The sequence below is a fragment of the Pseudomonas sp. NY15354 genome (genome assembly GCF_048068075.1).
In the GTDB taxonomy this organism is placed as follows: Bacteria; Pseudomonadota; Gammaproteobacteria; order Pseudomonadales; family Pseudomonadaceae; genus Aquipseudomonas; species Aquipseudomonas guariconensis_C.
Genome location: NZ_JBLUPV010000009.1, coordinates 1 through 115,343 on the forward strand (window position 1 = coordinate 1; position 115,343 = coordinate 115,343).

97 protein-coding genes and 2 pseudogenes (1 of these 99 running past the window's edge) are annotated in these 115,343 nt (G+C 64.9%); 33 read left to right on the top strand and 66 right to left on the bottom strand.

Going from position 1 to position 115,343, the window contains the following annotated elements:
• A partial coding sequence (locus ACNFCH_RS11305; protein WP_416742794.1) for a hypothetical protein occupies nt 1-180 on the top strand: 180 nt, incomplete at its 5' end.
• Nucleotides 181-418: 238 nt separating this feature from the next.
• Nucleotides 419-1,429 (top strand): aldo/keto reductase, encoded by a 1,011-nt coding sequence (locus ACNFCH_RS11310; RefSeq protein WP_337157263.1) that lies wholly within the window; start codon nt 419-421, stop codon nt 1,427-1,429.
• A 97-nt stretch (nt 1,430-1,526) separates the two neighbouring features.
• Here the strand turns inward: ACNFCH_RS11310 and ACNFCH_RS11315 are convergent, their stop codons facing one another.
• From ACNFCH_RS11315 to hisN, 15 genes are all read right to left on the bottom strand, one after another.
• Nucleotides 1,527-2,609, bottom strand: a complete 1,083-nt coding sequence (locus tag ACNFCH_RS11315; RefSeq protein WP_416742795.1) for a metal-dependent hydrolase — start codon at nt 2,607-2,609, stop codon at nt 1,527-1,529.
• Nucleotides 2,610-2,690: 81 nt separating this feature from the next.
• A complete protein-coding gene (locus ACNFCH_RS11320) occupies nt 2,691-7,391 on the bottom strand; it encodes a hypothetical protein (RefSeq protein ID WP_337157265.1) in 4,701 nt (1,566 codons plus the stop codon).
• A 151-nt stretch (nt 7,392-7,542) separates the two neighbouring features.
• On the bottom strand, nt 7,543-8,793 hold the full coding sequence (locus ACNFCH_RS11325; RefSeq protein WP_416742796.1) for an OprD family porin: 1,251 nt from the start codon (nt 8,791-8,793) through the stop codon (nt 7,543-7,545).
• 76 nt (nt 8,794-8,869) lie between these two features.
• Nucleotides 8,870-10,069: a benzoate/H(+) symporter BenE family transporter gene (locus tag ACNFCH_RS11330; RefSeq protein ID WP_337157267.1), complete on the bottom strand. Its 1,200-nt coding sequence runs from the start codon at nt 10,067-10,069 to the stop codon at nt 8,870-8,872.
• A 303-nt stretch (nt 10,070-10,372) separates the two neighbouring features.
• Nucleotides 10,373-11,299: a catechol 1,2-dioxygenase gene (gene catA / locus ACNFCH_RS11335; protein WP_337157268.1), complete on the bottom strand. Its 927-nt coding sequence runs from the start codon at nt 11,297-11,299 to the stop codon at nt 10,373-10,375.
• Between the two features lie 39 nt (nt 11,300-11,338).
• On the bottom strand, nt 11,339-11,629 hold the full coding sequence (catC, locus tag ACNFCH_RS11340; RefSeq protein WP_416742797.1) for a muconolactone Delta-isomerase: 291 nt from the start codon (nt 11,627-11,629) through the stop codon (nt 11,339-11,341).
• A 94-nt stretch (nt 11,630-11,723) separates the two neighbouring features.
• Nucleotides 11,724-12,845, bottom strand: a complete 1,122-nt coding sequence (locus ACNFCH_RS11345) for a muconate cycloisomerase family protein (RefSeq protein ID WP_416742798.1) — start codon at nt 12,843-12,845, stop codon at nt 11,724-11,726.
• 29 nt (nt 12,846-12,874) lie between these two features.
• Nucleotides 12,875-14,203 (bottom strand): MFS transporter, encoded by a 1,329-nt coding sequence (locus ACNFCH_RS11350; protein ID WP_416742799.1) that lies wholly within the window; start codon nt 14,201-14,203, stop codon nt 12,875-12,877.
• Between the two features lie 54 nt (nt 14,204-14,257).
• Entirely contained in the window at nt 14,258-15,019 is a 762-nt protein-coding gene (locus ACNFCH_RS11355; RefSeq protein ID WP_337157272.1) for a 1,6-dihydroxycyclohexa-2,4-diene-1-carboxylate dehydrogenase, read from the bottom strand.
• Nucleotides 15,020-15,197: 178 nt separating this feature from the next.
• A complete protein-coding gene (gene benC / locus ACNFCH_RS11360; RefSeq protein WP_416742800.1) occupies nt 15,198-16,211 on the bottom strand; it encodes a benzoate 1,2-dioxygenase electron transfer component BenC in 1,014 nt (337 codons plus the stop codon).
• 73 nt (nt 16,212-16,284) lie between these two features.
• Nucleotides 16,285-16,770 (bottom strand): benzoate 1,2-dioxygenase small subunit, encoded by a 486-nt coding sequence (gene benB, locus ACNFCH_RS11365; RefSeq protein WP_323113585.1) that lies wholly within the window; start codon nt 16,768-16,770, stop codon nt 16,285-16,287.
• Nucleotides 16,767-18,125 carry a benzoate 1,2-dioxygenase large subunit gene (gene benA / locus ACNFCH_RS11370; RefSeq protein ID WP_416742801.1) on the bottom strand — a complete coding sequence of 453 codons (1,359 nt, stop codon included), beginning with the start codon at nt 18,123-18,125 and terminating at the stop codon, nt 16,767-16,769. The genes benB and benA overlap by 4 nt, the downstream gene beginning before the upstream one ends.
• Nucleotides 18,126-18,285: 160 nt before the next feature.
• A complete protein-coding gene (locus ACNFCH_RS11375) occupies nt 18,286-19,242 on the bottom strand; it encodes an AraC family transcriptional regulator (RefSeq protein WP_337157275.1) in 957 nt (318 codons plus the stop codon).
• Nucleotides 19,243-19,544: 302 nt separating this feature from the next.
• Nucleotides 19,545-20,276: a hypothetical protein gene (locus tag ACNFCH_RS11380; protein ID WP_043210784.1), complete on the bottom strand. Its 732-nt coding sequence runs from the start codon at nt 20,274-20,276 to the stop codon at nt 19,545-19,547.
• Between the two features lie 228 nt (nt 20,277-20,504).
• Complete coding sequence (hisN, locus tag ACNFCH_RS11385) at nt 20,505-21,296, bottom strand: histidinol-phosphatase (RefSeq protein WP_416742802.1); 792 nt, start codon at nt 21,294-21,296, stop codon at nt 20,505-20,507.
• Nucleotides 21,297-21,473: 177 nt separating this feature from the next.
• Here hisN and ACNFCH_RS11390 point away from each other — a divergent pair, with 177 nt between their 5' ends.
• Nucleotides 21,474-22,364 carry a universal stress protein gene (locus tag ACNFCH_RS11390; protein ID WP_416742803.1) on the top strand — a complete coding sequence of 297 codons (891 nt, stop codon included), beginning with the start codon at nt 21,474-21,476 and terminating at the stop codon, nt 22,362-22,364.
• Nucleotides 22,365-22,554: 190 nt separating this feature from the next.
• Here the strand turns inward: ACNFCH_RS11390 and ACNFCH_RS11395 are convergent, their stop codons facing one another.
• The 4 genes from ACNFCH_RS11395 to ptrR form a co-directional block, all read right to left on the bottom strand.
• Complete coding sequence (locus ACNFCH_RS11395) at nt 22,555-23,076, bottom strand: acyloxyacyl hydrolase (protein ID WP_337157279.1); 522 nt, start codon at nt 23,074-23,076, stop codon at nt 22,555-22,557.
• 328 nt (nt 23,077-23,404) lie between these two features.
• Nucleotides 23,405-24,151, bottom strand: coding sequence for a phytanoyl-CoA dioxygenase family protein (locus ACNFCH_RS11400; RefSeq protein WP_416742804.1), 747 nt, complete (start codon nt 24,149-24,151; stop codon nt 23,405-23,407).
• Between the two features lie 164 nt (nt 24,152-24,315).
• Nucleotides 24,316-24,759 (bottom strand): hypothetical protein, encoded by a 444-nt coding sequence (locus ACNFCH_RS11405; protein ID WP_070090893.1) that lies wholly within the window; start codon nt 24,757-24,759, stop codon nt 24,316-24,318.
• Between the two features lie 85 nt (nt 24,760-24,844).
• Nucleotides 24,845-25,711 carry a putrescine utilization regulator PtrR gene (gene ptrR, locus ACNFCH_RS11410; RefSeq protein ID WP_196164418.1) on the bottom strand — a complete coding sequence of 289 codons (867 nt, stop codon included), beginning with the start codon at nt 25,709-25,711 and terminating at the stop codon, nt 24,845-24,847.
• A gap of 106 nt (nt 25,712-25,817) precedes the next feature.
• On the opposite strand from ptrR, the gene ACNFCH_RS11415 reads away from it, so the two are divergent.
• Nucleotides 25,818-27,203, top strand: a complete 1,386-nt coding sequence (locus tag ACNFCH_RS11415; protein ID WP_416742805.1) for an aldehyde dehydrogenase family protein — start codon at nt 25,818-25,820, stop codon at nt 27,201-27,203.
• Nucleotides 27,204-27,362: 159 nt separating this feature from the next.
• Here ACNFCH_RS11415 and ACNFCH_RS11420 read toward each other — a convergent pair whose 3' ends face one another.
• The gene (locus ACNFCH_RS11420; protein ID WP_416742806.1) at nt 27,363-28,637 is read right to left on the bottom strand and encodes a serine hydrolase domain-containing protein; all 1,275 of its coding nucleotides are present in this window, start codon (nt 28,635-28,637) and stop codon (nt 27,363-27,365) included.
• 194 nt (nt 28,638-28,831) lie between these two features.
• Between ACNFCH_RS11420 and ACNFCH_RS11425 the strand changes: the two genes are divergently transcribed.
• Nucleotides 28,832-29,764: an alpha/beta fold hydrolase gene (locus ACNFCH_RS11425; protein ID WP_416742807.1), complete on the top strand. Its 933-nt coding sequence runs from the start codon at nt 28,832-28,834 to the stop codon at nt 29,762-29,764.
• Here the strand turns inward: ACNFCH_RS11425 and ACNFCH_RS11430 are convergent.
• The 3 genes from ACNFCH_RS11430 to ACNFCH_RS11440 all read right to left on the bottom strand — a co-directional run bounded on the left by ACNFCH_RS11430 (nt 29,739) and on the right by ACNFCH_RS11440 (nt 33,316).
• Nucleotides 29,739-30,560: a helix-turn-helix transcriptional regulator gene (locus ACNFCH_RS11430; RefSeq protein WP_416742808.1), complete on the bottom strand. Its 822-nt coding sequence runs from the start codon at nt 30,558-30,560 to the stop codon at nt 29,739-29,741. The genes ACNFCH_RS11425 and ACNFCH_RS11430 overlap by 26 nt on opposite strands.
• A gap of 196 nt (nt 30,561-30,756) precedes the next feature.
• Nucleotides 30,757-32,175: an aminotransferase gene (locus tag ACNFCH_RS11435; protein WP_416742809.1), complete on the bottom strand. Its 1,419-nt coding sequence runs from the start codon at nt 32,173-32,175 to the stop codon at nt 30,757-30,759.
• 37 nt (nt 32,176-32,212) lie between these two features.
• Nucleotides 32,213-33,316 carry a polyamine ABC transporter substrate-binding protein gene (locus tag ACNFCH_RS11440; protein ID WP_337157286.1) on the bottom strand — a complete coding sequence of 368 codons (1,104 nt, stop codon included), beginning with the start codon at nt 33,314-33,316 and terminating at the stop codon, nt 32,213-32,215.
• Between the two features lie 249 nt (nt 33,317-33,565).
• On the opposite strand from ACNFCH_RS11440, the gene ACNFCH_RS11445 reads away from it, so the two are divergent.
• Both ACNFCH_RS11445 and ACNFCH_RS11450 read left to right on the top strand, forming a co-directional pair.
• Nucleotides 33,566-35,215: an MFS transporter gene (locus tag ACNFCH_RS11445; protein WP_416742811.1), complete on the top strand. Its 1,650-nt coding sequence runs from the start codon at nt 33,566-33,568 to the stop codon at nt 35,213-35,215.
• Nucleotides 35,212-36,339 (top strand): HlyD family secretion protein, encoded by a 1,128-nt coding sequence (locus ACNFCH_RS11450; protein WP_416742812.1) that lies wholly within the window; start codon nt 35,212-35,214, stop codon nt 36,337-36,339. The genes ACNFCH_RS11445 and ACNFCH_RS11450 overlap by 4 nt, the downstream gene beginning before the upstream one ends.
• 9 nt (nt 36,340-36,348) lie before the next feature.
• Here the strand turns inward: ACNFCH_RS11450 and ACNFCH_RS11455 are convergent, their stop codons facing one another.
• The 3 genes from ACNFCH_RS11455 to ACNFCH_RS11465 form a co-directional block, all read right to left on the bottom strand.
• Nucleotides 36,349-38,103: a SulP family inorganic anion transporter gene (locus tag ACNFCH_RS11455; protein ID WP_337157289.1), complete on the bottom strand. Its 1,755-nt coding sequence runs from the start codon at nt 38,101-38,103 to the stop codon at nt 36,349-36,351.
• A 9-nt stretch (nt 38,104-38,112) separates the two neighbouring features.
• Entirely contained in the window at nt 38,113-38,931 is an 819-nt protein-coding gene (ppk2, locus tag ACNFCH_RS11460; RefSeq protein WP_070090903.1) for a polyphosphate kinase 2, read from the bottom strand.
• 142 nt (nt 38,932-39,073) lie between these two features.
• Complete coding sequence (locus ACNFCH_RS11465; protein ID WP_337157290.1) at nt 39,074-39,949, bottom strand: AEC family transporter; 876 nt, start codon at nt 39,947-39,949, stop codon at nt 39,074-39,076.
• 310 nt (nt 39,950-40,259) lie between these two features.
• On the opposite strand from ACNFCH_RS11465, the gene ACNFCH_RS11470 reads away from it, so the two are divergent.
• The 3 genes from ACNFCH_RS11470 (at nt 40,260) to ACNFCH_RS11480 (ending at nt 42,628) form a co-directional block, all read left to right on the top strand.
• Nucleotides 40,260-41,564: an MFS transporter gene (locus tag ACNFCH_RS11470; protein WP_416742813.1), complete on the top strand. Its 1,305-nt coding sequence runs from the start codon at nt 40,260-40,262 to the stop codon at nt 41,562-41,564.
• A 143-nt stretch (nt 41,565-41,707) separates the two neighbouring features.
• The gene (locus tag ACNFCH_RS11475) at nt 41,708-42,028 is read left to right on the top strand and encodes a hypothetical protein (protein ID WP_337157292.1); all 321 of its coding nucleotides are present in this window, start codon (nt 41,708-41,710) and stop codon (nt 42,026-42,028) included.
• Between the two features lie 57 nt (nt 42,029-42,085).
• Nucleotides 42,086-42,628 (top strand): YbhB/YbcL family Raf kinase inhibitor-like protein, encoded by a 543-nt coding sequence (locus tag ACNFCH_RS11480; RefSeq protein WP_416742814.1) that lies wholly within the window; start codon nt 42,086-42,088, stop codon nt 42,626-42,628.
• A 173-nt stretch (nt 42,629-42,801) separates the two neighbouring features.
• Here ACNFCH_RS11480 and ACNFCH_RS11485 read toward each other — a convergent pair whose 3' ends face one another.
• Complete coding sequence (locus ACNFCH_RS11485; protein WP_416742815.1) at nt 42,802-43,731, bottom strand: LysR family transcriptional regulator; 930 nt, start codon at nt 43,729-43,731, stop codon at nt 42,802-42,804.
• A 120-nt stretch (nt 43,732-43,851) separates the two neighbouring features.
• Between ACNFCH_RS11485 and ACNFCH_RS11490 the strand changes: the two genes are divergently transcribed.
• Entirely contained in the window at nt 43,852-44,121 is a 270-nt protein-coding gene (locus tag ACNFCH_RS11490) for a DUF2790 domain-containing protein (RefSeq protein WP_196164434.1), read from the top strand.
• Between the two features lie 6 nt (nt 44,122-44,127).
• On the opposite strand, the gene ACNFCH_RS11495 is transcribed toward ACNFCH_RS11490, so the two are convergent.
• Entirely contained in the window at nt 44,128-44,823 is a 696-nt protein-coding gene (locus ACNFCH_RS11495; RefSeq protein ID WP_337157295.1) for a tRNA (adenine(22)-N(1))-methyltransferase, read from the bottom strand.
• A 170-nt stretch (nt 44,824-44,993) separates the two neighbouring features.
• On the opposite strand from ACNFCH_RS11495, the gene ACNFCH_RS11500 reads away from it, so the two are divergent.
• The 3 genes from ACNFCH_RS11500 (at nt 44,994) to ACNFCH_RS11510 (ending at nt 49,951) form a co-directional block, all read left to right on the top strand.
• Nucleotides 44,994-45,374, top strand: coding sequence for a RidA family protein (locus ACNFCH_RS11500; protein WP_416742816.1), 381 nt, complete (start codon nt 44,994-44,996; stop codon nt 45,372-45,374).
• 301 nt (nt 45,375-45,675) lie between these two features.
• Nucleotides 45,676-47,676 (top strand): peptidase U32 family protein, encoded by a 2,001-nt coding sequence (locus tag ACNFCH_RS11505; RefSeq protein WP_416742817.1) that lies wholly within the window; start codon nt 45,676-45,678, stop codon nt 47,674-47,676.
• Nucleotides 47,677-47,824: 148 nt separating this feature from the next.
• Nucleotides 47,825-49,951, top strand: a complete 2,127-nt coding sequence (locus ACNFCH_RS11510) for a TonB-dependent siderophore receptor (protein WP_416742818.1) — start codon at nt 47,825-47,827, stop codon at nt 49,949-49,951.
• Nucleotides 49,952-50,066: 115 nt separating this feature from the next.
• Here ACNFCH_RS11510 and ACNFCH_RS11515 read toward each other — a convergent pair whose 3' ends face one another.
• From ACNFCH_RS11515 to ACNFCH_RS11525, 3 genes are all read right to left on the bottom strand, one after another.
• Complete coding sequence (locus tag ACNFCH_RS11515; RefSeq protein ID WP_337157298.1) at nt 50,067-51,449, bottom strand: aspartate aminotransferase family protein; 1,383 nt, start codon at nt 51,447-51,449, stop codon at nt 50,067-50,069.
• 20 nt (nt 51,450-51,469) lie between these two features.
• Nucleotides 51,470-52,960 (bottom strand): aldehyde dehydrogenase, encoded by a 1,491-nt coding sequence (locus ACNFCH_RS11520; protein WP_337157299.1) that lies wholly within the window; start codon nt 52,958-52,960, stop codon nt 51,470-51,472.
• A gap of 69 nt (nt 52,961-53,029) precedes the next feature.
• Nucleotides 53,030-53,878, bottom strand: coding sequence for a helix-turn-helix transcriptional regulator (locus ACNFCH_RS11525; protein ID WP_337157300.1), 849 nt, complete (start codon nt 53,876-53,878; stop codon nt 53,030-53,032).
• 177 nt (nt 53,879-54,055) lie between these two features.
• Between ACNFCH_RS11525 and ACNFCH_RS11530 the strand changes: the two genes are divergently transcribed.
• Both ACNFCH_RS11530 and ACNFCH_RS11535 read left to right on the top strand, forming a co-directional pair.
• Entirely contained in the window at nt 54,056-54,202 is a 147-nt protein-coding gene (locus ACNFCH_RS11530) for a hypothetical protein (RefSeq protein WP_167358054.1), read from the top strand.
• Between the two features lie 373 nt (nt 54,203-54,575).
• The gene (locus tag ACNFCH_RS11535; protein ID WP_416742868.1) at nt 54,576-54,746 is read left to right on the top strand and encodes a hypothetical protein; all 171 of its coding nucleotides are present in this window, start codon (nt 54,576-54,578) and stop codon (nt 54,744-54,746) included.
• A 53-nt stretch (nt 54,747-54,799) separates the two neighbouring features.
• Here the strand turns inward: ACNFCH_RS11535 and ACNFCH_RS11540 are convergent, their stop codons facing one another.
• The 3 genes and pseudogenes from ACNFCH_RS11540 to ACNFCH_RS11550 form a co-directional block, all read right to left on the bottom strand.
• Entirely contained in the window at nt 54,800-55,117 is a 318-nt protein-coding gene (locus tag ACNFCH_RS11540; protein ID WP_416742819.1) for a DUF6555 family protein, read from the bottom strand.
• A 107-nt stretch (nt 55,118-55,224) separates the two neighbouring features.
• A complete protein-coding gene (locus ACNFCH_RS11545; protein WP_416742820.1) occupies nt 55,225-56,415 on the bottom strand; it encodes a zinc-dependent alcohol dehydrogenase in 1,191 nt (396 codons plus the stop codon).
• A 108-nt stretch (nt 56,416-56,523) separates the two neighbouring features.
• Nucleotides 56,524-56,679, bottom strand: a pseudogene (locus ACNFCH_RS11550) (general stress protein); the annotation flags it as partial.
• A gap of 294 nt (nt 56,680-56,973) precedes the next feature.
• Between ACNFCH_RS11550 and ACNFCH_RS11555 the strand changes: the two are divergent.
• From ACNFCH_RS11555 to ACNFCH_RS11565, 3 genes and pseudogenes are all read left to right on the top strand, one after another.
• Complete coding sequence (locus ACNFCH_RS11555) at nt 56,974-57,240, top strand: hypothetical protein (RefSeq protein WP_196164441.1); 267 nt, start codon at nt 56,974-56,976, stop codon at nt 57,238-57,240.
• Between the two features lie 80 nt (nt 57,241-57,320).
• A pseudogene (locus ACNFCH_RS11560) lies at nt 57,321-61,451 on the top strand (CheR family methyltransferase).
• Between the two features lie 82 nt (nt 61,452-61,533).
• A complete protein-coding gene (locus ACNFCH_RS11565; protein ID WP_337157305.1) occupies nt 61,534-61,932 on the top strand; it encodes an NUDIX domain-containing protein in 399 nt (132 codons plus the stop codon).
• A gap of 264 nt (nt 61,933-62,196) precedes the next feature.
• On the opposite strand, the gene ACNFCH_RS11570 is transcribed toward ACNFCH_RS11565, so the two are convergent.
• From ACNFCH_RS11570 to ACNFCH_RS11585, 4 genes are all read right to left on the bottom strand, one after another.
• The gene (locus ACNFCH_RS11570) at nt 62,197-62,748 is read right to left on the bottom strand and encodes an ATP-dependent Clp protease proteolytic subunit (protein WP_337157306.1); all 552 of its coding nucleotides are present in this window, start codon (nt 62,746-62,748) and stop codon (nt 62,197-62,199) included.
• 48 nt (nt 62,749-62,796) lie between these two features.
• Nucleotides 62,797-63,183, bottom strand: a complete 387-nt coding sequence (locus ACNFCH_RS11575) for a low affinity iron permease family protein (protein WP_337157307.1) — start codon at nt 63,181-63,183, stop codon at nt 62,797-62,799.
• Nucleotides 63,184-63,211: 28 nt separating this feature from the next.
• Nucleotides 63,212-63,346 carry a hypothetical protein gene (locus tag ACNFCH_RS11580; protein WP_337157308.1) on the bottom strand — a complete coding sequence of 45 codons (135 nt, stop codon included), beginning with the start codon at nt 63,344-63,346 and terminating at the stop codon, nt 63,212-63,214.
• 100 nt (nt 63,347-63,446) lie between these two features.
• Complete coding sequence (locus tag ACNFCH_RS11585; protein ID WP_416742821.1) at nt 63,447-65,690, bottom strand: putative bifunctional diguanylate cyclase/phosphodiesterase; 2,244 nt, start codon at nt 65,688-65,690, stop codon at nt 63,447-63,449.
• 141 nt (nt 65,691-65,831) lie between these two features.
• Between ACNFCH_RS11585 and ACNFCH_RS11590 the strand changes: the two genes are divergently transcribed.
• The 3 genes from ACNFCH_RS11590 (at nt 65,832) to ACNFCH_RS11600 (ending at nt 69,284) form a co-directional block, all read left to right on the top strand.
• Entirely contained in the window at nt 65,832-67,451 is a 1,620-nt protein-coding gene (locus ACNFCH_RS11590; protein ID WP_416742822.1) for an NADP-dependent glyceraldehyde-3-phosphate dehydrogenase, read from the top strand.
• A 111-nt stretch (nt 67,452-67,562) separates the two neighbouring features.
• Nucleotides 67,563-68,030 (top strand): VOC family protein, encoded by a 468-nt coding sequence (locus ACNFCH_RS11595; RefSeq protein ID WP_416742823.1) that lies wholly within the window; start codon nt 67,563-67,565, stop codon nt 68,028-68,030.
• 63 nt (nt 68,031-68,093) lie between these two features.
• Nucleotides 68,094-69,284 carry a hypothetical protein gene (locus ACNFCH_RS11600; RefSeq protein WP_416742824.1) on the top strand — a complete coding sequence of 397 codons (1,191 nt, stop codon included), beginning with the start codon at nt 68,094-68,096 and terminating at the stop codon, nt 69,282-69,284.
• A 374-nt stretch (nt 69,285-69,658) separates the two neighbouring features.
• On the opposite strand, the gene yiaY is transcribed toward ACNFCH_RS11600, so the two are convergent.
• A complete protein-coding gene (gene yiaY, locus ACNFCH_RS11605) occupies nt 69,659-70,807 on the bottom strand; it encodes an L-threonine dehydrogenase (RefSeq protein ID WP_337157313.1) in 1,149 nt (382 codons plus the stop codon).
• A 171-nt stretch (nt 70,808-70,978) separates the two neighbouring features.
• The gene (gene ilvA, locus ACNFCH_RS11610; protein WP_416742825.1) at nt 70,979-72,541 is read right to left on the bottom strand and encodes a threonine ammonia-lyase, biosynthetic; all 1,563 of its coding nucleotides are present in this window, start codon (nt 72,539-72,541) and stop codon (nt 70,979-70,981) included.
• Between the two features lie 312 nt (nt 72,542-72,853).
• Here ilvA and ACNFCH_RS11615 point away from each other — a divergent pair, with 312 nt between their 5' ends.
• A complete protein-coding gene (locus tag ACNFCH_RS11615; protein ID WP_337157315.1) occupies nt 72,854-73,945 on the top strand; it encodes a GGDEF domain-containing protein in 1,092 nt (363 codons plus the stop codon).
• Nucleotides 73,946-74,155: 210 nt separating this feature from the next.
• On the opposite strand, the gene ACNFCH_RS11620 is transcribed toward ACNFCH_RS11615, so the two are convergent.
• Both ACNFCH_RS11620 and ACNFCH_RS11625 read right to left on the bottom strand, forming a co-directional pair.
• Nucleotides 74,156-75,454 carry an ATP-binding protein gene (locus ACNFCH_RS11620; protein WP_337157316.1) on the bottom strand — a complete coding sequence of 433 codons (1,299 nt, stop codon included), beginning with the start codon at nt 75,452-75,454 and terminating at the stop codon, nt 74,156-74,158.
• A gap of 6 nt (nt 75,455-75,460) precedes the next feature.
• A complete protein-coding gene (locus ACNFCH_RS11625; RefSeq protein ID WP_070090929.1) occupies nt 75,461-76,162 on the bottom strand; it encodes a response regulator transcription factor in 702 nt (233 codons plus the stop codon).
• A 170-nt stretch (nt 76,163-76,332) separates the two neighbouring features.
• Between ACNFCH_RS11625 and ACNFCH_RS11630 the strand changes: the two genes are divergently transcribed.
• The 3 genes from ACNFCH_RS11630 to mobA all read left to right on the top strand — a co-directional run bounded on the left by ACNFCH_RS11630 (nt 76,333) and on the right by mobA (nt 81,282).
• Complete coding sequence (locus tag ACNFCH_RS11630; protein WP_337157317.1) at nt 76,333-77,508, top strand: efflux RND transporter periplasmic adaptor subunit; 1,176 nt, start codon at nt 76,333-76,335, stop codon at nt 77,506-77,508.
• A gap of 11 nt (nt 77,509-77,519) precedes the next feature.
• Nucleotides 77,520-80,645, top strand: a complete 3,126-nt coding sequence (locus ACNFCH_RS11635) for an efflux RND transporter permease subunit (RefSeq protein ID WP_337157318.1) — start codon at nt 77,520-77,522, stop codon at nt 80,643-80,645.
• Between the two features lie 61 nt (nt 80,646-80,706).
• Entirely contained in the window at nt 80,707-81,282 is a 576-nt protein-coding gene (gene mobA / locus ACNFCH_RS11640) for a molybdenum cofactor guanylyltransferase MobA (protein ID WP_416742826.1), read from the top strand.
• A 135-nt stretch (nt 81,283-81,417) separates the two neighbouring features.
• Here the strand turns inward: mobA and ACNFCH_RS11645 are convergent, their stop codons facing one another.
• From ACNFCH_RS11645 to peaA, 5 genes are all read right to left on the bottom strand, one after another.
• Entirely contained in the window at nt 81,418-83,106 is a 1,689-nt protein-coding gene (locus ACNFCH_RS11645; RefSeq protein WP_416742827.1) for a fatty acid CoA ligase family protein, read from the bottom strand.
• A gap of 230 nt (nt 83,107-83,336) precedes the next feature.
• Nucleotides 83,337-84,458 carry a quinohemoprotein amine dehydrogenase subunit beta gene (gene peaD / locus ACNFCH_RS11650; protein WP_337157321.1) on the bottom strand — a complete coding sequence of 374 codons (1,122 nt, stop codon included), beginning with the start codon at nt 84,456-84,458 and terminating at the stop codon, nt 83,337-83,339.
• Nucleotides 84,459-84,490: 32 nt separating this feature from the next.
• Entirely contained in the window at nt 84,491-84,814 is a 324-nt protein-coding gene (qhpC, locus tag ACNFCH_RS11655; protein WP_043214471.1) for a quinohemoprotein amine dehydrogenase subunit gamma, read from the bottom strand.
• Nucleotide 84,815: 1 nt separating this feature from the next.
• The gene (gene peaB / locus ACNFCH_RS11660; RefSeq protein ID WP_416742828.1) at nt 84,816-86,246 is read right to left on the bottom strand and encodes a quinohemoprotein amine dehydrogenase maturation protein; all 1,431 of its coding nucleotides are present in this window, start codon (nt 86,244-86,246) and stop codon (nt 84,816-84,818) included.
• A gap of 58 nt (nt 86,247-86,304) precedes the next feature.
• Nucleotides 86,305-87,870, bottom strand: a complete 1,566-nt coding sequence (gene peaA, locus ACNFCH_RS11665; RefSeq protein ID WP_416742829.1) for a quinohemoprotein amine dehydrogenase subunit alpha — start codon at nt 87,868-87,870, stop codon at nt 86,305-86,307.
• A 549-nt stretch (nt 87,871-88,419) separates the two neighbouring features.
• On the opposite strand from peaA, the gene ACNFCH_RS11670 reads away from it, so the two are divergent.
• The gene (locus tag ACNFCH_RS11670; RefSeq protein ID WP_337157323.1) at nt 88,420-89,913 is read left to right on the top strand and encodes an aldehyde dehydrogenase family protein; all 1,494 of its coding nucleotides are present in this window, start codon (nt 88,420-88,422) and stop codon (nt 89,911-89,913) included.
• A gap of 126 nt (nt 89,914-90,039) precedes the next feature.
• On the top strand, nt 90,040-91,353 hold the full coding sequence (locus ACNFCH_RS11675; protein WP_416742830.1) for a hypothetical protein: 1,314 nt from the start codon (nt 90,040-90,042) through the stop codon (nt 91,351-91,353).
• Nucleotides 91,354-91,385: 32 nt separating this feature from the next.
• Here ACNFCH_RS11675 and ACNFCH_RS11680 read toward each other — a convergent pair whose 3' ends face one another.
• The 4 genes from ACNFCH_RS11680 to ACNFCH_RS11695 are packed head-to-tail and all read right to left on the bottom strand — an operon-like array spanning nt 91,386 to nt 96,992.
• Nucleotides 91,386-92,684, bottom strand: coding sequence for an NAD(P)/FAD-dependent oxidoreductase (locus ACNFCH_RS11680; RefSeq protein ID WP_416742831.1), 1,299 nt, complete (start codon nt 92,682-92,684; stop codon nt 91,386-91,388).
• Nucleotides 92,677-93,354, bottom strand: a complete 678-nt coding sequence (locus ACNFCH_RS11685) for a S8 family serine peptidase (protein ID WP_416742832.1) — start codon at nt 93,352-93,354, stop codon at nt 92,677-92,679. Before ACNFCH_RS11685 ends, ACNFCH_RS11680 begins: the two co-directional genes overlap by 8 nt.
• Nucleotides 93,344-95,077, bottom strand: coding sequence for an ABC transporter ATP-binding protein (locus ACNFCH_RS11690; protein WP_416742833.1), 1,734 nt, complete (start codon nt 95,075-95,077; stop codon nt 93,344-93,346). Before ACNFCH_RS11690 ends, ACNFCH_RS11685 begins: the two co-directional genes overlap by 11 nt.
• A gap of 1 nt (nt 95,078) precedes the next feature.
• Nucleotides 95,079-96,992 (bottom strand): sigma-54-dependent Fis family transcriptional regulator, encoded by a 1,914-nt coding sequence (locus ACNFCH_RS11695; protein ID WP_416742834.1) that lies wholly within the window; start codon nt 96,990-96,992, stop codon nt 95,079-95,081.
• Nucleotides 96,993-97,405: 413 nt separating this feature from the next.
• On the opposite strand from ACNFCH_RS11695, the gene ACNFCH_RS11700 reads away from it, so the two are divergent.
• The 5 genes from ACNFCH_RS11700 to alkB all read left to right on the top strand — a co-directional run bounded on the left by ACNFCH_RS11700 (nt 97,406) and on the right by alkB (nt 103,919).
• A complete protein-coding gene (locus tag ACNFCH_RS11700; protein WP_416742835.1) occupies nt 97,406-98,752 on the top strand; it encodes a hypothetical protein in 1,347 nt (448 codons plus the stop codon).
• 32 nt (nt 98,753-98,784) lie between these two features.
• Nucleotides 98,785-101,016, top strand: a complete 2,232-nt coding sequence (locus ACNFCH_RS11705) for an Ig-like domain-containing protein (protein ID WP_416742836.1) — start codon at nt 98,785-98,787, stop codon at nt 101,014-101,016.
• A gap of 15 nt (nt 101,017-101,031) precedes the next feature.
• Entirely contained in the window at nt 101,032-101,514 is a 483-nt protein-coding gene (locus ACNFCH_RS11710; protein WP_416742837.1) for a curlin, read from the top strand.
• 16 nt (nt 101,515-101,530) lie between these two features.
• Entirely contained in the window at nt 101,531-102,976 is a 1,446-nt protein-coding gene (locus ACNFCH_RS11715; RefSeq protein ID WP_416742838.1) for a curlin, read from the top strand.
• A gap of 298 nt (nt 102,977-103,274) precedes the next feature.
• Nucleotides 103,275-103,919: a DNA oxidative demethylase AlkB gene (alkB, locus tag ACNFCH_RS11720; protein WP_196164473.1), complete on the top strand. Its 645-nt coding sequence runs from the start codon at nt 103,275-103,277 to the stop codon at nt 103,917-103,919.
• Between the two features lie 88 nt (nt 103,920-104,007).
• On the opposite strand, the gene ACNFCH_RS11725 is transcribed toward alkB, so the two are convergent.
• The 15 genes from ACNFCH_RS11725 to ACNFCH_RS11795 all read right to left on the bottom strand — a co-directional run.
• The gene (locus ACNFCH_RS11725) at nt 104,008-104,847 is read right to left on the bottom strand and encodes a CsgG/HfaB family protein (RefSeq protein ID WP_337157334.1); all 840 of its coding nucleotides are present in this window, start codon (nt 104,845-104,847) and stop codon (nt 104,008-104,010) included.
• 29 nt (nt 104,848-104,876) lie between these two features.
• Entirely contained in the window at nt 104,877-105,296 is a 420-nt protein-coding gene (locus tag ACNFCH_RS11730; RefSeq protein ID WP_070090949.1) for a curli assembly protein CsgF, read from the bottom strand.
• A complete protein-coding gene (gene csgE, locus ACNFCH_RS11735; protein ID WP_337157335.1) occupies nt 105,293-105,694 on the bottom strand; it encodes a curli production assembly/transport protein CsgE in 402 nt (133 codons plus the stop codon). The genes ACNFCH_RS11730 and csgE overlap by 4 nt, the downstream gene beginning before the upstream one ends.
• The gene (locus ACNFCH_RS11740) at nt 105,691-106,218 is read right to left on the bottom strand and encodes a type II secretion system protein (RefSeq protein WP_337157336.1); all 528 of its coding nucleotides are present in this window, start codon (nt 106,216-106,218) and stop codon (nt 105,691-105,693) included. The genes csgE and ACNFCH_RS11740 overlap by 4 nt, the downstream gene beginning before the upstream one ends.
• Nucleotides 106,193-106,567, bottom strand: a complete 375-nt coding sequence (locus ACNFCH_RS11745; protein ID WP_043214435.1) for a type II secretion system protein — start codon at nt 106,565-106,567, stop codon at nt 106,193-106,195. The genes ACNFCH_RS11740 and ACNFCH_RS11745 overlap by 26 nt, the downstream gene beginning before the upstream one ends.
• 5 nt (nt 106,568-106,572) lie before the next feature.
• Nucleotides 106,573-107,046, bottom strand: a complete 474-nt coding sequence (locus tag ACNFCH_RS11750) for a type II secretion system protein (RefSeq protein ID WP_323114735.1) — start codon at nt 107,044-107,046, stop codon at nt 106,573-106,575.
• The gene (locus ACNFCH_RS11755; protein WP_416742839.1) at nt 107,043-108,896 is read right to left on the bottom strand and encodes a secretin N-terminal domain-containing protein; all 1,854 of its coding nucleotides are present in this window, start codon (nt 108,894-108,896) and stop codon (nt 107,043-107,045) included. Before ACNFCH_RS11755 ends, ACNFCH_RS11750 begins: the two co-directional genes overlap by 4 nt.
• Nucleotides 108,893-109,402: a hypothetical protein gene (locus ACNFCH_RS11760; RefSeq protein WP_337157338.1), complete on the bottom strand. Its 510-nt coding sequence runs from the start codon at nt 109,400-109,402 to the stop codon at nt 108,893-108,895. The genes ACNFCH_RS11755 and ACNFCH_RS11760 overlap by 4 nt, the downstream gene beginning before the upstream one ends.
• Nucleotides 109,402-109,953: a type 4a pilus biogenesis protein PilO gene (gene pilO / locus ACNFCH_RS11765; protein WP_196165426.1), complete on the bottom strand. Its 552-nt coding sequence runs from the start codon at nt 109,951-109,953 to the stop codon at nt 109,402-109,404. Before pilO ends, ACNFCH_RS11760 begins: the two co-directional genes overlap by 1 nt.
• The gene (locus tag ACNFCH_RS11770; RefSeq protein WP_416742840.1) at nt 109,940-110,482 is read right to left on the bottom strand and encodes a PilN domain-containing protein; all 543 of its coding nucleotides are present in this window, start codon (nt 110,480-110,482) and stop codon (nt 109,940-109,942) included. The genes pilO and ACNFCH_RS11770 overlap by 14 nt, the downstream gene beginning before the upstream one ends.
• A gap of 1 nt (nt 110,483) precedes the next feature.
• Nucleotides 110,484-111,266: a hypothetical protein gene (locus ACNFCH_RS11775; protein ID WP_070090957.1), complete on the bottom strand. Its 783-nt coding sequence runs from the start codon at nt 111,264-111,266 to the stop codon at nt 110,484-110,486.
• Entirely contained in the window at nt 111,247-113,043 is a 1,797-nt protein-coding gene (locus ACNFCH_RS11780; RefSeq protein WP_416742841.1) for a GspE/PulE family protein, read from the bottom strand. Before ACNFCH_RS11780 ends, ACNFCH_RS11775 begins: the two co-directional genes overlap by 20 nt.
• Before the next feature lie 68 nt (nt 113,044-113,111).
• On the bottom strand, nt 113,112-113,639 hold the full coding sequence (locus tag ACNFCH_RS11785; protein ID WP_196165430.1) for a response regulator: 528 nt from the start codon (nt 113,637-113,639) through the stop codon (nt 113,112-113,114).
• Nucleotides 113,640-113,905: 266 nt separating this feature from the next.
• Entirely contained in the window at nt 113,906-114,547 is a 642-nt protein-coding gene (locus ACNFCH_RS11790; RefSeq protein ID WP_337157342.1) for a SurA N-terminal domain-containing protein, read from the bottom strand.
• Nucleotides 114,548-114,558: 11 nt separating this feature from the next.
• Nucleotides 114,559-115,343: the 3' portion of an ABC transporter substrate-binding protein gene (locus tag ACNFCH_RS11795; protein WP_416742842.1), read on the bottom strand. Its footprint extends 766 nt past the window's final position; 785 of the gene's 1,551 nt are visible here — the last part of the coding sequence; the start codon falls outside the window, past its right edge — the gene reads right to left on this strand; its stop codon occupies nt 114,559-114,561.

Below are 115,343 nucleotides of genomic sequence, written 5' to 3' on the forward strand. Positions count from 1 at the left end.
CTTGACCGCTTCGATCTTGAATTCTTCGGGGTAACGCTGACGACTCATGGCACCTCCTATTTGGGCCTCATTATGAGGCTTGGAGGTGTCTACGAAACCAGGGGCGATTCAACCAGATGCGCAAGGTTAGCCAAGGCCGTCGATTCAAGTTTTACTTCTTTCATCGTTATAACTCCTTGAACACCGCTTTATTGCGGTGCAATTCACATTAGCCAACTAACCCTTGAACGCAAGAAAATACTATGTAGGAATACTCGCAGCTGACTGTAGGCGATTTCTGCACGGCATCTCTCAAAACAATATTCCCTTGAAGCTTCGATTCAGATAAAGCCATCAATACAAGACTCATGACCTTTCAAAGCAGGTGTACTCTGTGTAAAACGGTTTGGATCGCTCATCGCAAATAGGATGGTCTTCCATGATCTACCGCCCCCTTGGCCACAGTGGCCTTCAGGTTTCCGCCCTCACCCTGGGCAGCATGATGTTTGGCGAGCAGACCAGCACCGAGGACTCGCTGCGCATCATCGACAAGGCGTGGGACCAAGGCATCAACTTCATCGACACCGCCGACGTCTACAACGGCGGGCGTTCCGAAGAGATCGTCGGCGAAGCGGTGGCCCGTCACCGTCAGGACTGGATCGTCGCCTCCAAGGCCGGATTCGGCCCGGCCGAAGGTCTGCCCAACCGCAGTGGGCTGTCGCGCAAGCACCTGTTCAACGCCATCGAAGCCTCGCTCACGCGCATGGACCTGGACTACCTGGACATCTACTACCTGCACCGCGAAGACCACAAGGTACCGCTGGAAGAGACCGTGCAGGCCATGGGCGACCTGCTGCGACAAGGCAAGATCCGTTATTGGGGGGTATCCAACTTCCGCGGCTGGCGCATCGCCGAGCTGTGCAACCTGGCCGAGCGCCTGGGCGTGCCCAAGCCGGTGGTCAGCCAGCCCTTGTACAACATCGTCAACCGCCAGGCCGAGCCTGAACAACTGACCGCAGCCGCCTACCATGGCCTGGGCGTGGTGCCGTTCAGCCCGCTGGCCCGTGGCGTGCTCAGCGGCAAATACGCACCAGGCGCCGAACCTGCCGCCGGCAGCCGGGCCGCTCGCCAGGACAAGCGCATCATGGAAGTGGAGTGGCGCCAGGAGTCGCTGGCCATCGCCCAGAAGGTCGATGCCTATGCCCAGGCCAAAGGGGTGGGCATCGTCGAGTTCGCCATCGCCTGGGTGCTGAACAATCAACTGGTCAGCTCGGCGATCGTCGGGCCGCGCACCGAGGCGCAGTGGGACACCTATGCCGGTGCGCTGGAGGTGAAGATCACCGCTGAGGACGAGGCCTTCATCGATTCGTTGGTCACCCCGGGACATGCCTCGACGCCCGGTTTCAACGATGTGGCGCACTTCGTCACCGGGCGCCTGGCTCGCCCATAGACCTTGGGGCGCTGAACAAGTTGTAGCCGCTGGAGAAGCCTGCGATGGGGCGCGCAGTGCCCCCTTTGCAATCACCCAGCCTCGGCGATTGCAGGGCTCAACGCCCTGCCTCGCCCTGGCCTAGGTACTTCTGGGTCCAGGCCGCGAGCGGCAGCGGAGGCTGCTGCTGGACGATGCGCCGCCAGATCAACGCCAGATCCTCACCGTTGAGCATCGAGCCCACGCCATCGCCCAGCCACAGCGTCGGCGTCACCGCGTTCCAGCGCCCGGCACCATCACGGCTGGCCATCTGGAAACGGAAGGTGTAGTTGCCGGGAATGCCCATGCGCAGGTCAGTCACCACCAAGGCATCGCCCACCACGTCGTAGCGCAGCCAATCGTCGGTGAACCAGCGCAGGCGCTCATGCAACGGCACGCCATGCAACACCTGGGCAGTCTCAAGGTTGAGGGGCTGACGCTGCATCTCCGGCGGCTCGCGATCGAAGGCGCTGCTGATGCCTTCGTAGTACTGACCGTCCGGGGTCTTGGCCAGCACGCGCCAGACCAGGCTGTTGAAGGCGATGGGCACGGCGCGCACGTGCGTCACGGCGATGCCCTGCTGATCCAGGGCGCGCGCGAAACGCTGTTCAGCCGCCACGCGTCCGGCCAGCCCGAAGCCCAGGTAGGCGGTGCTGAATGCCAAGGCCACCCCCAACACCGGGATCGTCCTGCCGCCCATGCCCTTGAAGGCCGCGAACAGGACAGCGCCAAGCAACGGCAAGGTGTACACCGGATCGATGATGAACACCGCCGCCCAGCTCTGCGGGGTCAGGTTCAGTGGCCAGAACAGCTGGGTGCCGTAGACGGTGAAGGCATCGAGTATCGGGTGGGTCACCAAGGCCAGCCAAAACGCCAGGAACAACCTCGGCAAGCGGTAGCCCTGGTCGGGCCAGCGCCTTCGGGCGATCGTGCTCACCAGCCAGGCCAGCACCGCCGCCAGGGCGGTGAGCACGAAGATGGAGTGGGAAAACCCCCGGTGGTAGGTCATTTGCGACACCGGGTCCGCGTAACGGATCAGCACGTCGAGGTCGGGCAAGGTGCCCAGGGCCGCGCCGTATAGCAACGCGCGACGCCCCTGGATGCGCCCCAGCACCGCGCCTTGGAGGGCGGCGCCGAGGACAGCTTGGGTCAGTGAGTCCAAGATGAAGGTCCCTGAGCAGGTTTTTCCAGCAACCTACCGTCATCCTGCTGGCCCGTGCAAACCCAATCGTTGGCCGCTCGATCAGAACGGGATGATGCCGTCTATTTGCTCCAGACGCAGCTCGCCACGATAGATCGCCAAAAAGTCCCTGCCGCTGGCTGCGGCCTGAAGCTGCGCCTTGCGCCCCAGCTTACGTTGCGTCCAGAGCTTCAGATGCCCTCGGCTGAACTTGCGCGCAGGCGTCGTGTCGCTTGGGTAATGAAAGTGAGCTTCCCAGAGCCCTTCCCCTTCCCGCTCGCCCGAGCGAATCCTGCGACGGATTTCATAGACCTCCAGGTAATCGCTGGCTGAAAGCGCCTTGCGCTCTCCGGCCCGCTGTACCGTGATCGCCCGCTGGTCGAACAGAAAACGCAAACTGTCGGCCGTGGGGTGGGAAGTCGACAGGTACATGCCCGTCAGCAGGTCCCGCTTGACCGATTTGAGACGGGTCGCGGCATCATTCAGCGCTTCGAACAGCTCATCTTCGGGGGTGAGACGAGGCAGTCCGGCCTGCGCTTGCTTGAGTTTGTCCAGATGCCCATCGATCACCGTCGATAGCCCGTTGGGCTCATCGGTTTTCACGTACAAACGGGCAAGTTTGACGACCGAGTCGACCTGATCGACGAGTGTCTGCGCCTTTTTTCGCACGATTCGCGGATCCGCCGAAGGCACAGGACGCTCACCCTCGGTGCTTGGCTGGGCGCTGCTCTCGACCCATTGCTCGCCGGTCTTGTGGAACGTCTTGATGACCGTCTGGGTACGGTAGTCCCGTTGCTGCATTACCGAGGTGTCACCGATCTGGACTTCTTCGCCCAGGACGCTTCGCCCGCGGTTGGTCCTGACCACATGCCGCCGACCGCCGCGACCGGCGTAAGTCGAGGTTCTGGGCACCGGTGGCTCTTCGAGTTCCAGCTCCCTGACCGCCTGCGCCAAATCCCGCTCCGCCGAACTCTTGATGTTTTCAAGGCTGCTGGCGTAGCGCTGCAACCATGACAGCTTGACCGCTGGCCCACCACAACTTTCCAAGTAGTCCGCCAACACGTGTGCCTCCTGGTAGGCCTCCACGACGCCGGTCAGGACCTCGATCTGCTCGCTCAGCGAAACCCCACTGGCAGGCAAGTCACCATGGGCGTTGCCGGCGCTTTTCAGGGCATCGTTGGCCAAGTAGTCGGAATACTGCGCCAATGTGGGCTCATCCACGTCGGCAAGTCGATCGAGGCTGGCCTCGGCGAGGTCCATCAACTGTTGAAACTCCAGATCGATCGCGGACAACCGGCGTCGCTGGATGATTTCCCTGAGTTTGCCGTCTTTGTTGACCCGCTCACCTGTGCTGTCCTTGAAGACGATCGAGGTGTCCTTGAGGGTGTCGCTGAGTTGGATGTCGAACACCCTGGACATCTCGATCAGCTGGGTCTCCCATTCGATGACCTGTTCCAGGCGCTTTCTGAAGCGCTCGTACTGACGAATTTCCTCTTTGCTTTCCGGTTTGACGACAACGTCCTTGGCCAGGCTGTCCAGGTCCTCGCTGTTGATCATCTGGGCCATTCCATCATAGAACTCCGACAGGTTCTCGATGAGTTCCTGACGCGTTGCGTTGCGAAGATCGATGACCACACGACTGGCGCGCGCAAGGTCCTCGGCCTCGCCGACCATGGTCGAAAGGCCTACGCTGAGCCTCATGTCGGCAAGCTGCGAGAGCACTTGATCGTGCTCCACGCCGTTGTCGATCAGTGCCTTGAGCTCACGCAGGATCGTTTGATTGATCTTTTTGCGCAGTTCTCGCGTCAGTTCCAGGTCGCGCTCGGTCAACGCATCCCGATCCGCCATCGCCTCCAATTGCTCGATGCGTTGGTCTTTCTCGCTCAACAACGTGCGGTGCTTTTCCACGGCGCTGGTCAGGGTATTGTGCTTCTCGGTCAGGCTTTGGTCCTGAAGGCGCAGTGCTTGGACCAATGCCTCGTTCTTCTCCCGGAGTTTCTGCACACGGCTCTTGGGCATGCCACCGCGCAGCTGCAGCGCATGGTCGATCCGCCAGCCATCCTCGATGAAGGTCATCCGCGGGCCCTCGCCGCCGGACGGGTCCATGATGCGGATACCGTCCTCGCTCACCTGCGCCTGGTAGACATCCCCTGCAAACGTCAGGTAATGATGGCCAGCAATCTCGTACAACCCTCGACGGGCTCCGGCGGTGATGATCGGCTGCTTACCCAGGGACACGTCCGAGCGCATCGCCAGAAGCGCCTGCCGGCGTTCGGCCGGCAGCACGTTCAGGCCATGGGCACCTCGCCAGGTGAAGTCCAACTGCGTGGTCAATCGCCCCAATGACCCCGGTAGCCCCACTTTGCCTTGCACACGCTCGATCGCTGCCACCTGCACGGTCGGCCGCAGCAGCCTGTGTTGTGCAAACGCCGGCGCCTGCGGCATTCGGGGCGTGACGGTCGATGCCTGGGTAGGCAAATGCTGGTGCATCAGCGCCATCGAAGCGTTCAGCAGCAGATCCACCACGGCGCTGGAGCGCGAGAACGCGCTGGCGCTGCTCAACGCCGCCACATCGTTGCTCACGGCATTGATGGCCTGGATCACCCAGGCGACCGTGGCCACCGGCCCACGCAAGAACAGTGTGGCCACGTCGAACAGCAGCCAGGCTCCTTGGGAAAGGATCGCCCAGCGACTTTCAGCGTTGGATACCGACTGGCGGTTGGCCAATTCGACCAGCAGATCGCGGTTGGCCTGGTAAAGCTTGGCATCGACGTCGATGCGCCAGTACTGGGGAGCGAACTTGACAGGTTTCACGGGCAAAAGCGTCAGCGAGGTATCGAGGATCGGCCGTATCAGGTGAGGCTCATGGAAGCCGCCGTGGGCATACACCGGCCGCGCATCGGCTGCCAGCCATTGCAGGACACTGTCCTGCAGCGCCCCCTTCTGTCCGATGGCCTGCATCATGGCGTCGAGGCTGCTGAAGATCATGAGTGGCGCGTCGGCATAGAGCGGCCTGTACAGCAGCACCCGCGACGGTTGGGCGCAGAACAGCACATACATCCCGCCAACCCGATCCTCGGCCTTCGCCTTGGGCTCACGCTTGAATGCCAATGGCATCAACATCGTGGCGGGCAGCGTTTCGTCGATATCACCGCGGCAGAAGTCGACGACGCACTGCAAGGCCTCATCGTCCAGGGTGCCATCGCGCTTGGCCGACAATGCACTGAACAACAAGCCACACCGCCATTCCCGGGCAAACCGTTCAACCCTCTGCTCGCGTGTGGCAGGGTCATCCAGGCACTTCGCGACATAGGCCGGATAGTGCGCACCGATGTCCACCCGCTGAACCAGCGACTTGGCATAGTCGACCGTCATCCAGTCCATGATCAGTTGCCCTTCGCGGTGCGTGATGCCCGTCAGTTGCGCACCCTGGAGCGAACTCAGATTGCCGATCGCGAACTCGGTCAGGGTCATGCTGCGCCGCTCCACGCTCCCGTCGCCCACCCCTACCCCGGCGCCACCGGGCGTGCCATGGGCCTGCGTGAGCGTCAGTTCAAGGTCATCGGGAAAGTAGTTGGCATCGATCGGGTGGTCCTTGAGCAGTTGCTCACGCAGACGCTGGCTGGCATAAGCGTGTAGGGAAAGCACGTCCGCCAGGGCCGAGACGCCTTCGCTCTGTGCCTGGGCCAGCGCCAGGTCGAACAAGGCACATTGATAGGCGAAACTGTCCTCGTGCGACGCACTTTGCACCTCGCTGGGCAACGCCAGGTGGGTGTCGGTCGCAACTCGATACCCGTCGATGAAATACTGCGATGGGTCCGTCAGCGCAGCCAGCACCTGCTCAGCTTCGTCGACGTTGGTCAACTGCGTGTGCTGTAGCCGGCGTGCGGCGGCCAGCAATGCCTCCAGCATCGCCGCAGCCCATTGCGCGAAAACGTCCCCGGCCAGTTCGTGACGGTCCCAGGTGAGCGTCTCGAAGTCATAGGCGTCGACCAGTTCGCCTTGCAGCGCCTGAGCAAAAGCGTCGAGCGAGTCGAATGCCTGGATCACGCTGGACGGCGCGCACCAGAGAAACACCTTGCGCGCATCGTTCTCGGCCATCACCAGCAGGTTGGGCAGCAACCGGGAGAATGCCTGGTCTCCCTTCTTCATGTGCACCTCGAGAATGCACACGCCCGCCGATCGTGCCCCGATGGCGAGCAGGTCTCGAATACAGGCCTGTTGCTCAGCGTCCAGATTCTGCAGCGCCAGATTTTCCAGCAAGGCGGACTTCACCGTCTGTTGCAACCACCGGTCGCGGCTTACGCCTGCGCTGGCGTCTTCACGCCAATAGTCGACCTGCGCCTGACAGAACAGCTCATCGAACAGTTCAAGCAGGTCATTGAGGGCCTCGCCGAGGTCCTCGAGCTTGATCCGATCGCCATCGGCGGTTTTGCGTGGGTCTTTGATGGCATAGAAACGCGACGGCACTTCGAGGCTAAGGCGGTAATCCAGGCCGTCCACGAAGGAAAAGTCCAGTCGCTCACCCTTCAGCCACGCCTGCAGCACGTAGTCGACGAACGGGCGGACCGACCAGAACCCTCCTGGTTTGGGAATCATCACTTTGAACGCTTCGGCACTGGTCAGCTCCGGCCGGTGGCGGGCGATCAGTGGATAGCGCTCGATCATCACTTTCATGATCTGCTGGCCAGCCACCTGACGCAGGGTCGGACGGCTGGCGAACTGCATTGCCACGGCGTGTTTGTGGTCGCGAACGTGGGGCATGACGGGGCTCCTGATGAGTGGGCCACGCAGGATAAAGACCGGCTTCGCGCCGGAGCCCCTACATATTGCTTGGTTTGAAACGCCTCGCCAGGCACTGGAACGTCCACAGGAACAACGCCGATCAAGCCTGTGGACGCGCCGCTGTTGCTGATCAGAACAACTGCCAGGTGTATACCAGGATCAAGCGGTTCTCATCGATGTCACTGCGATAGTTGGAGCGTGCCATGGCATTGCGCACACGAATCCCCAGCCCCTTGAACAGCCCACCCTGCACGGCATAGCCCAGGTCGATGTCGCGCTCACGGTCCTTGCCCTCGTAGCCTTGGCCGGTGTCCACGTTGTTACCGGTGATGTAGCGCACGGTGGCGGTGAGCCCGGGGATGCCTAGGGCGGCGAAGTTGTAGTCGTAGCGCGCCTGATAGGAGCGCTCGTCGGTGTAGGCGAACTCATAGGTCGGCACCTCGTTGCCCAGCGGCGAGATGTTGGCGAACACCCGTGGGAATGGGCTATCACCATAAATGCCCTGGTAGCCGACATGGAAACTGTGCCCACCTTGCCGGGCGGTGAACAACGAAAAGAACGCCTGGTTGTCGATGTTGCCCAGCAGCGCATCGCCGTCCTCGCGCGCAGTGAAGTAGCCCAGGTTGGCGCTCAGCACCCAATCGCCCACGGGCTTGCTGTGCTTGAGGCCGACGAAGCCCTGTTCGTAAATGTCCTCCAGTTGGCCGTACCAGAGGCTCGCGCTGCTTTGGTTGTCGTTGAAGGCGTAGTCGCCGCCGATATAGTTGAAGGCATCGCTCTGTGCCTGTCGCATGGGCACATGACCGAGCATGGCGATCATCTTGTCGTCACCGCCCTCGTTGCGCAGGTGACTGGAGGTCAGATGCCCGGCCTGCAACGTCAGGCCCGCCAGCTCGGCCGAGCTCAGGTTCACGCCCTGGTAGGTGGGTGGCAGCAGGCGGATGTCACTGAAGGTGAGCACCGGCAGGTTGGGCTGCAATTCACCGACGCGCAGCTCGGTCTTGGATAGACGCGCCTTGAAGGTCGGTGCCAGACGGCTGTATTCATCCGCCGCGCGACCATCGCTGTGCACCGGCAACAACCCGGTGTTGACGCGGTCCGGGCTGCTGTCGAGCTTGATGCCCAGCAGGCCCAGGGCGTCCACACCGAACCCCACGGTGCCGGGGGTGTAGCCGGACTTGAAGTCGAGGATGAAGCCCTGGGCCCACTCCTCGGCCTTGGACTGCTGATTGGCCCCGACGATGTCCGAATAGTCGCGGCTGAAGTAATAGTTGCGGGCGCTCAGGCTGGCCTTGGCATCCTCGAAAAAGCCGTTTTCGGCAGCCAGCAAAGGTTGGCTGAGCAAGGTGATGCCCAGGGCGACGCAAGGGGTGTGATTCATTCCGAAGCTCTCTTTGATCTTGTTTTTATGGGTAAAGCGCTGGGAACGCGTAGGTATCGAGTGATCGCTCTCCTCTTCAGCGGGCGCGGCGCAACGCCGCTTGAGCACGAGGTCGACGCAGGCGTGGCAAGGCGTGGGCGGTGAGCCCGAACAACAGCCCCCAGAAAGCCGCCGACAGCCCCAGGAAGGACACGCCGGAGGCCGTCACCAGGAAGGTGAACAGCCCCGCGTCGCGTTCGGCCGGCTCGGACAGGCTCCTGGCCAGGGCCTCGCTGATCGCGCCGTACAGGGCCAGGCCAGCCAGTGCGGCAATCAGCGCAGCGGGAAAGGCCGCGAACAGCGACATCAAGGTAGCGCCGGCGATCCCCAGTAGCAGGTACAGCACGCTGCCGGACACCGCCGCGACATAACGACGGCGTGGATCTTCATGCGCTTCACGGCCGGTGCACAGGCTGGCGGTGACCGCCGCCAGGTTCAGCCCATGGCAGCCAAAGGGCGCGAGCAAGGCGCCACCCAGGGCGCTGGCACTGATCAATGGGCTGGCGGGCACGGCGTAACCGGCGCTGCGTAATACCGCCATGCCGGGCATGAACTGCCCGGTCAGGGCCACCAGCACCAGGGGCAACGCCAGGCTGAACAGGGCCGTGACGCTGAACTGCGGGGCGATCAAGCGGGGCGAGGCCAGCTCCAGCACCAGCGCATCACTGCGAAACTGGCCGCTGAGCACCGTGACGAGCGCGCCGACCAGCAGCACCGCCGCCACCGCATAGCGCGGCTGACGCACGCGCATCAGCACGTAGGTGGCGAACATCGCCAGCACCAGCGCCGGCTGCACCGGCAGCGCGCGAAACACCTCGGCGCCGAAACTGAACAGAATCCCGGCCTGCATGCCGGCGGCAATGGAGCCCGGCAGGCGAGCGATGATGCGGTCGAAGGCGCCGCTGATGCCGATCACCAGCAGCACCAGATTCGCCACCAAGTAGGCGCCGACGGCCTGTGCCAGGCCCAGCTCCGGCAAGGCGGTGACCAGAAGCGCCGAGCCCGGGATCGACCAGGCGATCACCACCGGCACCCGATAGCGCAGGCTCAGCAACGCCCCCAGCACCGCGCTGCCCATGGACACCGCCCAGACCCACGAAGACAGCACATCGTGGGACAGACCCGCGGCTTCGGCCGCATGGAAGATGATCACCAGGGGTCCGGCGTAGGAAATCATCGTCGCGATCATGCCGGCGACGACGGCCGACACGGAGCAATCGTTGAACAGGTCTTTCATGGGACCTCTCGCAAGCTCTGGCCGGCCTTGGTGGCTGGCACTTGTTTTGTGTTGCCTTCATCGCAGGCTGGCGCTGGCTCCGCGGTGCTTTCTTCGCCGGTAAACCCGCTCCCACAGGGTCCGCGCCAACCTCTCAACAGCGCTGTCCGTTGACTTCATCGCAGGCCGGCGCTGCTTCTGCGGGGCTTTCTTCGCGGGTCCCCCCACAAGCCCTGCGCCAACCTCAACAAGGGTGGGAGGCGTGGGTGGCAACAGCGACACCGTCCTTGTGGGGTTTACCCGCGAAGCGGACACCTCGGTGTATCAGGCCTGCTGCAACGCCCGTGGCCGGCCGCTACGCTGCTCGGCCTCGCTGTCCACGGCCTTCTGCAGCTGGAAGTCGAACGCGAGCTCGGCATACCGACCTTGCACACCCCGCGCACCGTCCTCGCGGAACGTGATCTCACCGACCAACCCGTCACGGGTGGCGTAGGCGAAGTCGTCCCACAGGTACTGGTCACCGGCCAGATTGATCTGGGTGGTCAGGTGGCGATAGCCCGGCGCAGAGATGAAGAAATGGATGTGCGCCGGACGCTGGCCATGACGGCCCAGCAGGTCCAGGCACTCCTGGGTCGGCCCCTGTGGGTCGCAGCCGTAGCCCGACGGCACGATGGAGCGAGCGCGGTAGCGGCCCTGGGCGTCGGTGACGATGCGCCGGCGCAGGTTGTACTGCGACTGGCTCTGGTCGAAGAACGAGTAGGTGCCGCGGGTGTTGGCATGCCACAAATCGACCGTGGCGCCGGCCACCGGCTGGCCTTGCGGGTCGAGTACCTGGCCTTCGAGGAACATCACCGTGGCCACGCCCTCCTCGCTGCCGTCGTCCATGCGCACTTCGCCTTCAGCAATAGGCGCACCGGCAACATACAGCGGGCCTTCGATGGTGCGCGGGGTGCCACCGGTCAAGCCGACCTGGGCGTCCTTGGCGTCCTGCAGCAGGTCGAGGAAATGCTCAAGGCCCAGGCCTGCCACCAGCAGCCCGGCTTCGCCGCGCCCGCCCAGACGGTTGAGGTAGTCCACGGCGAGCCAGAACTCGTCCTCGGTGATCTCCAGGTCCTCGATCAGGCGGGCGGTATCCTGCAATACGCGCTGGATGATGCGCTTGATGCGCGGGTTGCCGTCGTCGTTGCCGTAGCCTGCGGCTTCCTGGAAGAACGTCTGGATCTCGGCAGTATGGGAAATCTTCACGGTCATGGTGTGTACCTCATCTTGTTCTTGTGCAAGGGGTTCGAATCAGCGGTCGTCGCTGTGGATCGACGAGGGGTGACGGCACAGGCCGTCGACCTCGATGTCCATGTAGGGGAACAGCGGCAACTGCATGAGGGTGTCGTGCAGGGCCTCGACGCTGGGCACGTCGAACACGCTGTAGTTGGCGTAGTGCCCGGCGATGCGCCACAGGTGGCGCCAGGTGCCCTCACGCTGCAGGCGCTGGGCCAGTGCCTTTTCATCAGCCTTCAGTTGCGCGGCCTTGGCCGGGTCCATGTCGACCGGCAGCTTCACGGTCATCTTTACGTGGAACAGCATGGGGTTCTCCTCGAGTCTGGTTAAGTCGTTGTAGGCGCGGCTTTAGCCGCGTACACCGGCACAGCCGGTGCCATCCATAGGGTTGTGTGCGCCTTCAGCGGCGGGCGAAACGCGCCAGGCGGGCTTCGTCCAGCGTCAGGCCCAGGCCCGGCGTGCGTGGCACATGCAACTGGAAGTCGCGGTACTCCGGCGCTTGGGTCACGATCTCTTCGGTCAGCAGCAACGGCCCGAACAGCTCGGTGCCCCAGGTCAGCTGGCGCAAGGTCAGGAAGGCGTGGGCCGAGGCCAGGGTGCCGATCGAGCCTTCGAGCATGGTCCCGCCGTACAGGGCGATGCCGGCGGCCTCGGCAATCTGCGCGGTGCGCAGCACGGCGCGGGGGCCACCGTTCTTGGCGATCTTCAGGGCGAAGATGCTGGCGGCGCCGTCGGCGGCCAGGCTGAAGGCGTCCTCGACGCTCTCGATCGACTCGTCGGCCATGATCGGCGCCGGGCTGCGCTGGTTCAGGCGGACCTGCCCGGCGCGGTTGATGCGCGAGATCGGCTGCTCGATCAGGTCGATGCCGTTGTCGCCCAGCACCTGGCAGGCGCGGATAGCCTGGGACTCGTCCCAGTACTGGTTGACGTCCACCCGTACGCTGGCCCGATCGCCCAGTTCACGCTTGATCGCCACCACGTGCTTGAGGTCTTGCTCCACTGGGTTGGCACCGATCTTGAGCTTGAACACCCGGTGGCGACGCACCTCGAGCATGTGCTCGGCCTCGGCGATGTCGCGGGCGGTGTCGCCGCTGGCCAGGGTCCAGGCCACTTCCAGGCTGTCACGCACCCGCCCGCCGAGCAGTTCGCTGACCGGCAGACCCAGGCGTTTACCCTGAGCGTCGAGCAGCGCGCTCTCGATGCCGGACTTGGCGAAGGTGTTGCCCTTGGCCAGTTTGTCGAGCTTGAGCATGGCGGCATTGATGTTGTCCGCCGGCAGGCCGATCAACGCGGGCGCCAGGTGCGCGTCGATGTTGGCCTTGATGCCCTCGGGGCTTTCATAGCCGTAGGCCAGCCCGCCGATGGTGGTGGCCTCGCCGACGCCCTCCACCCCGTCGCTGCAACGCAGGCGCAGGATCACCAGGGTTTGCTGCTGCATGGTGTGCATCGCCAGCTTGTGCGGGCGGATGGTCGGCAGGTCGACGATGATCGCCTCCAGCCGGTCGATAGTCGGGCTTGTCATGCAAGGCCTCCAGTTGCGTCAGTGAACGGTCAGGCCTGGGCAGGCGCGGCCAGGCCGTGGCGCCGGCCACTGGCCAGGTGCACGGCCATGGCCAGCGCGGCAATGGCTCCAGGAATGGCAAAAGCGATGAAGTTCAGTTGCAGCGGCAGGTTGATGCCCATCAGCGCACCGCCCAGCAGCGGGCCGACGATGGCGCCATTGCGGCCGATACCCGACGCCCAGCCCAACCCTGTGGAGCGCACCGACAGGCCGTACAGCTGGGCGGCGCCGGCATACAGCAGGATCTGTGTACCGATGGTGGTGGCGCCGGCGATGAAGATCAGCCCATAGAGCACCGGCATCGGGCTGTTCACGCCCAGAAGGCTGATCGACAGGGCCGCAGCCAGGAAGAACGCCACCTTGACCTTGACCAGGTTGTAGCGGTCCCCCAGCCAGCCGCCGAAGATCGCTCCGGCCATGCCGCCAAAGTTCAACGCCAGCAGGAACGACAGGCTCGAGCCCAGGCTGTAGCCGGCATTGGCCATCAGCTTCGGCAGCCAGGAACTGAGTGCGTACACCATCAGCAGGCAGCAGAAGAACGCCAGCCACAGTGCCAGGGTGCGCACCGCCAGGCCCTCGCGAAACAACGCCGACACCGAGGCGCCCTTGGCCTTGCGCTCCACGACCTGCAGCACATCGTCCGCCTGCACGTCGCACTCTGGATCCAGACGCTTGAGCAACGCGCCGGCCTCCTTGACGCGGCCCTGGCGCACCAGAAAACCGATGGACTCCGGCAGGTAGTAGAGAATCACCGGCAACAGCAGCAGCGGCAGCGCCGCGGCAAAGAACATCGACTCCCAGCCAAAGCGCGGCAGCAGGTAGATGCCGACACCCGCCGAGAGCATGCCGCCCAGGGAATACCCGCTGAACATGATCGCCACCAAAGTGCTGCGCAGGCGCTTGGGCGCGTATTCGTTCATCAGCGCCACGGCATTGGGCATCAAGCCGCCACAGCCGAGCCCGGCGATGAAGCGGTAGACGCCGAACTCGCCGGGGCTGGTGGCAAAGCCATTGAGGATGGTCGCTCCGGAAAACAGCGCAAAGCACAGGGCAATGCCCTTCTTGCGGCCGATACGGTCAGCCAGGCTGCCGAACGCCAGGGCGCCGAACATCATGCCGAACAGCGCATAGCTGCCCAGGGCACCGGCCTGTAACGGGGTGAGCCCCCACGCTTTCATGATGACGGGCAGGACCACGCCATAGATGAACAGGTCATAGCCGTCGAAGATCAGCAGCAGGCCGCACCAGGCCATGACCATCCAGTGAAAGGGCGTGAAGCGGGCATTGTCGATGATCGCTTGGACGTCGAGGGTTCGCATGGCATCTATCTCTGTTGTTTTTGTTGTGTGAAGAAAACCTTGCCGCAGGCGGCCTCAGCCGAGGTCGCCACCACCGACCGGCAACGTGACGCCGGTGATGTAGGAGGCCTCGTCGGAGGCCAGGAAGAGGATCGCGCCGACCTGCTCGTCGATGGTCCCGTAGCGCTTCATCAGGCTGCTGGAAAGGGTCTGGTCGACGATCTGCTGGTACCAGGTCTTTTCCTGCTCGCTCTGCTCAGCGCTGTTGCGCGGGATGCGCCGCGGTGGCGCTTCGGTGCCGCCCGGCGCGGTGGCATTGACGCGTACACCGCGTCCGGCGGTTTCGAAGGCCAGGCAGGCGGTCAGCGCGTTGACCCCGCCCTTGGCCGCGCCGTAGGGCACGCGGTTGACGCCACGGGTGGCGATGGACGAGACGTTGACGATGGCGCCGCTGCCGCGCTCGAGCATGTAGGGCAGCGCCGCGTGGCAGCACCACAGAGTCGGGAACAGCGAGCGACGCACTTCGGCCTCGATCTGCTCGACGTCGTAGTGTTCGAACGGCTTGGCCCAGATGGTCCCGCCGACGTTGTTGATCAGGATGTCGAGGCGGCCGAAGGTCGCGACCGCCTGTGCCATCACCTGGGCGCAGTCGGTGTGTTGCTCAAGGTTCGCGATCAGGGTCAGCACCCCCTCCCCGGCCAGCTCGTGGACCAGCTCGGAGCGGTCCACCGCCACCACCTGGGCGCCTTCGGCCTTGAGCCGCCAGCACACACCACGGCCGATGCCTTGGGCGGCGCCGGTGACCAGGGCGACCTTGCCTTGGAATCTGTTGTTCATCAGCGATTCTCCAGTTGCCCGCCGTCCCTGTGGGAGCGGGTTTACCCGCGAACACCGGCACAGCCGGTGCCATACACCGCGTTGCTTGCTTCGCGGGTGAACCCGCGCCCACAGCGTTCGCGTACGCAATAAAAAGAGGCCGCCCTCACCCGCACGATGCGGGCAGCCCCGTGAAACCTCAGGCCGCCGCCGCGGCGAATTTCTCGTAGTAGAAGTTCGCCGGGGTGATGCCTTGTTCGCGGATGTACTGGCTGACCGCCTCGACCATCGGGGGCGGGCCGCACAGGTAGACGTCCACGTCGCCGTCATTGAGGTGGCGTGGTTCGATGTGCTGGGTCACATAGCCCTTGTGCGGGTACTGGCTGTCGGGGTTGGCCACGCAAGCGCTGAAGGTGAAGTTGGGAATCCGCGCGGCCAGGGCCTGCAGGCGGTCCAGCTCGACCAGATCGAAGTCGTTGGTGACCCCGTAGATCAGGTGCAGCGGATGCTCGCTGCCCTGCTCGGCGACCTTTTCCAGCATCGCGGTGAAGGGCGCCAGGCCTGTGCCGCCGGCCAGCAGCAACAGGGGCCGCTGGATCGCCCGCAGGTAGAAGCTGCCCAGCGGACCGGCCAGGGTCATCTGGTCACCCGCCTTGGCCAGGCGGGTGAGGAAACTGCTCATCAGGCCGCCCGGCACGTTGCGGATCAGGAAGCTGACCTCGCCGTCCTTCTGCAGCGAGCTGAACGAATAGGCGCGGGTCTGTTCGCTGCCCGGCACCTTGAGGTTGACGTACTGCCCCGGCAGGAACGCCAGGCGATTCAACGCCTCGCCCTTGATCGACAAGGCGATGGTGCTTTCGGACAACTGGCGCACATCGCTGATGGCCGCCTCGAAACTGGCCTGCTCGGTCTTGCACAGCTGCGAGGAGGCCGGGATGCGAACCACGCAATCGCTCAGCGCGCGCATCTGGCAGGTCAGGACGAACCCTTGGGCGATCTCGTCTTCGTTCAGGGCGTCTTCGATGAAGTTGTCGCCCAAATCGTAACGCCCGGCCTCGGCCTGGCATTTGCAGGTGCCGCAGGCGCCGTCGCGGCAGTCCAGCGGGATGTTGATGCCTTGGCGGTAGGCGGCATCGGCGACGCTCTCGTGGCCGTCGGCCTGGATGAAACGGGTGACCCCGTCTTCGAAATTCAGTGCGATCTGGAAGCTCATGGCGTACCTCCGGGGCGAGCCTGGCCGCGGCGCGCCTTGCGGCACCCCGAGCAGCCCTCGCCGTGACCTGGAATCAGATGTGGTAGATGTCGATGACCTGGCGGACGTAGTCGTTCTTCAGGACCACCTTCTTGGCCAGGATCAGCGGCTGTTCACCGCGCAGATCGAGGGTGTAGAAGCTGGTGCCGAAGTAGCTGTCGGTGGTCTTGTAGCGAAAGCTCAAGGTGTGCCAGTTGAAACGCACCTGGCACTGGCCATCGCCCTGCTCGACGATCTCGATGTTGCTGAGGTTGTGCGAGGTGCGGGTGTCCGGCACCGTGGCGCTGGAGCGCTCGGTCTTGATGCGGAACACCCGGTCCTCCAGACCGCCACGGTTGCCATACCAGATCAGCGAGATCTCACTCTGCGGGTCTTCGGTGAGCGTGTCGTCATCGTCCCAGGAGGGCATCCAGAAGGTCGCATCGGCGGCGTACAGCTCCAGCCATTGGTCCCACTGGGCGTCATCCAGGTAGCGCGCCTCGCGGTAGAGGAAGTCGCGCACGGTCTCGTAAATGCTCATTGCACAGCCTCCACGGGGATCAGTCGCTGTTCCTGCTCCAACGCTTTGAGCATGGTGTCCTGCCAGTACTTGTGCTGCAGCACGAACAGGCCTTCGTCCTCGGTGCGCACGCCTGAGAGCAGCGGTTGCAGTTCGATCTCCTTGGCCGCCTCGTCGGCACCTTCGACCCAGTGGGCCGCGCCGCGGGACATGTCATTCCAGCCGGTGCCGGCGCCGTAGCCAGTCTGGCAGGAGCGGAACTCCTCCAGGTCGTCCGGGGTGGCCATGCCACTGACGTTGAAGAAGTCCTCGTACTGGCGGATGCGCTTGGCCCTGGCCTCGGCGCTCTCGCCCTTGGGCGCGATGCAGTAGATGGTGATCTCGGTCTTGTTCACCGAGATCGGCCGGGCCACGCGGATCTGCGAGCTGAACTGGTCCATCAGGTACACGTTGGGGTACAGGCACAGGTTGCGCGAGTTCTCGATCATCCAGTCGGCGCGGGCCTGGCCGAAATCGGCGGCCAGTTGCTCGCGGCGCTCGTAGGCCGGACGGTCCTCGGGGTTGGCCCAGCGGGTCCACAGCAGCAGGTGGCCGTGGTCGAAGGAATAGAAGCCCCCACCCTGCTTGGCCCAGGCGCCGGCGCTCATGGTCTTGATCTCGTCGCCGGCCTCGCGCTGCTTGCGCTGGTTCTGGGTGGCGGCGTAGTTCCAGTGCACGGAGCTGACGTGGTAGCCGTCGGCGCCGTTCTCGGCAGTGAGCTTCCAGTTGCCTTCGTAGATGTACGAGCTCGAACCGCGCAGCACTTCCAGGCCCTCGGGGGACTGGTCGACGATCATGTCGATGATCTTGGCCGACTCGCCCAGGTGCTCGCGCAGCGGTTTGACATCCGCGCTGAGGCTGCCGAACAGAAAGCCGCGGTAGGACTCGAAGCGGGCGACCTTGGTCAGGTCGTGGGAGCCGTCGCAGTTGAAGCTGTCGGGGTAGCCGGCGTTGGCCGGGTCCTTGACCTTGAGCAGCTTGCCGCTGTTGTTGAAGGTCCAGCCGTGGAACGGACAGGTGTAGCTTGAGCGGTTGCCGCGCTTGTGGCGGCAGAGCATGGCACCGCGGTGGCTGCAGGCATTGAGGAAGGCATTGAGCTCACCGTCCTTGTTGCGCGCGATGAAGATCGGCTGGCGCCCCATGGTCAGGGTGAGGAAGTCGTTTTTCTCGGGGATCTGGCTTTCGTGGGCCAGGTAGATCCAGTTGCCCTCGAAGATGTGTTTCATCTCCAGGTCGAACAGGCGCGGGTCGGTGAACATCTCCCGCTTGCAGCGGTAGACACCTTTTTCCCGATCGTCCTCGAGCATGGCATTGAGGTAGTCGAATCCCAGGGACATGGCCAGGGTCTCCATTGTTATTGTTCAGGCCAGGTCAGGTTAGGGATTGGGCGGCGGGGGCAATATCCGGATCGTGCAGAGTGCTATCCACTTTGTGCAGGCAGATCGGCGCGTTGTCTGTACGGGCGTGCGCAATCGCGGGCAAGCCCGCGAGCGGGGGTCAGTTGCGGCGCTTGAGGGTCTCGGACGGCAGCTCGCCGAAGCGTTGCCGGTAGTGCTCAGAGAAGCGACCGAGGTGCAGGAACCCATAGTCCATCGCCAGCTCCGTGACATTGCGTACCGAACAGCTGGCATCGCGCAGGCAGGCATGGACCTGCTCAAGCTTGCGTTGACGGATGTACTGCTTGGGCGTGGTGCCCAGGTGGCGGTCGAACAACGCATACAGCGAGCGCACGCTCATGCAGGCCTGCTCGGCCAGCCCTTCGGCGGTGAGCTCGAGCTTGAGGTGGCGATCGATGTGCTCGAGGATGCGCTCCAGGCTCGCCCCCGCCGCGCCCAGGGGTTCGCGCTGGACATTGGTGCTCATCAGCGTCAGCAGCTTGCTGGCGACGATCTGGCTGTAATGGCCCTGCACCCTGGGCAGCGAATCGCTCACCTCGGCCTCATGGCACACCATCGACAGCAGGTTGACGAAGCCATCGAGTTCCTCCAGCCGATAGTGATTGCGCAGGAAACGCACCCCGCCGCTGGGCCGGTGCCAGCGCTGCTCGTCGCAGATCGAGTCGAGCAGGTGGGTGGGCACCTTGAGGATGAACTTCTCGCAGTCCTCCGAATAGGTCAGGTCCACTGGTTCATCCGGGTTGATCAACAACAGCTCGCCTGGCACCAGGTAATGCTCGCGCTGATGCCCACGCCACAGGCAGTTGCCGTTGAGCAGGATCTGCAGGTGATAGATGGTCTCCAGCGCAGGCGATGTGACCCGCACGCTGCCGCCGTAGCTGATGCGGCACAGGTCCAGTTCGGCCATCTTGCGGTGGCTGAGGCTGGATTGGGGATGGGTGGTGCGGGACAAGCCGATGCAATGCTGGCCCACATGCCGGTTGACGTAGTCGGACACGACATAAGGGTCAGCGCGATGAAACACGCTGCTGCGCTCGCTCAACAGGCGGCTTTCCATAGGCAAGGCACTCGGCTTCGTTATTGTTCTGGTCGCCGCGTCCTACGGGCACTGGGGCCAGTGGTTGCGGTCGTTCACGGTCAGTCTATCGAGCCGATGGAGGGTGTATGTGGGCAGGCGACCATCGGCGTATCGTTCGCGACACATAACCAAAAAGCCGGACCTTAGGCAATGCGACCAAAGCAAACGCCGTGCGGATAGCGAACGCCCCGAAAGCGAGACGTGTTCGGTTATCGGACAGCGCTTCGCGGGTAAACCCGCCCCCTGAAGGTTGCCAACCCTTGTCGACTTCACAACGCCGGCTACTGCACCGGCAGGAAGTTCAGCAACAGCAGGCTTTGCGCATAGTTCAGACCGATCCGCCGGTAGCGTTCGTCAAGCATCTGGGCCAACAGGTCCAACCGCGCGACGATCTTGCCGAACTCCACGGCAAAGCTCAGGTTGCTGCCCTCTTCGGAGATTTCATTGGAAAACAGCAACAATACGCCATTGGCGTCCTGGCGCTGGCTCAGCATCCAGGTGGCCTTCTCGATGTTGCGGGCGGCGTTGTTGACGAACAGCGGATCGATGGTGTCGGTCATGTAGAACTCGGTGCGCCCGCCATGAGCGGTGATCAGCATGCTGCCAATGGCGTAGATGAAGGCGCCGACACGGTCGCCGCGAAATTCCGGGCTCAAGGCGTAGCTCAAGGCCGCCAGGTCGCGCCGATTGCCAAGCTGTGCCAAGGGTTGGCGCTGCTCGATGGCCAGGCGGATCTGGCGCTCGGCGGTAGCGGCGTCGAGGTAGCCCGATTGCTTCCACTGGTTGGGATTGCGCTGGTAGAGCTTGTTCATCAGCAGGTACAGGCTCTGCAGGTTGTCACGCATGGCAATCGTCGCCATGCGGTCGACGCTGGTCTGGAACAGCTCGCTGGGCTTGCCGTCACCGAGCTGGGTGAGGACATCGCGCCCCTGCTCCTGGGTGCAGGCGCACAGGGCCGTCAGGGCGCCAGCCAGGAGCAGGCGGGATAAAAGTCTGGGCAGTGAAACAACCATCGGCACCGGGGTCTGGAATCAACGGCTGGGTCGGGCATCGGCTCAGCCTGGCCATTGATAGAGCGTGCGAATGGAGAAAAGTGCGGTGGGCAAGCGAAACGCTTGAGCGAACAACGGCCTTGTGTTGCTTGCACCGGCCTGTTCGCAGGTGAACCCGCTCCCACCGGTACAGCGGTGTTGTTGGAAGCACCGCAGAACCAAGTAGGAGCGGGTTTACCCACCAAGCGATCACATGGCGTGACGCAGCATCTCGATCACCTGCGCATGCAGCGCCGGATCGCCACAGGCCACCACGCACCCGCCATTCTGTGCCGAGCTGCCGTCCCAGGCCGTGATCACACCGCCTGCGCCTTCGATGATCGGCATCAGCGCCTGTACGTCATAGGGCTGCAGGCTGGCTTCGACGATCACATCGACAAACCCCGATGCCAGCATGCAGTAGGCGTAGCAGTCGCCGCCATAACGCATCAGTCGCGCCTTGCCGGCCACCGCCTCGAAGGCCGCCTTGCGCTCGGCGGTATCGAACATGTCTGGGGTGGTGCACATCAACGTTGCCGAAGCCAGATCGGCGCAGGCGCGGGTCTTGAGTGGCGTGCCACTGCGCCAGGCACCCTCTGGGGTGCCGACGAAGCGCTCGCGTGTGAACGGCTGGTTCATCACGCCCACCACCGGACGTTCGCCGTCGTTCAGGGCGATCAGCGTGCCCCACAGCGGCAGGCCGGTGATGAACGCGCGGGTGCCGTCGATCGGGTCCAACACCCAGGTCAACGGGCTGCTGCCTGCGGCCACGCCTTGTTCTTCCCCGAGAATGCCGTGGGCCGGGTAGCGCGCCTGGATCTGCTCACGCATGGCCTCTTCGGCGGCCTTATCGGCCACGGTCACCGGGTCGTACAGGCGCCCGCCCTTGTCCTCGACGTCCAGGCTTGCACGGAAATACGGCTTGATCGCCGCAGCGGCGGCATCGGCCAACTGCTCGGCGAAGGCGCGGAATTCGCCAATCTGTTCAACGCTCAGGGACATGGATCGGGCCTCGATGTAGGAGAAAAGGCTCGCATCATACCCCAGTCACCGCGCGCTGGAGGCATTGGCGCGGGCCCATCAGCCACCAGGGTCTAGACTGAGAAAGGAACTTGGGCGCCGCTTGGCGCGTAAACCGGCACGGGCGGTTTGGGGGGCTGCCACACGTGGAGGTATGAGATGAGCCAGTTCAAGCGATTGTTCGTGATGCTCGGTCCCCAGATGCGCCATACACCTGCCCTGCAACGGGCCGCGGCGCTGGCCGAATCCAGCGGTGCCTTGCTGGATATCAACGTGTTCGTTGACGATGTCGACACCTTTGGCCTGATGAGCGACAGCCGCGAGCGTGAACGGCTGCTCGAGCACAACCGCCAGTGGCTGGCCGATGAAGTCGAGCAGTTGCGCAACGCCGGGCTGGATGTCTCCACCGAGTTGCTGCTGACCCGCGACCCGCTGGGCAGCGTGCTGGAGCAGGTGGAGCGCCTGGGTTGCGACCTGCTGATCAAGGACGTGCAGCACGAACCCGTGCTCAAACGCCTGCTGGTGACGCCACTGGACTGGCAGTTACTCAAGGACAGCCCTGTGGCCGTGCACCTGGTCAGCGACATCCGCCTGCCCCTGCCCCGGCAGATCGCCGCGGCGGTCGATCTCAACTGCCATGGCGCCGGCGAGCACTTGGACGAGCAGGTCATCCACTGCGCCCATGCCCTGGCCCTTCAGTGCAACGCCGAGCTGCACCTGTTGCACGTGTGCGACGCGGCCAAGACCCATATCGCCGACTTCGGCGCCGGTACCGTGACCATGCCAGGCTTCGACGGCAGCGTACGCACGGCCCAGCGGGCGGCGTTCAACCGTCTGGGCGATCACCATCAGATCGACCTTGAGCGTCGGCATTTTCTCGAAGGGCCGGCCATTCGCGCGATTGCCGAATTCGTCAGCCACAGCCGGGCCGACGTGATCGTCATGGGCAGCCATCGTCACGATGCGATGCAGACCTTCCTCGGCGGCACCACCGCCCATGTGGTGGAGCATCCGTTGTGCAATGTGCTGGCGATCAAGGCGGTGCGCTGACATGCAGAGACGTTGCAGGCGTGCAAAAGCCGTGGTCTTGCGTTGCCTGCGCTGGCCTATTCGCGGGACAAGCCCGTTCCTACAAGATGGCGGTGATCCCCTGTAGGAGCGGGTTTACCCGCGAACACCGGCGCAGCCGGAGCCAGGCAACACGTAGCGCTCCTACAGGCGCGCTACTGCTCGATGGGTGTCAGAAGCCCTTGCTGTAGTACAGCGAGTAGGACTCGATGCCGTCGTTCGGCTGCTTGAGGCCGGCGTTGGAATAGTGCATCGCGCGCACGCCGATCTTCTGTTCGGCCGGCAACTTCAAGCCAAAGCCGATGCGGTCTTCGAAGTTGACCGAAGAGCCCAGGCGCTGATCGCCCACATCGGTCTTGGAGAACGCAGCAAGACCAATACCGGCTTCAATGAACGGCGTATAGGTAAAACCGCTGAACTCATAGACGAACACCGGGCTGAACGACAGCGAGTGCGCCCCGCTGGCTTCGCCGCCTTCCCAATAGGTGTAGGCCGCATCCCAGTAACCGGTCAGGTGGCCGGTATTGCTTTCGAACCACTTCTTGTCCCAGTCGAACGAAAGGCCGATACGGTAGGTCATGTCGCCTTGGCCGGTGGCACCAACGGCGCCGGACACTTGTGCGGCCTGGGCCAGGTTGGCGCCGGCGAAAGCCAGGACGGCGGCAGCCAGCGAAGCGGCGAGACGGGTTTTCATCTATGAATCTCCTGATGGTCTTCACGGACAAGCCAGCGCACTCTCTGCCGGCTTGACTCCAAATGGGGGGCTTTTGCCCCTCTTTCTTAGTGTCCTGAATCGGGTGCATCCAACCACGTTACAAGACGTAATACTTTTTGGATTATCGGCCAATCAAACAAAAAGTTGAAAGGCTGTTTGCCATCCCTGGATAAAACACTCTGTTGCACATTTGTAAATAATCGAGGGCGCCGCGCGGAATTTTTATATCGCAGCGCCAAAAGGTCCCTCAGAAATACCTTAAACATGCCGACTAATTTGCCTCGCGCAGCGACTGTCGGCAGGCCCCTCAGTCATACACCGACTCCTCGTGTTCACCCAACAAACGCCGCTGCCGGGGCGTCGCTTCTTCCAGCACATCAGGGTTGAAGTGCCAGGCCAGATAGGGCGAAAACTTCTGCGCGACCATGCGCCGGCCATAGTGCACTTGCAGCATGTCGCGCTTGTTGCCCGCGCTGTGGTTGGCGCCGCCGCCATGCCACAGGTCACTGCGAAACACCAGCGCATCACCGGCATGACAGAGTACCGCCCTGACGCCCTGCCCCTGCCAGCTGTCCTCCCCCTCCTGGGGTGGGCGGCCGGCGAAGTGGCTACCCGGCACGATCCGGGTCGGGCCGACAGATTCATCGATATCGCACAAGTACAACTGGGCGGTGAGGACCTGGATCGGCTGGCTGTAGTCTTCCCGGCCGCGGATCCAGTCCGGCAACTCCATAGGCAGGTAATCCAGGTGCAGCCCCATGCCCGGGTAACCGGGGTGACTGCGCCAGGCTGTCTGGCCGATCACATGGCAGTCGTTCCCCAGCACGGCCTCGGCCAGATTGATCAATGGCGGAAGATCCAGGAACGACAACCACAGCGGATTGCGGTTGAACACACATTTGTAGTGCTCCAACAGCCCTTGGTAGTCCCAATGAAGCGGCTGCAACTCATCGATGGCGCAACGCAGCAGGGCAATGCGCAGCGGCTCCAGAACGCCTGGAATCAGCACGTAGCCGCATTCATCCAGCGATTTCAACTGAGTTTCCAGGTTCATGGCCATGCTCCGGCAGGCGCTCTGCTGAAATATCAGAAGGACGCGGAATCAGGATCGTTCAAAAAATATAGGCCCGATCGCGCCCTCCTGCAGGAAGCCACGATCAGGCCTGTAGGCTGATTCCCGCCGGAGTACAAATGTATTCCGGCGTATTCAAGGGCACTTCACTGCCAGTGAAGGCTCACATTGGCGGGGGATTTGCCGCTCACCGTCACCTGTTGCTGCACGGTCTGCCCATCGGCATTGCCGGTGACCCGGTACTGCCCTGGCGGTAATTGCACGAACAACAGTGGGCCGACATCCTGCAACGCCAGCACCGGCTGGCCTTGGGCGTTCTGGATATCCACCGTGGCGCCACTCTGGAACTTGTCGTCCGCGCCGACGGACAAGGTGACGTGCAGGTCGTAGCCGGTGGTGCGACGCAAGGCATTGGCTTCATCCTGGCCGATTCCGCCTTGCAGGTAACGCACGCCGTTCTGCTCCTGCGGTTGCAACTGGACGGCCTGCGGATCGATCGGTGCGTTCAGGTCGGCCGCAGCGGCGAGGGTCCAAGGCAAGGCCAAGGCCACCAGCAAGGCGGCGCACAGCCCGTAATGGTGTTTGCGCATGGTGCATTCCTCCCTTCGAGGGGATGGTCTACACAATGTTCGACGCCGCATCACCAGGGGTGTTCGGGGCCGGGGCGGCCGTCGGTCAGGCCGTGCGCCGCTCCTCCAGCAGCTTGACGAACATGCTCAGGCTGCGCGAGACCGTGCCCCGGCGCCACACCAGCCAGGTCTTGAGGTAGCGAAAGTCCTCCGACAACGGCCAGACGCTCACCGTGCTGCAGCCTGGCATGCTGTCGAGCATGCTGCGTGGCATCAAGGCCAGGCCGGCACCGGCGCTCACGCAGGCCAGCATGCCGTGGTAGGACTCCATCTCATGGATCTTGCCCGGCACTGCCTGGTCCTGGACAAACCAGTTTTCGAAATGATGGCGATAGGAGCAGTTAGCCCGGAAGGCATAGATGCTCTCCCCGTTCACATCGCGGGCGCGCCCCACCGGGGCATGGTTGAGCGGCGCGATGATGACCATCTCTTCCTCGAATACCGGCATGCCTTCAAGGGTGGGATGGAGCACCGGCCCGTCGACGAATGCCGCCACCAGGCGCCCGGACAGCACGCCTTCGAGCATGGTGCCCGACGGGCCGGTGGACAGGTCCAGGTCGACCTTGGGAAAACGCTGGTTGTAGGCCGCCAGCAGGCCGGGAATGCGCACCGCCGCCGTGCTTTCCAGCGACCCCAGGGCGAAGGTGCCCTGGGGATCCTCGCCGGCCACGGTCAGACGCGCCTCATGCACCAGGTCGAGGATGCGCCGGGTGTACTCGAGAAAGTTCCAACCCGCCGGCGACAGGCGCAGCCGGCTTTTTTCCCGGATGAACAGCTCGACGCCCAGGTCCTCCTCCAGTTGCTTGATGCGCGTGGTCAGATTGGATGGGACGCGATGGATCTGCTGCGCGGCAGCACTGATGCTGCCGTGCTCGGCCACGGCCTTGAAGATTTCCAGTTGCACCAGGTCCACGGTCTTTCTCCATTCGTGAATGTTTCGCTCATTATTATTCAGTTTTCATTAAAACCGCACACCACTAGTCTGGGCCTCAGTCGGATACAACAACGAGGAACCCGCCATGAGCGAGATCAGCAGCCTGACCCATGCCATTTCCGTCGACCCGCACAGCGGCGAGCGGATCGGCCATTACGCCTTCGACACCGACGCCGCACTGGAAGCGGCGCTGCAACGCGCCAAGCAAGGCTTTGGCCAGTGGCGCCAGGTGTCGCTGGGTCAGCGCAGCGAATACCTGCTCGCCCTGGCAGGCGCCCTGCAAGCCAACCACGAAGCCTTCGCCCAGATGATCACCCGCGAGATCGGCAAGCCGATCACCCAGGCCCGTGGTGAAGTGAGCAAGTGCATCGGCCTGTGCCAGTGGTACGCCGAGCACGGCCCGGCCATGCTTGCGCCGGAGCCGACCCAGATCGAGAAAGCCCGCATCGAGTACCGTCCGATGGGCCCGATCCTGGCGGTGATGCCGTGGAACTTCCCGATCTGGCAGGTCCTGCGTGGCGCCGTGCCCGCTCTGCTGGCCGGCAACACCTATGTCCTCAAACATGCCCCGAACGTGATGGGCAGCGCCTACCTGCTGCTCGACGCCTTCAAACAGGCCGGGCTGCCCGAAGGCGTGTTCGAAGTGATCAACGTCACCCCAGAGGGCGTCACCCGAGCCATCAATGACCCACGCATCGCCGCCGTCACCCTCACCGGCAGCGTGCGGGCCGGCATGGCCATCGGCGCCCAGGCAGGCGCGGCGCTGAAAAAATGCGTGTTGGAACTGGGCGGCTCGGACCCGTTCATCGTCCTTGCCGACGCTGACTTGGACGCGGCGGTCAAGGCGGCCGTGATCGGCCGTTACCAGAACACCGGCCAGGTCTGCGCCGCCGCCAAGCGCATGATCGTCGAGCAAGGCGTCGTCGAGGCGTTCACCCGCAAGTTCGTCGAGGCTACCCGCGAACTGAAAATGGGCAACCCGCTGCACGACGACACCTACATCGGCCCCATGGCCCGCTTCGACCTGCGCGATGAGCTCGACGGCCAAGTCCAGGCCACCCTCGCCGAAGGCGCCACCCTGCTGCTCGGCGGCAACAAGGCCGAAGGCGTGGGCAACTACTACGAGCCCACCGTGTTCGGTGATGTCACCCCCGAAATGACCGCCTTCAAGCAGGAGCTGTTCGGCCCAGTCGCGGCGATCATCACCGCCCGCGATGCCGACCATGCAGTGGAACTGGCCAATGACAGCGAGTTCGGCCTGGCCTCGACCATCTACACCGCCGACCTCGCCCTGGCCGAGCGCATGACCGCTGCCCTGGACACCGGTGGCGTGTTCATCAACGGCTATTGCGCCTCCGACCCACGCGTGGCCTTCGGCGGTGTGAAGAAGAGTGGATTCGGCCGTGAGCTGTCGCACTTCGGCGTGCGCGAGTTCTGCAACGTGCAGACCGTCTGGCTGGATCGCAACTGATCCCCGCCCACCAAGGCCACTGGCGCATTCGCGACTAAGCCCGCCCCCACCTGGCCCATCGGTGCGCTCGGCAGCACCGCGGTACTTGTTGGGGCGGGTTTACCCGCGAACAAACCCATGCAAGCCACGAAAGACAACCCCCCACAAGTGGCGAGCGCATCATGCGACCTGCAGGTCGGCGATCAGCCGCAACAGTCTCACCGTGTCGATGTCCAGCAGCCCCGCCGCCTCCCGGCTCGCGGAGAACTTGACGATTACCGTTTGCGTGCGGGTATCGGCATACAGGTACTGGCCGTGGATGCCGCTGCCCATCAGGGCGCGGTTGTCCAGCACGTAGAACTGGCTTTTGTAGGCGCCGCCCGGCAGCCAGTGGCTGTAATCGCAATTGTCGCGCAAGTACGCAGGTTCGGCGCTGCCCAGGATCCGCTCGAAGAGCTTCGCCGGCAGGACCTGGCGATTATCCAGCCGCCCCTTGTTCGCCAGCAGCAAGCCGACGCGCCCCAGGTCCGCCAGGGTGGAACACACGCCTGCCCCGGTAATGCCCCGCCCCCAGGCATCGGTGATGTACAAGCCGTCATCCTCGCACCCAAGGCTGCGCCAGAGCCGCTGCACCAGCCGTGGGAACGCAAGCCCCGTGACCACCTCGGCGACCCAGCCCAGCACCTCGCTGTTGGCCGTCACGTACTGGAAGAATCCACCGTGGGCGCGGTTCTGCCGCAGCGACAGCAGGTAGCTGTGCAGTGACTGCGCGCACACCTGCCCGTCAGCTGGGCGGATCAACCCGCTGGCGTAGGTGTAATGCGAAGCGTGCGAGGTCGGGTCGGTGTAGTCCTCGCGGTAGTCGACGCCCACCGCCATGTCCAGCAAATGGCCAACGCTGGCATTGGCGTAGGCGGTGCCAGCCAGGTCGGGAATCAGCTGCGCCACCTGGGAATCGTGGCTCAGGGCGCCGCGGTAGATCAGCTCCTCGACAATCAGCCCGACCAGCACCTGGCTCACCGAGAACCAGGCATGGCGATCGCCCACCTGCAGGCCGTTGTAGGTGCGTTCGAAGACCACCGCACCGTTACGGATCACCAGCAGGCCACAGGTCTGGCTGGCTCGCAGGTGCATATCCAAGGTCACCCTCAGGCCACAGACGCTGTCGAAGGCCAGGTCTTCCAGGGGCCAGGGGGTATGGCGCAGGGCTGCGGGGGCTGCGCCTTCGCGGCGGATCGCCTCGGTGGGAAACAACTTGCTGACATTGCGAAACGCCCAGGTGCTGTAGGGATAGGCCAGCCAGTTGTGCCGCCCCACGCGTTTATCCGCAGGCGGTGGAAAGCCCTCCATGATGCCCACGAGCACAGGGTCCGGCCCGCAGGGCGGGTCGGCGACCTCGAGGTAGGCGGCGCGCAGCGCGTCGTGATCGACAGGGTCATAGAGATGCGAAGACACAGAAGCTCCCACACAGATGCCCGGCAGCACATTGAATGCCCGAACGCAGGCGCAGCGCGATTCCAGAAACGACACATGTCGCCCACAGGTATGTTTGGCGAGCATTGACAGCGCTTTCGTCGTTATCGGAACAGGCCCGCCCCTTAAGAAAAACAATAGTCCGGGCCAGCCCCCTGGAGAACGGAGACAACACGATGCGCCTGACCCCTGCTCTGCTGCTGGCCCTGGCCTTCTTCACCACCCAAGGCCATGCCCAGCCACAACCGGTCGATCAACAACGCTTCGCCAGCCAAAAGCAGCAGACCTTGCTGCCCAACGGCACCACCCTGGCCTATTACGAGGCCGGCGATCCGAAAGGCCCGGCCTTGGTGCTGCTGCATGGGTTCACCGACAATGCCCGCTCCTGGAGCTTGACCCTGCCTTACCTGGACGCGCGCTACCGGATCATCGCCGTCGACCTGCGCGGCCATGGCCGCAGCAGCGCGCCCGAATGCTGCTACGCGTTGAACGATATGGCCTATGACATCCGCCTGCTGCTCGACCGCCTGGGCATCGCCAAGGCCAGCCTGGTGGGGCACTCGCTGGGCAGCATCCTCGCCCAGACCTTGGCCGAGCAATACCCCGAGCGCGTCGACAAGGTGGTGCTGGTATCGAGTACCGGCTCCACCACTCAGATCAGCCAGGAAGGCAGTTGGCTGGCCACCCAGATCGCCGCGCTCAAGGCGCCGATCGACCCCGACTCGCCCTTCATGCGTGAGTGGTACGCCAACCCGTTGCCGGTCGATGCGGACTTCATCGCCCGAGAGCGGGCAGAAAGCGCCGCCGTGCCCTTGCAGGTCTGGCGTGGCGTGCTGCACGCCTTGCAGGTTACCGAATTCGGCCGTGACCTACCCAAACTCAAGGCCCCTGTGCTGATCCTACATGGCAGCCAGGATTCGCTGTTCGATGCCAATGCCCAAAACGCGCTACGTCAGGCCCTGCCTCAGGCCAGGTTCCACGCTTTCGCCGATGCCGGTCACAACCTCGCCTGGGAACACCCACAGGCCGCCGCCGAGCAGATCAACGCCTTTCTCGCCAACACCGCTGAAGAGACTGCGCGGATCAGCCCTGGCGCAACCAGTCGATGAAGCGGGCAAACAGCTCGGATTGGGAGTTGATCTCAAGCTTCAGGTAAAGGTTCTTGCGGTGCATGCGCACCGTTTCCGGTGAGATGCCCAGTTCGATGGCCGTGGACTTGACCGAGTGCCCGCGCAGAATCATGTGCGCCACTTCGCGCTCCCGGTCGGTGAGCACCTGGCAGCCGAAGCTGTCGAACGCCGCTTGCAGGCCGCCGGACTCAGGGGTCTGCGGGGCTTCCAACAGGTGCGCGCGCGCATAGCGCCCCAGCAGTTCGCGCACCATCGGCTCCACTGCCCGCAGCAGGTCCAGTTGCGCAGCGCTCAGGCGTGTGCCGCTGCAGCCCTGGAACAGGCTCAGGGAGACCTTGCGGTCCTGGGCGATGTCGGCGATGAAGTAGCTGTCTTCGCTGCAACCGGTGCCCAGGTAATAGGCTTTGTAATAGTCGCTGTCGAAGAAGTTGTCCGGTGCGATGTCGGCCAGGTGATAGAAGCCCTCGGCCAGCCCGTTTTCCACCGCCAGGCAGAACGGGTCGAGCAGGTAGCCTGCGGCGAAGTACCGATTGAGCACTGCCTCGCGGTGGCATTCGGGGATGCCCTGCTGGTAGAGCAACCGCGGTGCCCGACCCCGGCATTCCAGGCTGATCATCATCGACTCGACCGACACCAGCTGGCCGAGGGCAGCGGCCAGATGGGCCAGGGCATCGGGTGTGTCGCTGTAGGCGAAGGCGTGCTGCAAGGCTGCATGCCACTGCTGCAGGGCGCGGAAAGTCAGGGTGATGGGCGTATCGGGGGTAGGCTGGGTCATGCCCGGCAGTCTAGCCTGCCGGGCAGGTGCGCGCACAGCCTGTCTTAGGCTCTGTACGAAAAGCCTTGATACTCGGTGATGCTGCGTTGAAAACAGCCTCGGAATGCTCATTTACAACCCGTAAACTCCGCTTCCTCGGCTGTTTTCGCCTTGCCTGACCTTCGTCTCAAGACTTTTCATACAGACCCTAGGTGAGTCATTGGCCGTGGTACAGCCCTTCGCTGCGCAGCTCCTGGGCGGTGTCGAGAATGCACTGGCGCAGGATTTCGACGATCTCGTCGACCTGGGCATGGGTGATCACCAACGGTGGCGACATCACGTTCAGGTGCATGATCGGCCGCACCAGCAGCCCTTTGGCCTGGGCTTTGCGGTGGATGCGCTCGCCGATGTTCACCACGTCGTCGAACAGCGCCTTGCTGGCTTTGTCAGCGACGAACTCGACACACGCCATCAGCTTCAGGCAGCGCACATCCCCCACCAGCGGCAGGTCGCGCAGGGTGGCCAGGCGCTGCTCCAGGTAGCCGCCCACCTCGTTGACGTGTGCCAGCAGGTTCTCCCGCTCGATGATTTCGATGTTCTTCAGCGCCGCGGTGCAGCACACCGGGTGACCACTGTAGGTAAAACCATGGGTGAAGCAGCGGCCATTGCCGGGCTCGGCGATCACCTGCCAGATGCGCTCGGAGAAGATGCACGCCCCCAGCGGCAGATAGGCCGAGGTCAGGCCTTTGGCGGTGGTGATGATGTCCGGTTGCACGCCGAACAGCTGCTCGCTGGCAAAGAAGGTGCCCAGGCGACCGAACGACGTTACCACTTCGTCGGCGACGAACAGGATGTCGTAGGTCTGGCACAGCTGCCACATGCGCTGCAGATAACCCTTGGGCGGAATGATCACCCCGCCCGAACCCATGATCGGCTCGGCGAAGAAGGCCGCGACGTTGTCCGGGCCCAGCGAGAGGATCTTGTCCTCGAACTCGGCCACCAGGAAGTCGAGGAACTCGGCTTCGTCCATGTCATCCGGGGCACGGTACGGGTTGGGGTTGGAGATGTGGTGAATCAACGGGTGCGCGTAATCGAATTCCGGCACCCGGTCGGCGGCCTTGTTGCCGATCGACATGGTCAGGGTGGTGGAGCCGTGGTAGGCGTTGTAGCGGGCGATGATGTGCTTCTTGTTCGGCTTGCCGCGGCAGTTCTGGTAGTACTGGATCAACCGGTAGGCGGTGTCCACCGCCGTCGAGCCGCCTGTGGTGAGGAACACGTGGTTCAGGTCACCGGGGGCCAGTTCAGCGAGCTTCTGGCACAGCTCGATGGCCACATCGTTGGCCATGTCGGAGAACGGGTTGGAATAGGCCAGTTTGCGCACCTGGTCGGCGATGGCCAGGGCCATTTCCTCGCGGCCCAGGCCAATGTTGGTGCACCACATGCCGCCTACGGCATCGAGGAAGCGATTGCCCTCGGTGTCGCGGATGTATGCGCCCTCGCCGGCCACGATGTTCAGCGCACCTTGCTCCCGGTGCTCGTCGAACATGTGGTAGCCGTGCATGTAGTGGGCCTTGTCGGCCTCCACCAATGCGTCCTGGGCAGGTGTCGAAGCGAAGGCTTTGCTGGGCATGGCCATAAGGGCAGCTCCTTGGCAGAAAACGAAGAAAGAGAACTCAGTAACCGGTCTTGACCGTGCTCCACACGCGGGTGATGGCGCGCATGTCCCTTGGGGCCTGGGTCTTTTGTGCGAACAGACGACCCCGGGTGGCGTCGTCGGGGTAGATCGCCGGGTTGTCACGGATGTCCGCCTGCACCAGGGCCGTGGCGGCGCCGTTGCTGTTGGCGTAGTGGATGTAGTTGGTCACCTTGGCCATGGTCTGCGGCTGCAGCAGGAACTCGATGAAACGGTGCGCATTGGCCACGTGGGGCGCGTCCTTGGGCAGGTAGAGGTTGTCGAACCAGATCAGCGAGCCTTCCTTGGGTATGAAGAAGTCCAGGGTGATGTTCTTCTTCGCCTCCTCGGCGCGGGCCTGCGCGGTGGCATAGTCACCGGACCAGGTCAGGGCCATGCACACGTCCCCGTTGGGCAGGCTGGTGAGGTAGTTCACCGAATCGAACTTCTTGATGTAGGGGCGGATGCCCATCAGCAGCTTTTCGGCGGCCTTCAGGTCAGCCTGTGCGGCGCTGTGCGGGTCCTTGCCCAGGTATTGCAGGGCCAGGGGAATGACTTCGCTGGGTGCGTCCATCAGGGTGACGCCGCAATCGGCGAAGCGCGAGACGATCTTGGGGTCGAACAGCATGGCCAGCGAGCCGATCGGGGCATCGGGCATGCGCGCCTTGATCTTCTCGACGTTGTAGGTCACCCCGGAGCTGCCCCAGGTGTAGGGCGCCGAGAACTTCAAGCCTGGGTCGTAGCTTTGCAGCTCGTTGACTACCTTGGCGTCGAGGTTGTGCCAACTGGGCAACTGGCGCTTGTCCAGGGGTTGGAACACCCCCGCCTGGATCAGCGGCGGCACCAAGGAAGCGTTGAGCATGACCAGATCGTAGCCGGAGCGACCGGTCAACAGCTTGGTCTGCACGGTCTCGTAGCCATCGAAGGTGTCGTAGATCACCTTGATGCCCGTGGCCTTTTCAAAATCGGCCAGGGTGGTTTCACCGATATAGTCGGTCCAGTTGTACAACCGCAGCGTGTTGCTGGTGTCCTCTTGCGCCGCCAACGTGACCGTGGCGGCGGACGCCAGCAACAGACTGCCAATCACCTTCAGTGCCTTGCCCATAGCAACTCCATCGTGTGACTGCTCGGGATGAGCCGGTGGACGTACTATCGGGACAATCGCTGAGCGGGAACATACCCCGAATGTGTGGGGTCGACTGGATTCTGGATTCAACTGGGGCAATCCAGGCTGTCTGAGCTTGCGACAGCCTGCGATGGGGTGCGAAGCGCCCCCACAGGCTTGGCACCGGTATTTTCATTCCCACCACGAGTCGCGTAGAGTTTTTCCACGCGACCAAGGGCTGCATCACGAATGGACAAGTACACGCCACGCCAGTGGCTCCCCCACGAAAAGCCCAGTCTGCCTGGTTCGCCCTCCACGCCCCTGCACGCCCCTGGCAAACGCCTGGCCTATGGCGCGGTGGGCCTTTTGGTGGCGATCACCGGTGGCCTGGGCAATGCACTGGTCACCGCCAACCTGTCCTTCCTGCAAGGCGCCTTGGGCGCGACCAGCGCCGAGATGGCCTGGCTGCCCGCCGCGTTCGTGATGACCAACGTCTCGATGAACCTGCTGCTGGTGAAGTTTCGCCAGCAGTTCGGCCTGCGCGCGTTCACCGAAGTCTTCCTGGTGCTCTACGCCCTGGTCACTTTCGCCCACCTGTTCGTCAACGACCTCAACTCGGCCATCGCGGTCCGCGCCGCCCACGGCATGGTCGGCGCGGCGCTGAGCTCCTTGGGCCTTTACTACATGATCCAGGCCTTCCCCGCGCAGTGGCGGCTCAAGGCCATGGTGCTGGGCCTGGGCGCCTCGCAACTGGCGGTGCCGCTGGCCCGGGTGTTTTCCGAAGACCTGTTGCAGATCGCCGAATGGCGTGGCCTCTATATGTTCGAGCTGGGCCTGGCGCTGGCCGCGCTGGGCTGCGTCCTGCAACTCAAGTTGCCACCTGGGGATCGCTTCAAGACCTTCGAGCCCCTGGATTTTCTGACCTTCTCGCTGATGGCCAGCGGCACCGCCCTGCTCTGCGCCGTACTTTCCTTGGGGCGCATCGACTGGTGGCTGGAGGCGCCCTGGATCGGCGTGGCCCTGGCCGCGTCCATCGCCCTGGTGTGCTCGGGCCTTGCCATCGAGCACAACCGCATCAACCCGTTGCTGATGACGCGCTGGCTGGGCAGCGGCGCAGTGGTGCGCCTGGCCTTGTGCGTGGTGCTCATCCGCATGGTCACCTCTGAGCAATCCACCGGTGCAGTGGGCTTTTTGCAGGCGCTGAACATGGGCAGCGAGCAGATGCGCAGCCTGTACTGGATCATGCTGCTGGGCGCGGCCACAGGCCTTGCGACCAGCGCCCTGACCATCAACCCGGCGCACCTGGTCACGCCGCTGTTCATCTCCCTGGCGGCGATGGCCACCGGGGCCTTCATGGATGCGAGCTCCAGCAACCTGACCCGGCCCGAGCAGATGTACCTGAGCCAGTTCCTGCTGGCCTTCGGCAGCACGTTCTTCCTGGGCCCGTCCATGGCCCTGGGCATCAGTCACGTGCGCGCCAACCCGCGCAACCTGGTGAGCTTCTCGGTGATGTTCGGGATCTGCAACAACCTCGGCGGGCTGATCGGCGCGGCCTTGCTGGGCACCTTCCAGACGGCGCGGGAGAAGTTCCACTCCAGCAACCTGGTCGAACGCTTGAGCGCGCTCGAACCGCTGGTCAACGCCAGGGTCCAGGGCGGCGGCGGCGGGTACGCCGGACTGATCGCCGACCCCGCCCTGCGCACCGAGATCGGCACGCGTCTTTTGGCCAGCGCGGCGACCCGCGAGGCCAACATCCTGGCCTACAACGATGTGTTCATGCTCATCGGCGCCATTGCCGTGGCGACCATGATCTGGATTCTGATTCGCAGCTACTGGCTGCGCCGCGCGGCGCAACCTGTGGCCTCCCCCGACACCACCAGCGGCGCTTCGACCCGATGACCCAGCCCACCCAATCCACGACCACCACCGCCATCGCCGAAACCCCGGAGGGCACCGCACCGCCCAGCGGGCCGGGCGACCAGACGCGCACGCGCCGTGTGCGTCTGCTTTCTTCGCTCAGCTTCGCCTGTGTGGCGCTGGCCGGCATCCTGCTGGTGCTCTATGCCTGGCGCCTGCCGCCGTTCAGCAGCGCCATCGAAAGTACCGAAAATGCCCTGGTGCGCGGCCAGGTGACGATCATCGGCCCGCAACTGGCCGGCTACATCGTCGAGGTGCCGGTGCATGACTTCCAGTTCGTCAAACGTGGCGACCTGCTGGTGCGCCTGGACGATCGCATCTACACCCAGCGTCTGGCGCAGTCCATCGCCCAGTTGCAACAGCAGCAGGCGGCACTGGCCAACAACCTGCAACAGCGCAAGAGTGCCGAAGCGGCCATCACCCAGCGCGAGGCCGCCATCCTGGATGCCACCGCCCAAGCGGACAAGGCCCAGGCCGACCTGCGCCGCAACCAGGCATTGGTCAGCGATGGCTCGGTCTCACGCCGGGAGCTGGACCTGAGCCGGGCCAGCCACGCCGCCGCGGTCGCCACTCTGGAGCAGGCCAAGGCGGCACTGGAAATCGCCCGACAAGACAAAGCCACCGTGGTGGTCAACCGCGCGGCCCTGGAAGCGGCCGTGGAAAACGCCAAGGCCGCGGTGGAGCTCGCCCGCATCGACCTGGACAACACCCGCGTGACTGCCCCGCGCGACGGTCAGTTGGGGCAGATCGGCACGCGCCTGGGCGCCTACGTCAACTCAGGGGCCCAGCTGATGGCGCTGGTCCCCGACACCCTGTGGGTCATCGCCAACATGAAGGAAACCCAAATGGCCCATGTGCGCATCGGCCAGCCGGTCACCTTCACCGTCGATGCGCTCGACCACCTCAAACTGCGGGGGCAGGTGCAGCAGATCTCGCCGGCCACCGGCTCCGAGTTCGCCCTGCTGCAGGCCGACAACGCCACCGGCAACTTCGTGAAGATCGCCCAGCGCATTCCGGTGCGGATCACCGTCGATCCCGACCAGCCAGAAGCCAAGCGGCTGCGCCCGGGAATGTCGGTGGTGGTGAGCATCGATACCCGTGAGTGAGCTGGCCGCTCATGGCGTCCAGTCCACGGCGTGGTCCTCCAGGTAGGTGTCCACGGCAGCGCCCACCGTGGGCTGGAAGATATCGCTGCCGATGTGGCTCAGTACTTCAAGGCGCAGCAGTTTGTCTCTCACCGGGTCCTTGACCTCGGCAAAATGCAGCTCCACGCCGCCCTCGCGCAGGGTTTGCTCCAGTTCCACGAGCATGTCGGCGGAGGTCACGTCCACGCTGGTCACCGGCTCCGCCGCGACCACCACCCGCCGCACCTCGCCCCCCGCCCCTGCCACGGCTTCCAGCACGCAGCGCTGGAACAGTTCGGCATTGGCGAAGAACAGCGGCGCATCCCAGCGAAACAGCACCAGCCCCGGCACTCGGCGCGCGTGGGGATAGCGGGACACATCATGGTAGCCCCGGATGCCGTCGACCCGGCCCAGCACCGCATAGTGCGGGCGCCAGCCGTCCCAGAGAAACTCGATCACCGCGATGACCACCGCGATGCCGATGCCCGGCACCGCGCCGAACACCGCTACCCCGACAAAACAGGTGATGGACAGCCAGAACTCCCAGCGCTGGATGCGATAGATCCGCGCCAGGTCCTTGAACTCGAACAGCCCGAGCGCCGCGGCGATCACCACCGCCGCCAGGGCGCTTTGCGGCAGGTGGCGCAGCAGGTCGGGCGCGAGCAGCAGCAACAGAGCCACACCCAGGGCACCGAACACACCCGCCAGTTGGCTGCGCGCGCCTGCGGCCTCGGCCACCGGCGTGCGCGAGGAACTGCTGCTGACCGGGATACCCTGGAAAAGCCCGGTGGCCAGATTGGCCAGTCCCAGCCCGACCATCTCTTGGTTCGGATCGACCTGGGAGCGGGTCTTGGCGGCATAAGTGCGTGACAGCACGCTGGTATCGGCGAACGACACCAGCGCCACCGCCGCGCCACCGATGACCACGGTGGCCAAGTCATTGAAATCGATCAACGGCAGCGCGAACCCGGGCAAGCCCTGGGGCAGCGAGCCGACCACCTTCACCGCGTGGGCAGCCTCCAGCCCCATCAGCCCGGAGACCACGGTCGCGGCCACCACGGCGATCAGGATGCCTGGCAAGCGCTCCCAGCGTTTGAGCAGCAGAATGATCACCAGCGTACCCGCCCCCAGGGCGAAGGCATGCCAGTTGGCCTTGCCGTCCAACAGGGCATTGAACAGTTGCACGGTATCGCGCAACGGCCCGGTGCTCTGCCCGGAAATGCCGAACAGCTTGGGCGCCTGGCTGACCAGCACCGCCAGGGCAATGCCGTTCATATAGCCATAGCGAATGGGCTTGGACAGCAGCTCGGTGATGAACCCCAGGCGCATCAGGCCTGCGCCGATGCAGATCAGCCCCGAGACCAGCGCCATGGCCGCCGCCAGGGTGACGGCCCGCCCCGGATCGCCTGCCGCCAACGGCAGCACCACGGCCAGGATGATCGGCACCAGCGCCGAGTCCGGGCCCAGCACCAGGATGCGGCTGGGGCCGAACAGGGCGTAGGCCAGCAACGGCACGATGGTCGCGTACAGGCCGTGGATACCCGGGACACCGGACGCCTGCGCATAGGCGATGCCGACCGGCACCAGCATGGCGGTGAGCACCAGGCCTGCGACCAGGTCCTTGGGCAGCCACGCCATCGGATACTGGCGCGCCACGCGAAGGCCCGGTACCCAGCGCTGCCAGCCGCGCTCGAGCGGGCCCGCCGCGTAGGCCAAGGGCTTTGGCGGTGGTGTCGAGGTGTCCATGTGCGGGCCTCAATAGCGCTCGGAGACCATCTTGAACGGGTATGGCACCGCCTTGTACTTGCCGATCTTGCCGCGCTTGGGCAGCACGATCTTCTGCTTGGCGCTCAGGTCCTGGTAAGGGATCTGCTGCAGGAAGTGGCTGATGATGTTCAGCCGCGCCTTGCGCTTGTCCTCGGAGCGCGCCATGAACCATGGCGCCCAGGACGAATCGGAGGCGGCGAACATGTCGTCACGGGCGCGGGTGTAGTCGTCCCAGCGGGTATAGGACTTGATGTCCATGGGCGAGAGCTTCCATAACTTGCGCCCATCGTTGATCCGGTCCTGAAGGCGGCGGGTCTGCTCCTCGGCGCTCACTTCCAGCCAGTACTTGATCAGGATGATCCCCGAATCGATCATCATCCGCTCGAACAGCGGCACCACGGCGAGAAACTTGTGCGCCTGCTCCTCGGTACAAAAGCCCATCACCCGCTCGACCCCGGCGCGGTTGTACCAACTGCGGTCGAAGATCACCACCTCGCCCGCCGCTGGCAGGTGGGTCAGGTAGCGCTGGGCATAGATCTGGGTCTTCTCGCGCTCGGTTGGCGCTGGCAGCGCCACCACTCGAAAGACGCGAGGGCTGACCCGTTCGGTGAGGGCCTTGATCGTACCGCCCTTGCCGGCACCGTCGCGCCCCTCGAAGACGATGCACACCTTGAGCCCCTTGGCCACGACCCATTGCTGGAGCTTGACCAGCTCCACATGCAGGCGCTTGAGCTCCTGTTCGTAGGCTTTGCGTCCTAGTTTTTCCGGCAGCTCATCCTTGTGCTTCTTGTTCACAGCCTTGGCCATCGCATGCTCCCCTTGCAAACCGTGGGTTGTCCCGGCGCTGCCGGTGACGCCTTGACCTGGCGCATGGACGCGGCAGGTCAGTGGAGTATGGATGAGCCGTGGCACTTTGCCTGTCGGCGAGACAGGATGCCGCAGCCGCGGCCTATAGCCACCAGGCCAGCACTGCCGGCAGCCAGGCGAAGGACAGCACCGTCGAGCACATCACCAGGTTGGCCACCTGCTCCGGAGACCGGTTGGCTCGCACCGCCAGCAGGTAGTTGAATACCGCCACCGGCATCGAGGACTGCACCACCAGCACCGCGCGCTCCAGCGATTCCAACCCCAGCGCGGTGCCCACGGCCCAACCCACCGCCGCGCCCAGCACGATGCGCAGACCGCCGAGCAACAGCCCGCTGCCAACGTGATGCAGGCGGATGCTGGCCAGGGATACGCCCAGCGTGAGCAGCATCAACGGGATGGTCATGCCACCGAGCAGGTCGGCGGTGTTGGCCAGCCAGCGCGGCAATTCCAGGTCCAGGAAGATGATCGGCAGGGCCCCTGCGAGACTGATCACGATCGGGTTGCGCAGCAGGGCCTTGAAGGACGCGCTGGCACCGGACATGGCAATGCCTAAGGTGAACTGGAAGATCGACAAGGTCAGGAAGAACGCCACCGCCAACGCCAGGCCATGCTCGCCGAAGGCATACAGGCTGATCGGCAGGCCCATGTTGCCAGTATTGGGAAACATGAATGCCGGCATCAGCACCCGCCAGTGCTGGCCTGACGCGCGGCTGACGAGAAACCCGGCCAGCGCCATGCCCAGCATGCACAGCACGCAGGCGATGGCCATGCTGGTGAAAGCTGCGCGATCCAGTTGCGTGCGGCTGAGGGTCGAGAGCACCAGTGATGGCGTGCCGACCGTCATGACGATGCGGGCGATGAATTCGGTGGGGTAGTCCAGGCCACGGCGGGCCCAGCCATAGCCGATACCGGCAACGATGAAGACAGGCGCCAGGACGGCGAACAGCGAAGCCAGCATGAAGCGGATCCCCCAGGAGTCGAGGCGACATTATGCGGTTTTCCTTCCAGAACGGTGAAAACGCTTTTCTGCCGATCACGCGTTTTGTAGGGACGTGCAACGGCTTGAGTTTGGTTCGGTGCGGCTTCTGGTCGCAGGGCCTGACCATCGCCCAGGCCTTAGAATCGCGCCGCCTTTTCGCTCTGCGGCCATGCCCGTCATCCCAGACGGCTGAGCCGCACCTCGCTCGCACCGACAGCCAGGCACACCCGCGCAGCCCTTGCGCCCACCGAAAAGGCACACGTTCGGCGTTTTCCAACTAGAGGTAACTATGTCTCCGCGTTTGCTGGCTATGGCGCTGGCACCCCTGCTCGGGCTGTTCATCATTGCCTTGGGCAACGGCTTTCTGTCCTCCCTTACCACCTTGCGCCTGGGCTCGGCTGGCGAATCGGCCACCATGATCGGCATCGTCTCGTCGGCTTACTTCATCGGCCTGACGCTGGGGGCGATCTTCAACGACCGGCTGATTCTGCGCATTGGCCATATCCGCGCCTATACCAGCTTCGCCTCGCTGATCGCCGCGACCATCCTGCTGCAGGGCCTGTTCTATGACACCACCTGGTGGTTCGCCCTGCGCCTGATCAACGGCTGGGCCGCGGTCGGCGTGTTCCTGGTCATCGAGAGCTGGCTGCTGCTCGCGGGCGATCCGAAGATCCGTGGCCGCCTGCTGGCGTTGTACATGATCGCCTTCTACGGTGCCGGGGTGCTGGCCCAGGCGACGCTGGGCGAAGTCACTGGCTGGGGCGAGACCGCACCGTTCATGGTCGCAGGCATGCTCGCCACCTTGTCTGTGCTGCCGATCGTGATTCTGCCGCGGGTCTCGCCGCTGCTCGATCAGGTCGAGCCCCTCAAACCGCGCCAACTGCTGGGCATCGCCCCGACCGGCCTGGTCGGCTGCTTCGGCTCGGGCGTGGCCATCGCCGGGATCTACGCCCTGCTGCCGCTGTACCTGCAACGCATCGGCCTGGACGTGGGCGAGATCGGCAACATGATGGCCTGGGTGATCCTCGGCGCCATGCTGCTCCAGTATCCGGTAGGGCGTTGGTCCGACCGCAAGGACCGGCAGACCGTGCTGGTCGCCCTGGCGGCGATGTGTACCCTGCTGTCGGTCGTGATCGTGCTGCTACCGGCTGACTCGCAACTGCTGCCGGCCATGCTGTTCTTGCTCGGCGGCGGCGTGTTCGCCTTGTACCCGGTGGCGGTCAGCAGTGCGGCCGACCGTGCCCCGGCCGATGCGCTGGTGCCGATGATCCAGGGCCTGCTGCTGATCAACTCGCTGGGTTCGTCCATGGCCCCGCTGGCGATCTCCCCAGTGATGAATGCCTACGGCGAGACCGGGCTGTTCTGGGCCTTTGCCGTGATCAACCTGGCGATGGTAGGTTTCTTCCTGTGGCGCCGCGGCAAGCGCCCGGCCCCGGAACACCCGGCGCCCTTCGCGCCGACGGCGACCTTTTCGCCGACCGGCGCCGAGCTGCGGGTGACCGAGGAACTGATGCATGCGGCCCAAGAGCATCCGCCCATGGGCGATGCGGCGAGCAGCGACACCTCCTCGCAGCGCGCCGAATCCGCCTCCTGATGGACTGACTCATCAGACCCTGTGGGAGCGCCGAACGGCGCTCCACAGCAGTCCCTCTCCCCTGACCATCCGTCGCCTGAGGGGCACCCTGCCCCGTCTCCCATAGCCGAACACAGGACAATCATCCCGACAGGAGATTCGCCATGGTTCGCTTCCAGCCCCTGTTCCTCGCCCTGTGCCTGGGCCTGACCACCACCGCCAGCCTGGCCGCCACCGACATGAACGGCACCGACACTCACCCAAGGGCCGACCAGTCCCCCGCTAAGCAGCCCTATGACAACACCGGCAGCCAAGGCAACAGCGTCAACAACCCAGACAGCACCCGCGACAACGACAGCAGCGACACCAACCCCAGCTCTGACGTACCCGACGGCACTACCGGGGGCTCGAACAACACCGGTGAAGCCACCGGCACCGGTGCAGGCGCCTCAGGCGGTGCCGCCGAGGATCAAGACAGCCGCTGAGTATGCTCAGGCTTGGCCTGGACTAGACTCTGGGCCATCACCTCGGGAGGACGGAGCATGAACTTCGTACCCTGGTTGCTCGCGACCCTCTTGCCGCTCGGCGCGATGGCGGCGTCCGCGGGTTTGGCCATCAATTCGTCGTCGTTCACCGATGGCGGCATCATCGCCCTGCCTCAGGTCGGCCCTGACCCGGCCTGCGGCAGCGGTGAACAGCGCTCGCCGCAACTGAGCTGGGACAACCTGCCCGACGGCACCCGATCGCTGGCGTTGGTGATGTTCGACCCCGACGGCGGCAAGGGCCTGGGGGTGGTGCATTGGATCGTCTACAACATCGACCCGACCACCGATGCCTTGGACGAAGGCGCTGCCGGGCAGAGCACCCAGACGCTCACCCTGGGCCGTAACTCCCGAGGTACCCTCACCTACCGCGGCCCCTGTCCGCCGGCCGGCGACAATCCCCATCACTATGTGCTCACGTTGATCGCCACCGACCTCGAGCCCGGCGGCCTGCCGCCAGGGCTGGACCGCCAGGGGCTGATGCAAGCGCTGCAAGGGCATGCGCTGGGGGCGCAGAGCATCGTCGGAAAATACGCGCATTGAGATGAACCCAGTCGGGCCCGTTCGCGGGTGAACCCGCAGGTCTAGCGGTGCTCCTGCAAAGTAGCTCTACTCGATTCAGCAGCAGGGTATAGCGGTGTTATCGAGAGCACTGGAGAACCTGTTGGAGCGGGTTTACCCGCGAAAAGGACACCTCGGGGCCGTGCCTGCAAGGGTCAGCGCCAGTAGCGCGGATCGTCCGCCACCTGCTCATGGGCCTGGAACAACACCGGCAACTGCTCCTTGAGAAAATCCAGCCAAGTGCGCACCTTGGCGTCCAGGTAATGCCGTGACGGGTAGATCGCATAGATCTCCCGCTGACGCAGCCGATGGGGTGCGAGCAGCCGGCACAGCCGCCCTTGTTCGATCGCCTGGCTGGCGGAGTAGTACGGCAGCAGGCCGATGCCCATCCCAAGCTCGGTGGCCTTGAGCATGGCGTCGGCCACGTTGGTCAGGAAGGTGTCCTGGGGCACGATCACGCACGGGTTCTCCCCCTCGAACGACCAGTCTTCCTCGAACAACGGGTCCACCGTGCGCAGGCATACATGTTCATGCAGGTCTTCCGGGCACTGGGGGACGCCATGGCGGGCGAGGTAGTCGGGAGAAGCGCAGAGAATGCTGTGGATGCTGCCCAGGGGGATGGCGATCAGTTGCGAGTCCGGCAGGCCTTGGCCGATGGCGATCACCACGTCCTGGCCGTCCGCCAGAGGGTCCGGGTTGCGCTGGGACAAGGTCAGTTCCATGACCACGTCGGGGCAGGTGGCGTTGTAGCGGGCCACCAGCGGCATCATCAACAGCCCCAGCCCATGGGTGCAATGAAGGCGCAACCGACCCCGGGGTGTGAGGTGGGCGCCACGTGCCTCGTCCATCGCTTCTTCGGTCAGCGACAGGATCTGCCGCGAGCGCTCGAGGAACCGCTCGCCCGCCTCGCTCATGCGCAGACGCCGGGTGGTGCGATGCAGCAGGCGGGTCTGCAGGTGGTTTTCCAGTTCCGCGACGATCCGCGACACCTGGGCGGCAGAAATATCCAGGGCGTTGGCGGCGGCGGCGAAACTGCCGCATTCCACTACCCGGGCGAAGGTTCGCATGGCGTGCAGCATGTCCATGGTGCGTCGTTCCTTGTGACCTATTCGTGCATTCGAAGCAGGAATCTATCACGGACCAGCCTCTTTATTGGCAATCCCCAAGAAATACATCATGAGTCATCGCCAAGAGAGAAAACCGTCATGAAACCTTCGATCGCCTTCCTCGCCCTGTTCGCTGCCTTGGCCTCGTTCGGCGCCGTCGCCGATCCTGCCAGTAATCAACCCGTCGCGGCCACCAGTGAGACCTACGAATACGGCATGCCCCTGGACGTGGCCAAGGTGATTTCCATCACCCCGGCCAGCAACGCGGCCGATTGCGCGGTGGGTACCGCCCATATGGTCTATATCGACCACCAAGGCCAGACCCACAAGGTCGACTACCGGGAAATGGGCAACTGCTCGCAGCTGTAACCGGATTTACGCCAGCAACTGCTCGATCCAGCGCACCTGCAGGGCCACTTCCTGGGCCTTCTGTTCAGGCACCGCCTGGCGGGCACGGGCGAAATGGGCCATGACCCGCTGTTTGCGTTGCAGGTTCAGGCCCCACTTGGCCAGAAACGCCGGGCTGCGCTCCTGCATCAGCAAAGGCCCGAAGTACAGTTGCTCGGGGGTATACGCCACCGCCTGGCAGGGTTCGGCCACGATGATCTCGTAGGTGAACTCGTTTTCCTCCAGCAACTCCTCGCAGACGATGCGGTAGTCGTTCTCCATCAACCACTCGCGCAGGGTGCCTTCGCGTACGTTCGGCTGCAGAATCAGCCGCTCCTTGCCGCTCAGCCGATGCTTGCCCCGTTCGAGGATCTCGCGAATCTTCTCCCCGCCCATGCCGCACAGGCTGATGGCGTCGATGCGGTCCTGTGGCTCGATGGCCTCCAGGCCGTCTGCCAGGCGCACGGTGATCGCCTCCTCCAGGCCGTTTTTGCGCACCTTGCGCTGGGCCGAGCGAAACGGCGTCATCGCCGCCTCGCCAGCCACGGCGGCTTCGATGCGGCCACGCAGCATCAGCGCCACCGGCAGGTAGCCGTGGTCCGAGCCGATATCGGCCAGTCGTGCCCCGGCCGGCACATGGGCCGCCACGCGCTCCAGGCGCATCGACAATGTCTGTTCGTTCAACCCTTGCCCCTTTTTCGCAACATTCGACCGGCGCCATTGGCCAGTTCGGGGCGCGATTCTGACGAGCAATGCCCGGCATTTCAAATACCGCCGACCAGAGCCACCGCTCGACCCGCCCGGGCCGCTCGCGTAGGCTTGCCGGTTTCCTTCCGTTGCAAGGCAAATACCTCATGGCAAACGCAGACATCACCTTCATCCCGGACCCGGACCCTGAGTCCATCTCCTCCGACGTCGCGGATTTTCGCGGCCTGCTGGTCACCACCCAGATCCCGACCCGCGCCGATGGCAGCCTGGAGCTTGGCGGCATCGTCGAGCAGAGCGAATGCACCCTGCAGGCCCTCAAGGATGCCCTGGAGCGCGCAGGCAGCTCCATGGATCGCGTGCTGCACCTGACCATCTACCTGACCGACATGGCCGATCGCCCGGCGTTCAACGAGGTGTACCAGCGATTCTTCGCCAAGCCCTGGCCTGTTCGGGCGGCGGTTGGCGTGGCTTCGCTGGCGGTCGAGGGGATGCGCGTGGAAGTCACGGCGATGGCGGCCAAGGTCTGAGCCGCTGTTGAAAGCCCGGTGCGCGTTAAGTGCAAACGTCTGCTCCGTGGCGTCTGCTTCGCGGGTAAACCCGCTCCCACAGAATTTGTGCGTGGCCTTTTGGGAGTGGGTTTACCCATGCCCAGGGGAGGCAGGCGCGGCTCTTGTCGGAGCGGGTTTACCCGCGAATGCGATGGTGAAATCACCGACGTATTCGCCGGCAGCCCTACCCACCTCCCGCCATCGGACAGCCGATGGATGCCCCCGGGCCATTTCACCGGTACAATGCGCGCCTTGACCGTGACAGCCCGACCCTAACGACATGTCCCTCCCAAAGAATCATCTGGAACTGCTCAGCCCCGCCCGTGACGTGGCCATCGCCCGCGAAGCGATCCTGCACGGCGCTGACGCCATCTATATCGGCGGCCCGAGCTTCGGCGCCCGCCACAACGCGTGCAACGAAGTCAGCGATATCGCCGAGCTGGTGACCTTCGCCCACCGCTACCACGCGCGCGTCTTCACCACCATCAACACCATCCTGCACGACAACGAGCTCGAGCCTGCCCGCCAGCTGATCCACCAGCTGTACGACGCTGGTGTCGATGCGCTGATCGTCCAGGACCTGGGGGTGATGGAGCTGGACATCCCTCCGATCGAGCTGCACGCCAGCACCCAGACCGATATCCGTACCCTGGAGCGGGCCAAGTTTCTCGACCAGGCCGGCTTCTCCCAGTTGGTACTGGCGCGTGAACTGAACCTGCAGCAGATCCGCGCCATCGCCAGCGAGACCGACGCGGCCATCGAGTTCTTTATCCATGGCGCCCTGTGCGTGGCCTTCTCCGGCCAGTGCAACATCTCCCACGCCCAGACCGGCCGCAGCGCCAACCGTGGCGACTGCTCCCAGGCTTGCCGCCTGCCCTACACCCTCAAGGATGACCAGGGCCGGGTGGTAGCGTTCGAGAAGCACCTGCTGTCGATGAAGGACAACAACCAGACCGCCAACCTGCGCGACCTGGTCGATGCCGGTGTGCGCTCGTTCAAGATCGAAGGCCGCTACAAGGACATGGGTTATGTGAAGAACATCACCGCCCACTACCGCAAGGAACTCGACGCCATCCTCGAAGACCGCCCGGACCTGGCCCGCGCTTCGAGCGGTCGCACCGAGCACTTCTTCGTGCCCGATCCGGACAAGACCTTCCACCGCGGCAGCACCGACTACTTCGTCAGTGACCGCAAGATCGACATCGGCGCCTTCGACTCGCCCACCTTCACCGGCCTGCCGGTGGGCGTGGTGGAGAAAGTCGGCAAGCGCGATCTGCAAGTGGTCACCGAGGTGCCGCTGACCAACGGCGACGGCCTCAACGTGCTGGTCAAGCGTGAGGTGGTGGGCTTCCGGGCCAACATCGCCGAGCCCAAGGGCGAGTTCGACGAAGACGGCCAGAAGCGCTACCGCTACCGCGTCGAACCCAACGAGATGCCCGAGGGCCTGCACAAGCTGCGCCCGAACCATCCACTCTCGCGCAACCTGGACCACAACTGGCAGCAAGCACTGCAACGCACCTCCGCCGAGCGTCGTGTGGGTGTCGAATGGCACGCGGTGCTGCGTGAACAGCGCCTGGCGCTGACGGTCACCAGCGAGGAAGGCGTCAGCGTGCAGGTAGCCCTGGACGGCCCGTTCGGTGTAGCCAACAAGCCCCAGCAGGCCCTGGACCAGTTGCACGACCTGCTCGGCCAACTGGGCACCACCCAGTACCACGCCAACGCCATCGACCTGGACGCCCCGCAGGCGTACTTCATCCCCAACTCCCAGCTCAAGGCCCTGCGCCGCGAAGCCATCGAGGCGCTGACCGAGGCGCGGGTCAAGGCTCACCCCCGTGGCGGGCGCAAGGCCGAGACAACCCCGCCACCGGTCTACCCTGAGGCGCACCTGTCGTTCCTGGCCAACGTCTACAACCAGAAGGCCCGCGACTTCTATCACCGCCATGGCGTGAAGCTGATCGATGCCGCCTTCGAGGCGCACGAAGAGCATGGCGAGGTACCGGTGATGATCACCAAGCACTGCCTGCGCTTCTCCTTCAACCTGTGCCCCAAGCAGGCCAAGGGCGTCACCGGCGTACGCACCAAGGTCGCGCCGATGCAACTGGTACATGGCGATGAAGTGCTGACCCTCAAGTTCGACTGCAAGCCCTGCGAGATGCATGTGATCGGCAAGATGAAGGACCACATCATCGACCTGCCGACCCCAGGCAGCGCCGTGGCCCAGGTAGTCGGGCACATCAGCCCGGAAGACCTGCTCAAGACCATCCCGCGCGCACCGCATTGACGACCGAACGGGGGGCCATGTGCCCCCTTTTTTGTGCCTGCTCACGGCGCCTCGAACTTGGTACCCTGGTACACCAAATACCACTGTAAATGATAATACCTATCAGTTATGATCCGCGGCTCCCGCCCTTCTTAGGATCGTGCTGTCGATGCGTCGTGCGTTCGTTTCACTCTGCCTGATTCCCGCTATTAGCCCCGTCGCCCTGGCCGAATCCCAGGCTTCGGCCCCTCTTGAACTGCAAGCGGTCAACATCGACGCCGCCAGCGACCTGGAACGCGCCGACGGCCCGGTCATCGGCTACAAGGCGACGCGTTCGGCCAGTGCCACGCGCACGGACACCGCACTGCACGAAACACCGCAATCGATCAGCGTGGTGCCCAAGGATGTCCTGCAGGACACCGCCGCCACCCGCCTGCAGGATGGGCTGGACTACGCAGGTGGCGTGGGTCGTGCCAACAACTTCGGCGGCCAGGGGCTGACCACCTTCACGGTGCGCGGCTTCACCACCGGCGAGTTCTACCGCAATGGCTTTCCCATCAACCGCGGCTACCCCAACGCCCCGGACGCCAACACCGTCGAGCGTCTGGAGGTCCTGCGTGGCCCGGCTACCAGCCTGTACGGCCGTGGCGACCCCGGTGGCACCTTCAACGTGGTCAGCAAACAGCCTCTGGCCGAACCCAAGGTCACCTTGGGCAGCCAGTTCGATGACCAAGGGATGCATCGCGCCACTCTTGACACCACCGGCCCGCTCGATGAAGAAGGCCGTCTGGCCTATCGCCTGAACGTGCTGGGTGAAGGCGGCGAAACCTTCCGCGACGACGTGCAGACCGAGCGTTACGACGTCGCGCCGGTACTCAGCTGGCAGCTCAACGACACCACGCGCATCGTGTTCGAAGGCGATTTCATGCGCAACAACCACCCCCTGGACCGTGGCCTGACGCGCTTTGCAAACCAGCGCGACAATGCCTCGCGCGATACCAACGTCTGGGAAAAAGGCTCCGACAACCTGCTGCACAACGACAACAACATGGCCCAGGTGCGCTTCGAGCATCAGCTCAACGACGACTGGACCCTGGGCGGTGGCATGCAGTGGCTCGACGGCACGCTCCAGGGCAACGCGGTGGAAGCCAATGCCCTGCAACCAGACGGCCGCACCCTCGGGCGCAACTTCAACTATCGCAAGCTCGAATGGTCCGACCGCGACTACCAGCTCAACCTCACCGGCCACTTCGACACCGCAGGCTTTGCCCATACCTTGCTGACCGGCGTCGAGTATGAAGACTACGACTATCAATCCTTCATTCGGCGCTCGGCCGGCGGCGCCGACGCCTACCCCATCGACCTGTTCGATCCAGTCCTGGGCCAGCCACGCCCAGCCCTGACCCGCACCACCACCGACGACAAGGAAAACCTCAAGACCTGGGCCGCCTTCGTTCAGGACCAAGTGGCCCTGACCGACCGCCTCAAGGCCTTGGCAGGCTTGCGCTTCGAGCGTTTCGAGCACCAGTACGACAACTACCTGCCCGGCAGCACCGACTGGACCGCCGCCGACAACGCCGTCACCCCTCGTCTGGGCCTGATGTACGACCTGACCGACACCGTTGCCATCTACGCCAACACTGCCCGTTCGTTCAAGCCCAACAGCGGCGCCAGCCAGCAAGGCCAGGGCTTCGATCCGGAAAAAGGCAAGTCGTACGAACTGGGCGTGAAATGGGAGGCGCTGGATCGCCAGTTGAGCGTCGATGCGGCCATCTACCACATCGTCAAGGAAAACGTCCTCGCCAACGACCCGCTGGACCCCACCGGAACCTACAAGATCGCCGCAGGCGAAGTCCGCAGCCGCGGTCTGGACATCAACGTTGCCGGCAACCTCACCCCCGAATGGCGCGTGATCGGTGGCTACGCTTATGTCGATGCCGAGGTGACCAAGGACACCAGCCTGCCCAACGGCACGCGCCTGGCCAACATTCCGCGCAACAGCTTCAGCCTGCTCAATACCTATGAGTTCCAGGATGGAGGCCTCAAGGGGCTGGGGCTGGGCATGGGCGTGAAATACGTGGACGACCGCGCCGGCCAGACCGCGACGCAGACCTACACCATGGAGCAGTACACCGTGGTCGATCTGCTCAGCTTCTACCAGGTCAACGAGCACGTGCGGCTCAACCTGGACCTGAAGAACCTGTTCAACAAGGAATACGACGAAGGCGCCTTCAACAGCTACGTCTACCCCGGCGCGCCACGCACCGTGCAGGCCGGCGTGAGCTACACCTTCTGAATCCAGGGCTCTGCGCAGCCCTTTCACGGCGCAAGGCCGCGGCTACAGGGATCGCGTGATCCTGTAGGCGCGGCCTTGCGTCGCGAAAGGGCCGCAAAAGCCGCCCCGAATCGACTTACAGCAAGCCCAGGTCCCGCGCCGTGCGGTCCACGGCGACCTTGGTCTTGGCCACCAGCTCATCGATGTCACCACGGCTGGCCACCAGTGCCGGCGCCATGATCATCCGGCCCAGGGTCGAACGGATGATCACCCCCTCCTCGAAGCCATAGGTCCGGCACTGCCAGGCCAAGTCGTTCTCGTTGGCGAAGCGCTTGCGGGTGGCCTTGTCCTCGGCGAACTGCAGCGCCGCCACCAGGCCCGCACCCTGGATCTCGCCGATCAGCGGGTGATCACCGAACACCTCGCGCAGGCAGCGCTGCAGGTACGGGCCGGTATCGTCCTTGACCTGGCGCACGATACCTTCGTCGCGCAGGGCCTTGAGGTTGGCGATGGCCACCGCCGCCGCCACCGGGTGGCCGGAATAGGTCAGACCATGGGCGAACACCCCGCCGCGCTCCACCAGCGCTTCGGCGATGCGCTTGCTCAGCACCAGGCCACCCATGGGCACGTAGCCGGAGGTCAGGCCCTTGGCGATGGACAGGGTGTCCGGCTCGAAGCCGAAATGCTGGTGGGCGAACCACTCGCCGGTGCGGCCAAAGCCGCCGATCACTTCGTCGGCGCACAGCAGCACGTCGTACTGACGGCAGATGCGCTGGATTTCCGGCCAGTAGCTCTCTGGCGGGAAGATCATGCCGCCAGCGCCCTGGAACGGCTCGGCGATGAAGCCTGCGACGTTCTCGGCGCCCAGTTCGAGGATCTTCTCCTCCAATTGCAAGGCGCAGCGACGGCCGAACTCGGCTGGGGTCAGCGCGCCGCCTTCGGCGTACCAGTACGGCTCGTCGATGTGCGCGACATCCGGAATCAGCCCGCCCATCTCGTGCATGAACTTCATGCCGCCCAGCGCCGTGGCGGCCAGGGTCGAGCCGTGGTAGCCGTTCCAGCGGCCGATCATGATCTTCTTGCCGGGCTTGCCCATCACCTGCCAGTAACGGCGTACGGTGCGGATCAGCACTTCGTTGGATTCGGAGCCGGAGTTGGTGTAGATGGCGTGGCTGTAGTGCCCCGGCAGCAGGCTGAACAGCAGCTCGGACAACTCGATCACCGCCGGGTGGGTGGTGTGGAAGAACATGTTGTAGTACGGCAGTTGGTCCATCTGCGCGGCAGCGGCGGCCGTCAGGTCCTTGCGGCCATAGCCCAGCTGGGTGCACCACAGACCGGACATGCCGTCCAGGTAGCGCTTGCCGTCGTTGTCCCACAGGTGCAGGCCTTCACCGCGCACGATGACCCGCGGGCCTTCGGCGTTCAGCGCCTTCTGGTCGAGGAAGGCGTGGATGTGGTGGGCGGCATCGGCGCTCTGGTAGTCGCGGGTTTCGCGTTGCGGCTGGAAAGGTGCGTTCATTGTTGTTCTCCGTAGGAATATCAGCGCAGCTGGAACCAGGTGGTTTTCAATTGGGTGTACTTGTCGAACGAATGCAGCGAGAGGTCGCGGCCGAAACCGGATTGGCGACCGCCGCCGAAGGGCACCACCACGTCCAGGGCATCGACGGTATTGACCGACACAGTGCCGGCCTTCAGGCGCCGGGCCACGCGGTGGGCACGGTTGAGGTCATCGCTCCACACCGAGGCGGCCAGGCCATAGATGCTGTCGTTGGCCAGGCGCAGGGCCTGCTCCTCGTCCTCGAAGGTGCTGACCGCCAGCACCGGGCCGAAGACCTCCTCGCGGGCCAGGGCCATGTCGGCGCCCACGCCGGTGAATATCGTCGGTGCGATGAAGTTGTCCGAGCCGTTGAAGCGCAGGCGCTGGCCACCGCACAGCAGGCGTGCGCCGTCGGCCTTGGCCTGGTCGATGGCCGCGCTGATGCGCGCGCTCTGCGCGGCATCGACGATGGCCCCGGCGCGGCTGGCCGGGTTCAGCGGGTCGCCCGGCATCCAGTCACGGGCCTTGGCCAGCAGGCGCTCGACGAATTCGTCATGGATCGAGCGCTGCACATAGAGGCGCGAGTTGGCCGAGCAGACCTCACCTTGGTTGAAGAAGATGCCAAAGGCGGCCTTCTCCGCCGCCAGGTCCAGGTCACGGCAGTCGTCGAACACCAAATTCGGGCTCTTGCCGCCGCACTCGAGCCAGACCTGCTTGAGGTTCGATTGCGCCGAGTACTGCATGAAGTACTTGCCCACTTGGGTGGAGCCGGTGAACACCAGGCAGTCCACATCCGGGTGCAGGCCCAGGGCTCGACCGGCCTGTTCGCCAAGGCCCGTGACCACATTGAGCACCCCTTCCGGCAGCCCCGCCTCCAGGGCGAGCTCGGCCAGGCGCAGGGCTGAGAATGGCGACTGCTCGGCAGGTTTGAGCACCACGCTGTTGCCGGCGGCCAGGGCTGGGGCGACCTTCCAGGCAGCCATGTCCAGGGGGAAGTTCCACGGCACCACCGCCCCGACCACACCCAAGGCTTCACGGGTGACGGTGGCCAACGCGTTGCCGGCGGTCGGCGCCACCTGGTCGTAGAGTTTGTCCAGGGCCTCGCCATACCAGGCAAAGACGTGCGCCGCGCCCGGTACATCGATGTTGTAGGCATCCATGACCGGCTTGCCCATGTTCAGCGAATCGAGCAGGGCCAGCTCCTCGCGGTGGGCCAGCATCAGCTCGGCCAGGCGCAGCAGCACCCGCTTGCGGGCGGTGGGCGCCATGCGTGCCCAGGGGCCCTGCTCGAAGGCGCGACGGGCAGAACGCACCGCCTGGTCGACCTCGAGCTCGCCGCAGGCGGCAACCTTGGCCAATACCTGGTTGGTAGCCGGGTTGATGGCGTCGAAGGTCTCGCCCGAGCGGGCAGCTACGCGGCGGCCCTCGATCAACGCGGTGTCGATGAAGCTTTGTTGTGCAGCGCGCTGCTGCCAATCGCTCAATGTATGCACGCAGGACTCCCTTGCGACCGCTCGGGCGGTCGCTGGTTATGGTTGTAGGTGGGTGACGCGGTGGGCCGATCAGCGCCTTCGCAGGTAGCTTTCCAGCGGGTCCTTGCTCAAGCCTTCCTGGGCCTGGGCCAGCGAGTCGATGAACAAGGAGAACAGCTCGGACTGCTTGGCGATGTCGAGCTTGGTGTAGAGGTTCTTGCGATGGGTCTTGACCGTGTCTTCGCTGATGCCCAAGCGCTCGGACAACGAGCGGGTCGAGTGGCCACGCAGCAGGTACTGGGCGACCCGGCACTCGCGTTCGGTCAGCAGCGAAGAGCCGAAATTGTTCAAGGCGGCGTTGATCTGCCGGCCCAGGGCGCTTTCGAAGCGTCCGCCCAGGCTGTCGGCATCCAACTGCCCCCAGTGCCGGCGCACCACCGCCACCACCCAAGGGGCGATGCGCTTGAGGTCGGCAACCTGCGCTGCCGTCAGGCGTCGGGTGCTGCCCAAGGCCACGGCGATGGTGAGCTGCGCATCGAGCGGCACGATGTAGTTGAGTTCGTCCTCAAGGTGCGCGTGCTGGTAGAACGACAGGTAGTACTCGCTGCGCTTGAAGTGGTCCGGAGCCACGTCGCTCAGGCGATAGCAACCCGGGGCGATGCCTTCCATGCAGGCGCGGTAGAACGGGCACAGCAGGTAATAACCTTCGAGGTACTTCTGCACGTTGCCTTCAGGCAGCCAAGGGCCCTCTTCGTCTTTTTCGAACAATGCCGAAGGCAGGCCTTTGCGTGGGTAGAGAAACACCGTGATGGCCTGGCACCGGGCCAGGCAATTGAGTGCACCGAACAGCGCTTCGACGAAGCCTGGCGTGCCGATGGCCTCGATGACACGGGCCATCTGCTCGTACCAGTCGGGCGATTTCAGCTGGTCTTTGCTCATGTCTCAGGTCCCCGCCAGGGTGGTTGTACGTATTCGTGGCTGGCTGGGATTGTTTCACGCACTGGCCAAGGCGACCATCACCCTTCGGGGTGAGCTGCCGTTCATGCCGCCGGAATGAACACATCCACCGGCCAACGACCCTAATGCCAGGCAAGCCAACCCACCCGGAGGCCAGCCATGGCAGACCCCAAGCAGCCCAATGATCCCGATCCCTATGTGGACAACATCCCTCACAATCCCGGAGAACCGGTACCGCCCCCGGAAAAGGAAGCGCCCGACTGGCCGGAGGGTCAGGTGCCGCCAGAAGAGCAGTCCGATGGGTGAGCACCTGCGCCGCATTGCCCCTTTCGCGGCCGCCGCTCTTAAGACGTGCGCAATCCCTGTGGGAGCGGGTTCACCCGCGAAACAGACGCCGCGATGAATGGCACGGGCTTCGCCCGTGTTCGCGGGTGAACCCGCTCCCACAGCGCCCGCGTCGATCCGCAAGGCATCGCTGAACCTGTGTGGGTTTACCCGTGAAGAGTACAACTCGAAGCCTGGGCAAGACCGTTGGTCGCGGGTGCTGCACGAAAAACCGATCACACCCGCGCCATCAGGGCTCTGAATCCATGAGAGGCGCGGCAACGGCTGCGCCTCCCACTCCTGTGTTCGGCCCGCGTTGCTGGCGGGCCCTTTTTTCGAACCCGAGGAGGCCACCATGCACAGGTCACTACAGATGGGAGGCGGCAACGCCCAGGACGACTGGCCGGAACTGGACCCCGACCAGCGCAACGACAAAGCCGACGACCCCGATACCGACCCAAACCTGGAAGACGATGACGGCAACCGCCCCGGTGTGCCCGCCAGCGACCCAGAATCCGGCGCCTGAACGCAACGTGGGGCAAGCCGGCGTCAACCGGTTTGCCCCACATGCTGCTTGCCTCAGGCCATCACTGCGTCGTGCCCGGGAGGGTCGTGCGCAGCCATCGTCGACGCCACGCCTTCACCTGAGACCGGCACGAACGCCGGCCCACTGCCAGACAGCCGCCAGCTCACGTCACTCACGCCATAGCGTTCGGCCATCGGCCGGGTGACCTTGCGGATCTTCTCCCGCCCGAACTTCGGAATGATCCCTACCCCTGCATCACAACTGGCCCAATGCCAAGCCTCGGCATTGTCCATGCGCTCCAGACGGATGATGAAACTGCGCGGCTGGCCATGCAGCCGGTAGTCGATGATGTACAGCTGTGGGGTTGGCATCGTAGGGGCCCTCCTCTTCTCCATGGATGACATCCTGATGGATCAAGGTTTTGCGCGAAGATTCAAAAGATTGTCGAACAATTCGAATGAATGGCCTGATGCCTGAATCAGTGCGCGGCGTTCGGTGCCGCGCCAGGCACCAGAATCACCTTTCGACAACGCTCTTGCTGCTCATCGAACATCTCATAACCGCGCACCGCCTCTTCCAGCGCCAGGCGATGGGTGACGATGGCTGCCGGATCCAGCCGCCCTGCTTCTATATGCTCGAGCAGTTCAGGCAGGTAGCGCTGCACGTGGGTCTGCCCCATGCGGAAGGTCAGGCCCTTGTCGAAGGCATCGCCGAATAGAAAACCATGGATGAAGCCGGCATAGACCCCCGGCACGCTCACCACGCCGCCCCGTCGCACCGCCGCCATGCTCTGGCGCAGGGCCTTGCCACTGCTGCCTTCGAGCTTCAGCGCGGTCAGCACCGTCTCGGTGGTGCTGCCCTTGGCCTCGAAGCCTACTGCATCGATCACTGCATCCACGCCACGCATGCCTGCGGTCTGGCGGATGATGGTGTCGGCCGGGTCGTCGTCATGGGCGTAATCGATGGGAATCACCCCGTAGGCGTCACGGGCGTAATCCAGACGGTAGTCGCAGGCATCGACCATGAAAATCTGCTCCACCCCGAGCATCCGGGCGCAAGCCGCCGACAGCAGGCCGACCGGCCCGGCTCCATAGATAGCCAGCGAAGCGCCCTGCCCGACCTCGGCATTGAGCACCGCTTGCCATGCGGTGGGCAGAATGTCGGAAAGAAACAGTAGCTTGTCGTCCGCCAATTGCCCGGGCACCTTGAACGGCCCGACATTGGCCTTGGGCACACGGACGTAGTCGGCCTGGCCACCCGCCACGCCGCCATAAAGGTGGCTATAGCCGAACAGCGCCGCCCCCGGCGGGATGCTTTTCTTGTTGAGGATCGCGCCGCGGCCGGTGTTGGTGGTTTCGCACGCCGCGAACAGATCATGCTGGCAGAAGAAGCAACTGCCGCAGGCGATCACGAAGGGAATCACCACCCGGTCGCCTGGACGTACGGCGGTCACCTCGCTGCCCACCTCCTCGACGATGCCCATGAACTCGTGGCCCAGGATGTCACCGGCCTCCATCGCCGGCACCTTGCCGTGGTACAGATGCAGGTCCGAGCCACAGATCGCCGTGGCAGTCACCCGCAGCACGATATCGTCGCTCTGCTCGATGACAGGGTCCGGTACGGTGTCGACCCGAACATCCCCGGCGCCGTGATACGTGAGTGCGCGCATGCTTCGATCTCCCATTGCGGAACTGGAACGCCCCTGGGCCAGCGGCGCGTGGCCGCTGCCCAAGGGCGGCGCCCGGCAGGTGCTACACCGGGCTTGAGCAGGCGGGCGTCACTGGTTGCGACCGCCGCCGTGGCTGTGCTGGCCACCTTTACGGCCGGCCTCGGAGGCACGCTCCCGGTCGTTGGCAAAGTTGCCGCCGGAGTTCTGGCCGCCCTTGTGGCCGGCGCGGGAGGCTTTTTCGCGGTCGTTGGCGAAGTTGCCTGGGTTGGTTTCTTTGGTGCCGCCACGTTGTCCGCTGTTTTCTTGATCACGAGCCATGTCGTTTCTCCTTACTAGTGGATTTGGCTGCGCACGGAATCGCACCGTGCAGTAGTTCCGAACGGGCCGGGGCAGGCTCTGCTCAATCGGTCTGTCCAGCCTCGGACGAGTGGCGCCAAACAACGTCCTGACCAAACATTTGCACCCCAGTCTCTGCAGGCCCGATTTTTTTTTGGCACTTCGCCACTTGGGCTGCGGTCATACAAAGACGCCCATCATTCCTCGACCTGGAACAGCGCCATGATTGATGCCCACCCCATCCACGCCTGCCGCCAACTCGCCCTGGAACAGAACCGCCGCCTGCTGCAGCAGGCCTACCAACTCGATCACAACGCGTTTGCCTTGCTCGACCGCCCCGGGCTCGATGCCGGGCGCTTCGACCGCTACCAGGCATTGCGTCGCAAGGCCGCCGAGCGCTATCAGGAGGCACTGGACCACCTGGCGCTGATCGAGCGAACGTTCGATGCGCCGGGCAACGATGCCCACGGGCGCTCGCCGCGCCGTTGAGACCGGGCCTATAATCGCGCATCAACCGCCCGGCGATGCTTCGATGGGCCGAATCGTTAGGTCTGCAGAAGGCTGCACCCATGAAGTCATCCACCAAGCCCGCCGTCGCCTCGCCTCAGAATCCGACGTTGAGCCCGAGCCACCTGGACTTTCCGGTGGTCGGCATCGGCGCTTCGGCAGGTGGGCTCGAGGCGATCTGCACCTTCTTCAAGCAGATGCCCGCCGATTGCGACATGGCCTTCGTGGTGGTGCTGCACCTGTCGGCGGACCACCAGAGCGTCGCCGACCGCATCATCCAGGAAACCACCGCCATGCCGGTGCTGCAGGTCAGCGAACCGGTGCCGATCGAGCGCAATCATGTCTATGTGATTTCCCCGGCCAACCGCTTGTCCACCAACGATGGCTACCTGCGCGTCAGCCCGGCCAACCGCCGCCGGGGTGACCATGTGGCGATCGACCTGTTCTTCCGCGACCTGGCCGATGTGCACAAGGACCATGCGTTCTGCGTGGTCCTCTCCGGCACCGGCGCCGATGGCGCAGTGGGCCTGTCGCGGATCAAGGAGCAAGGCGGCGTGACTTTGGTCCAGTCCCCCGACGACGCCCTCTATGACAGCATGCCGCGGGCGGCCCTGGCGACCGGCATGGTCGACGCCGTGCTGCCGGTGGCCGAAATGCCGCAAAAGCTCATGGAACTGTGGCGCAACGCCCGCCAGGTCAAGCTACCGACCATCGAGGACGACACCCTGCCCCCGGCACTGGGCAGCCGCAGCGGCGACCCCGCCCAGGCCGAACCACTGCTCGATGAAATCCTCCTGCTGCTGCGCACCAATACAGGCCATGACTTCCAGCACTACAAGCGCGCCACCGTGCTGCGGCACATCGAGCGGCGCCTGCACGTCACCGGGCAGCCCGACCTGGGCGCCTACCAACGTTATCTGGAGCAGCATCCGGCAGAATCCACTGAGCTGCTGGCCGATATGCTGATCGGCGTGACCAACTTCTTCCGCGACCGCGAAGCCTTCGAAGCGCTGGAGCGCCATGTACTGCCCGAGCTGGTCAGCGATGGCGAAAGCGGCGACGGGCCAAGCGAAGTGCGCGTCTGGTCGGCTGGCTGTTCGACCGGCGAAGAGGCGTACAGCCTGGCCATGCTGGTGTGCGAGCAACTGGCGCTGGAGCGGCGCGCGGCGAAGGTCCAGGTGTTTGCCACCGACCTCGATGAGCGGGCCATCGGCACCGCCCGTACCGGCCTCTACCCGGAGGCGATCGTCACCGACGTACCGCCGGCCCGGCTGCGTCAATTCTTCATCAAGGAAGACCAGCACTACCGCGTGCGCAAGGAAATCCGCGAAAAGGTGCTGTTCGCCCGGCACAACCTGCTGTCCGATCCGCCGTTCTCGCAGATCGACCTGATCGTCTGCCGCAACCTGCTGATCTACCTGGATCGCGAGGTGCAACGGGACATCCTGCAGATGTTCCACTTCGCCCTGCGCCCGGGCGGACACCTGTTCCTGGGCACGTCCGAATCGGTGGATGTGGCCAGCGAGCTGTTCATCCCGGTGGACAAGCGCAACCGTATTTTCCGCGCAAGCCCCGCCAGCCCTGCCATCCGCAGCTCCGGCCGGCTGCTGCCCGGCGCGGAAGTGTCCGCCACTTTGCAAGACAACCAGGTCAAGCTTCGTCCCGGCCGCAAGATCTCCTATGCCGAGGTGCATCACCGCGCCCTGGCCAAGCGGACCCCGCCCAGCCTCATTCTCGATGGCGACGGCAATATCCTGCACATGAGCGATGGCGTCGGCCGCTTCCTGCACCTGGTCGGCGGCGAGCCCAGCCGCAACTTGATCAACCTGGTCCTGCCGCAGTTGCGCCTGGCCCTGCGCAGCACGTTGTTCCAAGCCCGTCAGGGCACGCAGACGGTGACCTCGCGCCCGGTCGAGCTGGGCGAGATGTAGGTTGAGATCGCGGTGCATCCGCACAAGGATGAGCCCAGCGGCAGCGAATGCCTGCTGGTGGTGTTCGAAGAACGCGTGCCCGACCCATCCCTGCTGCCCACCAGCGCCATCCGCCAGACCGACAGCATGGTGCTGAACAACCTGGAGCGCGAACTGCAACGCACCCGCCTACAGTTGCAGGAAACCATCGAGCAATCGGAAATCTCCAGCGAAGAGCTGACCGCTTCCAACGAAGAAATGCAGGCGATCAACGAGGAGTTGCGTTCGGCCAGCGAAGAGCTTGAGACCAGCAAGGAAGAACTGCAGTCGATCAACGAAGAACTGCTGACGGTCAACTACGAGCTCAAGAACAAGGTCGAGGAAACCGACAAGGTCAACGACTACCTGAGCAACCTGATTGCCTCGACCGCCATCGCCACGGTGTTCATCGATCGCAACCTGTGCATCCGCTGGTTCACCCCCCGCGCCGCCGATATCTTCAATATTCTGCCGGTGGACACCGGCCGCTCGTTGCTCGACATCACCCACCGCCTGGACTACCCGGAGCTGGCCGACGACGCCCGCGCCGTGGCCCAGGGCACCCCCTCCATCGAGCGCGAGGTGTGTGGCGAGAACCAACACTGGTACCTGGCCCGCCTGCTGCCCTACCGCGCCAGCGAGCAGAAGATCGATGGCACGGTGCTCACCTTCATCGACATCAGCAAGGGCCGCGCCGCCGAGGAGCGTCTGCGCCTGGGCGAGGAACGCATGCGCCTGGTGGCCGAAAGCACCCACGACTTCGCCATCATCCTGCTCGACGAACATGGGGTGATCACCGACTGGAACACCGGCGCCACGCTGATCTTCGGCCACGCCAAGGACGAGGTGGTCGGCCGCCACTACGAGCTGATCTTCACCGAGGAGGACCGCGCCAACGGCGTGCCGAGCCGGGAGCTGCGCGGCGCCCGCCTCAACGGTCGCGGCCAGGACGAGCGCTGGCACGTGCGCAAGGATGGCAGCCGCTTCTTCTGCAGTGGCGAGGTCTCCCTGCTCAAAGGCAGCAGTTTGCGCGGCTACGTCAAGATCGCCCGCGACCTGACCGGGCACAAACGCCTGCACGACGAGCAGAGCAAGCAACTGGCCGAGTCCCAGAGCAGCAGCCACATGAAGGACGAGTTCTTCGCCATCATGTCCCATGAGCTCAAGCACCCGCTCAACCTGATCCAGCTCAATGCCGAGATCCTGCGTCGCCTGCCTTCGGTCAAGACCATCAGCGCGGCCAGCAAGGCGGTGGGCACCATCTGCGAAGCGGTCGCCAGCCAGGCGCGCATCATCGATGATTTGCTCGATGTGGCGCGTATCCGCACCGGTAAGCTCAAGCTCAAGACCGAACCTGTGAACCTGTGCACCATCCTGCATGACATCCATGCCGTGGTACGTAGCGAACAGCATCCGTGCGACGTGGTCCTGGAGTTGCCGGCCAACGACAAAGCCCTGTTCATCGAAGGGGACATCACCCGTTTGGAGCAGATCATCTGGAACCTGCTCAACAACGCCCTGAAGTTCAGCCCCTCGGGTAGCGAGATCCGCCTGGTGCTGACCAGCCACGACGAACAGGCACTGCTGCAGGTGATCGACCAGGGCCTGGGCCTGAGCGAGGAAAGCCTGGAGAACATCTTCGACCTGTTCACCCAGGCCACCCCGCAAGTCACCAGCCACAGCCGTGAGGGCCTGGGGATCGGCCTGTCGCTGGTGCGCCAGCTGGTGCTGGCCCACGGGGGCAGTGTACACGCCAGCTCCCCGGGCCTGGGCAAAGGCTGCACCTTCACCGTTCGCCTGCCGTTGTGCAACTACAACCCACAACTGCAGCACACCGCGGGCGAACAGCAGGTGACCCCGCGGCTGGACAGTATCCGCGTGTTGTTGGTGGACGACTCCGCGGATGTGCTGGAAATCATGCAGCAGTTGCTGGAGATGGAAGGTGCGCAGGTCAATGCCTTCAATGACCCACGCGCCGCGCTGAAGGCTGCGGCCAACGGGCAGTACGACATCATCCTCTCGGACATCGGCATGCCGGTCATGGATGGCCATGCGCTGATCAAGGCACTGCGCGAGCATGCGCATTTGAAGGATATTCCCGCAATCGCCCTGACTGGCTACGGTGCCAGCGCCGATCAGTACAAGTCGCGCCAATCCGGGTTCGACCGGCATCTGAACAAACCGGTGGCCTACGACGAACTGGTTGAGGCAATCGAAGCATTGAGCGGCTCGCAGCCCTACTGACCGCTCATCCTGACGGGTACAACTTCCAGCTGGCACCAAAGGCCCAATTCAGTAGGAATACTGGATTTTGCCTGGAGCCCGCATGAAGCCCGTCAAGCACCGCGCCACCGTGATCTGCCGCCATGGCAGGAACACCCGCAAATGGCTATGGGTAAGAAAGCCCAAAGCCGCGTGGACACTGCCCGGTGGCAAGATCGAGCCAGGCGAGACCCCTGTCGAGGCTGCCGAGCGCGAGCTGTTGGAGGAAACCGGGCTCAAGGCGCGGGCCCTGACCTTCCTGATGCGCTATGAGTCGCCCGAGCGGGTGCACTACGTCTTCGAAGCCGAATTCACCGAGGCGCCACGGCCCGAGGCCAGCCATGAAATCGCCGACTGCTGCTTTGCGCACCTGGACCGGGTGTCCGAACTTAAAGACGACATCCGGCTGCTGATCCAGTCGCTGCTCGCCTGTGACCGGTGCGTGGCCGACTCCGTGCGCTAAAGCTTGCCCGTCTTTCGGCGGTGCCCTTTTCGCGGGTAAACCCGCTCCCACAGGTTCTCCGGTGCTCTCAACAACACCGCTGTGCCTGTGGGAACTGCGCAGGGTATTTGCACGGCTGAAAAGTGCCAAGGAATACCAACCGAAGGCGATTCGAGCTTGTCGGGCATCATAGAATCTCCCACAGGTACCGCGGTGATATCGAGAACAATGGGAGCGGCGGTTCGGCGCTCCGATTTACCTGTGAAAAGGGCACATCAGCCTGACTCAGGCATGCACACTGTGCTGGCACGCATCGGCCTCGATCGGCATCTCGTCGATGGCATCGATCATGCCGCAGGCCAGCGCTTCATTGGCGCTCAGGATGCGCGGATAGGCCATCAAGTAACGCGGCACATCGAGCACTTCACTGGCGCCCTGGGTCCGTTCGGCCACGATCTGGGCATACAGGCGCAGGTCGTAATCCAGGCTCATGGCATATTCGGCCATGCGTGAATGGTCCACCGAACCGTGCAAGGTCCAGTGGAATGGATGGAACAGGAACTTGCTCAGCACGCACGCGGTACGCCGCTCGCCGGCCAAGAACAGGATATTGCCCATGGATTCCACCGTGCCCAGGTTGTGGGTATGCACCGGTACCGGCAACGAGCGCAGGAAGTTGTACAGCGTAAAACCGTAGCTGCACTCCCCGCCCATGGTCGCGATGTTGATCTGCAGAATCTCGGCGCCCTGTTGCAGGGCGCGGGTACAGGTGGTGATCAGGTTGCCGCAGGTGGATGAATTGATGGGGCCTGTGAAGTGGATGATGTGTCTGGCCATGCTTGCCTCCAAAGTTGGCGAAATCAGTCCAGTGAAGCGGGCAGACGGTCAGTCGGACTCGTCGGTGGCGGCCGGTGGCAGGTCGTCGCAGCCCTCGCCTATCTGCTGGTACTGCTTGCGCAGGGCATGCAGCTTGACCGGGTCCATGTGTTCCAGATCCAGCAGTGCCTTGTGTGCCTTGTGCGTGGTACGCAGCAGTTCGTCGATCTTTATGTGCAAGACGTCGTTGTCGCGGTTCTGGGTGTTCTGGATCAGGAACACCATGAGGAAGGTGATGATGGTGGTCGAGGTATTGATCACCAGTTGCCAGGTGTCGTTGAAGTCGAACAGCGGCCCGCTCACGGCCCAGGCCAGAATCAACAACAACGCAATGCCAAAGGTCAGCGGACGGCCGGCCCACTTGGCCAGCCATTGGGCGAATCGATCGAATTTCATGCCGGCGGTCCTCCTCTGCTGCCGGCATTCAGCCGGGCAGCTTGTCCTCGCCGGGCAGGCCCTGCAAATCAGGGTCGTCGGGCATGACCTCAGGGTCATCCTCGGGCTGCTCGCTGGCCTGGGGAAGCTCGTTCAGTTCGTCGAACTCGTGGTCGGTGTTCATGGGGCTGCTCCTTTGACAGTACCGGGTGGACAAAATCGACCCCGGCATGCGGTGGAATCGCCCAGCGCGGCAAAGTTCAAAACGATGGCGCCGGCCCCGGTCAGAGGCCCAGCGAATGCCCCTTGGCTTGATGATCGGTAAGCCAACGCTCCAGCGCTGGCGCCGGCATCGGTCGCCCGAGCAAAAAGCCCTGGCCCTGGTCGCAACCGACGTTGCGCAGGAAGTCGTACTGCGCCTGGGTCTCGATGCCCTCGGCGGTGATCCGAAAGCCCAGGGCGTGGCCCAGGTCGATGATGCCCCGGGCCACCGCTTCGGCGTCGTCATCGCCGGGCAGATCCTTGATGAACGCACGATCGATCTTCAGGTGATCGATCGGCAGTGCCCGCAGGTAGGCCAGCGACGAATAGCCCGTGCCAAAGTCGTCCACCGCCGTGACCACCCCCATGGCCTGCAACTGCGCCAGCACCGCGCAGGCCTGTTGCTGGCTTTCCATCAGCAGGCTTTCGGTGATCTCCACCTCCAGCAGGCTTGCCGGCAAATCGTAACGGGCCAGGGCCGTGGCCAGGCTGGCGACATAGTCGCTGCGCTCGATCTGCAACGCCGCCACATTGATCGCCAGCGGTCCAGGCAGGCAGTCCGCCGCGCGCCAGGCCGCCAGTTGGGCGCAGGCCAGTTCCAGCACTCGTTCACCGAGGGGAATGATCAGCCCGGTGCGCTCGGCCAAGGGAATGAACTCGCCCGGCGAGACCAGCCCATGGTCGGGATCGCGCCAGCGTACCAGGGCCTCGACCCCTTCCAGGCGACCGCTGAACAGGTCCAGCTTGGGTTGGTACCACAGCTCGAACTCATCGTATTCCAATGCCCGGCGCAGGTTGCGCTCCAGCTCCAGACGCTGCTGCAGGCGCTCGGTCATCTCCGAATGGTACGGGCGCCAGCCGTTGCGGCCACCCTCCTTGGCCGCGTACATCGCCGTGTCGGCGTGGCGCAGCAGGCTGTCGGCATCCTCGCCGTGCTGCGGGCATCGGGCCACGCCGATGCTACCGGTGACCAACGCGGCATTGCCGTTGAGGTCGAACGGTCGCTGCAGGCACCGCAGCAAGGCCTGTATTTGCAGATTGACCTGGCCCTGGCTGCCCTGAAGCATGAACACGAACTCATCACCGCCCAGGCGGCAGACCCGATCGGCGCTGTGCAGCTCCTGCAGAAAACGCGCCGTCGCCTGTTGCAGCAGCAGATCGCCCATCGGGTGGCCCAGGCTGTCGTTGACCTGCTTGAAGCCATCGATGTCCAGGATCAGCACCGCCAGGCCGTGGGCCTGGTCGATCGCCTCGGCCAGCTGTCGTCTGAACAGCACCCGGTTGGGCAAGCCGGTGATGGTGTCGTAGTGAGCCAGACGCTCGAGCTGCGCCTGAGACTGGCGCAGCTCGCGGTTGCGCTGCTTGAGCAGGCGCTGGTTGCCATTGAGCTGGGCGACGAACAGGCTGAACAGCCCGGTGCAGATCAACGCGAACATGAACAAGGGCGAGGTGAACAGGCCCAGTACCGGCCAGCCGTCGCGAGGGGCAGCAACCAATTGCCAATGACCTCCTGGCACGTTCACCGCCTGGCTGAGCAGCGGGTCGTTGAACAGCTGCGCATCGCCCCAGATCATCGCGCCTTCGGCACCCTTGCCGTCGGCGCCCCGTACCGCGACCTGGAAATCCATGTCCGGTCTTAGCCCCGCCGCCCATAACAAGCGATCGATATCGGCGACGATCGACACATTGCCCCAGTAGAACTTCACACCGCGCTTGCCATTGACGAACACCGGCCGGCGATAGATCAGCGCCCGTCCGCCCTGGTACAGCTGGACAGGGCCGGCCAGCACCGGCTGACGTTGCTCGCGGGCCGACTGCAGCATCGGGTACTGGTCGGCCAGGTGGCGATAATCCAGGCCAATGATCGCGAGGTTGCCTTCTCGCGGGGACACATCACCGATCACATCGTCCTGGGCCAGGGCGATGTGATGCATGTAGGGCACCGACTCGAGGGCGTCCTGGGCCATGCCATGAAAATGTTCGGGGCTGATCCGCCCATCGGTGGCGATCAGCTGGGCAATGCCTTCGGCCTCGCCGAAGGCAGCACGCAACTGGGCTTCCAGGGCACCGCGCACACCGGACAAACGCGCCGAGATGTTAGCGATCTGCTCGCTTTTTTCGCGCTGGTTGTCCAAATGCCCAAGCACCACCGACAGGCCGATGCCGACCACGGCGAAACCAACCGGCAACAGGCGATGGAGGGTGCGCCGCAGTGCGCAATTGGCGGGCGAGGCCTGTTCATCGAGGGAAAGGGGAAGAGTCTTCATGAGCCGCGGTCGAGTTCGATTGATCCTGTATCGGCGTGCCAGCGGCAAATTTGAGCCACACTGGTGTTTTTCTGCGACAGGGTGCATGCTCACAAGCTGAAGCGTTTCACCAAGCCAAAAACAACGTGAGGTGCCGTACCGATGGATCCTTTGCTCGATTCGCTGTTTCCTGCTGCCGACGACATTCCCGAAGCCTGGCGCCTGGGCGCTCCGCTGGAGCAGCGCGACTATCTGGTAGGCGGCGAGCTGCGCCGCTGGGACGGCCCGTTGGCCACGGTGCGCAGCCCAGTCTGGCTCAAGGAAGGCGATGGCGAGCGCCAGGTGATCCTGGGCAGTGCGCCCCTGCTCGATGCCGACACCGCCCTCACCGCCCTGGACGCTGCGGTGCAGGCCTACGACAAAGGGCGTGGCACCTGGCCGACGATGCGCGTGGCCGAGCGCATCCAGCATGTCGAGACCTTCCTGGCGCGCATGCGCGAGCAACGCACGGCGGTGGTCAAGCTGCTGATGTGGGAGATCGGCAAGAACCTCAAGGATTCGGAGAAGGAATTCGACCGCACCTGCGACTACATCGTCGACACCATCAACGCCCTCAAGGACCTGGACCGGCGCTCCAGCCGCTTCGAGCTCGAGCAAGGCACCCTCGGCCAGATCCGTCGCGCGCCGCTGGGTGTGGCCCTGTGCATGGGGCCCTACAACTATCCGCTCAACGAGACCTTCACCACGCTGATCCCGGCGTTGATCATGGGCAACACCGTGGTGTTCAAGCCGGCCAAGTTCGGTGTGCTGCTGATCCGCCCGCTTCTGGAGGCGTTCCGCGACAGCTTCCCACCGGGGGTGATCAACGTCATCTATGGCCGTGGCCGCGAGACGGTCAGCGCCCTGATGGCCAGTGGCAAGATCGACGTGTTCGCCTTCATCGGTACCCATAAGGCCGCCAGCGACCTCAAGAAACTGCACCCGCGTCCACACCGGCTGCGCGCAGCCCTGGGCCTGGACGCCAAGAACCCCGGCATCGTCCTGCCCCAGGTGGACCTGGACAACGCCGTCGAAGAGGCCGTGACCGGCGCCCTGTCGTTCAACGGCCAGCGCTGCACCGCACTGAAGATTCTGTTCGTCCATGAAGACGTGGTTGCGCCGTTCCTGGACAAGTTCCAGCGCAAGCTCGCCGCCCTCAAACCCGGCATGCCCTGGGAGCCTGGCGTGGCCCTGACGCCGCTGCCGGAGCCCGGCAAGATCGACTACCTCGACGCCCTGGTGGCCGACGCCACCGACAAAGGCGCACAGGTGCTCAACGAAGGCGGCGGGCTCAGCCGTGGCTCGTTCTTCTACCCCGCCCTGCTCTACCCGGTCAGCGCCGACATGCGCGTCTATCACGAAGAACAGTTCGGCCCCTTGGTACCCGTGGTGCCCTACCGCGACCTGCAAACGGTGATCGACTACGTGCTCGACTCCGACTACGGCCAGCAGTTGAGCCTGTTCGGCAACGACCCGCAGACCATCGGCATGCTGGTGGACACCTTCGCCAACCAGGTCGGGCGCATCAACCTCAACGCCCAGTGCCAGCGCGGGCCGGACACCTACCCGTTCAATGGCCGCAAGAACAGCGCCGAAGGCACGTTGTCGGTGCACGATGCGCTGCGGGTGTTCTCCATCCGCACCCTGGTGGCCACGAAGTTCCAACAAGCCAACAAGGAACTGATCAGCGAGATCATTCGCAACCGTCAGTCGAGCTTCCTGACCACCGATTACATCTTCTGAGCACCGCGTTTATAGAAAATCGATCTAACGATCGTGTCGATTTTCCCTCTGTGCAAACGACTCTAAGCAACAGGGCGCCACCCGGCGCCCTCATGCAAAGGAGAGTCGAACATGGCAGTCAAACCTATTCCCGAAGGCCAGCACAGCATTACCCCGTACCTGGCCATCAACGATGCCGCCAAGGCCATCGAGTTCTACAAGAAAGCTTTTGGCGCTGTCGAAATGTTCCGCCTGGACGCCCCGGGCGGGCGCGTCGGCCATGCCGAACTGAAGATTGGCGATTCCTCCGTGATGCTCGGCGACCCCTGCGATATGGAAGGCGGCCTGACCGCCAGCCAGAAGCTTGCTGGCGCCGCCGTGGGCCTGCATTTGTATGTGGAAGACTGCGACAAGGTCTACGCCCAGGCCCTTGCCGCCGGCGCTACCCAGGTGTACGAGGTGAAGGACCAGTTCTATGGCGACCGCAGCGGTACCCTGAAAGACCCGTTCGGCAACCTGTGGTTCGTCTCCACTCACAAGGAAGACCTCACCCCCGAGGAAATCCGCGACCGCGCCGCCAAGATGTTCGGCGGCAGCTGAGCGACACGTTGAAAGCGGCGCGACTTTGCTTGAAGCTTGGGGCTCGTAGCTTGGAGCTGCTTCATGCGAATCATCGACAAAACCGCCGCGCCTGTGCGCAGCCTGACCCCGGCCGAAGAGGAACTGCTGGTCGGCTTTGCCGCCGGCACCCTCGCTGGCCCTCGGCTGCTGCAGGCCAACCAATGGCTGATGAAGGTGCGCAGCGCCAATCAGTGGCTGGCCTGCGATTGCCGGCGGGACGCCCTGCCAGTGCTCAATGTCACCCTCAACGGCAGCACCGGCACCCTGTTTTTGCGTAACAACCCGGACACCCCCGAACATGCCCCGGGCTGCCCGTTCACCAAAGTCGAGCGCGAAGCCGGCGAACGCACCGAGCAGGCCACGCAACCTGCCGCGTGGCTCGCGCCCGATACCCCGCTGCGCCTGCTGGGCGATTACCCCACCGCTGGCGAAGGTGGCTCAGCCGGCGCCGGTGCCTCCACGGAGCGCCGCGAACAGCAGCGTTTGCTGTCTTTACTGCTGACCTGGATGGAAGCCAGCGGGCTCAACGTCTATGCCACGCACCTGAAAAAAGACCTTACCGCCCAATTCGCCGACCTGCGTGGCGTGGCCACCCGCTACCCGTTGGTCGAGCGCGTACCGGCGAGCAACTACCTGGAAACCCGCCTGGACATGAAGCACATGATGATGCTCAAGTCCCGCCTGCGCGAAGCCACGGCATTCGGCAATCACCGCCGCCATGGGCTGTTGCTCGACTGCGTCGACCAGATCAAGGGCCGCAAGGTCTTCAACGCCCGCACCGAAGACGGCTTCGACTTCCAGGGGCATCATCTGTACTGGGACGGCGGCAAGACCCACGGGCCGTTGCTGGCCTTGATGCTCTATTCGCCGACCACCGCCGGCAGCCATTTCTACGAACTGATCCATGTGGCGAGTGTCCCGGTGCTGTCACGCGGGCACCTGTTCCCGGTGTACCGCGATGAAGAGCGAGAGCCGCTCAAGGCCTTGGTGTCGTTGATCGACTGGATGGCGAGCAAGGGTGTCAAGGTGTTGATGCGCCGGCCGGTGATTGGCGGCCAGGTGATGGACGAACTGGTGCTGACCTCGGACCAGGACCGGGTGTTGTCGGTATCGCTGCTCGAGCAACCGATCGGACCTGAGCCTGACACCGATAACTTCAAGCGCTACGCCGACTTCAAGAGCCTGGAGACCTTCCGCAAGTTCGTCGCCGGTTTCTTCATGCGTGAACGCTGAAGGCAGCGCCGCCCTCTTCGCGGGTAAACCCGCTCCCACAGGTTCACCGTTGCCCTGAAGCGCAGCGCGGCTCCTGTGGGAGGTTCACCGTTGCCCTGAAGCACAGCGCGGCTCCTGTGGGAGGTTCACCGTTGCCCTGAAGCGCAGCGCGGCTCCTGTGGGAGGTTCATCGTTGCCCTGAAGCGCAGCGCGGCTCCTGTGGGAGGTTCACCGTTGCCCTGAAGCACAGCGCGGTTCCTGTGGGAGGTCCATCGTTGCCCTGAAGTACAGCGCGGCTCCTGTGGGAGGTTCACCGTTGCCCTGAAGCACAGCGCGGCTCCTGTGGGAGCGGGTTTACCCGCGAAAGCGTCGGTACAGACGCTCCAAGACTTGGCCTAGAACGCCGCGTTGAAGATCGCCTCGATCTCCGCCTGGCTCGCCGGGCGTGGGTTGGTCAGCCCGCAGGCATCTTTCAAGGCGTTGGCCGCCAGCAGCGGCACATCCTCGACCTTCGCCCCCAGTTCTGCCAGCCCCGCCGGAATCCCGATCGCCGCAGCCAGGTGCTCGATGGCCGAAATCGCCGCGCCCGCGCCCTGCTCGGCATCCAGCGCACACACCTTCACGCCCATGGCCTTGGCCACATCGCGCAGCCGTGTAGCGCTGACCTTGGCATTGAAGCGCTGCACATGGGGCAGCAACACCGCATTGCACACCCCATGAGGCAAGTCGTAGAAGCCGCCGAGCTGGTGCGCCATGGCGTGCACATACCCCAGTGATGCATTGTTGAAGGCCATGCCGGCGAGGAACTGGGCATAGGCCATGTTCTCCCGCGCCTTGAGGTCGCGGCCATCGGCAACGGCCTGGCGCAGGTTGTCGCTGATCAGGGTGATGGCCTTGAGCGCGCAGGCATCGGTGATGGGCGTGGCCGCCGTGGACACATAGGCCTCGATGGCATGGGTCAGGGCATCCATGCCCGTGGCGGCAGTGAGGCTTTGCGGCATGCCGACCATCAACGCCGGGTCGTTGACCGACAGGATCGGCGTGACGTTACGGTCGACGATGGCCATTTTCACGTGGCGCGCCTCGTCGGTGATGATGCAGAACCGGGTCATCTCGCTGGCCGTACCGGCGGTGGTGTTGATCGCGATCAATGGCAATTGCGGCTTGCTGGAACGATCGACCCCTTCGTAGTCACTGATGTGGCCACCGTTGGTGGCGCACAGGGCGATGCCCTTGGCGCAGTCATGGGGCGAGCCGCCGCCCAGGGAGACCACGCAATCGCACCGCGCCTGGCGCAGCATGGCCAGCCCCGCTTCGACGTTGGCGATGCTCGGGTTGGGCTTGGCACCATCGAACACCACCGAGTCGATGTCGCGCATGGCCAACATGCCTGCGATGCGCTCGGCGACCCCGGCCTTGACCAGGCCCGGGTCGGTGACGATCAATGCCTTGCGCAGGCCAAAGCCTGCGATGGCAGCCATCGCCTCCTCCAGGCAGTCGATACCCATGATGTTGACGGCGGGAATGAAGAACGTGCTGCTCATGGCCGAATCCTCGCGAAAAGTCTGTGTACCTTCGAGAATCCGCCTGATTGCGATAAGGGGTGTTGATCCAGCGCAAGGCCACGCCTACATGGGCAACACGGAACCTCTAGGCGCTGGCAACGCCTGCGATGGGCCGCGTAGCGGCCCCAGATTGAACAGCGTGCGAGCGCCTCACCCCAAGAACAACCGATACGCCGGGTTCTCGGTTTCATCCCAGTAGCGATAGCCCATGTCATCCAGCGCCTGGGGCAGCCCCGACAGCTCATCGCTCGGCACTTCCAGCGCGGCGAACACCCGCGCCTCGGCCGCGCCGTGGTTGCGGTAATGGAACAGGCTGATGTTCCAGCGCTTGCCCAGCCGTTCGAGAAAGCCCAGCAACGCCCCGGGCCGTTCAGGAAACTCGAAACGCAGCACGCGCTCATCCGCCCCAGGCGCGGCATGGCCACCCACCGTATGGCGCACGTGCAGCTTGGCCAGTTCGTTGTCGGTCAGGTCCAGCACGTTGTAGCCCTGCTCGCGCAGGCTGGCCAGCAAATGCTCGCGCGGGTCATGCTGGGGGTGGGTCTGCACGCCCACGAACAGCCGCGCCTCCTTGCCCGGGAAGTAGCGGTAGTTGAACTCGGTGATCTGACGCTTGCCCAGCGCTTGGCAGAAGGCCCGGAAGCTGCCGGGACGCTCAGGGATGGTCACGGCGATGATCGCCTCGCGCTGCTCACCCAGTTCGGCGCGCTCGGCCACGTGACGCAGGCGGTCGAAATTGACATTGGCGCCGGAGTCGATGGCCACCAGGGTCTGGCCTTGGACGCCTTCGCGGGCCACGTACTTCTTGATCCCGGCCACTGCCAGCGCACCGGAGGGCTCGGTGATCGAACGGGTATCGTCGTAGATGTCCTTGATGGCCGCGCACAGCTCGTCGCTGCTGACCGTCACCACCTCGTCGACAAAATGGCGGCACAACTCGAAGCAATGGGCGCCGACCTGTGCCACCGCCACGCCATCGGCGAAGGTGCCTACCTGCGGCAGGATCACCCGCTCGCCCGCAGCCAGGGCGGCCTGCAGGCAATTGGAGTCCTCGGGCTCGACCCCGATCACCTTCACCTGCGGGCGCAGGTATTTGACGTACGCCGCGATGCCCGCAACCAGACCACCGCCGCCCACGGGGACGAAGATCGCATCCAGGGCGCCGGGTTGCTGGCGCAGGATCTCCATGGCCACGGTGCCCTGGCCGGCGATCACGTCCGGGTCGTCGAACGGCGGCACGAAGGTCGCACCGTCGCTGTCGGCCAGTTGCAGGGCATGGGCCAGCGCATGGGGGAAACTTTCACCGTGCAGCACGACATGCCCCCCCCGCGAACAAACGCCCTGGACCTTGAGCTCCGGGGTGGTGGTGGGCATGACGATGGTGGCCCGCATGCCCAGGTGCGAGGCGGCCAGCGCCACGCCTTGGGCATGGTTGCCGGCCGAGGCCGTGATCACACCACGCTCGCGCTGGGCCGGGGTCAGGCGCGACAAGCGGGTATAGGCCCCGCGGATCTTGAAGGAGAACGTCGGTTGCAGGTCTTCGCGCTTGAGCAGCACCTGGTTGCCCAGGGTGGCCGACAGCGCAGGCGCCCGTTGCAGAGGTGTCTCGATGGCCAGGTCGTACACCGGGGCGCTGAGAATGCGGCGCACCTGCTCCGAGAGCAGTTGCGCGGGCGTGACGGTGGTACGAGGGCTGACGCTGAGGTTGGTCATCGATGACTCCTGGTGTTTTCAAGGGCCCAGGAGTCGGAAAGAAAAAACCCGCCTCCAGGGCGGGTTCGGTGCACGTACGCGCTAGCCCGCCAATCCGATAATGGCGGTAATAATGCTGATGGCGTGACGCTGCAGGAATGGGTTCATGGGGTGGGAAATTAGCCCGACGCCCTGTAGGAAGTCAACACCCAGGTCGACGTTGCCAAGCTGGACCAGTCGAGCAGTCTGGGCTTGACTGTCTGGTGGCGGATTACCCCGCTCCTTCACGGTACCGAGAAAACAACAGAGAACTTTGAGGAGTTCCCTTCCAGCATGTTCAAGACCATCGAAGACCAGTTGCGCAAGCAGGTGGCCCCCGCCGCGCTGCGCGCCGAGTTCCGCCAGCACGAGTTCGAGGCCATGCGCCGGTTCTGCCTGCTGATCTTCTGCGTCAGCATCGTCATCTGGCTGATCTTCGACCTGCTCGTCAGCTACCTGGGCAACCAAGGCTTCACCTGGCTTTCGATGCTGTTTCTCGCCGCGCTCTGCGCCATCACGGTAGTGCTCGGCTTCACCCGCAAAAGCCGGCACTTCGATGTGCTCAACCTGGTGTTCATCGCAACCATCACACTGGCCATGCGCCTGGTGATCGATGGCATCCCCATTGCGCTGCGCCCGGTATGGCTGGTGCTGGGGGTCTCGACAGTGCTCTACAGCGTCTCGGTGCTGCCAGTGCGGCGCTGGTCGTTCTTTTGCGCCATGGCCATCACCTGGCTGGTGCTCAACCCGTTCCACCACACCCGCATCGAACTGCTGGAGCTCGAGGGCGCGATGCTGCTGAGCTATGCGGTGTTTCTCTGCGGGTTGGTGATCTATGCGTATCTACGCATGCGCCAGGCCAAGCTGCACAACTTCTACCTGTCCAAGGTCCTGCTGGACCAAGCCTACATCGATGCCCTCACCGAGATCCCCAACCGCCGCTCGTTCATGCTCAAGGCCGAACAGCAGTTGCAGGTGGCCGCATCCGGGCAGTACCTGGCGATGATCGACATCGACAATTTCAAGCGGGTCAATGACCGCTTCGGCCATGACATCGGTGACGAAGTCCTCAAGCGCGTGGCCGCGCACATCAAGGCGAGCATGAGCGGCTATGCCTTTGCCCGCCTCGGCGGCGAAGAATTCGCCATTTACTTCCAGGGGTTGGACCAGCAAGGCGCCGAGCGGCAAGTGGGGGCCCTGTGCCAGCGGGTGCGCGAAGACCTGAGCCCGCACCCGGTGACCATCAGCATCGGCCTGACCCGGGTCGACCACGGTGACACCCTGAGCATGGCCCTGGTGCGGGCGGACCAGGCGCTCTACGAGGCCAAGCACAGTGGCAAGGACCGCTTCGTCTCCTGGTCGGCCCAATTGGCCAAAGGAGCCTAATGTCTGAGTCGCCTGCCCTGGCCTTTTCGCGGATAGACCCACAGGTTTCAGCGCAATCCTTGAAGAAGCCGGCTTACCCGCAGATCTGGGTCCACCGCAGTCCTTGATGAACCCGGTTTACCCGCAGATCTGGGTCCACCGCAATCCTTGTGGGAGCGGGTTTACCCGCGAAGAAAGCACCTCGGTATCCAGAAACACCTTGGCCGTTCTCTAACCTGCCGGCAGGCGAATCCTGAACTGCGCCCCGCCAAGGGCTGACTGGGCCACGGTCAGTGTCCCGCCCTGCCCCTCGATGGCCCGCCGGCTGATGGCAAGCCCCAGCCCGAAACCGCCGGTGCTGCGATCGCGACTACGGTCCAGCCGGTAGAACGGCTGGAAGATCCGCTCGCGCTCCTCGGGCGGGATGCCGATGCCATCATCCTCCACGGTCACCAGGCACGCGCCATCTTCTTCCAGGCGCAGGCGCAGCAGCAGGCTTTCGTCGCAATAGCGCATGGCATTGCGCACCAGGTTTTGCACGGCGCGGGCGGTCAGGCGCGGGTCGAGCACAAAGCGCGGCAGCCGGGTCTCGGCCCGCACTTCCCACTGGATGCCTCGCCCGTCGAGCTCTTCGGCGAACCCGCCAAGCACACTGTCGACCAGCTCCAGCAACGACACCTCGACCCGCTCGCGGGCCTGGTCGGCATTCTGCAGGCGGCTGTAGGACAACAGCTCCAGCACCAGCTCATCGAGCTCACGCACGTGCCCGACCAGTTCCAGCAGGCGCTTGCGGCACGGTGGCGGCACCTCGTCGAACAACAGCACCAAGCCGAAATCCAACCGGGTCAGCGGCGTGCGCAGTTCGTGGGACACCGCATTGAGCAGTTCACGCTGCTGGTTGACGTGCCGCTCCAGGTCACTGGCCATGGTGTCGAACACCCCCGCCAGCTCGCCGATGTTCGAGCGCGGCGAAATATGGGTCCGCTCGGCCATCTGCCCCTGACCCAGGCGCCGGGCGGTTTCCTTCAGGCGTTCCAGGTCGCGCCAGTGCGGCCATACCCACAGCAGCAGGCAGCCGAGCATGGCTGCGCCGATCAGCACCGTGACGCCCCAGGACAGCAGGTTGATGTCCAGCGGGTCCGGCGGGGTGTAAAGGCGCACCAGCCAGTCTTGGTCCAGCGGTGCCAGGGCGGTGTCGTAGTAGCCCCAGTCGGCGATGCGCACCACGTTCTGACCCTGCGTCAGGCGCGCCCGCTCCTGCGCCGTCAGCTCGGCCTGGTCCATGCGCAGCAGCTTGATCTCCAGTGGCGCGAAGCTCTGTGCCAATTGCTGCTCCACCTGCGGCCACTGCTCGCGTGGGGTTTGCTGGAACTGGCGCACCAGCAGCGACTGCACACCCTTGGCCTGCTCCAGGTTGTAGGCCATGAAGCGGTCATGGAACAGGCCGACGATGGTGTCGGGGATGAACAGCAGCGCACCGGCATAGGCGGCGATGATGACCAGGTACAGGCGCACCAGAATCTTCAGCATGGCGCGTCAGTACTCCCACTCGACCCGGCTGAACAGATACCCCTTGCCCCACACCGTCTTGATCTTGCGCGCCTCACCGGCATGGTCATCGAACTTGCGCCGCAGCTTGGAGATGGCCACGTCCACCGAGCGGTCGGTGCCGTTGAACTCGATGCCGCGCAGTTGTTGGAGAATGCGGTCGCGGCTGAGCACCTCGCCGGCATTGCGCGCCATCACCACCAACAGGTTGTACTCACTGCTTGAAAGCTCCACTTCGTCGCCACGCCAGGTAACGACGCGCTCTGCCAGGTCGATGCGCAAGCCCCCGACCTGGATCAAGTCGCTGTCCAGGCGAGGCTCGTTGACCGTGCTGCGGCGCAGCAAGGTGCGCACCCGCGCCAGCAACACGCGGGGCTCGCAGGGCTTGGTGACGTAATCGTCGGCGCCCATCTCCAGGCCGAGCACCTGGTCATGGCTGTCGTCGCGGGCGGTCAGCATGAGGATCGGCAGGGATTGCGACTCCTGGCGCAGCAAGCGGCACACCTGCAGGCCGTCCAGGCCCGGCAACATCAGGTCGAGCACCACAAGGTCGGGCTTTTGCCGGCGGAACTCTTCCAGCACATGGTCGCCACGGGCGATCACCCGGACGTGAAAATCGTTGCGTTGCAGGTAGCTGGCGATCAGTTCGGACAAGGCACTGTCGTCTTCGACCAGGAGAATATTCGGCATAGGCGGTGAGAAGAACGGGTGAGTGGAGAGGGTTGACGCGCTGCAGGATATAGAATCCCATGCCGGTCAATGAGAATTCTTACACTTTTTCACATTCGTCCTACATAGCTTCACAGCCATGGCAGGAACGGCTGCCTTAGCATAGGCTCGGTCATTCTCGGAAGATCCGCATGTCAATTTCTTTCCCTTATCGCCTGCGCCCGTTGGCGCTTCTGGCGCTGTTGACCTTGTCCCTGGCCGGTTGCAACGACGCCGCCGAGCAGGACGAGCAGACACCCCCGCCTCAGGTGCGGGTCGAGACCGTGCAGGCCCGGCCCCTGGCCATCAGCACCGAGCTCAGCGGCCGCATCCTCGCGCCGCGTACCGCCGAGGTCCGCGCACGGGTGAGTGGCGTGGTGCTCAAACGTGTGTACCGCGAAGGCAGCGACGTCAAACAGGGCGATGTCCTGTTCCTGATCGATCCTGCGCCGTTCAAGGCCGACCACGATGCCGCCCGCGCCACCCTGGCCAAGGCCGAGGCCAACCTGTACCAGGCGCGCCTGCAGGAGCAGCGTTACCGCGAGCTGGTGGACGACAAAGCGGTCAGCCGCCAGGAGTACGACAATGCCCGCGCCGCCTTCCTCCAGGCCAGCGCTATCGTGGCCGAGGCCAAGGCAGCTTTGGAGCGGGCGCGCCTGAACCTGGGCTATGCCACGGTCACCGCGCCGATCTCCGGGCGTATCGGCCGAGCCCTGGTCACCGAGGGCGCGCTGGTGGGCCAGAACGAAACCACGCCGCTGGCGACCATTCAGCAGTTGGACCCGATCCACGCCGACGTCACCCAGTCGACCCGCGAACTCAACACCCTGCGCCGAGCCATGCGCGCCGGCGAGTTGCAGCAGGTCGGCGAAGGCCAGGCCAGGGCGACCTTGATACAGGATGACGGCACGGCCTACCCGCTGCCGGGCAAGCTGCTGTTCTCCGACATCAGCGTCGACCCGAGCACCAACCAGATCACCCTGCGCAGCGAGTTCCCCAACCCGGACCTCGACCTGCTGCCAGGCAGCTATGTCCGCGTGCGCCTGGACCAGGCCGTGCAACCGCAGGGCATCAGCGTCCCGCAGCGCGCCATCCTGCGCGACAGTGCCGGCGTGCCCAAGGTGCTGGTGGTCGATGCGCAGGCGCGCATCAGCGAACGCCAGGTGGTATTGGGCAACGCCCAGGGTGACCGCTGGATCGTCATCCAGGGGTTGGCCGCGGGCGAGCGCGTGGTGATCGAAGGCCTGCAACACGTCAAAGCCGGCGATCAGGTCCAGGTCGATCCGGCCCAGGACGCCTTGCCCATCGTCCAGCACACCGGCCAGTGAGGGCCTGATTCATGCCGCAGTTCTTCATCGACCGCCCGGTGTTCGCCTGGGTGGTCGCGCTGTTCATCCTGCTTGCCGGCGCCCTGGCCCTGCCCCAGCTGCCGGTGGCCCAGTACCCCAACGTGGCGCCGCCACAGGTTGAAATCTACGCGGTCTACCCGGGCGCCTCGGCGGCGACCATGGACGAAAGCGTGGTCAGCCTGATCGAGCAGGAGCTCAACGGTGCCGACAACCTGCTGTACTTCGAGTCCCAGAGCAGCCTGGGCAGTGCCACCATCACCGCCACCTTCGAGCCGGGTACCCATCCGGACCTGGCCCAGGTGGACGTGCAGAACCGCCTGAAGGTGGTCGAGTCGCGCCTGCCGCGCCCGGTGACGCAGCAGGGCTTGCAAGTGGAGAAGGTGTCCACGGGCTTCCTGCTGCTGGCCACCCTCACCTCCGAGGACGGCAGCCTCGATGAGACCGCCCTCTCCGACATCCTCGCGCGCAACGTGATGAACGAGATCCGCCGCCTCAAGGGCGTGGGCAAGGCCCAGCTGTATGGCTCCGAGCGAGCCATGCGTATCTGGATCGACCCGCAGAAGCTGATCGGCTTCAACCTCACGCCCAATGACGTGGCCGAGGCCATCGCCGCGCAGAACGCCCAGGTTGCCCCCGGCAGCATTGGCGATCTGCCAGGGCGCAGCACCCAGGAGATCACTGCCAACGTGGTGGTCAAAGGTCAGCTGAGCACCCCCGAGGAGTTCGCCGCCATCGTCCTGCGCGCCAACCCCGACGGCTCCACGGTGACCATCGGCGACGTCGCCCGGGTAGAGATCGGTGCCCAGGAATACCAATTCGGCACTCGCCTCAATGGCAAACCGTCCACCGCCTTCAGCGTGCAGTTGTCGCCGGGCGCCAACGCCATGGAAACCGCGACCCTAGTGCGGGCGAAGATGGAAGAGCTGGCGCGTTACTTCCCCGAGGGCGTGCGCTATGACATCCCCTACGACACCTCGCCCTTCGTCAAGGTGTCGATCCAGCAAGTGATCAGCACCCTGTTCGAGGCCATGCTGCTGGTGTTCCTGGTGATGTTCCTGTTCCTGCAGAACATCCGCTACACCCTGATCCCGACCCTGGTGGTGCCTGTGGCGCTGATGGGCACCTTCGCCACGATGCTGGCGCTGGGCTTCTCGGTGAACGTGCTGACGCTGTTCGGCATGGTCCTGGCCATCGGCATCCTGGTGGACGATGCCATCGTGGTAGTGGAGAACGTCGAACGGATCATGGCCGAGGAAGGCCTGCCGCCCAGAGAGGCGACGCGCAAGGCCATGGGCCAGATCAGCGGCGCCATCGTCGGCATCACTCTGGTGCTGGTGGCGGTGTTCCTGCCGATGGCGTTCATGAAAGGCTCGGTGGGGGTGATCTACCAGCAGTTCTCGGTGTCGATGGCGGTGTCGATCCTGTTCTCGGCCTTCCTGGCCCTGAGCCTGACCCCAGCCCTGTGCGCCACCCTGCTCAAGCCTTTGGCCAAAGGCGAGCACCATGAGCGCAAAGGGTTCTTCGGCTGGTTCAATCGCCGCTTCGAACGCATGAGCGAAGGCTATCAGCACTGGGTGGTCCATGCCCTCAAGCGCAGCGGCCGTTACCTGCTGGTCTATGGCGTGCTGCTGGCGGTGCTTGGCTATGGCTTCAGCCAACTGCCGAGCGCGTTCCTGCCTACCGAGGACCAGGGCTACACCATCACCGACATCCAGTTGCCGCCCGGTGCCAGCCGCATGCGCACCGAACAGGTGGCCGCGCAGATCGAGGCGCATAACGCCAAAGAGCCCGGCGTGGGCAACACCACGTTGATCCTGGGCTTCAGCTTCTCAGGCAGCGGGCAGAACGCGGCGCTGGCCTTCACCACGCTCAAGGATTGGTCCGAGCGCGGCGCCGAGGACAGCGCCCAGTCGATCGCCGACCGTGCGACCGAAGCCTTCAGCCAGCTCAAGGACGCGGTGGCGTTTTCCGTGCTGCCACCGCCCGTCGACGGTTTGGGCGAATCCACCGGCTTCGAGTTCCGCCTGCAGGACCGCGGCGGCATGGGCCACGAGGCGTTGATGGCCGCCCGCGATCAGTTGCTCGGCGAGGCGCGCAAGAGCAAGGTGCTGGCCAACGTGCGCGAAGCCTCGCTGGCCGAGAGCCCGCAGGTGCAATTGGAGATCGACCGCCGCCAGGCCAACGCCCTGGGCGTGTCGTTCGCCGACATCGGTGCGGTGCTCGACACCGCCGTAGGCTCGAACTACGTCAACGACTTCCCCAACCAGGGCCGCATGCAGCGAGTGGTGGTGCAGGCCGAAGGCGACCAGCGCAGCCAGGTGGAAGACCTGCTCAAGATCCACGTGCGCAACAACAGCGGCAAGATGGTGCCCCTGGGCGCGTTCGTGCAGGCCAAGTGGGTCAGCGGCCCGGTGCAGTTGACCCGCTACAACGGCTACCCGGCGGTGTCCATCTCCGGTGAGCCCGCCGCCGGCTACAGCTCCGGCGAGGCCATGGCCGAGATCCAGCGCCTGGTCGACCAGTTGCCGGCCGGCGCTGGCCTTGAATGGACGGGCCTGTCGCTGCAAGAGCGGTTGTCCGGCAGCCAGGCGCCGCTGCTGATGGCGTTGTCGCTGCTGGTGGTGTTCCTGTGCCTGGCGGCGCTGTACGAGAGCTGGTCGATCCCCACCGCGGTGCTGCTGGTGGTCCCGCTGGGCGTGCTCGGCGCCGTGCTGGCGGTGACCTTGCGCGGGATGCCCAACGATGTGTTCTTCAAGGTCGGCCTGATCACCCTGATCGGCCTGTCGGCGAAGAACGCCATCCTGATCATCGAGTTCGCCAAGAGCCTGGTGGACCAGGGCCAGGACCCGGTCAGCGCCGCCGTGCAGGCCGCCCGCCTGCGCTTGCGGCCGATCGTGATGACCTCGCTGGCGTTCATCCTCGGGGTGGTGCCCCTGGCCATCGCCACCGGCGCAAGCTCGGCGAGCCAGCAGGCCATCGGCACCGGCGTGATCGGCGGCATGCTCAGCGCCACCCTGGCGGTGGTGTTCGTGCCGGTGTTCTTCGTGGTGGTGATGCGCCTGGCCGGGCGTCGTCGGGCCGCCACGGACACTCAGGCGCAGCCCCACGACGCCTGACTGGACAACGCCTGCGTGACATGGGAGGGTTCCCGGCAGTGACTGCCTGGAACCCTTTTTCATGTCTGCTCCCCTGCCCCCTTGCTCCATCCTCATTCTCGCCGGTGGCCGCGGCCAGCGCATGGGCGGCCGAGACAAAGGCCTTGTGCCCTGGCACGGCGAACCGCTGGTGGCCCACGTGCAGCGCGTGGTACGGCCGCTTAGCGACGATGTGGTGATCTCCTGCAACCGCAACCACGAGGCGTACCGGGCCTATGCCGACCAGTTGGTGTCCGACGCCGAGGCGGATTTCCCGGGTCCGCTGGCCGGGGTGATCGCGGGGCTCGCGGCGGCACGGCATGACTGGGTGGTGGTGCTGGCGTGCGATGCGCCGCGCCTGGATCAGGCGCTGGTCCTGGACCTGCTGCGCCTGGCGGTCGAGCACGATAGCCCGGCCATGGTGCGCCAGGGCGGGTACTGGCAGCCGATGTTCAGTGTGTTGCCGCGCAAGGTATTGCCCCTGCTGGAGCAGGCCTGGAGCACTGGCGAACGGAGCTTGCAGAGGGCCTTGTTGCAGGAATCGCTGCAGGGGTTCGAGTGCATCGGGAATGATGTCAGGCTGGGCAACTTCAATAGCCCCAAGCATCTGGAAGAATAACCGCTGGAAAGACGCAGTCACTGTAGGAGCGGCCTTGTGCCGCGAAAGGGCCGCACAGCGGCCCCAGCGATTGGCTTTACCTGGCCTGTAATTCTCGGGGCTGCCTTGCAGCCCTTTCGCGGCACAAGGCCGCTCCTACAGGAGGCGCGCGCCTGCAGTAGATACTTCCTCGATACTGATCTCGCGCATCCGAAACTTCTGCACCTTCCCCGTCACCGTCATCGGGAACTCGTCCACGAAACGGAAGTAGCGCGGCACCTTGAAATGCGCAATGCGGGCCTTGGCCCATTCGCGCAGTTCCTCTTCGCTGGCGACATGCCCGGGATGGAAGCGGATCCAGGCCACGATCTCCTCGCCGTATTTGCTGCACGGAATACCGATCACCTGCACATCGGCCACCGCCGGGTGAGTGAAGAAGAACTCCTCCAGCTCCCGTGGATAGATGTTCTCGCCGCCGCGAATGATCATGTCCTTGCTGCGCCCGACGATGCGCACATACCCCTGCTCGTCCATCACCGCCAGGTCCCCAGTGTGCATCCAGCCCTCAGCGTCGATGCTCTCGGCGGTGGCCTTGGGGTTGTTCCAGTAGCCGAGCATCACGCTGTAGCCGCGGGTGCACAGCTCGCCGATCTCCCCTCGCGGCACGGTGGCGCCTTCGGTGTCGATGACCTTGCTCTCCAGCCGTGGCTGGGTGCGGCCCACAGTGGTCACGCGCAGCTCCAGCTCATCGTCCGGGCCGGTTTGCAGCGACACGGGGCTGGTCTCGGTCATGCCGTAGGCGATCTGCACCTGGGCCATGTGCATCTCGTGGATCACCCGGCGCATCACCTCGATCGGGCAGGTGGCGCCGGCCATGATGCCGGTGCGCAGGCTGGAGAGGTCGAATTCGCCGCGCTGGGGATGATCGAGCTCGGCAATGAACATCGTCGGCACGCCGTACAGCGCCGTGGCACGCTCTTCGGCCACCGCCCGTAGGGTGGCCAGCGGGTCGAAGGCGTCGTTGGGGTAGATCAGGGTGCTGCCGTGGGTCAGGCAGCCCAGGTTGGCCATGACCATGCCGAAACAGTGGTACAGCGGCACCGGGACCACCAGGCGGTCGTGCTCGGTCAGGCCCAGGCTTTCACCGACCATGTAGCCGTTGTTGAGGATGTTGTGGTGGCTCAAGGTCGCCCCTTTGGGGAAACCGGTGGTGCCGGAGGTGTACTGGATGTTGATCGGGTCGCTTGGCTGCAATTGCGCCTGGCGCTCGGCCAGCGCTTGGGCACTCACCAGCTCGGCGCGCGCCTGCAGATCATCCCAGGCGAGAAAGCCCGGCGGGGGTTCCTTGGCCAGGCTGATGACCCCACGTAGCTCCGGCAAGCGTTCGCAGTGCAGCTCACCTGGGCGGCTGCCCTGCAGCCCCGGCACCAGGCCCAGCAGCATGGCGTGGTAGTCGGAGGTCTTGAAGGCACCGGCGCAGATCACCCAGCGGCATCCGGCCTGTCCCAGTGCATAGTCCAGCTCGCTGCTGCGATAGGCCGGGTTGATGTTGACCAGGATGGCCCCGACCTTGGCGCTGGCGAACTGGGTAATGCACCATTCGGCGCAGTTCGGTGCCCAGATGCCCAGGCGATCGCCAGCCTGCACACCCAAGGCCATCAAGGCGCGGGCATGGCGGTCGACGGCCTCGGCCAACTGACGCCAGGTGTAACGCAGGCCCTGGTGGCGAACGATCAGGGCATCGCGCTCGGGAAAGCGCGCGACGGTGGCGTCGAAGACGTCGCCGATGCAATGAGTGAGCAAGGCCTTGTCAGGGTCGCCCTGGGAGTAGCTTGGCTGAAGCATGGGCACTCTCTTGTTGTTCTAGCGTTTATTGAGCAAGCCACTGTCCCCGCGCCCACAGGACTTGCGTCGTGCGCACCTATTGGCACACCCACGCGCCCTGTAGGAGCGGGTTTACCCGCGAACACGGGCGAAGCCCGTGCCATCCACCGCGTTGACGCCTCGATGAGCCCACTCCCACACGCTGTGCGAGGCGCACGTGTGAAAGAGGCCAACGAAGCAGCCACCACCGACTAGCGGACGAACACCTGGGTGGTGGTAATGGCCATGTCACCACCGGGCAGCTTGATGTTCTTCACCTTCTTCATCGTCTGCGGATCGAACACCGCGATGTCGTTGAAGGTCCCGGCCAGGTACAGCTTGCTGCCGGAGCGATCGAACGCCACGCAGTAGTAAGTGTGGTCCAGATTCGCGGCCTGGATCAGCTTGCGCTCCTTGATGTCATAGCGGGCCAGACGGTTGAGCACGCCGTACATCTGGTTGGGGTCCTTGGGCGAGCGCAGGCCGGTGAAGTACAGCTCGGTGAGGTCGGCGAACTCCTGGGTGTGGGTCTTGCCGGTCTTCAGGTCCACGGACAAGTAGCCATACAGCAATGCGGCCTCGTTCGGGTCCTGCTTGGCGTCCTTGAACTTGGCCACGGTGTAGAGCATCGAGAACTCATGGCGGCCAGTCTGGTGCGGCCAGAAGTACAGCACGTCCGGCGCGCTGTAGCCTGGGCGGTTCCAGTTGCGCAGGGGCAACGCCACCTCGTACTTGCCGGTATTCACGTCCATCTTGTAGATGTCCGCCCCGGCCACGTACAGGCTGCCGTCATCACCGGCGCGCATCAGGTAGACCTGGCGCGGCATGGGGAAGTGGCGCACCGGCTTGGCATCGAGCCCATCGGCGGTGCGGAACACCTCCAGGCGCGGCGGCTTGACCACGTAGTGGTCGTTCAGACGCTGGGTCGGGTTGACCGTTGCATACACTTCCTTGCCATCGGGGCTGATGGCGAAGGAGAACATCGAACGCCCCACCTCGCCCGGCACGCTGGAAAGATTGGCGTGGAAGGTGGTGCCACAGGTGTCCAGGTCGATGCCGTAGATGTCACCGAAGTGGTTGTTGAGCACATAGGCGGTGCGCTTGTCGGGTGCCATCATCGCCGTGCCGGGGCCGAAGGCGTCCGGCATGCGGCAGGTCTTGTAGAGCGTGTCGCTGGCCACATCCACCACGTGCAGGTTGTTCGGGTAGTTGGTGGCGATCAGGTACTCGTGGCCGGCCTTGAGGGCGGGCCCGGTGTCAGCGGCCTGGGCCGTCCAGGCGCCGGCACAGACGGCGGCGGTGAGCGCGAGCTGTGCGCAGAATCCAGGTTTCATGCGGTTTCCCCTTGTTGTTCTTGTCGGGCCGGTCACTTGTCTTTCGGGAACACGGTGCCCAGGTTGCGCCAGTCTTCCATCGAGTTGGTGGCCTGGGCGTTCCAGTCCTGGTAGGTGCTCATCATGTCCGGCACCTGGGCAGGCCACCAGCACGGGTCGGAGCAGCCGTACAGGTCGGCCTCCATCGGTTGGCACAGGGAGCTGACGCCGCCAAAGGCGTCCACTTCCCAGCCCGGGTCGGTGGTGGCGGTGCAACCGGCTACCGCACTCATGGCCACGACTTCTTCCACGCGGTCTTCAGCGGCGGCCTGCTCAAGGATGCGGGCCTTGTTGTTCAGGGGCTTCAAGTGCTTCATGTCAGTGCGCCTTCCGCGGAGTGATGTAGCGATCGATGAAGGCCGGGTTGGCGGCCATGATGCGGCTGTAGACTTCGATGCCGAAGTCCACCCAGTCGCGCATCAGTTCGCAGTAGTGGTAGGTCGGGTGGGTGGGGTCGCCATAGCGCGCGTAGCTCTCGTGGTAGCAACCGCCGGAACACAGGTTGCGGATGCGGCAGCTGTCGCAGCCGGTGCCGCTGCGGTCCAGGCGCTGGGACAGAAAATCATTGAGCTGCGCCTGTTTCACGCCTTGGTGCACATTGCCGAAGGTGGGCAGGCTGGAGCCGGTGAAGCGATGACAGAGGTTCAGCTCGCCTTCGTGGTCCACCGCCAGCATTTTCAGCCCGGCGCCGCACGGCAGGGCCTTCTTGTGCCCCTCGTGGATGTCGGTGATCAGCTGGTGCAGGTTGGAAAAGCCGATGTTGCGGTGCTCCAGCGCGGCCTCAAGGTAGCGCCGGCCCAGGGCCTTCATGTTGGCGAAGACCTGCACCAGCTCTTCGCCGGTCAGGTTGAAGCTGGCCATGTCGCCGGAGGTGACCGGGGCGAAACCGACCTCGGCGAACCCAAGTTCGTTGAACAGATGGTTCCAGATGGTCTCCACGTCGGTGATGCCCCGGGTCAGGGTGACCCGCGCCCCGACTGGCCGGCTGTGGTAGCGCGACAACAGCATGTCGACCTTGCGCCGCACCACGTCGTAGGTGCCCTGCCCGCCCACCGTAATGCGGTTGCGGTCGTGCACGGTCTTGGGCCCGTCGATGCTCACCGACAGACCAAAGCGATGGGCGTTGAGCCAATCGACGATCTCTTCAGTGAGCAGCGTGGCATTGGTGGTCATGATGAACTCGACCTGCTTGCCCGCTTCGGCGAACCGACGCTCGCAGTAGGCGACCATGTGCTCGATCAGCGGCCGGTTGGACAACGGCTCGCCGCCGAAGAACACCACGCTGTAGCGTTGCTCGTCAGGCGACTCCTTGAGCAGCATCTCCACCGAGGCTTCGGCGGTGGCGGCGCTCATCTTCTTGCCGGCCGAGGGTTTGTCCAGGTCTTCCTTGTAGCAGTAGGTGCAGCTGAGGTTGCAGCCGGTGTTGACGTTGAGCACCACGGTGTTGAGCGCCGTGCGCTCGACCTTGCGCAGGGCGATCTCCGGCGTCAGCGGCGAGCCGTCGCTGACCAGCTCCAGGGCGATCAGCTCACGCAGGGTGTCTTCGATGTCCTGGCCGGTGAAGCGTTGCCCCAGGCGCTGCACCAGCTCTTCGGCGGAGCAGCCCTGTTGGCGCAGGGTGTCGATGATGTCGCCGGTCACCGCATCGGCGGCGAACAGCGAACTGCTGGGGATATGAAAGAGCATGCGGTCGGCATCCACCTGCACTTCGTGCAGGTTGCGTTCGACCAAGTTCAATAGTGCGCCCATGGCGACCTCTCGATGATTCTTCAGCCCGTTCTTCGGTGGCACGCGCGACAACCGGCCGTCATGGCAACGGCGGGTTGTTCCAGCGCTGCACGGTGACGATCATGTGGCCTTCGCCCTTCTGCCCGCCGTCTTCGAGTTCGGCGATGACCTTCAGGTTGCCGGCGTTGTTGGTCATCATCTTGCGCTCGGGGTTGGGGCCGGCACCGGCCGGCATGAAGATGCCGTCAGGCTGCATCTGGCCGGCGAACTTCACGTCTTCGTCTTCCACGGCGCGCTCGTTGAACGGCTCGACCTTCCATTTGGCCGGCAGGTAGCCGATGCGCAGGGGCTGGCCGCTGGCGTCCTTGCCCCAGGCCTCGGCCTCGAAGCGGCCCTGGACCTTAGGTGTGGAGCCGCCGTTCTCACCAATGCGGGCGATGGAGAACGCAGGCACCACCTTGACCTCGTCGACTTTGTCGTACACCGCCAGATTCGCGCCCTTGAGCGCACCGACAGCCACCTCGCGCTGACCCGGCGCAGCATCGGCCGCGGCGCGGGCCTTGACCCTGACCTGGGTCGGCGTGGCCTCCAGCACCTCGGTCACCTCCACCCCAGCCCCCAGCGCCGGCTTGCCGGACAGGCCGCTGCCGACCAGGGTGATCTCGCTTTCGCTACCGGCCTTGATGAACGCCGGCTGCACGGCCAGCAGACGTGCCTTGCCCTCCTTCACCGCGCTGAAGTCCAGGCCGCGCTCGTCGTGGTCAGCTTCGAACATGCGCCCCTTCATCTCACCGTCCAGTGCGGCGAACACCTGGCGCAGGTTGCTGTCGCCGACCTTCACGTTGCCGCGCCATTCATAGCCGTTGTAGAGAATCGCCGAGCCGCTACCGTTGAACGGCGTGCCGTCGGCATAGGTGCCCTTGACCTCGACCTTGAAGGTGTCGTCTTTGTCGGCGGTCACGCTCATCACGCCGCGCACATCGCCCTTGGCCAGCATGTGCCCACTGAAGGCCCACTGGCCCGGCAAGGCATCGGCCTTGGGCCGGGTCTTGAGCCATTGGGCCCAGGCGGGGTTGTCGAGGGGGTAGCGCTTGGCCAGGTCCGGGACCATCTGCTTCAAGGCGATGTCCAGCCAGTCGCGGTCGCGGGCCTGGGCCTGGTATTCGAGGGATGGCCATTGGCCGAGGTGGAAGTTGACCAGGTGCTCCCATTCCTGAGCGGGGCGACGCTGCAGGGCGACGCGAGCGCCGGAGTGGCAGCGGCCGCACATCTGGCTGGTCTGGTCGTCGAAATGCTCGACGGTGTTGAGCCGGCGCTCCATGGCGTAGCGCACGCCTTCGGTCTCGCTGGGCGCCAGGCCCTGCTTGTCCGCCAGGTACTTGACCAAGGTGCGACGGTCATCGTCGCTGATCTGCAGGCCGTGCATCACCTGCATGCGCGCGATGCTCATCAGCCAGCCTTCGGGCGTCTTGCGCTGGTGGCTGATGCGGCTGTAACTGTCGTTGCCTTCGGGGATATGGCACCCCATGCACTTCGATTGCAACAGGCTCGGGCCCTGCTCGGCCGCCATGGCCTGGGTGCTCAGCAGTGCGGCGGCGACCAGCGCCAATTTGCCCGCATGCCGCCGGAGTCGAGTCGTCTTCAAGGTCAGACCTCCACGGTGTTGTTCTTATCGTTATCGCACGCTCTGATACCGCTGGTGCATGTACCGAGGGCTGATACAGAAAGTGTGCCAGCCTTCGTAAAAACCTTTGTTTTCAATGCGTTGATTGCTTTTTGGCAGAGATTTCATATCGCCACTGGCGAGCCGGAACGTCCCATTTCGCGACAGGTTGTTTCAGTGTGAGACACGGCTTCGGCGTCAGGCGCTTCGCGGGTAAACCCGCTCCCACAGGTTCTGCGGTGCTGTCCAAAGCACCGCTGTAAATTGAGAGCAGCAACCCCACCGCTTCTGCGGTGCACTGACTGTCACCGCTGTACCTGTGGGAGCGGGTTCACCCGCGAAGCGCCCAACTCGGTCCCACTGTTTCACCACCGTCTCATCCCGTCTCAATGTGCAACAGCATAGCCCCTGGCACTGGACCTCGACCCGGCACGAAAGCCTTGTCATTCAAGGCCATCGCCGCACCCGCCGCGCCTTGGCACGGCCATTGCGCAGGTGCCTCCACACTCCAATGACAAGAGGCACCGAACCATGCATTGCGAACTGCCCCTCCTCCCTGCCACCCGCGCGTTTCTCGAGCGCAAGCTGAAGATGCGCATCGGCGCTGACTGGCAGGACGCCGCCAGCGGCCGGACCATGAGTTTTCGCAACCCGGCCACAGGTGAGATTCTGGGCGAAGTGCCTTCGGCCGACCCGCAGGATGTGGACCGGGCAGTGAACGCCGCGCGCCAGGCCTTCGACGACTCGCCCTGGAGCCGCCTGCGCCCACGCGAACGGCAGAACCTGCTGTGGCGCCTGGCCGACCTGATGGAGCGCGACGCCCAGGTGCTGGCCGAGCTCGAATGCCTGAATAACGGCAAGAGCGCTGCCGTGGCCCAGGTGATGGATGTGCAGCTTGCGATCGATTTTCTGCGCTACATGGCCGGTTGGGCGACCAAGATCGAAGGCAGCACCGTCGAGCCGTCCCTGCCCTTGATGCCGAACGAGCAGTTCCACGGTTTCATCCGCCGCGAGGCGGTGGGCGTGGTCGGTGCGATCGTGGCCTGGAACTTCCCGTTGCTGCTGGCCTGCTGGAAACTCGGCCCGGCCCTGGCCACCGGCTGCACCCTGGTGCTCAAGCCCGCCGACGAAACCCCGCTGACCGCCCTTAAACTGGCCGAACTGGTGGACGAGGCTGGCTACCCGGCCGGGGTCTTCAACGTGGTCACTGGCACCGGCCTCAACGCCGGCGCCGCCCTGAGCAGCCACCCGGGGGTGGACAAACTGACCTTCACCGGCTCCACCGAGGTCGGCAAGCAGATCGGCAAGGCGGCCATGGACAACATGACCCGAGTCACCCTGGAACTGGGCGGCAAGTCGCCCACGATCGTCATGCCCGACGCCAACCTGCAGGAAGCCGCCGCAGGCGCTGCCACGGCGATCTTCTTCAACCAAGGCCAGGTGTGCTGCGCCGGCTCCCGGCTGTATGTACACCGCAAACACTTCGACAACGTGGTGGCCGACATCGCGGGCATTGCCAATGGCATGAAGCTGGGCAATGGCCTGGACCCCTCGGTGCAGATGGGCCCGCTGATCTCGGCCAAGCAACAGGACCGGGTCACCGGCTACATCAACCTAGGCCGTGAGCTGGGCGCTACCATCGCCTGCGGGGGCGAAGGTTTCGGGCCCGGCTACTTCGTCAAGCCGACGGTGATCGTCGACGTCGACCAGCGTCATCGCCTGGTCCAGGAGGAGATCTTCGGGCCGGTACTGGTGGCCATGCCCTTCGACGATATCGATGAGGTGGTGCGCCTGGCCAACGACAACCCCTACGGGTTGGGGGCGAGCATCTGGTCCAACGACCTGGGCGCGGTGCACCGGATGATTCCGCGTATCAAGTCTGGCTCGGTGTGGGTCAATTGCCACAGCGCCCTGGACCCGTCACTGCCCTTCGGTGGCTACAAGCTCTCCGGCGTCGGCCGCGAGATGGGGGCCAACGCCATCGAGCACTACACCGAGCTCAAGTCGGTGCTGATCAAGCTCTGATCTTCAATTCGCGTCGCCCGATTCGCGGGTCAATCTGCTCCCACAGGGTTTGCGTAGTACCTGTGGGGGTCTACCCGCGAAGAGGCCGCAACAGACAACAAAACAAAAACAAACATGGAGCACACCATGAGGCACACACTCGCCTGCACTCTGGCCCTGCTGGCCGCCGCCCCCCTCACCCAGGCCCAGGAGCTGTACAACCAGGATGGCACTGTCCTGAACGCCGACCTCGAGGCGCTGTTCGGCGTGTTTCACAGTGACGAAAGCTTCAACCAGGCCGGCAACCGTCAGCCCGGCAGCAGTGCCTGGCGCGAGGGCTACATCAAGTACGGGCTCAGCGGGAGCCAGGCCTTGGCCGAAGCAGGTTCGCTGTATGGCGCCTTCAGCCTGCTCAGCTCCGCCACCTGGGGCGATGGCGACGCCGCCGGGCTCACCTTGGGCGACGAACGCCGTACCGCCGTGGAGGATGCCTACCTGGGCTGGCGTTCGGGCACTCTGTTCCCGGCGCTGGGTGAAGATGGCATCGATATCTCGGGCGGACGCCAGGTGGTGACGCTGGGCGATGGGTTCTTGATCCAGGGGGACCCGGTCAACCTCGGCAAGGTCGATCTGGGCGCCAACTTCAACCGCGGCGGCGCCTATTACCTGGCCGCGCGCAAGGCCTTCGATCGCACGGCGGTCGTGCGCCTGGGCGGCAGCCAAGGCTGGCGAGGCGACCTGATGTGGCTCAAGTCCGACAACCACTACCAGGCCGATACGTCCCTGGCCGTGACCAACCTGGAGCATGTCGCCGACGCAGGCACCCTCGGCGTGAGCTGGATCCGTGGGTTGGACGTCGACCGTCGCTATGCCCAGATCATGGGCCTGGAGCACCGCGATGGCATGGACACCTACAGCCTGCGCGGGCGCGGCAGCCTGGGTGTGCAAGACCTGGAGCTGGCCGCCGAATACGTCACCCAGGACCGCACCGGCGGGCGCGAGGACGCCTGGTACCTGGAGGGCAACTGGACCTTCTCCGGCCTGCCCTGGTCGCCGACGGCCACCTACCGCTACAGCCGCTTCTCCGAGGACTTCGACCCGCTGTTCTACGGCGCAAGCCGCGGCTATGGCACCTGGTTCCAGGGCGAGGTTGCGGCCAACTATGCAGGGCCGTTCAACAGCAACACCCAGGTGCATCACGTCGGGCTAAAGGCCAAGCCACGGGACAACCTGACCCTGGGCGCGCTGTATTTCGACTTCGATACCCTGGACACCGACCAAGGCAATCTGGGCGGGCGTGAAGTGGACCTGTATGTGGAATGGATGGTCAATGACCACCTGCTGATCAGCCCGTTGGTGGGGTTCTACACCCCTGAGCGCAGTGCCAGTGACGGTGGCGTGCAATTGGGCGGGCGGGATACCGGGACCTACCTGCAACTGCTGGTCGGGACCTTCTTCTAGCGGTGTGGGGCTGCTGTGCAGCCCCAGCAGTCTCACCGATACCCCTGCTCGCCCAGCCACCGCCGCACCATCCCTTGCTGCTCCACCGCCATCGCGCCCAGTACCGACTGCAACGCCTCGCCCGCCCGCACCGCCCGCACCACCGGGGCCAGTTCGACCCCCTGCAAGTGCCAGATCCCCAGCGGCTGGTCCCGGGTCACGACCACCTCGGCCTCCTCCACCAGGCTCTCGCGCAGCACTGGCCGGCGCGCCACCTGCACGGCCTGCCAATCTGCCGCCGCGTGCATCGGCTCGGCGTCCGGCCATGCCCGGCGCCGTGCCCAGAACGGGTGCTCGGCACGGCCCAGCTCCTGGGCGTAGAAGTCCCGCCCGATACGGGCAAAGCGCAGGAACAACTGCTCGATCCGTTCCTGGTGAAACTGTCGCGCCAAGGCGGCGCGCTCGGGCCGGCGCAGCAAGGTGTTGATCACCACCGGTGCCTGTAACGCCGACGACAGCGATTGGAAGATGCCATTGCCCGACAAGGGGTCCACGGCCATCGCTGCATCCCCCACCCGTATCCAGTCATTGCCCACACATTCGCCCGCCAGGATCGCCGTGCTGCTGCGGGCATGCACCTCGCAAGGCTGCAGCGCCTGCTCATCGAATAGCTCCGCCACCAGCGCCGACTGCGCGCGCCGTGCGGCGCAGTACGCTGGCAGCGCTGCCTTGCCCGGCAGGCCCGCCGCGCCGGCATCGAGCGTGATCTGCCAGTAGCACTGGCCGTCGGCCAGGCGCGCCATCCAGGCCCAGCCATCGTCCAGGCTCTGCACTGCCGACGCGGGCTCCCCAGGCGCGCTCTGCCAACGGTTGAGCAGGCTGACGGTTTCCGGACCGCGCGACCGATCGGCCGCCAGGGGTGCCTGGCGACCACGGGCTTCCACCAGAAAGTCAGCCCGCAACACCTGACCATCCTCCAGCCGCACCTGGTGCCCGCCGTCATGGCGAATGTCGCGCACCCGGCCTTCGATCAGCGTCACGCCTGCGCGCAGCAGATCGCCACGCAAGGCACGGTCGAACGCTGGGCGATCGAGTAAATATTCCTGATTCAGCCGTAGGTGCTCGCCATTCCAATGCACCTGGCGCGTCGCCAGGCTCACCGCCTCACCCAGCGCCCTGCCCAGCCCGGCATGGCGCAGGCCCTCCAGCACGCGTTCGGAGACGCCTTCGACTGCGGCGAAACGGCGCCAGTCCGAGACCACCGTGACGGGATAGCCGAGGCGCCGCAGGCCCAAGGCCGTGGCTGCGCCTGCCGGGCCTGCGCCCAGTACGAGGATGCGGGGGTCAGCCATTGTAGGCGCCTCTGCGCTCGGGGCCGGTGAAGGCGGCCGCCTCGCGCAGGTGCGCCAGCAGCTGGGGATGATCCATCTCGGGGTGCTGCTCCAGCAGTCGGGCTATCCGCCCGCTCAGTGCGGCACAGGCCAGGCTCGCCCCGGCCATGCCCTGCCCGCCGACAGAGCCGCCGATGTCGGCCTGGCCGCTGCCCAGCCAGGACCACTGCCCCGGTGCGCAACGGGCATCACCGGTAATGCGCAGCACGCCGGGGTAACTGGCCGGATACACCGGCCCACCCCGGGCGGGGCTTGAAGCGCACAGCAGCACACCGGCCGCCTGTGCTTCGGCGCAGGCCTGGCGCAGTACGGGCCGGTCCTGGTGCAGGCCCAGGCTCAGGTTGACCACAGTCGCGCCCTCTTCCACCAGCCAGAGCAATGCTGCGGCGACCTGCAGGGCGCTGGTGCTCCACTGCCGCTCGAAGACCTGGGCCATCAGCATCGGCAGCGCCCCCGCTTCCGATTGCAGACGGGCCAGCACTGCACTGCCATGGCCCAGATGGTCAGGCACGGGCGCCTCTTCGCACAGCACCCCCTCTTCGAGCCGAAAACGCCGTGCCGCGACCAACGTCGTAGCCTGCTCGGGCGAGCAACCGCTGTCGATCACGCCGATACGCAGTTCATTGGCCATGGCCGGCAACCTCCTGGGGCCTGACCTGCAACTGGCCGTCGTGCAACTGCAGGTGCAGGTCGGCGTCGGCGAGGGTCGAGGCGCGATGGCTGATCAGGATGCGGGTGCGACCGGCGAACAATTGGTCGATGGCCGCGATGACTTCACGCTCGGTGGCTTCATCCACCGCCGAGGTGGCTTCGTCGAGCACCAGGATCGCAGGGTCCTGCAGCAGCGCGCGGGCAATGGCGATGCGTTGTTTCTGCCCGCCGGACAGCTGTTGGCCACGCTCGCCCAGCAGCCCGTCCAGCCCCAGCGGCAGGCTTTGCACAAGGCCCTCCAGCTGGGTCAGGCATACCACCCGCTGCAGGTCGGCCAGGCTGGCCTCGGGCGTGCTGTAGGCCAGGTTCTGCGCCAGGGTGCCGCGAAACAGCACGATGTCCTGGCTGACCACCGCGATACGCCGGCGCAACGCCTGCAGGTCCAGCTCGCGCAGGTCCGTGCCGTCAAGCAGGATGCGCCCGGCATCGGGGTCGTAGAAGCGCTGCAGCAGGTCGATCAGGGTCGATTTGCCGACACCCGAGGCGCCGCTGATGGCGACTTTCAGCCCGCCCGGGATGCGCACATCAACCTCCCGCAGCACCGCGCCCTGGCGCCCGGCATGGGCAAAGGCCACCTGCTCCAGACGCAGTTCCCCCGGGCCGTCCGGCATGGGCCTGGGTGACGGGGCCTGGTGCACTGCCACCGGCTCCTGCTTGAGCTCCATCACCCTGCCCAGGCTCACTGCCATGCGCTGCACCGCCACGTACAGGCCCAGCAGGCTCTGCACCGGCCCCACGGCCATCCCCAGGTAGGTGGAAAAGGCGATCAACGCCCCCAACTGCCAAGTCCCCTGGATCACCCACCAGCCGCCGACCAGAAACGCGCAGGCGCGGCACAAGGAGGTGAGTGTGCCGGGCACCGCCTGGGTGAAGAACTCGGTCACCTGCACCTTGAGCAACTGGCCCATGTAGCCCTGGCCGAGCTGCTCCAGGCGCCTGGCCTCGCGGCCTTGCTGGCCCGCCGCCTGGATGAACTTCATCGCCGGCAGGGTCTCGACCAGAAACGACGACACGTCCGTCGAACGCTCGCGCAGGCTGCGCACCTCACGCTCGACCTTGCGCCGCATCCAACGCAGCCACAGCACTTCGATAGGAATCAACAGCGCCAGCAACAGCGACAGCTGCCAGGAGAGCATCAGCATCAAGGTCAGCGCGCCGAGCAGGCCGATCACGCTGGACACCGCCGAGAACAACGAATCCACGGCAAAACGCTGGATCTCGGCGACATCGCCGTCGAGCCGGGAGAGGATGTCGCCGGTGCGCCGACGCCCGTAGAACGTCGGCGACAGCTGCTGCAGATGCCGATAGAGGTCATCGCGCAGGGCAAACAGGATGCGCCCCGACAAACGCGTGTGCAGGTAGCGATTGACGCCTGCCAGCAGCGTGCCGAGCACGCCGGCCAGGATCATCACCGCCGCCATGTGCCAGAGGGTCGTGTAGTCGCGCGCCAGCAAGCCTTCGTCGATCAGCGTCTTGACCAGCCATGGCTGGGCCAGGGCCAGCAGCGAGGCGCACAACGACAGCCCCAGCAGCAAAGCGATGGCCCGCCGGTGCGGGCGCACGAAACCATACAACCAGGCCAGGGCCTGGCGCATCAGCAGCGGATCGCTGGTTTCCACCAGCCGTGCGAACAGGCCGCCCATGTCAGCTGCGCAGGTGCTTGAGCTTGCGGTACAGCGTGGCCCGGCTGATGCCCAAGGCTTCGGCAGCGGCAGAGACATTGCCTTGGTGCCGGGTCAACGCCCCACGGATCAGCTCCAGCTCGTTTTCGCGCAGGCTGCCGGAGGGCACCGCGCCACTGGCCAACTCGTCCAGCAGGCAGTCGGTGAGATGCTCCAGGCTCAGCACCTGCTCACCCTCCTCGCGCATGGCCAGGGCGGTGCGCAGCACCATTTCCAGCTGGCGGATGTTACCCGGCCAGTCGAAGCCCTCGAGCAGCTCGGCCAAGGCCGGGTCGAGGGTCACGCCCTTGGCGCCGAACTTGTCCAGCAACCCCTCGACGATGCTCGCCAGATCGTCCCGCTCACGCAGCGCCGGCAGGCGCAGGGAGACGCCGTTGACCCGGTAGTACAGGTCCTCGCGAAAATGCTGTTCGGCCACCAGACGCTTGAGGTCGCGGTGGGTGGCGCAAATCAACGCCACGTCGATGTCCTGCTCTTCACCGGCGCCCAAGGGGGCTACCCGGCGCTCCTGCAGCACCCGCAGCAGCCGCGCCTGCAAGGCCAGGGGCATGTCGCCGATCTCGTCGAGGAACAACGTGCCGCCATGGGCCTGCATCAGGCGCCCGACCATGCCGCCACGACGCGAGCCGGTAAAGGCGCCCTCGCGGTAGCCGAACAGCTCGGACTCGATCAGCCCCTCGGGGATCGCCGCACAGTTGACGGCAACGAAGGGTTTATCGGCGCGCGGGCTGGCCTGGTGCAGGGCGCGGGCGGCTACTTCCTTGCCCGTGCCGGTCTCGCCCAGCAGCAACACCGGCAGGCCATTGACCAAGCCCTGACGCGCCATGCGCAGGCTTCGGGCCAGGCGCGCATCGCCACCGGCCAGGGCTTCCAGGGCCGGGGACTTGTTCGAATTGAGGGGTTTGCCGGGCGCCACGCTGACGCCGAGGTTGCCGTGCCGAGGCAGTTGCAGGGCGCGGAAGAAGAACTCGCCCTTGGCGGTTTGCACACTGCTGACCCCACCCTGCCACAGGCGGGCGATGAAGGCCGGTGAGCGTTCGCCGAGCAAGTCGCTGCTGCGCCGGCCGGTCAACGCCTGGCGCGAGACCTGCAACAGCTGGCAGGCGTTGTCGTTGGCTGCCAGCACCTCGCCGTCCAGGCTCAGGGCCAACAGCCCCTGCCAGGCACTGGTGAGGTATTGCGGGCGACTGTGGAAAGCCAGCACCAGGTGCTCGGGGTGACACAGACCGAACAGCCGGCTTTCGATGTTGCCCGCGGCGAGCATCAGGGTGGAGAGGTTGTCCTGGGGTTGGGTCATCACCCCTTCGCGGGTGATGTCCAGCACGCCGATCACTTCCCCGCGCGGGTCACGCAGGGGGACCGAGGTGCACGAGAACGGGCTCAGCCGGTCCAGGTAGTGTTCGCCACAGTTGATCAGCGTCGGACGGCCTTCGACCACCGCCGTGCCGATGGCATTGGTGCCGCGTAGCGCCTCGCTCCAGCAACTGCCAGGGTGCAGGTCACGCAGGCCCTCGCGGCCGAGTACGTGGGTCTGGCCCTCGATGGCCAGGACGTTGGCCTGGGCGTCACCGAGGATGACGATGCCGCTCTTGCCCTGGCGCTTGACCAGGTAATCGAGCTCCGGGGCCACTGCGTCGATCAGCAGGCGGTTGTGTTCGAGCAGCGAGCGCAGGTCATGCCCCGGCCGGGTGCCCAAGCCCACCTGCTCGTCCTGCAGGCAGTCCAGGCCATGGCCAAGGCTGCGACGCCAGGAGGCATCGATCTCCTCGCGCAGCATCCCGGAGGGCAGTTCGCCCTCGTTGGCCAGCTTGAGCCGGGCCTGACGGGATTCCTGCAAAGGGTCGGAGGCGTTTGTTATTGGAAATTGTCGCGCCATCGTTTACTCCAGCTGTGCCCCCACAGGGGAAGGGCTCCGGGACTTGTTGCAGTGTGCGTCAGAATCCCCGGGCCGTCATCCGGTTGGGAGGCAGGTTGGCACAAAGCTTACGTTTACGTAAAGGCACTGGCGATCTGTGCAAACGCCTTTTCGCGGGGGAACCCGCGTCCACCACCATCACGCCAGTCGAGAAGCGGGTTCACCCACGGACAGAACGCCCCACACCACGCGCCCCAATTCCCCAATGCTGGGGGACTCAGCCCACCACCGTTTGGCCCAGACGCGCTCAGTAGGATTCGCCAAAGCCACGCCCCACAAGGCCTGCAGTGCAATATCAGAAAAGTGGCACGGCTGTTGCCGATCCCTGTGCAGACGCCCCACCCGATGGGCTCGTTTGCAGGAGGGTTTGACTCATGCACCGACCGATACCCCACCCGCTGGCAGTGGCGATCTTCGCCAGCATGCTCCAGCTTCCCGCCCAGGCCGCCCTCAACGCGGTCGACCAGGGCACCTACACACCGGAAAACGGCGGCTTCGCCGCGTGGTACCAGGACACCCACGGCCGGGTACTGGACCTGTGCCTGACCAAGGCGGTGAGCTCGCGGGTGGCCGGGGCGCCTGGCGCGCCGTCGTACATGTGCACGCTGCTGCCGACCCCGGGCGTGTTCGACGACACCCAGCCAATCGTCTTCCCCACCAACTTCCCTGACGAGGCGTTCTGGTTCACCGCCGACGCCGCCATCGTCGACGCCGCCCGCGGTATCGACCTGGGCTATGTCTCGGCGGTCGAGGCCGCGTTCAGCGCCGAAGAACCCAAAGAGGGCGACCAGGTCAGCTTCGCCCGGGTGCGCATCCGCGTCGATGTGCCCACCGCAGGCACCTACATCATCACCCACCCCTACGGCGTCGAGGTGTTCGACGTGGCCACCCCGGGCCGGCGGGCGATCAACATGACCCGCGACATCGGCATTGGCTCGCCCGGCAACTTCACCGGTGCGCTCAAGGGTGACATCGGCCCGTTCCTGCGCAGCGTCAATGGGCCGTACACCGAAACCAACCCCAGCACCGGGGCGAGCGAGCGGTTCATCGGCGACCCCAACCTCAACGAAGCCGTGACCGGCAGCCCGTTCAACACCAACTTCGTGCGAATCGAGGGCCCCAACGGCATCGACCTGCGCACCGAGCTGTTCGCAGTGTCCGGCAAGCTCTCCAGCGTCAACCTGCCGACCCCGTTGCTGCCCCAACGCAGCACCTACTCACGGCACACTGAAAACGGCGACCTGCGCGCCCAGCAAGATGTCTTCGTCCTGGCGCCCCCACCTCCGGCCGCCGTGAACCTCACCAGCCAGTCGCCCAGCCTGCCGCTGACCGAGGCCAACAAGACCGGCACCTGGTACGCCCAGTCGACGCTCGACCCGACGCTGCCAACCACCATGACCGTCACTGCGGACAACAGCGTGGCCATCCCCACCAGCACCGCCACCAGCGCGAACCTGCCGCTGACCGACCTGGTGACCATCACCCGCGCCGAATACAGCCTGGCCAGCGGCCAGCTGACCCTGGTCGCCAGCAGCAGCGACGAGACCTCGCCGCCTGCCATGGTTGCCCGCACCGGCAATGGCACGCTGATCGGCAGCCTCTCCGGTAACGGCGCGGTGAAGACATTGAGCACAGGGCTCTCGCCAATACCGCCCGCGAAGGTGCAAGTCACCAGCGACAACGGCGGTAGCGACAGCGAAGACGTGGTGCTGGTGCCATGAACAGACAAAGGCTCCGCCTTCAAGGAGGCAGCATGAACACTTGGCCACGCCGGGCACTTTACGCCGCCGGGCTTTCCCTCTCTCTCAGCGGCGCGGTATCGGCTGCGCTCACCGAGGTCGATCCAGGCCCCTACACCCTGGCCACCGGCGGTTATCCGATGTGGTACAAGGACGCCAGCGAACTGTCCCTGGAACTGTGCCAATCGCGGGCCACCAGCTCGCGGGCACCCGGCGCGCCAGGGGCACCTGCCTACATGTGCACCTTGCTGCCGGAGCCGGGCGTGTACGACGACGCCCTGCCGCTGGTGTTCCCGGACAACTGGCCGCCAGAGATGTTCTGGTTCCTGGCCGAAACCTCGATTCCTGCCGTGGGCAACAGCGGCTATGAACTGGATGTCTACGTCGCGGGCGTCGAAGCGGCCTTCGCCGCCGAGAACCCGGTCGATGGCGACCAGCAAAGCTTCGCCCGAATCCGCATCCGCGCCTCGGTGCCCACCGCCGGCACCTATCGCATCACCCACCCCTACGGTGTCGACACCGTGGTCGTCACCACCCCTGGCCGGCGGGCGATCAACATCACCCGCGACATCGGCATCGGCGCTCCCGGAGACTTCAGCGGCGCGCTCAAGGGCAACATCGGGCCGTTCTTGCGCAGCGCCAAGGGCTTCTATACCGAGCTCAACCCGGACACTGGCGCCACCGACACCTTCATCGGCGACCCCAACCTCACCGAAGAAGTGACCGGCAGCCCGTTCAATACCAACTTCGTGGCCATCGACGGCCCGGCCGGGCACATCCAGACCAACGTGTTCACGCTCTCGGGCAAAGTGCTCGACCCACGTGCGCAAACACCGGCGACCCTGGAACGCGCCACCTACCAGCGCAACGGCAATGGCACCCGTGTCGAGGTGTTCGCCAAGGCACCGAGCGATGCCAGCCTGTGCATGCGCTATGGCCTGGCCCTGGTCGGCAGCCCAGCCTCGCCTTGCGAGTTCAACCTGTTGTCCGACAACAGCGGGCTGTTCTTCAGCCAGCAGTTGAACCAGACCGCGCCGCCACCGGTGGTGGTCGTCACGGCCAGCAGCACCGCAGGCGGTACCCGCCCAACGGCGTTGTCGAGCAAGCTCAGCGACGTGGTGAAAGTTCGTACCGCCCGCTTCGACTGGGCCAGCAAACGCCTGGTGATCGAGGCCAGCTCCAGTGACGAGGTGCAGATACCAGACCTGGTTGCCCAAGGCTACGGTCGCCTGTCCAAGTCCGGCACGCTGCAGACCTTGACCGTCACTGACCTGACCCAGCCCCCTGCCACCGTGACGGTCAAATCCGCCCGTGGCGGCAGTGACGTCGAGCCGGTGACGGTAGTCGGCAATGCACCGGTCACGGCCGAGAACCAGCCGCCGCTGGCCCAGGCCGATGTCGGCGGGACCAGTGTCGGCGTGCCGCTGACCCTCAACCTGCTGACCAACGACACGGACCCCGATGGCGACATGCCGCTGACCATCACCGACCTCACCCAACCGGGTACAGGCCTGGGCTCGGTGGTTCTCAATGGCACCACCTCGGTGACCTACACCCCGCCTGTCGGTGCCACCACGGCCTTCCCGGCGATCTTCAGCTACCGCGCCCAGGACGCCAAAGGGCTGAAGTCCGAGCCGGCCACGGTGACCGTCAACGTCGTGCCCAACCGCGCGCCGACCGCTGTGGCCGACAGCGTGGCGACCCTGGGCGTACCGCTGACCATCAACGTGTTGGCCAACGACACGGACCCTGAAGGCAACCTGCCACTGGCCGTTGCCAGTGTCACTCAGCCTCCGATCGGTCGCGGCACGGTCAGCCACAACGGCACCACGGTCACCTACACGCCACCGGCCACGGTCACCGCGCCGTTCACCACCACGTTCACCTACGTGGCGCGTGACTCGATCGGCGCGCTATCGGGCAGTGGCACCGTCACCGTGCAAGTGTCGCCCAAGCCGCCGACCGAGACCCTCACGGTCACCGCGGCAACCGTCACCGCACGTTCTAACAACCGTTACAACTGGGACATCAGCGGCACGTCCTCGGTGACCACCGGCAACACCGTGACGGTGCAAGTGACCACCCGTAACGGCCTGGTGACCTTGGGCAGCACCGCGGTACCGCTGACCGGGCGCTGGCGGGTGATCGTCAGCAACAGCACCACCCTGGTGCCGACCGCCACGCCGTCAGCGACCATCCGCACCAGCCAAGGCACCGTTCGCACCGTGCCGGTCAGAGTGCAGTAAGCCTGGGAGGCCGCCATGAAACGCCTGAATCCACTGCTGCTCTGCCTGGCCCTGGCGGGCCAGGTCCTCCAGCCCAGCTGGGCCGACGACCTGATGGACAACGCCGACCTTGCGCTCGGCAATGACCTGGGAGAACCGGTGATCGTGCGCCTGATCCCGGCAGGTGCCGGCCAGATGGCGGTCATCGAGCAGCAAGGTTCGGGCAACCGTGCCGCCCTCGACCAGAACGGTCAGGCCCTGCTGGGCCGGATCGTCCAGGCCGGGGGCGCGCAGGAGGCGTACATCCTGCAGGAAGGCAGCGACCTGATGGCCTCGATCGTGCAACAGGGCCAGGGCAACAACGCCGCCATCCGCCAGAGCGGTAGCAACAACAGCGCGTCGATCGAGCAGTTCGGCAACTACAACACCGCCAGCATCCAGCAGAGCGGCACGGGGCTGACCAGCGCCGTGACCCAGGCTGGCAATGGCCAACATGTTCAGATCACTCAATACCGTTAGACCTGGAGGCACCACCATGTTCAAGCTCGCTCCCTTAAGCGCCGCCGTTGTCCTGGCGATCGCCGGCCAGGTCATGGCCGATGACAGCACCTCGACCCAGAACCAGCAGGGCAAGGCGAACATCGCCGAAGTCCTGCAGACCGTCGCCCCCTACGCCTCGGTCACCCAGGACCAGACCGGCCAGGGCCACAACCACCTGGCCGTGCAGGACACCAGCACCAGCGACATCAGCCAGAGCGCCACCGGCTCCTACAACGCCGGCTACGCCGACCAGATCATGGAGAACGGCAGCAAGACCATCCAGCGCTCCGGCGGCACCCTCAACGACAACTTCTCCAGCCAGTCGCTGGGCCAGGACAACCAGGTGCTGCAAGTCCAGCAAGGCACCGGCAACATGTCCAAAGTGTTCCAGGAATTCCAGACCGGGGCCCAGGCCACCACGCTTCAGCAAGGCAGCGCCAACGATGCGGTGGTCGAGCAGTTGATCGGCGGCACCAACAACCGCGCCCAGATCATGCAGGAAGGCACCGGCAACACTGCCGCTTCCGAGCATATCCTGCATGACAACGGCGACATCCGTATCCAGCAGAAGGGTCAGGCCAGCTGGGCCTACGGCGACCAGCGCAACGGCCTGGGCGGCATCATCGACATCCAGCAGGTCGGTGGCAGCCACTCCGTAGAGGTGTGGCAGGACACCCAGGTCGCCAGCCAGGCCAGTGTCTATCAGCAAGGCCAGCTCAACGAAGGCTACATCGACCAGAGCTTCGGCGAGGCCAACTCCGCCCACCTGTCCCAGAGCGGCCAGCGTAACGCCAGTTGGTCGGACCAGTTCGAGACCAACAACTCGGTGGTCGACATCACCCAGAACGGCAAGGACAACCTGCACTTCACCTACCAGACCGGTGACAACCACAGCCTGACCATCGACACCACCGGCAACGGCAACAAGGTCATGGCCAGCAACTGGAAGGGCGAGAAGTTCGGCGGCCAGTTCGGCAGCGACCAGAAAGCCCAGATCAAGCAAAACGGCAACGGCAACAGCGTCAACTTCAACCAGGAAGGCATGAGCCAGTTGGCCAAGCTCGAGCAGAAAGGCAACCGCAATACCATGGAGACCAACCAGGTCGATGGCAACAACGAGCTGTACTTCGAACAGAACGGCAGCGACAACCTGCTCGTCGCCGCCCAACGCGACGGCGGCAACTATGCCGAGGGCCTGAGCGCCGGCAATGGCAACGTCATCAACCTCGACCAGTCCGGCCAGGGTAACCAGAGCTACACCTACCAGCTGTATGGCAGTGGCAACACCGCCAACATCACCCAGAGCGATGTCGCCAACGTTGCCTATGTCACCCAGGGCGGCACCGGCAACCTGGCGACCGTCACCCAGAGCAACATGAACCAGAACGCCGCCATCACCCAATACGGCAGCACCAACACTGCCATCGTCACCCAGCAGTAGCGGGTCCCCCTTGGACCGCGGTGTTCCCTCTCCCTGGCGCCGCGGTTCCTTTTTATTCCCCTTCATTGGCGGTAAACCCTCTCCCCTGCCACAGCGCTTGGCTTGAGGTCGCCGCTGCCCCCTTCGCGGGTAAACCCACAGGGTTTGCGCAAGGCTTGCGCACGGCGCCTTGTGGGAGCGGGTTCACCCGCGAATGCGTCAGCGCGGACACCGCGCCGCCAGGCGGTTCGTCGCCTCGACTGGTCCACGAACGAGCCGTCGGCATTACAATGCGCGCAGACCCCACCGATGCCATCCCATGATCCAGTCCGACCTCGACCTGTTCGGCCCACAGCCGCAACGCCTGGCCAGCCACACCGTGCTGTTGCCAGGCTTCGCCCTGGCCGAGGTCGAGGCCATCCTCGATGCCCTGCGCCCGGTGCTGCGCGCAGCGCCGTTCCGGCACATGCGCACCCCCGGCGGCCTGCACATGGCCGTGGCCCTGACCAACTGCGGCGCCCAGGGCTGGGTCAGCGACGAGCAGGGCTACCGCTACAGCCCCACCGACCCCAAGTCCGGCCTGCCCTGGCCAGCCATGCCCCAGGCACTGCTCGAACTCGCCGATCGCGCCGCCTGCGCGGCTGGCTTCGACGGTTTCGTCCCGGATGCCTGCCTGATCAACCACTACCTACCCGGCACCCGCCTGACCCTGCACCAGGACCGTGACGAGCGCGATTTCGGCCAGCCGATCGTGTCGCTGTCCCTGGGGCTGCCGGCGGTGTTTCTATTCGGTGGGTTGCAACGTTCGGACCGGACTCAGCGGATACCCTTGAGCCACGGCGACGTGCTGGTATGGGGCGGTGAGGATCGGCTGCGCTATCACGGGGTGATGCCGATCAAGCCGGGTGTGCATCCGAGGATGGGTGAACGACGGATCAACCTGACACTGCGCAAGGCGCGTTGACGGTATACAGCGCTCTGACCTGTTCGCGGGTAAATCGCAGCGGCGGTTCGGCGCTCCGATTTACCCGCGAAGAGGCCAGTTCAGCCAATCACTGCTGCTGGTTCTGGCTCAGGAACTTGTCCACCTGCCCGTTGCCCTCCCCCGCATCCGCCACCTGCCACAACCGACGCTCGATGCCCTGGGCCAACAGGTGCCCCACCGCCGCCTCGATGGCCGAGAGCACGCACAGCTGGGCCGGTTCGTTGGTGGTGTAGCCCACCTCGGCTTCGAGCAGTTTCTTGAACTCGATGAACTTGAACACCCCAGCGCTGCGGCCGATCGAGTAGATGGTCTTGCTGGTCATCACATTGGCCAGTACCTGGCCGCTGCGCACATCCACCGCCCGCAGGTTCACGGTAACCTGGTCGACCCGGTACTCGCGGGACAGGTCGATCCCCAGGTAGCGGGCACCCTCCCCGCCGCTGCGCACGTTGGTGTCGTAGGCGATGATGCCGCCCTCGAGCATCAGGTTGGCCGCCTGCAGCGGTGGCAACTCGCCCTGGATGTTCAAGGGCGCGTCGGGTTTCTTCTGCGAGGCGCGGATGATCTTGCGCTCGGTCAACAGGTTCTGCAGGCCTTCGCGCTCAAGGACCACGAACCAGCCGCTGGCGCTCAAGGCGTCCATCAACATGCTCGCCGCGCCCTGGGTGACGCTGGTGGAGAAGGAGCTTGCCGGGGTCGGCTTGTACTGGCCAGTCTGGTCACGGAAGCCGTACACCACTGCCATCAGCCTGCCCTTGGGCCGTGGCATGTTGATCAAGTCGTAGTAGGTCGAGGCACGCGGGGTCAGGGTCGGGGTCTCCGTATCCTGTTCGGCGGGCATCGGCTCGCGCAGGCCGCAGCCTTGCAAGGTGGCGAGGATCAGCAGTGTGCTCAGCAAGCGTTTCATGGTCGTTCTCCCCTATTGACCCTTCCCTCTCAGGGGTTCAGGCCGCTGACCTCGATGATCGAGACTTCCCCTGTCGCACGGTCGGTGACCTTGATGCTGAGGGCCCCGGAATCGTCGATCACATCGATCAGGAACGAATCCGTAGAAAGGCTGCCGGTCTTGCCGTCGTTGATGTTGTCCAGCAACTGGGACAACAACCGCGACTCGAGCTGGTTGCTGAAGCGCTCCAGGGCCGAGGTGCCGGCGAAGGCCGAGGCGCGGTCCTTGAGGTCTGGGTCGTCATGGTCGTTCTGCGCCTGGGCGTTGTTCAAAAGCCAGGTGCCGTTGAGCGGGTTGCCGCCGAACGCGGGGTTGACCGGGGTGTACACAAGCTCCGTGGCCTGGGCGTGACCGGCGAAGGCGCCGGCCAGCAGGCAGACGGCGACGCACCGGGAAATGTGGTTGCTCATAGCTCGTCCCTCTCCAGATCAGTGGTGTCCTGCAGCAGCCGTTGCAGCTTGCGCTGGATGATCTGCTGCTTGACCAGGTCCGCCGCCGCGACGGCCTCGTCTTTGAGTTGCGTGGTGTTGGGCGGCAGGAAGCGCCGGTACAACACCTCGCGTTCGTATTCCACCGTCACCAGGCTGCCCCAACGGGCGTCGGGGCGTTCGCGCACCACCAGGTTGAAATCCAGGCGGCTCGTGGCGCGCAGGCGGTCGGTGAAGTCGTTGTAGAAGTCATGGCCGATGTGCGAGATGGTGTTGTCGACGATGAAACCCTTCATCTCGTCTTCGGCGTCGGCACGGGCCGGGGCGCCAGGCAAGGCCAGCAGCAGGCACAGGCAGCACAGCGCGGCAAGCGGTTTCATGGCGTATCTCCCGGGCCGCTGTGGGTACGGGCACCGCCGGTGCTCTCGGCGAATGGCTGCTCGGCGACGAACTGCCAGTCGCTGTAGTGCTCGAGCCCTTCGAAGCCGGACCACTGCGCATCGAAGCCGCTGCGTTTGAGGGGCGTGGCATCCGAGCGGCTGTGGACGCCGGTGATCCGCCCGTCCTCCGAACGCACCAGGCCCCATTCCTCGCCGTTGGTGATCGGGTCGGGGTACAAGCGGCGGATGTGCCGTTGCGGCGATGGGAAGCGGTTGTCCTCCAGCAGATCTTCCAGCGCCTGTGGGTACTGGGCCAGGCCTGGCGATGCACGGTAGTAGCTGCGCAGCGCCTGGGCGTACTGGCCGCCGATCCACAGCAGCTGGCGCTCGTGCTCACGCTGGGCGGCCGTGGCCCAGAGGGTGCCGGTGGCGGCCAGGGCCATGCTGCTGACCGCGATCAGAAACAGCACGCCCAGGTAGGTGAAGCCCGCGCAGGCCTTACCATTCGGCATAGAGGCTGCCATCGCGCGCCCTCCCCGTTGCCCCGCTCTTGATATCGGCCACCCCACCGGTCACACCCTCCGGCGGCGGCACCAGTTGCCAGGCATCGCTGCGCTCGGTGATCGGGTCCACCGGGGTGTTGCGCAGATAGCGCTGCTCCACCAGTTGCTCCAGGGACTCGGGGTAATGGCCGGTATCGCCGTAGTAATGGTCCAAGGCCTCGCGCAGCACGGCCAGGCTCTGGCGCAGCGTGGCCTCGCGGGAGGCCTCAAGGCTGTTGAAGTAACGCGGCAAGGCGATGGTCATCAGGGTGGCGATGATCGCCATGACCACCAGCAGTTCGATGAGGGTAAAGCCACGGTTGCGTTTCATGACCGTCACCATTGCCCGTAAGGGATGCCGTTCAGGCCAGTACCGGTGGCCTTGGAATACACATCGAAGACGTCCTTGCCATCGCGCGGGTTGTCGGCGCTGCTGTCGTAGGCGCGCAGGCCCCAGCCCCCTTCGTCCTCGCGCTTGGCCGCGACCAGCGGATCGTGGGGGATGCGCCGCAGGAAGTAGAACTTCGCCCCTTTGGCGCTGCGCACGTCGCGCACCCCTTCCACCAGTACGTCCAGGCTTGGCGGGTAGCCACTGCTGTCCAGGCGCTTTTCGATATAACCGGCATCGAAGGCACGCTTGTAGGCGTCGATGGCATCGCGGATCTGGTACAGCGCTTCACGCAGTTGCTGCTCCTTGCCCCGGCGCACCACGGTTTCGGTCAGGGGCGCGGCCATGCTGGCGAGCAGCCCGAGCAATGCCAGGGTCACCACCACTTCGATCAGGCTGAACCCCTGCTGCTGGCGTTTCATGGCCGTGGGCCCACTGGGGTGGTGACCGCGGCCGGCACGGTGGCGACCGCGCCGGTCGGCTCGGCCTCAGGCTGCGCGACCGGGGCCATCATCTGCTGACGCACCTGCAGGCTCGACTCGGTGCCGGTGGCGAACTCCATGTCCGATGGGCTCTGGTACGGCAGGTTGCGTACGATGCGCGGGGTGATCGCCAGCACCAGCTCGGACTTGCTCTTGTCGTCGCGGTTGCTGCCGAACAGCCGGCCCAGGCCCGGGATGTCGCCAAGCCCGGGAATCTTGTTGCCGCTGGAGGTCAGGTCGTTGCGTACCAAGCCTGCCAGCACCTGGGTCTCGCCATCGTGCAGGCGCAGGCTGGTCTGGGCGTTGCGGGTGTCGACCTGGACCGGGATGGTGCCCTGGCGGGTCGGCTCCAGCGGGGTGGCGTTGCTCACTTCCAGGGCTACCTTGATCGCCACTTCGTTGTTCAGGTGCACGGTGGGCTGCACTTCGAGCTTCAGACCCACATCCAGGTAGGTGACGCTCTCGGTGATTACCGGGCCCTGGGTCGACGGCACCGACGTGGCGCTGATGATCGGCACCCGCTGACCGATGTGGATGCGCGCCTGCTCACGGTTGCTGACGCGGATCACCGGGCTGGCCAGGGTGTTGATGTCTTTGTCGGCGGCGTTGATCTTGGCCTGGGGCGCCGGGGCGATGCTGATGCGGCTGGAGTCGATGCCGCGCAGCTGGTCAAGCACGCTGACCGGGTTGCCCTCGTCGTTGAGCACGCCGAAGGTGCTCGGCCATTGCAGGCCCAGGTCCAGGATGCGCGACCGGGCCACCTCCATCACCTCTACTTCCAGCACCACTTCCGGGTTGGACTGGTCCTGGGACTGCAACAGCTTCTCGGCCATGCGAATGGCATCGGGGGTGTCGCGCATGGTCAGGGTGTTCAGCCGCTCGTCCACGAACACATCGCGGGTCTTGAGCATGGTCTTGACCATGTTCAGCGCGGTGTTGGCGTCGATGCTGGTCAGGTAGAACGTGCGCATGACCAGTTCCTGGTAGTCCTTGGTCTTCTGCGGCGAGTCGGGGTAGATCAGCAGGGTGTTGTCGTTGACGATCTTCTGGTGCAGTTGGTTCTGCTCCAGCAGCAGGGCCACGGCGTCCTCGATGCGCACATCGCGCACGAAGATGGTGGCTTTCATGTCCGGGCGCAGGTCCTTGTCGAAGATGAAGTTGATCCCGGCGACCTGGGACAGCACCTCGAAGATGGTCTTGAGGTTGGCGTCACGGAATTCCAGGGTCACCGGGCGCTCCAGCTTGCTGCGCAACTGCGGGAACGGCTGCGCGGTGCGCGCCTGGACATTCTCGATGTCGCTACGAAGCGCAATGCCCTTCTGGTTTTGCGGATCCAGGCGCAGCACATCGCGCATATAGCGTTCGGCGCCGAACAGATCGCCCTGGCGCAGCGCCGCCTGGCCCATGGCCACACGCTCGTCGAGGTTGCGCACCAGCTCCAGCTGGCGAATGCCTTCCTGGGCCCGACGGTTGTTCGGCTCGATGGTCAGGACCCGGCCATAGCCCATGCGTGCGCTGGCAAAATCATGGCGGATGCGGTCGGCGTCGGACTGGGTCAGCAGCGCCTCGACGGCCTGCTGGCGGCCATGGGCCAGGGCAATGTTCAGCTCGGTGTCACGCGGGTCCTCCCGCAGAGCGTCCTCCAGCATGGCGATGCCCGCCTCATACTGGCCCTCCTTCATCAGTTCGGCGCTGTCCTTGCGCGTGCCGCTGGAGCCGCAGCCCGCCAGGGCCACGCACAATGCCAGCATCATGAACGGAGCAGGCTTGCACAACTTCGAAGGCTTCATGGTGCGCTCCCGACAGACAACGTCTGTGACTGGTGCAAAGGCAGGTAGACCAGGTCCAGCTCGGTGGCCGAGATCCGGTCGAGGCGGTAGGTGTGTTCGATCACATCGCCCTGACGCACGACGTAGAGCTTCTCGCCGCTCTGCAGGAACACCTGCAGGTCGTCGCGATCACCCAAACGGCCGACGAACTGGAACGGCAGCACCGGGGCGGTGGGTGCGGCCTCCACCACCGGCGCGGGAGCAACGGGTTGCTCAGTGACGGTGGCCATGGTTTTTGGCGCGGTCCATTGCTGGGCCGGGAACAGGTCTATCGAGACCTTTGTGTTTCCTTTCGCGGGTAAACCCGCTCCGGCAGGTTCTGTGCGGGTGCTGATTGTCGCGGCAGCGGGTTTACCCGCAAGGGGCTCGACACTGTCCTGCTGGCCGAACCAATGCCCTGGCGCCCAGGCCAGAGCGCCTGAAAGCCCGAGAAAGCCGACCCACATCGCCGCGCGCTGAGTGTTCATCACGACCTCGACAGGTAAAGGGTCATGCGCAGGCGACCGTTGAGCTCGCGCTCACCGATGCGCTTGCGTTGCAGCTCCAGGTCTTCGAGCACCAGGGTCGGCACCTGGCCGAGCAGCGCCTGGAGAAAACCGCGGATCTGCGGGTAGCTGCCGCGTACCGGCAGGACGATCTGGTAGCGCGCCAGTTGGGTCTTCGGGTCGACGCCCAGGGCATATTCGCCACGGGCCAGGCTGATGCGCTGGGCGCTGGCCAGGTGATACAGGCGCTCGATCAGCTCGCTGGCCTGGGGCTGGCCAGGCAGTTGCTGACGCAGGCTGTCCAGCGCCTGCTGCTCAGGCTGGACCGCCACCTTGAGCTCGCCGCGCTTGACCCGCTGCACCTGCACCTGGGCATCGGCCTCGCTGGCCCGCAGCTCGCGCACGGCCTGCCATTGCGGCAGTACCCAGGTGACGCCGACCAGCAGCGCCAGGGTGCCGACGGCGACCGCGGCGCAACCGACACGGCCCAGGCGCGCAAGGCGTTCATGGAGTATCAGGCTAGGGACGCGCATGGCCGGTCTCCCAGGTAGCGGTCAGGTTGAAGCGCACCGGATGCTCAGGTTGGCCAGCCACTACCTCATGGTTGAGCAGCGAGACATCGCGCAATTCCTCGCTGCGCTCCAGGCGCTGGTGGTACTGCAGCATGGCCTCCAGGTTGCGGGCTTCGGCGGCGATACGGACCTGGCCTTTGCGGGCGTCGGGGGTCAGGCTCAGCAGCGCCACGTCTTCCTGCGGCAGAGCCTCGAGCATGGCGAACAGTTGCTGCCACGGCCGCTGCAGTTGCTGGGAGACGCTGCGCATCTGCGCCAGTTGTTCGGCCTGCTCGCGGCTGGCGGCGCTGCTCAGGGGGGCGGCGCTGATCGGTCGACGCCCCAGTTGTTGTTCGAGCAGGTGGACCCGCGCCTGAAGGTCCTCCTGTTCGGTCTGCAAGTGCTGCTCGACCAGCAGCATCGCTGCCAGTACGGCGCACCCCAGGGCCAACAGCGACCAGGCGACCGGGCTGCTGGGTGCGGGCTGGAATTCCAGGTCGAGGCGGCGCATGTCAAGCCACCGCCCGCCACATGGCGCACAGCGGGTCGCTGTCGCCTGCCGGCTGGCACAGTTGCACGGCGGCCAAACGAGGCACATCCCCTCGCCCCGGCGCATGCAGGTAGACCCTGGGCAAGTGCTCGCCGTACAGCTCGCAGGTGCGCTCGATCAACGCCTGCAGCGCCTGGTCGTTGTCGGCGCAGCCCTGGGCCAGCACCTGTTGCCAGGCGCCGCCGGCGGCCAGCAGCAACACGCTGCGCCGTGGTTCGGCGAGCACAAAGAGAAAATCGCCCTCCTCCAGTTGCGCCGAGCAGCGGTTGTAGGCGGCCATCAGGTAGGGCTGGACCGAGCGCAGGCTCAGGCGGCTTTCCCGGCCCAGTGCCTGCAAGGCCTGCAACAGCGCTTCGGGCAAGGCCGTGGCGATGCGCGAGGCCCCTGCCGGCTCCGGCGAGAGCACGATGCGCCAGTCGTCCAGCGACTGGCCGTAGAGGTTCTCGAAACAGGCCCGGGCGTAGGCGTCCAGCTCACGCGGATGGCCGATGGCATCGCTCCAGGGCACCAGGCAGAAACGGCTGTAGCGTGCCGACAGCAGTACCCGCAGTTGGGCTCCCCGTGGCGCATGTTCGGCCAGCAGCTCGGCCAGGGCCTCCAGTGCCGGTGCCCAGGCCGGTTGGGCGGGGTCGCAGGTGAAGGCGCGGCTGCCCAGCCACTGGTGTTGGTTGGCGTGCCAGCGACCCAGGCCGACACCCTCGGCGCCGAGCACGGCGCAATAGCGATCAAGCGATAAATGTGACACGGTTGATCTCCTCAAGCGTGGTACGGCCCTCGCGGACCAGGTCCAGGGCAGAGGCGCGCAGCAGCCGCAGACCGCGCTGGCAGGCCAGCGACTTGATCTGCGACAGGGGCCGGCGCTCGACGATCATCTGCCGCAGGTCGTCATCCAGGTGCAGCAATTCGGCGATGGCACTGCGTCCGCGGTAGCCGCTGCCACGGCACTGGCCGCAGCCTTGGGCGCGAACGAAGGTCCATCCGGCCACGCCTTCGCGGGTCAACCCCGAGGCGGCCAGGGTTTCGTCATCCGGCTCGGCATGGACCGCGCAGTGCGGGCAGGCCAGGCGAATCAGACGCTGGGCCAGCACGGCATTGAGCGCCGAGACGAAGCTGTAGGGGTCGACCTGCATCTGGCTGAAGCGGCCGATCACATCGAAGACGTTGTTGGCGTGGATGGTGGTGAACACCAGGTGACCGGTCAGGGCCGATTGCACGGCGATCTGGGCGGTGTCCGGGTCGCGGATCTCGCCCACCAGGATCTTGTCCGGGTCATGGCGCAGGATCGAACGCAGGCCCCGGGCGAAGGTCAGCCCCTTCTTCTCGTTGACCGGGATCTGCAGCACACCCGGCAGTTGATACTCGACCGGGTCTTCGATGGTGATGATCTTGTCCACGCCGTGGTTGATCTCGCTGATCATGGCGTAGAGGGTGGTGGTCTTGCCGCTGCCGGTGGGGCCGGTGACCAGGATCATGCCGTAGGGCTCGGCGGCCAGGCGGCGCAGGGCCACCAGGGTGTGGTCGGCAAAGCCCAGGGCCTGCAGTTGCACACCGCTGACCCGGTCGGACAGGTCCTGTTTGTCCAGCACCCGCAGTACGGCGTCTTCGCCGAAGATGCTCGGCATGATCGAGACGCGGAAGTCGATCTGACGGTCGCCCACCGCCACCTTGAAGCGGCCATCCTGGGGCACGCGCTTCTCGCCGATGTCCAGCTCGGCCATGACCTTGATGCGCGAGATCACCTGCTCGGCGAAGGCACTGCCACTGGCCTTGCCGGCACCGTTGAGCACGCCGTCGATGCGGTACTTGATGGTCAGGCCCTGCCCGGTCATGCCCAGGTGGATGTCGCTGGCATGCTGCTTGAGGGCATCGTAGAGGGTCGAGTTGACCAGCTTGACCACCTTGCTCTGGTCTTCGCTGATGCTGGTCAGCGACAGGCGCTGCAGCGGGTCGGCCTCGGCGCCAGGTTCTGCGTCGTGGTCCAGGGCATCGACGGCATGGAAGCTCTCTTCCTGGCGGGCCAGGAAGGCGGCGATGTCGGCGGCGTGGGCCAGGTACAGAGGAGCGCCCTGCAGGCAGTCGTCGATCCAGGCCAGGCGGGTGTTGTCGAAGGGGTCGGCGAACACACCGAGGGTCTGGCCCTGGTGCTGAACCAGGATGAACTCGCGTTTGAGGCACTGCGCCAGGCTGACCTGCTCGAACAGCGGGGTGCTGGCGAACAGCGCCTGGCTGTCGAGCACGGGGTAATGGAGGGTGGCTCCCAGGCGTTGGGTGAAGGTGGCTGCGTCGTCGCAGGCCAGGCGCGCCAGGCAGCTCAGCAGGCGCTCGTCCCCGGCTTGCAGGCGGGCCTGGGCCAGCAGTTCGCGGGGATAGGCACAAATCCGGGGTGCATCGTTCGCGGGTAAAGCCGCTCCCACAGGCTCAGCGCGCGCCTCAAGGCAATGGAGATCCTGTGAGAGCGGGATTACCCGCGAAGGACCCTGTGCAGGCTGGGGGGCTTGGGCTGTATCGACGCCGTCTGACATGGCCTGCGACTCCGCTCAGGGGCGCGTCGCAGGCTGGCTCGGGGTTGCCGGGGTGGCCGCGGGCGCCGCTATTCCCCGGTGAGCAGTTCGTCGTCAGGTGTGGGAGGCTTCACGCCGTTGCGTCGGCGGTCGGCCAGTACCCAGCTGCCATCGTACATCTGCAGGGGGAACGTCTGGTTCCTGTTCTGGCGTCGTTCGACGAACCCCTCGGCCTGTGTGTCCGCTGCCCGGGCATGCTGCGGGTCGGTCAGGTCGGCTACCGCGCGGGCCAGTTCCGCCAATGGGAACGGCTTGAACAGAACATGGGTGACACCGAGTGCCGCGGCCCGCTCACGGACCTCGGCGGTCGGGTGGGCGGTGATCAGCACGAAATGACACTGCATGCTCCTGCGCACGGTCTCCAGGACCTCGAACCCCTCCATGTCGGGCAAGCGGTAGTCCAATACGATCACATCCGGTGCCAGGGCCTGTGCCTGGGCAATGCCACTGATACCGTCGTGGGCGACATGGACTTCCAGGCCTTGCGCCTGCAGGTAAGCCTGCAAATTCTGCGCAAGGGTCTGTTCGTCATCGACTACCAGTACTCTGTTCACCAAGGTCGACTCCCAAGAACTGCCCGGTTGCCCGGTCTGTGGAGTTCGGCCTTGTACAGGCTTGAGCATCCTTCGTGCCAGGCGTGAATAGTCATGTCGCACCACTGTAAGTCGTTGATTTCGCTGTATCACCCAATCCAGGCGTAGACCGGCTCCCCCACTTGCGGGGAAGTTGATGGCACTTTGCCCGATCGCTTACCCCCAGCATTGGGGAAATCCCCCTGCCGGGCAAGCCCACGGCTGCGCAATGTGCGAGCGGCCTCTCACATTCAGTCGGCAAGCTCCACCTTCGCGCCCTCGCGCAAGCGTTCGCGCACCGACTGACGGGCCTGGGCCTGCATTTCACCCACGAGCGCAAGCCTGGCCAAGGCCAGACCCTGCTCTCGTTCGACTAAGGTATTGGTACTTTGGTTCTGCATCCGTTGCAATCTTTCCTTGTTTGCCTGATAGAAGGCTTCCACTTGCGCAGAGGTGGGCTCATCGATGGCGGTCATCTGGGCATACAGTTGCTGCGCGGCCATCTCGTGACGAGTGTAGTCGGCGTACCCCGCCCTATCGAAGCCTGCCTCGGCCAGACGCTGCTCGAACACCGCGGGGCTGCCGAAGGCCCGTTCCAACTCACCGACGCGGGCCGAGACGTCGTCCTCGCTCACCACCACACCACGGCGCTGGGCCTCCTGCCACAGCAGTTCCTTGTCGATCAACTCGTCCAGGGCCTGGTCACGCAGACGCTTGTAAAGGCTCGGGCTACGGATGCTAGCGACCGGGCGCCCCTGATCCTGGAGGTATTCGGCGAAGTAACGCTCCAGGCGCATGCTGCTGATCTCGACACCATTGACCCTCGCCACAGGGACGTCCGCCTGGCTGATCGGCGCAAGGCCCAGCAATAGGCAAAGCAACAAGATACGCATGGTGGCCTCCTTCAGGGGGTGGCTGGCATCGGTTTGTACGCGGCGACGGTCTGGAACTGCGGCCCTGGCAAGGTCACCGCCACCACATGCGCACCGGCAAGGCCCTGGCGCCGACCTGGGCCGAACCCCAGCGCCGGCGTGAGTCCGGTGTCCAGGTCATGCAGCCCCTCCAGTGCGCGCACCAACTGCTCCCGGCTGGCGTCCCGCCCGACCTGCCTGAGGGCCTCGGTCATCAGCAGCAGCGCGCAGCGAGTGCTGACCTGCAACGACGCCTGCCGGCCATCGAGCCCTTGGCGCTGACGCAGGCCGTTGAGTGCGGCCCGCCCTTGCTCGGTCCAGTCCTGAGGCGTGAAGGGATAGGCCAGGAACAGCCGCTGCGACCAGTGGGCCGGCAAACCCGCCAGGGCACCTGCGACCTGGCTCGAGGCCGCGAACAGGTAGGGTTCGCGCCCTGCGGCCTGCTGCACCCTCGCCAATTCGCCGAACGCCTGGGCGCGGCCAAGAAAGACGATGCCCTCGCCCTCCACCGCCTGGCCCTCGAAGGCCTGCACCGGCGCCTGCGTCCAGCCGGCGGCGAGCAGCCGTTGGCGCAGCGCCTCGGCAGGCGCCGCCTGGTCGCTGCCGGCATAGACCACCCGCAGCCCGTCAGGCCCCAGCCCCAGGCGCTCGCGGGCAAAGCCGGCCAGGCTCAGCAGTTGCTCGGGCAGGCCTGGCAAAGGGTCGAAGATCTGCGCACTGGCGCCACTGCCGGGGGCACTGCCGACCAGGGGCACACCGCGTTGTTCGAGTGCGCTGG

Coding starts and splice junctions, on each gene's coding strand:
- ACNFCH_RS11585 (WP_416742821.1), bottom strand. CDS start 65,690: ATGAAGACTCTTCCCCTTTCCCTCGATGAACAGGCCTCGCCCGCCAAT.
- ACNFCH_RS11700 (WP_416742835.1), top strand. CDS start 97,406: ATGCACCGACCGATACCCCACCCGCTGGCAGTGGCGATCTTCGCCAGC.
- ACNFCH_RS11630 (WP_337157317.1), top strand. CDS start 76,333: ATGTCAATTTCTTTCCCTTATCGCCTGCGCCCGTTGGCGCTTCTGGCG.
- hisN (WP_416742802.1), bottom strand. CDS start 21,296: ATGTCCCTGAGCGTTGAACAGATTGGCGAATTCCGCGCCTTCGCCGAG.
- pilO (WP_196165426.1), bottom strand. CDS start 109,953: ATGCGCGTCCCTAGCCTGATACTCCATGAACGCCTTGCGCGCCTGGGC.
- ACNFCH_RS11395 (WP_337157279.1), bottom strand. CDS start 23,076: ATGAAAACCCGTCTCGCCGCTTCGCTGGCTGCCGCCGTCCTGGCTTTC.
- ACNFCH_RS11530 (WP_167358054.1), top strand. CDS start 54,056: ATGGCAGACCCCAAGCAGCCCAATGATCCCGATCCCTATGTGGACAAC.
- ACNFCH_RS11490 (WP_196164434.1), top strand. CDS start 43,852: ATGAAACCTTCGATCGCCTTCCTCGCCCTGTTCGCTGCCTTGGCCTCG.
- ACNFCH_RS11485 (WP_416742815.1), bottom strand. CDS start 43,731: ATGGACATGCTGCACGCCATGCGAACCTTCGCCCGGGTAGTGGAATGC.
- ACNFCH_RS11350 (WP_416742799.1), bottom strand. CDS start 14,203: ATGCGAACCCTCGACGTCCAAGCGATCATCGACAATGCCCGCTTCACG.
- ilvA (WP_416742825.1), bottom strand. CDS start 72,541: ATGACCAACCTCAGCGTCAGCCCTCGTACCACCGTCACGCCCGCGCAA.
- ACNFCH_RS11425 (WP_416742807.1), top strand. CDS start 28,832: ATGCGCCTGACCCCTGCTCTGCTGCTGGCCCTGGCCTTCTTCACCACC.
- ACNFCH_RS11465 (WP_337157290.1), bottom strand. CDS start 39,949: ATGCTGGCTTCGCTGTTCGCCGTCCTGGCGCCTGTCTTCATCGTTGCC.
- ACNFCH_RS11760 (WP_337157338.1), bottom strand. CDS start 109,402: ATGAACACTCAGCGCGCGGCGATGTGGGTCGGCTTTCTCGGGCTTTCA.
- ACNFCH_RS11685 (WP_416742832.1), bottom strand. CDS start 93,354: ATGGCCAATGAACTGCGTATCGGCGTGATCGACAGCGGTTGCTCGCCC.
- ACNFCH_RS11320 (WP_337157265.1), bottom strand. CDS start 7,391: ATGCCCCACGTTCGCGACCACAAACACGCCGTGGCAATGCAGTTCGCC.
- ACNFCH_RS11625 (WP_070090929.1), bottom strand. CDS start 76,162: ATGCCGAATATTCTCCTGGTCGAAGACGACAGTGCCTTGTCCGAACTG.
- ACNFCH_RS11400 (WP_416742804.1), bottom strand. CDS start 24,151: ATGAACCTGGAAACTCAGTTGAAATCGCTGGATGAATGCGGCTACGTG.
- ACNFCH_RS11505 (WP_416742817.1), top strand. CDS start 45,676: ATGTCCCTCCCAAAGAATCATCTGGAACTGCTCAGCCCCGCCCGTGAC.
- ACNFCH_RS11745 (WP_043214435.1), bottom strand. CDS start 106,567: ATGAAACGCAACCGTGGCTTTACCCTCATCGAACTGCTGGTGGTCATG.
- ACNFCH_RS11750 (WP_323114735.1), bottom strand. CDS start 107,046: ATGAAACGCCAGCAGCAGGGGTTCAGCCTGATCGAAGTGGTGGTGACC.
- ACNFCH_RS11540 (WP_416742819.1), bottom strand. CDS start 55,117: ATGCCAACCCCACAGCTGTACATCATCGACTACCGGCTGCATGGCCAG.
- ACNFCH_RS11730 (WP_070090949.1), bottom strand. CDS start 105,296: ATGAGCAACCACATTTCCCGGTGCGTCGCCGTCTGCCTGCTGGCCGGC.
- ACNFCH_RS11600 (WP_416742824.1), top strand. CDS start 68,094: ATGCGAATCATCGACAAAACCGCCGCGCCTGTGCGCAGCCTGACCCCG.
- catC (WP_416742797.1), bottom strand. CDS start 11,629: ATGCTGTTCCACGTAAAGATGACCGTGAAGCTGCCGGTCGACATGGAC.
- ACNFCH_RS11450 (WP_416742812.1), top strand. CDS start 35,212: ATGACCCAGCCCACCCAATCCACGACCACCACCGCCATCGCCGAAACC.
- ACNFCH_RS11755 (WP_416742839.1), bottom strand. CDS start 108,896: ATGAAGCCTTCGAAGTTGTGCAAGCCTGCTCCGTTCATGATGCTGGCA.
- ACNFCH_RS11565 (WP_337157305.1), top strand. CDS start 61,534: ATGAAGCCCGTCAAGCACCGCGCCACCGTGATCTGCCGCCATGGCAGG.
- ACNFCH_RS11470 (WP_416742813.1), top strand. CDS start 40,260: ATGTCTCCGCGTTTGCTGGCTATGGCGCTGGCACCCCTGCTCGGGCTG.
- ACNFCH_RS11475 (WP_337157292.1), top strand. CDS start 41,708: ATGGTTCGCTTCCAGCCCCTGTTCCTCGCCCTGTGCCTGGGCCTGACC.
- ACNFCH_RS11695 (WP_416742834.1), bottom strand. CDS start 96,992: ATGGCGCGACAATTTCCAATAACAAACGCCTCCGACCCTTTGCAGGAA.
- ACNFCH_RS11740 (WP_337157336.1), bottom strand. CDS start 106,218: ATGGCAGCCTCTATGCCGAATGGTAAGGCCTGCGCGGGCTTCACCTAC.
- ACNFCH_RS11515 (WP_337157298.1), bottom strand. CDS start 51,449: ATGAACGCACCTTTCCAGCCGCAACGCGAAACCCGCGACTACCAGAGC.
- ACNFCH_RS11615 (WP_337157315.1), top strand. CDS start 72,854: ATGTTCAAGACCATCGAAGACCAGTTGCGCAAGCAGGTGGCCCCCGCC.
- ACNFCH_RS11680 (WP_416742831.1), bottom strand. CDS start 92,684: ATGGCTGACCCCCGCATCCTCGTACTGGGCGCAGGCCCGGCAGGCGCA.
- ACNFCH_RS11510 (WP_416742818.1), top strand. CDS start 47,825: ATGCGTCGTGCGTTCGTTTCACTCTGCCTGATTCCCGCTATTAGCCCC.
- ACNFCH_RS11405 (WP_070090893.1), bottom strand. CDS start 24,759: ATGCGCAAACACCATTACGGGCTGTGCGCCGCCTTGCTGGTGGCCTTG.
- ACNFCH_RS11710 (WP_416742837.1), top strand. CDS start 101,032: ATGAAACGCCTGAATCCACTGCTGCTCTGCCTGGCCCTGGCGGGCCAG.
- ACNFCH_RS11690 (WP_416742833.1), bottom strand. CDS start 95,077: ATGGGCGGCCTGTTCGCACGGCTGGTGGAAACCAGCGATCCGCTGCTG.
- ACNFCH_RS11345 (WP_416742798.1), bottom strand. CDS start 12,845: ATGACAAGCCCGACTATCGACCGGCTGGAGGCGATCATCGTCGACCTG.
- ACNFCH_RS11310 (WP_337157263.1), top strand. CDS start 419: ATGATCTACCGCCCCCTTGGCCACAGTGGCCTTCAGGTTTCCGCCCTC.
- ACNFCH_RS11355 (WP_337157272.1), bottom strand. CDS start 15,019: ATGAACAACAGATTCCAAGGCAAGGTCGCCCTGGTCACCGGCGCCGCC.
- ACNFCH_RS11375 (WP_337157275.1), bottom strand. CDS start 19,242: ATGGAAAGCCGCCTGTTGAGCGAGCGCAGCAGCGTGTTTCATCGCGCT.
- ACNFCH_RS11645 (WP_416742827.1), bottom strand. CDS start 83,106: ATGCTTCAGCCAAGCTACTCCCAGGGCGACCCTGACAAGGCCTTGCTC.
- ACNFCH_RS11555 (WP_196164441.1), top strand. CDS start 56,974: ATGATTGATGCCCACCCCATCCACGCCTGCCGCCAACTCGCCCTGGAA.
- ACNFCH_RS11535 (WP_416742868.1), top strand. CDS start 54,576: ATGCACAGGTCACTACAGATGGGAGGCGGCAACGCCCAGGACGACTGG.
- ACNFCH_RS11635 (WP_337157318.1), top strand. CDS start 77,520: ATGCCGCAGTTCTTCATCGACCGCCCGGTGTTCGCCTGGGTGGTCGCG.
- ACNFCH_RS11325 (WP_416742796.1), bottom strand. CDS start 8,793: ATGAATCACACCCCTTGCGTCGCCCTGGGCATCACCTTGCTCAGCCAA.
- ACNFCH_RS11570 (WP_337157306.1), bottom strand. CDS start 62,748: ATGGCCAGACACATCATCCACTTCACAGGCCCCATCAATTCATCCACC.
- ACNFCH_RS11440 (WP_337157286.1), bottom strand. CDS start 33,316: ATGGGCAAGGCACTGAAGGTGATTGGCAGTCTGTTGCTGGCGTCCGCC.
- ACNFCH_RS11590 (WP_416742822.1), top strand. CDS start 65,832: ATGGATCCTTTGCTCGATTCGCTGTTTCCTGCTGCCGACGACATTCCC.
- ACNFCH_RS11455 (WP_337157289.1), bottom strand. CDS start 38,103: ATGGACACCTCGACACCACCGCCAAAGCCCTTGGCCTACGCGGCGGGC.
- mobA (WP_416742826.1), top strand. CDS start 80,707: ATGTCTGCTCCCCTGCCCCCTTGCTCCATCCTCATTCTCGCCGGTGGC.
- ACNFCH_RS11415 (WP_416742805.1), top strand. CDS start 25,818: ATGAGCGAGATCAGCAGCCTGACCCATGCCATTTCCGTCGACCCGCAC.
- ACNFCH_RS11675 (WP_416742830.1), top strand. CDS start 90,040: ATGAGGCACACACTCGCCTGCACTCTGGCCCTGCTGGCCGCCGCCCCC.
- ACNFCH_RS11430 (WP_416742808.1), bottom strand. CDS start 30,560: ATGACCCAGCCTACCCCCGATACGCCCATCACCCTGACTTTCCGCGCC.
- ACNFCH_RS11790 (WP_337157342.1), bottom strand. CDS start 114,547: ATGCGTATCTTGTTGCTTTGCCTATTGCTGGGCCTTGCGCCGATCAGC.
- ACNFCH_RS11575 (WP_337157307.1), bottom strand. CDS start 63,183: ATGAAATTCGATCGATTCGCCCAATGGCTGGCCAAGTGGGCCGGCCGT.
- yiaY (WP_337157313.1), bottom strand. CDS start 70,807: ATGAGCAGCACGTTCTTCATTCCCGCCGTCAACATCATGGGTATCGAC.
- ACNFCH_RS11525 (WP_337157300.1), bottom strand. CDS start 53,878: ATGAGCAAAGACCAGCTGAAATCGCCCGACTGGTACGAGCAGATGGCC.
- ACNFCH_RS11390 (WP_416742803.1), top strand. CDS start 21,474: ATGAGCCAGTTCAAGCGATTGTTCGTGATGCTCGGTCCCCAGATGCGC.
- ACNFCH_RS11380 (WP_043210784.1), bottom strand. CDS start 20,276: ATGGTTGTTTCACTGCCCAGACTTTTATCCCGCCTGCTCCTGGCTGGC.
- benC (WP_416742800.1), bottom strand. CDS start 16,211: ATGAGCTTCCAGATCGCACTGAATTTCGAAGACGGGGTCACCCGTTTC.
- ACNFCH_RS11500 (WP_416742816.1), top strand. CDS start 44,994: ATGGCAAACGCAGACATCACCTTCATCCCGGACCCGGACCCTGAGTCC.
- ACNFCH_RS11715 (WP_416742838.1), top strand. CDS start 101,531: ATGTTCAAGCTCGCTCCCTTAAGCGCCGCCGTTGTCCTGGCGATCGCC.
- qhpC (WP_043214471.1), bottom strand. CDS start 84,814: ATGAAGCACTTGAAGCCCCTGAACAACAAGGCCCGCATCCTTGAGCAG.
- ACNFCH_RS11770 (WP_416742840.1), bottom strand. CDS start 110,482: ATGCGCCGCCTCGACCTGGAATTCCAGCCCGCACCCAGCAGCCCGGTC.
- ACNFCH_RS11780 (WP_416742841.1), bottom strand. CDS start 113,043: ATGTCAGACGGCGTCGATACAGCCCAAGCCCCCCAGCCTGCACAGGGT.
- ACNFCH_RS11435 (WP_416742809.1), bottom strand. CDS start 32,175: ATGGCCATGCCCAGCAAAGCCTTCGCTTCGACACCTGCCCAGGACGCA.
- ACNFCH_RS11725 (WP_337157334.1), bottom strand. CDS start 104,847: ATGAAACGCTTGCTGAGCACACTGCTGATCCTCGCCACCTTGCAAGGC.
- catA (WP_337157268.1), bottom strand. CDS start 11,299: ATGACCGTGAAGATTTCCCATACTGCCGAGATCCAGACGTTCTTCCAG.
- ACNFCH_RS11595 (WP_416742823.1), top strand. CDS start 67,563: ATGGCAGTCAAACCTATTCCCGAAGGCCAGCACAGCATTACCCCGTAC.
- ACNFCH_RS11705 (WP_416742836.1), top strand. CDS start 98,785: ATGAACACTTGGCCACGCCGGGCACTTTACGCCGCCGGGCTTTCCCTC.
- ACNFCH_RS11670 (WP_337157323.1), top strand. CDS start 88,420: ATGCATTGCGAACTGCCCCTCCTCCCTGCCACCCGCGCGTTTCTCGAG.
- ppk2 (WP_070090903.1), bottom strand. CDS start 38,931: ATGGCCAAGGCTGTGAACAAGAAGCACAAGGATGAGCTGCCGGAAAAA.
- peaD (WP_337157321.1), bottom strand. CDS start 84,458: ATGAAACCTGGATTCTGCGCACAGCTCGCGCTCACCGCCGCCGTCTGT.
- ACNFCH_RS11620 (WP_337157316.1), bottom strand. CDS start 75,454: ATGCTGAAGATTCTGGTGCGCCTGTACCTGGTCATCATCGCCGCCTAT.
- ACNFCH_RS11330 (WP_337157267.1), bottom strand. CDS start 10,069: ATGAAAGACCTGTTCAACGATTGCTCCGTGTCGGCCGTCGTCGCCGGC.
- ACNFCH_RS11445 (WP_416742811.1), top strand. CDS start 33,566: ATGGACAAGTACACGCCACGCCAGTGGCTCCCCCACGAAAAGCCCAGT.
- alkB (WP_196164473.1), top strand. CDS start 103,275: ATGATCCAGTCCGACCTCGACCTGTTCGGCCCACAGCCGCAACGCCTG.
- benA (WP_416742801.1), bottom strand. CDS start 18,125: ATGTCCCTGGGATTCGACTACCTCAATGCCATGCTCGAGGACGATCGG.
- benB (WP_323113585.1), bottom strand. CDS start 16,770: ATGAGCATTTACGAGACCGTGCGCGACTTCCTCTACCGCGAGGCGCGC.
- peaB (WP_416742828.1), bottom strand. CDS start 86,246: ATGGGCGCACTATTGAACTTGGTCGAACGCAACCTGCACGAAGTGCAG.
- csgE (WP_337157335.1), bottom strand. CDS start 105,694: ATGAAACCGCTTGCCGCGCTGTGCTGCCTGTGCCTGCTGCTGGCCTTG.
- ACNFCH_RS11545 (WP_416742820.1), bottom strand. CDS start 56,415: ATGCGCGCACTCACGTATCACGGCGCCGGGGATGTTCGGGTCGACACC.
- ACNFCH_RS11580 (WP_337157308.1), bottom strand. CDS start 63,346: ATGAACACCGACCACGAGTTCGACGAACTGAACGAGCTTCCCCAGGCC.
- ACNFCH_RS11480 (WP_416742814.1), top strand. CDS start 42,086: ATGAACTTCGTACCCTGGTTGCTCGCGACCCTCTTGCCGCTCGGCGCG.